We start from the raw sequence: 112,442 nt of genomic DNA on the forward strand, positions 1-112,442 counted from the left end.
ACACTCGTGCCAATTGACGCCAGGCGTCGCGGCTGCGTGGCAATTGTGAGCAGCAGTGGCGTTCTGCCAAGCAAACAGAGTGCAAACCGCTAGAACCAAGCCGGATGCGCCGTAAGCTCTGGTTCGCCTCAAAGTCATGTTGCTGGACCTCTGCTACTCGCCGACACTCAACCTTACCACATCTGCTGACACTCGAGCCACCGTGACCACCGCCGTCACAGTTAGCGATTTCTCATATTCAAGCTCTTGACCCGAACCAGTCAATGCCGCTGCACGGCGACATCGTCGCCAGAGGGTGGTGAGCGGTCGCCCGTTCTGACCAGCACGAACGAGCATCTTGCGCCAATTCCCTTCATTCGTAGCCCTCCTCCAAACCTGACGTTCGCGCTACGGCTGCCGGCGATCCTGAGCCGACTGTCGGGTATGGCCGCCCGAATCCGCCTGGTCAGAGCATACGCATGAGGTAGGGTTGTCGTGCATGCGCCTTTCCGGGAGTTGACACTCTCGACACTGCGCGAGAAAGGGGCGCATCTTCGAGGCGCCCGCGTCCGCGACTGAGGCGGGCGCTCTTCCATATTTACGTAGGAACACCCCTATGAGGATCAGAATCATCGGCGCTGGAAACATCGGCGCCACATTGGTGCGAATGCTTCGGCGCGTCCTCTCCTTAAAGTCGTCACCGGGCTTGCAATGCGGTGGCGCATTATGACATTGGCTGCATGAGCATGTCCGCACAGCCAGTGCGTCTGGTCCGCCCCGAAAAGAAGCGGCGTCGCATCCCCATCGCAGTCATCATGGCGATGAGTTTCGGCAGCCTCGTGTTCCTGTCGGTCGGCGGCGTGCTCGCATTGGCGGTCGGCGCCAACCTTCGCAACACTTTCGACCTGCTCGGCGCCCAGTCGACGCTCCTGATCGATGCGATGGAGGATTTGCTGCGCGCCGAGATGGGGCGCGCCGAGAGCGCCGTGGACGGCGTCGCGCAGCTCTACAAGCAGGGCGAGTTCCAGATCGACGACGAGGCGATGTCGGCGGCACTTGCCAGTGCGCTGGCGGCAGCGCCGGGGGTGAACGCAATGTTGATCTGCACACCCGACCTGATTTGCAGGGGGGCGGCGGTGACCGGGGACAACGACGCCAAATATCGTGCCGGAACGATCCGGAAACTCCCCGCCGAGACCGAGAAATCGCCGCAAGTGCGCGCCGTTCTTGAAGAGCGCCAGCAGGTCGACGGACGCCGGTGGGGCGCCTTCGTGGCCAACGAATATGGCTTGTTCGCCAACGTCTCGGCGCCGCTGTCACGCGATGGCACCACGAAGGCCTGGGTGATCGCCGCGGTGGAACTGCAGAACTTGTCCAAAATCACGCAGGAACTGTCGTCGCGCTTCGGCACGCATGCCTTCATTCTGGATGGCGACGGATCCATCCTGGCGGACCAGCGGCTGGCTTCCCCGGATGCGCTGAAGAACGGCATCCTGCCGCTGACGCCGCTCGCCAATTTCGGCGATCCGGTTCTCGCCGGATATGAGGCGCGCAAACCGGAAGCGGAGTTCAGCACGCAGCGTACCCGCGATATCGAGGTTGCCGAAATCCAGGTTGACGACAAGGACGGTTCGACGTCATGGGACGGAGAGAACACTTACGTCGCTATTACCCGTGAGATCACCGGCTATGGCGACCGGCCCTGGACGCTAGGCGCATATTTCAAGACCAGTCAGATCGGTGACGAAATCGAACGCGTCATGGGATCGGCCATGCTTGGACTTGGCGCGATGGCGGTGGCGGTCATCGTCGCGATTCTTCTCGGCAAGCGCCTGTCGCGCCCGATCCAGGCGATTGCCGGCCAGGCCACGCGCGTCGCCGATTTCGATCTCGACGGCGTGACCCCCCTGCCGCGCAGCAGGGTGCTGGAGTTGGACAACCAGGCTTCGGCCTTCAATGCCATGCTGATCGGTCTGCGTGCATTCTCGACCTATATTCCGCGCTCGTTGGTGGCCAAGCTGGTGCGCACCGGAGAGATCGGCATCGCCGAACCGCGCGAAGCGGTCGTCACCGTCATGTTCACCGACATCGCCGGCTTCACCACGCTATCGGAGAAGATGGACGCCGCCGCCGCGGCCAGGCTGCTGAACCACCACTTCGCGATCCTGTGCGGCGCGGTCGATGCACATGGCGGTACTGTCGACAAGTTCCTGGGCGACGGCATGCTGGCGTTCTTCGGCGCGCCGGATCGTCTGAAGGGCCATGCCGCCGCGGCCGTCCGCGCAGCCGCGGCCATCCGCGAGGAGCTGGACAAGGACAATCTGGAAGCGGCTGGCGAAGGCCGGCCTCCGCTTCATGTCCGCATCGGCATCCACACGGGCTCCGTCATCGTCGGCAATATCGGGGCATCCGACCGCGTCAACTATACGATCGTCGGCGACACCGTGAACGTCAGCCAGCGGCTGCAGGACCTCGGCAAGCAGCTCGAACCGGGCGCCACCGCCGCAATCGCCATTTCCGGCGAGACCGCGTCGCGGCTCGACGAAAGGTTCGAAAGGATCCCGGCGGGCAAGCACCGGCTGCGCGGCCGCGGCGAGGCGACGGAGGTCTTCCAGCTTGGCAAAGTCGCGACGTCAGCATCGCCCCCTATGGACGTTCACCGCGCTCAAGCGGGCTGAGTAACATGCCACATCCAGGCCGCTGATCGGCGGCTTGAAGAAAGCCGCCGGCTTTGGGAATGACTGGAGCCAGGTCACCTAGCGCCGTAGCTGATTTCAATTGGAACGGCAGGAACGGTGCAAAGTCGCTGGTTCCGGGCAACGTCCGCTTACGAGCCGCCAAATCGGCCCAGCAAGGACCGGTTTGGGTCAAGACTGGTGGTTCTGGTGAACGTCGGCTTCCGCGAAGGAAATTCGGTCCAGGAAGGGCCGCTTCGGGTCAGAACTTGCCGTAGAAGTTCTCCGAACGAAGGCAGACAAGGATTGAACTCAGTCGTTCAGAGTGATTGGATTCTGCCCTAGTCTGGAAAGAGCCGGCCGGCGTCTTCAGCCGAATGTCGCCAGAGTCTCAGTGCGAACCTCAACCCACTTGCCGTCCTAGTTGGCCTGCTAGCCGGCCTGCCTGCATCCCTCAGAGCGTCGCCAGCCGCGAATTTGTCATGGTCTTTCCATAGGCTTGACGCAGCGTCCGCTTCTCCTCCAGCGCAATGATGACGCTTGTGGCAAAATCCGTCTTGTACATGACGGCGAGCCGTGTCAGCCCGCCTGGCGTGAAGACGTTGATCTCCAGAAGTTTTTCTCCGACGATGTCGAGCCCAACCAGAAACATGCCATCATTGATCAATTTGGGGCGCACCATCTCGGCAATGCCCAACATCGTGCCCGTTACCTTGACTTTGCGGGCTGTTCCAGCGGCATGGATATTGGACCGGACGTCGCCCTTGGCTGGAACGCGGCGAAAGGCTGCGTAATTGCCATCGCGCACCAGCGGCAGACCGTTCATCAAAAAAAGACGCACGTCACCAGCCTTGGCCTCCGGAATGTAGACCTGCGCGATGAGATAGCCGTCACCGCTGGCCGCTTCGAAAATCTGGTTGAGGTTGGAATCGGTGGGCGTTGCAATATGGAAGACGTTCTTGCCACCCGATCCTTGGAGTGGCTTGACGATGCAGCCCTTCGAGTGTTTGTCGATAAATGCGCGGATCTCGGTAATGCTGCGCGATATCAGGGTAGCCGGCCTGACCGCCTCGGGAAAAGACTGAAGGTAGAGCTTGCTCTGTGCCTGTCCCAGGCCATCCGGATCGTTGACGACAATCGCGCCGCGAGCCGCCGCGATCCGCCCGAACATAACGCCTGCGTTGGCGGCCCATGGCCGATCGGTGGCGTCCAGCGACGGATCGTTGCGCAGAAACACAATGTCGATATCGCTTATCGCCAAAGTCTTTTTCTGCTTCGCTGCATCCTTCAGGGCAGCATGCAGTCTGTCGGACGTCTTGTAGGAAGCATCCGGCAGAACCGCCACGCTGACAGCCAGACCGTCATCCGGACGCAGTATGAAGTCGCCTGGTTCAACATAGACAACGGAATGACCGCGCTGGACGGCGGCCAGCGCCAACGCTGTCGTCGTGTAGGCGGGCGTCTCGCTCTCAATGGAATTGACAAAGAACGCGATGCGCATCGAGGAGACTCCGCTCAAGTTTCAACCATATCGATCGGACCGATTCCCGCCATCGCTCTCTTGAGACGCGGACGCGCCGCGTCGGAAGAGAGGAACGCGGGCTCGAGGCGCGGCGCCCGCAGCAAGCCGCGCGCGTTGAGTTCCTGGATCGCTCCGAAATCCGCGGCGGAGATCTTGCCGATCCAAAACGGCGTGAGGCTGCCGCCGTCCTTCAGATGATCGAGGATCTGCACCATGCCCCGCAGATAGATGGCGTCCTTTGCAAGGCCCCCGCCTCGATAGACACGCAGAACGACGTTGAAGGCGCCGCGATCGTCGAGACCGAAATCCCTGTGGAGGATGCGGAAGGTCTCCTCGAATGTTGCTCCGTCGAGCATCGTCTGACAGGCGATAACCCTGGCCGCGATCAGCCTCAACCGCGCTGCGGTCATGCCGCCGACCAGATATTCCGCCAGCACGGCCAGTCCCTCCTGCATGCCCTCATAGCCGGCGAGCCCGTTGCGGAAGATGGCGAGCCCCTGCGCGTCACCGTTGAAATAGGTCAGCAGATGGACACCGATCTCGTGACTGAGCAGCGCAGTCAGACGCTCCGGTGGAAGGTTGGTATCGCGTGAAACCAGCAGCCGGTTTCGAGAGACGAGGAGGCCGGCCGGCAGGTCGCCGCGGATCTCCACGGAGGCATCGAATTCGGGATAGGCTGCCCGGTAGCCGGCGATCATGTCTCGCGCGGCCGCGGCGACAGCGTCGGCGCCCAGGCCCTTCTGCCGGGTGGCCGACGCAACGCTAGGCGCCTTTTCGAGAATGGCGCGTGCTCGCGCCGCCAGGCTCGGCTCGACGCTACCATAGAGAGCTCGTCCGAGTTCGACGAAGCGGGGCGTTTCGCGCGCCGCGAGCATCGACAGCTGGAGATCGAGTTCCTGCTGCTTTTGCGAGAGCAGCGTGGTCAGCAGCGGATCTTCCAGATGATCGAGCGAGACCGAATAGAGCTTCCGTTTCTGGCCGGCGACCTCGAACTCGAGCGGCCTGTAGAGCAGCACGGGCACACGCTCGAAGGCGCCTGCCTGGAATTCCAGCCAGGCTGGTTCGGCATTGATCGGTGTGACGGCAAGCAGAAAATCGAATGTCGACGCGACGTTGTCGATCGCCCGATCAGCGCGCACCACTGCGTCGATATAGGCGCGCCGCCCCAGCGAACGATGGGTTGCCGGCTGTTCCAGCCTTGATGCCTTCAGGAAGGCGCTGACGGCCTGAAGCGCGGAATCGACCATGTTGGCGACGACAAGGTCGTGGAGTTCGGGGTAGACGCGCTTGGTGCCAGGCACCCGGTAAATCGGTGCGAAGCGTACCGTCAAGCACGCCGCATCACCGAGATCATCCAGAAGCCGTGCTTCGGCGCGTGTCGTGGGGTTGAGTTCGTCGACGCGGGGCGTGCGGTATTTTGCTTCGCGTGCGGACGCAGCGGTGGCGAAGCGCTTCAGTGCCGCCTTCTCCGCCGCCGTGTCGCCGCAGGCCAGCGCAATCTCGAAGGGCGGCAGGAACGGAACATCCTCGGTCAGGAACCGGTCTTCGGCCAACTCGCCGATGTCCAGCATGAGGAAGGCGCCGCAGTGATCGCGCAGCCTTCGCACCACCAGCCGCGCGGCCTCGCGGGCGAGGCCGATGTCGGCCGCGATCAGATAGGACGCGTTGGCGGAGACGGCATGGAATGCCGCATCCTGATGCGACCCAACATGGACACACAGAAAGGGCAGCGGCCGATCCATGTGCAAACGGTTGCCATTGCCGAAATCGCGGCGGATTGGCTTGCCGTCCCGCAAAAGCGCGTCCAGGTCCGATTCGATTTGCGCCAATGGAGGCGCGGGCTCAACGAGCTTGGGCTTCATCGCATGGCCCGCAGCGCCGACTCCAGGACGGGCACCGTAGACGCCAGCATGGCGCGCAGCCGCTCGATTGTTCCCCAGTCGGGTTCGCCACTCCATTCGTCCATGAAAATCTTCTTGAACTCGACGGCGATGGCACACCCGGTTTCCGGAAAATTGGCATGGACGAAACGGGTCTGTTCGCCCTTGCCCTGGAAGGACACATTCTCGCGCACATCGATCGGCTCGCCGTTGAGACGCTGGCCGCGAAGCGTCTCGATGAAAGCGTCGACGACCGGTGCCCAGCGCTCGCGGTCCATGGAAGAGGTACCGATGTTGATGTCGGGCGCGACGTCACGGGACGTAGGCATAGCCTCCCGTCCGTCGCGCCGGTGATTATAACTATGGACGTCGATGAGAACGAACCTGCCATGGCGCTTCTCGATACCGGCAAGGACACGGTTCAGCTCACTGTAGAAGGCGTCGTGAAAGGAGAGAGACTCCGTAACGGTGTCCTCGTCCGGCTGCTCTCGCCAGACTTTCAGGCCCCAGGACTGGTCCGGCGACCGGTAGACCGCAGCGTCTCGCGCACGGTTCAGATCCACTTGGAAGCGTGACCGATGAACGATGATCTGGGTAGGAAAATCGGCGATGAAACGCTCGGTGAACGGGTCCTCTTCTCTACGCCGGTCGGGATCGGAGAGACACATGAGCGATCGACAAGCCCTGCCAACGTCGGTGCCGCTGTGGATAGCTGTACCGACTATAGGCGACTCTCCGAGCTTGATCGTCCAGCCTGCCGGTGATCCACCCGGATCATTGCTGCCCGGATCATTGTTGGAAGTCATCGTGTTCACAGTCCATCGAATGCGTGGAGAGTGTGGACGGTTCCAATTCATCGAACAAGCGATCGTTGGCTCGCCCTGGATCAGCAGGCTGAACCGTCCAAAAACGTCAGCCGAACGACGGCTTCAGCCGAACGTCGCCAGAGGCTCAGTGCGGACCTCGACCCACTCGCAGCGCCGGCTGTCGTGATAGAATGACAGGAAGGGCGGCGGGAACGATGGGTCGGCGAAAGCCCCCACCGGAATGGCGATCAGACCGGGCTGGACATCGATCCGGTAATGGACAGTGGTGCCGCAATCCGGGCAGAAACTGTAGATGACACGGCCGCCTTCGTCGCCAACGCGCGTGAACTCCGCCGCTCGTCCCTGGATCGACACATCATTCTCCGCAAACCGCGCATTGAAGCTGAACGCGCTGCCGGTGCGCCGCTTGCAGGCCAGGCAATGGCAGACAGAGACGCGTACAGGCTCGCCCGAACAGGTGGCTGACAGCTGACCGCAGGAACATTGGGCGCGGCGCGTGACCATGGCTGGCCCCTTTCAGCGAACATCAATGGGTTTCGGCATGGGTCCTGAGCTCAGCCCTCTTCTCGTCGGAGACGACGGCAAGATCGAGCACCTTCTGCAATTCGGCCGCATGGCGGAACGACGGCTCGGCCTGGACGCGGTTTCGCACCGCATCGACGAAGCGCTGGTAGTTGGTCGCCACCGTTCCGGCATCGAGAACCTGCCATTTTGCGTTCTCGATGTCCTCGCCCATGCACGCTTTCAGCTCCGAGCCGGTCAGGTTGTGCACGACCTCGATCCCACCCTTGTCGCCATAGATGCGCAGCCGCAATTCGTTGAGGTGGCCGGTTGCCCAGCGGCTGGCATGGACGACGCCAAAAGCGCCGTTGCTGAAATCCAGCGCCATGGTGAAACTGTCATTGGCGTCAAGCTCGTACTCGCCGATCCGGTTGCCGGGCGCCTTGTCGAAGGACCTGAGGCGGCAGAACACATGGTCGATGTCGAGCGCCGCGCCATAGCTGGCGAAATCGAGTATGTGGATGCCGACATCGCCCAGCACGCCATTGGAGCCGTGGCCGCGCGACAGCCGCCACAGCCATTTCGGATCCGTGCGCCAGTCGCCCCAGAACTTGGAGACCAGCCAGCTCTGCAGATAGGATGCTTCGACATGCCTGACCTGGCCGATCTCGCCGGCAAGCACCATGGTGCGCGCCCGCTGCAGCGGGGCGACGTTGCGATAGGTCAGGTTGACCATGTTGATGATGCCGGCTTGCTCGGCGGCATCGGCCATTTCACTGGCCCGCTGGTAATTTTCGGCCAGCGGTTTCTCGCACAGCACCGGCTTGCCCGCCGCGATCAGCATCATGGTCGTCGGATGGTGGATGCGGTCTGGTGTCACGTTCGCCACCGCGTCGAACTTGTCCCATGCGAGCGCGTCTTCCAGCGACGCGAACCGGTTGGGAATTCCGTAGCTGTCCGAAAACTTGTCGACACGCGCGCGGTCCAGATCGACGGCGCCGACCAGTCCGACGCCTTCGATCTTGCTGAACTGCCTGGCATGCTCTTCCGCCATCCAGCCGGTGCCGAGTATCAAAAGACGCATGATTCTTACCCTTAGAATGAGGCCTTATCTTCTTGTTCGATGATGGATTTTTCGAACCGAATCTTCGCGATAGCGGTCTAGCGAAAACCGGCTTCGCCCGCGGCATGGAGCTTTCCGCCGCGCTCGACGATCGGCTCGAGCGCCTTTTCCACCGGCACGTTCGGCGCATCGAGGATGGCTGGATGCGCGCCCTGCGGGTTGTGCGCCCATTTCACCGCATTGCGCAGCACCTTTTGGACATTCGCGTCGTGATAAGTCGGATAGGTCTCGTGGCCGGGCCTGAAATAGAAGATGTTGCCGGCGCCACGGCGATAGGTCAGCCCCGACCGGAACACTTCGCCGCCCTGGAACCAGGAGATGAACACCGTTTCCAGCGGTTCCGGCACGGCGAACTGCTCGCCATACATCTCCTCGTTCTCAAGCTCGAAATACTCGCCGATCCCCGCAGCGATCGGGTGGTTGGGGCTCGTCACCCAGAGCCGCTCGCGCTCGCCGGCCTCGCGCCATTTCAGCGTGCATGGCGTGCCCATCAACTGCTTGAAGATCTTCGAGAAATGGCCGGAATGAAGCACGATCAGCCCCATGCCTTGCCAGACGCGGCGCGCCACGCGCTCGACGACTTCGTCGGCGACAGCGCCATGGTCCTTGTGTCCCCACCACACGAGCACATCGGTTCGCGCCAGACGGTCGGCCGGCAGGCCATGCTCCGGTTGCTCAAGCGTCGCCCACGATACGGAAATTTCCGGGTCGAGCCTCAGCGCGTCGGCGATCGTTGCATGCATGCCCTCGGGGTAGATCCCCGCCACCACCTCATTGGTCCGCTCATGGATATTCTCGCCCCAAACGACAGCGCGTATCGTCATGACATCCTCTTGATCGGTTGAAGCCGCCGCCCCGGTCAGGTCAGTCATAGTATCCTCGGCCGGGAATGAAAACGGTTTCGAGGCTGGCTGCTGACAATTGGCTGGAAGTCGGCGGGACAGCGCCCCCATCTGTCCTGCCGGACATCTCCCCCACTTGGGGGGAGATGGATGTCACGCCGGCTCGGGCTAGCCGCGCACGACGAGGCGTTTGATCTTGCCCTTCTTGAACGCGGCGAGGAAGCTGGCGTAGTCCTTGAAGACGACGCAGCCGCTCGATTCCCCGCGGCGGCCGCGCAGCAGGTAGGTGTGCGCAAGAAAGCCGTCGCGGCCATATTTGTTCTTGCCGTCGATAGGAGTGAGACGCAGCGCCTCCACCCCATGGAAACGCGATTCGCGCAGCCTCAGATCGTAGGTGTGAGGCGGTGTCGGGCCGGCATTCTTGCGATTGGCGTAGCGAGGCTGGTCGGCCATCGAGCCCAGTCCCGAATGCGCCTCGAGCCGCGAGCCGTCCGGCATATAGACGGTTTTCGCCGAGATGTCGTAGACGGCGACGCCGCTGCCGGGCTTGGTGAACAGGTTGCCGAAGACCCCGCCGCCGCCCGCCGGGCTGTCGGGTTTGGCATAGGCCAGCATGTCTGCGGCCTTCGATCGCTTGGCCGGCTTGCCCCGGCTGCCCTGCATGTCCTCTTGCATGCTTGGTTTCGCCGCCGGTGACGAACTCCTCGGGGACAAGGCTGGCGCCCGGGGCATCTCGACCTGCGGCGCGGCGGCGGTCTCCACCTTGTTGGCTTTGGATGGCTGAGACTGGGCCTTGGCGGCCCTCGATGCCTGGACCTTGGGCGCATTGGCCTTGGGTGCCCTAACCTCGGGTGCCCTAACCTCGGGTGCCCTAACCTCGGGTGCCCTAACCTCGGGTGCCCTAACCTCGGGTGCCTTGACCTCGGGCGCCTCGTCCGACTGATCGATTTCCGCCTGCGGACGCCAAGTCGGCAAGGGAACGCTGCCGGGCATTGCGTCCCGCGGCGGCAGCGACGCCATCTGCACCTCGCCCTCTTGCGTGGCAGCAGAATCGGCCGTCGTCGCCTGCGGCAGCACGTCGATCATCGCTTCCGGCAATGCATTCGCCAGCGCCAGCGCCAGCGCCAGCCGGGAGGATCGGTCGATTTCCGCAATCTCGGGCCCGAAGCGCACGGACGCGGGACCATGCTGATCGGCCAGGCGCACCGGCTCCGCAAAGCGCTGGCCCGTCGGCAGACTGACGACCGCAAACGGCGCGGCCCCGCCGGAGGCGCGGGCAAAGGCAGCAGCAATCTTTTGCGGCGATAGCGCCGCATTCGCCACCACGCTGTCGAAGCGCGATTGCGGTGAGATTTCGGCGACAAGCTGCACAGCATCCGGCCGCGCTAACGGCTTGAGACGCGCTACCTTGCCTTCATGCTCGAAGCTCGCAGCGGCCTGCGCGCAGCCGGCATTGCATCGGCCGAGCAGCGACGCCTCACGCTGCCGGCTTGCCAGTGACGGCGCCCACGAATTGGCCCGTGGATTGGCCCGTGAATTGGCAAGTGTGTGTCGGGGATCGGCGAGCGCCATGGAGCGCGGCGCGAGCAGGTTTTGCGGAAGACTGTTGGAGGCGGCGGTGAGCGAAGTTCCCACCGAATGGAGGCCGGCCACGGTCGCAGCCGACCACAGCGCGATCGCAGCGCCAACAACGGGAATCGCTACCCAGCGCAGGCCGGGCCTCATCGAGGGCAATCCACTGTCAGGATTGTCACCCCGGTTATTCGAACGCATCAACGCCATACAACCAAACCTCAATCGGCCTTGCGGCATGCGGGCTCGCAGCCGTCACAATCACAGTCGCCTGGTGCCCCCCGGCACGCTTCACGTCTGTTGCCGATTGAATCAAAAGATGGACAAACTTGGTTAACCAATCCCTCTACCGATCGCCGATTAGGCGAAGGTCTATGTCAAAAAGGCTCCCTCCAAAACTATGAAAATAGCGGAAATGCCCTCTGTATCAGGCTTTGCTGCCCGTTTTTGCCGGCCGAGTCAAGAAACCGAAAGGACTAGGCCGTGCCTGGGCGGGCCTCAGTTAAAGGCTGTTTCGAGTTCGAAAGCGTCGCATCCCCCGTGATCGTCTGCGCGCAGGCTGCGTTGCCGGCGCTGCCTTACAGGTAAATTCGTTTGTGCTAATATACCTTAGTCATGCACATTTGTGCGCGACCAACAAAAGGGAGGATGCGATGGAAACCATGAATCGCAGGTCTGCAATAGCGCTCGGCGTCACTGCCGCCGCGGTAGCGCCTCTATTCGCTTTGGCGAGATCCGCAACGGCCAAGGAGTACGGCCCGAATGAAGGCAAGGAGATTGCGCCCGGCGTCAGACTGGTGGAGGTCGGCACTGGGACCTCCGACATTCCCGCTTACAAGAGCATCTCAATTGTCGACATTGTCTTTCAGCCCGGAGCAGTGGCTCCTGAAGAGGTCATGGACAACGACATGGTCTGCACGATCGCTGCCGGCGAATTCACGATCAAGAAAGCGGACAAGGAATTCAAACTTAGAGAAGGCGACATGTACACTTGCGCCAAGGGCAAGACCGACGGTTCCACCAACACAAGTGCCGTGGTCGGCGTACATCGCATTGCGATCTTGATACCTGCCTAGAACAATTCCAGGAAAAGTGTGCAACGGTTTTCCGCCCGGAATTGCGCAAAAAACAAATAGCTAGAGCGGTTCAGCGAACCGCTCTAGCGCATGACCCGAAAATGAGGCCCGCGTCCTGCGTCGGAGGCGCGGGCCTTGTCATGCCTGCGCAGCCTATGCGGCGCGCTGCGCTTCCATCGGCCGCAAATTCTGGTTCATGCGGAACAGGTTCAGCGGATCATATCGCTGCTTGATTTCCAGCAGCCGCCGATAGTTGCCGCCATAGGCTGCTTCGACCCTGTCGACCTCGTCCCCGGGCATGAAGTTCACATAGGCCGTGCCGGCGGCATAGGGCTTGGCTGCTTCATAGAGGCCCCGCGCCCAGTCGATGCAGGCCTGGTCCATTTCCGGTTCGCGCCAGCGGGCGTGGACATTCATGACGTAGTGCGCGCTGCGTTGCGGAAACGCCGTTGCATCCGCTGTCACCCGGCCCGCGGCACCGCCGACATGGCCGATGAAAATCTCACATTCGGGGCCGGGAAGCCTGGGTATCGCCGCTGTCACGACCTCAACCGCGCTGTCGGAAAGCTCGGTGAAGTCATGGCTCTTCCAATAGTTGCGGGCGCCAGGCGTCAGCAACGGATCGAATGCCTGCTGCCAGCCGGTGAACGGGTTGGGACCGACCACGTCTGCAATCGGTGTGCCGATGGCGCGAAGCCTCTGTGTCGCCTTCTCACCCTCCTGAAGGTCGCCGCAATAGCACATGGCCAGGACCAGCACCTCCTTGCCATGCCATTCGGCCGGCAGGAACGGCAGCGGCGGCGCCTGCCGCATGACCGCCCAGCAGGTCAGCTCATTGGGCGCTGCTTCGAGCGCGGCTCGGTATTCGCGCAACACGTTTTCGGCATCGGCGAAGGGATGAACGACAAGCCCCGACAGCACCTGCGGACCGACTTGGTGGAGCTTGAACTCGAAAGCCGTGACGATGCCGAAATTGCCGCCACCACCGCGCAGCGCCCAGAACAGATCCGGATTTTCGGTCTGGCTGGCGCGCAGCAGCTTGCCGTCGGCGGTAACCACATCGGCGCAGAGAAGATTGTCGATGGTCAGGCCGAATTTCCGCGTGATCCAGCCGAAGCCGCCGCCCAGCGTCAGGCCCGAAATGCCGGTGGTCGAGTTGATGCCGGTCGGCACCGCCAGTCTGAAGGCCTGTGTCTCCGCGTCGACATCGGCGAGCGTCGCGCCAGGTTCCACCCATGCCCGCCGGGTCGCCGGATCGACCCGCACCGACTTCATCTGCGACAGATCGATCATCAGCCCGCCGTCGCAGACGGCGCTGCCGGCGATGTTGTGGCCGCCGCCGCGAACCGCGACGAGCAGCCTGTTTTCCCTGGCAAAATTGACGGCGGCGATAACGTCGGCGGCACCGGCGCAGCGCACGATCAGCCCGGGCCGCCGGTCGATCATGGCGTTCCAGATGCTGCGTGCCTCGTCATAGGCGGCGTCGCCTTCCCTCAGCACGGTGCCGCGCAATTGTGCCGAAAGCGCCTCCAGGGCCGCGGCATCGACCGTTGTCTTGCCAGGTTCACGCGTGGTGAGGCTCATGCTATCCATGGCTTTCCCTCCCGATGTTTTGAGCCGTTTTCCCTCCACCCGTTTCCAAGTCTGCCTTTATATTAGAAGTCGCGCAAGTTCATGATCGCTCTGGCCGGCATTGCGCAACCCGCATAACGGTCAGCTCTCATTGAGCTAAAAGCCGCCGGCAGGCTAAGCCGAAATGAGTGCTGGATCGCTCTAGACGATCTCGTCGGTTCGATCGGAGGAACTACGCAGCGGTCCGCGGAGTTAGGCGTACAGCAACCAGTGCAGAGGAGAACTCTGATGGCACCGCGCAGAAAACCCGACGATCCATCCGAAGGCCCAACCATCGAACAGCAGGATTGGGACGCGATCAAAGGCAGTAAAATTCTACCAGACAGCGTGCCGGGAAACGGCGACATCCGTTACGATCTCGACAAAGAGGCTGAACTGCCCGAGGAAGACGACGACAATCCGTACCAGGACAGCGACGAGGCGCTGCCGGACGACGAAGAGGAACGCGCCCTCTCGCGCAACCCCTCGAGGCAGGATATCGACGAGCCGTGAACGGCAGCAGTTCAATACCGTGGCAGCCGCACGGTTTCGGCCAAATTCCGTGAAAGTTCCTCCAGCGACAGAAAGGCCCGGCGGGGAGGAAGCGCCGGGCCTTTGTCCCAATGCCGTGCGATCGGCTGTCACAGTCGCTAGAGTAGAACGACTGCGCTTCCAACCGTTGCCGGTGGTTGTTGTTCCATTGAAACCGAAAAACATGGCGCGGTTCGCCAGCATTGCTGCTTGGATCGCCTTCGGCCCGACCTTCGATCACGATTTCTGTCTGACGGAACAACTCCAAAAAACGCTCGTTGGATAATCATCGCAACCAGCGATGCAGCTCTAATGGAGACCGACCATGATGAAAAAAATTCTTTCCGCAACCGCACTCAGCATTGCCCTTGCCACTTCGGCGATGGCGCAATCAAACGGCACTGGATCCGGCACCACCGATCCGGGAGCGGCCACCGGGACAGGCACGGGCACCATGGCTCCCGGCACCGATAATGCAACTCCTGCCGATCCAAACGTAACCGGTTCAACCACCGACGGCGGCGACGGCATGAGTGATCGGTGCAAGGACGTAGTGGAGGCCGATAAGAACACTGCCGGTGGCACTGCAACCTCGGATAGAGAGGATTGCCCCGAGTAACGGAGCCAGGGCTTCCTGAAGCCGTGGTGGCGCACCGCGCCACCAGTCAGGCAAAGCCGGGAACCGGCTTTGTCTTGCCGCTCAGTTGCGCACCAAACGTTAGCGCTTGCGGGAAATTCCGGATAATTGCCGCCATCAAGGTGGCGCTGCTTGGACTAACGGCAATCCCGGCAAGTGCGGCGGCGGCGTAGACCCGAGTTGAAAACAGCCTTTTCCAGGCCGCCTCGAAGCGTCTGCCTGCCGTCTCGCGCCCTGCACGGCTGCTCGGCGCGCATGAGAGTTCGCAGGCCAGCAGCCAGCCGGACTGAAGCGCCATCGAGATGCCCTCGGCGATGACAGGGTGAGACTCTCCGGCCGCATTGCCGACGCGAAAGATGTCGCGTTCGTAGCAGGAGCGAATTCCCGGCCGGATCGGACCTGCGGCAAGCCAAGGCCCGTCGGCGTCAGCAGACTCTAGCGCATCCCTTACTCCCCGGCATGATTCCATCAGATGACGGGAGACCGCCTCGGCCGCCGACAAATGGCTCTGGTGTCTAGGGCCAGCTTGTTTGCGCAACTGCGCGAGCATATCGCGCCGAATGCAGCACGAGATCGACAGCCGGCCATGATCCGCCGAAACCATGCCGCCATAACCGCCAGGAAATATCAGCAGGGGCATCAAATCAGGCGCCAGGGACGACCCGGTGAAATGCGCCTTGAAGCCGAACAGGTCCGAAGGGCGGTTGGTCTTTCCAAGCTGGCTGGGCAGCGGTCCTGGCTCCCAGGAGCCGTGTGCGGCGACAATCACCGGCGCGCACAACATCGTCGTTTCGTTTCCGGCTTGAATTCGCACCAATTGCGCCTCGCCATCTGGGTCGATGGCGACGGCGCGGCAAGGCTGAAAGATCTCGACGCCCGCCGATCGCGCCGCCTGCAAAAGCAGACAGTCGAGAATGTCTCGGCCAAGCGCCCGGCCGAAACCATCTTTTTTCTCGCAGGACCCATCTTTCGCGGGAGGCATTGGCGCCTCGACACTCGCATCGCCGGAAAAGAAGCCGACGCGGCGGATTTCGGGGCCGGCATTGGCACGCCAGGCATCGGCGATTTCCAGCTGATCCAGAAGCGCAAGATTGCTTGCCGATATATATTCGCCGCAGACCTTGCGGCGCGGGAACACGCTCTTTTCCACAATAGCCACGGCCCATCTGCGCCGGGCCAGCGTCAGCGCGACGGACGTGCCCGCCGGGCCGGCGCCTATGACGATCGCGTCATGGGTCGACAATCGCGTCATAGGTCATGACCGGCGCTGGCGCCGACGAAAATGTGGGAAAAGAGGCCGGCGCGCCGTTCTTCGACCGGTTTGCCGTTTGCCGCGAGCCAGAGACCGGAAAGCTCGCTGCCGCGAAAGCCGGCACGCACGCTTTGAGCCGCGTCGTTTCGTGTGACGTCATTGGCGCCGATCGCCGGGAGAAGGCGGGTCGCGGCCAATGCCAGTTTGGTCCGCAACGGCTCTGTCGCCAACAGCAACGGGGCCTTCGGCGCCATCAGCGAAAACAGACGCACGAGCCCGGCATCGTCGAAATGATGCAGAAACAGATTGACGGTGATCGCGTCGAACCGCGTGCCCGCATTCTTTCTCGCCCAGTCGAAGACATCGGCGGTGACGCCTTCGACCATCCATCCCAGCCTGTCGAAATCGCCACGCAATTGCGCGGTGATGAGGTCGACGCGGTCGAGCATTACCAGTTCGACCCCAGGCCAATGCCCGGCCATGCGCCGCGCCACCGCCAGCATGAAGGAGCCATCGCCGGCGCCGATCTCCAGAATCCGGCGCGGCGGCCCTGGCACAAATTTCTGCAGCAGCGACGCCATGATCCTGGCCTGAAACATCAGCGCGTTGATGCGGCGGAGGTCGCGGCGCGCCGCAAGCGCTCGTGGATCGTCGGCCGCAAGCCCGTCGAGGATTTCCGGCGCAAGCTGGCGGTGCTCCAGGCTGCTCATGACGCCGTTCGGAAAAGCATGGTTTCGGCCGCCAGCCCGGGTCCGAACGACATGCCGCAGCCGAGCATGCCTGGTGGCGCCTTCAACATCTCTTTCATCACGAACATGACGGTCGCCGACGACATGTTTCCATAACGGCGCAACACCTCGCGCGATGGCTTCAGCGCGGTGGGCGCGAGTTCCAGGGCCCGTTCGACGGCGTCGAGCACCGAACGTCCCCCCGGGTGCACGGCCCAGAGGTCGATCGCCTCGGTCGGCCGACCACCGAGGATGGCGTCGTGATTGCTCCGCAACGCGTTATGGATTGCTGCCGGGACCTGGCCGGAAAGAACCATTTCGAAACCGTGGTCACTAATGCTCCAGCTCATCAGATCCCGCCGCTCGTCCGCCACGATGCCGTAGAAGCTTTCGAGCTCGATGCCGTGCGGCTCGGCGGTGACGAGCGCAGCCGCACAGCCATCGCCCCAGAGGCAGAACGACAGCAGCTTTTCCAGTTCGCTGGTTTCCCGCAGATGCATCGTGCAGAGTTCGATATTGACCAGCAGGACCCTGGCCTGCGGATCGGAGCGGACGATGTGGCGGGCAAGCTTGAGGCCGTTGATCGCCGCGTAGCAGCCCATGAAACCGATCATCGTGCGTTCGACCGTGTCCGGCAGGCCACATCGCGCAACCAGCTCCAGGTCGATGCCCGGCGCTGAAAAACCGGTGCAGGTGGTGACGATGAGATGGGTGATGCGGGAAGCGCCGCCACCAAGCTCCAATCCGTCGACGGCTTTTTGCGCGAGAACAGGTGCGGCATGACAGAACATCGCCATTCTCTCGGCTGTTCCAGGAAAGGCACCCCGGATGAACCTCCCGGCCAGATCTGCTGATGGACCTTCGGGGTCGCCGGCAGGTGCAAAGCATGAATAGCGGTGCTCGATGCCGGCAACGTCAACCATGCGTTCGAAAATTCTTCGACGATCGGCCGCAAGCATGGAGGCGGCGAAACGCAGATAGAATTGATGAACCTCGTGCTCCGGCACTGCTGTCGCGATCCGGTTAATATACGCTTTGGCCGGCATATTCGGTCTCCACGGCGTCGCGCACGGTATTTTCTAAAACCACCGCCGGAGGTTGTTTGGTCATCGGCACCAGGTGTCGGGCAGCAGGCATTGAGTGTTGTTGATGAACGTTTCTGAGAACTGATTTCATCCCACCTGTGCTGTTGCCAGGCGATGCTGCGGTTCGCCGGCATGTAGGAACATAGGCTCCATCACCGAGGCGTCCACCGAAGTGCCCTCGCTTCGGGCCGCGGCGCCATTGCTTCCGGCCCTCGGTAGGCGCGGTATTTTTCTGAGCGATGGAACATTAGCGCATACTAACGATTGTAGGGTGACAGCGAATATCTCCCGGATGTTGGCTGCTGGACCGGGATCGGCGGCTTAGGCTCAGTTTGGAACGAGAACGCCGTGAGGGCGTTCGCCATAATTATCGCGAGCCGCCACAGGCTCGCGGCAAAGATAAAGGAGAGCTGTCATGAACAATATCATCTGGCTGGTCGGGGCCGTCGTTATCGTAATTGCGATACTCAGCTTCCTTGGCCTTCGTTAGGTTCGCCTTTAGCGACGCCTACGCCGAGCAAGTCGTAATTTGGGTCGTCTCTGGAAGCCTGAGGTTTGCAGGCGCAGCAGCTATTGGCGCTAGCGAAACGACCCCGCTCTTTCACCGGCGAAGTTCCTTGCCTGATCCATACTCTCCCAGACGCAGCGCTCACGGCGATGAGCGGTGGCAGCCCGCTTGGCAAGCGGCCGGCTTCAGTTGCTGCCGGACCAGATCGCGACTGGCCGGGTGCGGGCGCCGATTGACGTTGCTGTGCCTTTTCTTCATTCTCCTGTTGCTGCCTGATACGAGATTCAGCAATGAAGCGCAGTCTCGCTTTCGGTGTGATTGTGATCGCCGTCCTCGGCCTGCTGGGCGGCGCCGCACTTTTGATTGCCGGCCAGTCCAGAGTTTCGCAAGATGCGATCCAGTCGTCGGTTACCCGCACCGCTGAATTGATCGACAGCGCCTGGAAGCTGCCCGTGGCTGCCACGTTCGATGCCGACGTCACATGGCAATCAAACGGATCAAGGTGCGGCCCGGCAAGTGTCGCAAACACATTCCGCTCCATCGGCGAGGAGGAGACAACCGAAGCCGAAGTCCTCGCTGGAACCGGAAAGTGCTGGACGGGCTTCTGCATCATCGGGCTCACGCTGGACGAGCTTGCCGAGGTCGCTCGAACGAACACCAAGCGGAAGGTCTCCGTGCTTCGGGATCTGAGCGCCGATGCATTTCGCGAGCACATGAAGCGCGCCAACGATCCCGGCCGCCGTTACATCGTCAACTTTACCCGTGAGAAGATTTTCGGCGCCGGCGTTGGCCATTTCTCCCCGGTCGGAGGATATCTGGAGGCCGAGGACATGGTCTTCGTCCTCGATGTAAACGAGGATTATAAGCCTTGGCTGGTCGAGCGTGAGCGCCTGTTCTCAGCCATGGACACAATCGATAGCGATGGCGACAAAAAGCGCGGCTTGCTGCTGATCGAGTAGCGAAGTCGCAAGCTTTTCGATTGCCTTGCCTTCAATCGACCAGCACAGCGACCACTGCGGTGCAGTCGCCCGCCTTGACCAATCCAGGGAAATGGCGGGCAGCCAAAAGACCCGACATCCTTGCCCTGATCTCCTGAGGTGCGGCACCGGTGCGGCCGATGGAGTGGATGCGCGCCAGGACCTGGCCCTTCTCGACAGGCTCGCCGAGATCGATCATCGTTTCGATCATCCCGTCGTCCTCGGCGAACGAGAAACAATCGCCCGACGGCATGTCGAGCCAGCGGGTCGGCTGCGTCTCGACCGCACCGGCGACAATGCCGGCATGGCGCAGCACATTGAGCACGCCGCGACGGGCGATCCGCACCGTTTCCGCGCGGGAGGTGCCACCGCCGCCAAGCTCCGTGGTGATGAACAGCTTCCCCATCTCCTCGGCGGCAGTGTCGAACATGCCGACCGCATCGATCTCCAGCATCTTCATCGACCACGGCGCCGAGAACGCTTCGACCGCGGCGAACCCCTTCGCCTCCAACTCCTTGTCGGGCCGGATATGGGCGGCGCAGAACGGCACGAAGTCGAGCGTCTTGCCGCCGGAGTGGAAGTCGAGCGCGATGTCTGCGCGGGGAAGCAACTCACGTTGAAAATAGTCCGCGATCTTCTCGGTCACCGTCCCGTCAGGCCGGCCGGGAAAGCTGCGGTTCAAATTGCCCTTGTCGATCGGCGAGGTGCGGGTGCCGGCGCGGAACGCCGGATAGTTCATTGCCGGCACGATGATGACCGTGCCGCTGACTTGCTTGGGATCGAGCGTGCGGGCGAGATCGTAGAGCGCCAGCGGCCCCTCATACTCGTCGCCATGGTTGCCGCCGGTGAGCAATGCGCTTGGCCCGCTGCCGTTGCGGATCACGCAGATCGGGATCATCACCGATCCCCAGGCTGAGTCGTCGCGGCTGTAGGGCAGGCGCAAGAAGCCGTGCTGCACGCCGTCGCGGTCGAAGTCTACGCTCGGCGTGATTGGCGATGGGCGAAGGCTGGACATCGGGCTCAATTCTTGACCACCAGTTTGCGCGGCACATTGGCCAGGCACTCGACGCCGGTCTCGGTGATCAGGATGGATTCGGTGATCTCCAACCCCATCGTCTCCAGCCACAGGCCGGTCATGAAATGGAAGGTCATGCCGGGCTTCAGGTCAGTGCGGTCGCCGGGGCGCAGGCTCATAGTGCGCTCGCCCCAATCCGGCGGATAGGAAAGCCCGATCGGATAACCGGTGCGGTTGTCCTTGACGATGCCGTATCTCTTCAGCACCGCGAAGAAGGCGTTGGCGATGTCCTCGCATGTATTGCCGGGCTTTGCCGCGGCCAACCCCGCTTCCATTCCTTCCAGCGTCGCCTTCTCGGCATCGAGGAATTCCTGCGTCGGTCTACCGAGGAACACAGTCCGCGAAAGCGGACAATGGTAGCGGTTGTAGCAGCCGGCGATCTCGAAGAAGGTGCCCTCGCCCGACTTCATCGGCCGGTCGTCCCAGGTCAGATGCGGCGCCGACGCATCGGCGCCCGACGGCAGCAGTGGCACAATCGCCGGATAGTCGCCGCCAATTCTTCCCTCTGGCCCGTCGACGCCGCGCGTGCCGGCATCATAGATCTCGGCGACCAGGTCGCATTTGCGCATGCCGACTTCGATCTTGTCGACAATGCGCTGGTGCATCGCTTCGACGATGCGGGCGGCCTTGCGCATATAGTCGATTTCGGTCGGGCTCTTCACCGCTCGCTGCCAGTTGACGAGTGCCGTGGCGTCGACGAAGCGGGCATTGGGCAGATGTTTCTGCAGCGAAGCGAAGGCAGCGGCCGAGAACCAGTAATTGTCCATCTCGACACCGATGCTGAGCTTGCCCCAGCCACGATCGGCCAGCACCTGCGAGAGAAAATCCATCGGGTGGCGTTCGGTCGACTGCACATAATGGTCGGCATAGCCGACGATGTTGTCGTGCGCGAGATAGGCGGTGCGCTTGGCGCCGTTGGCGTCCTGGCCGCGCCCGTACCACACCGGTTCGCCCGACGGCGGCACGATGACGGCCTGGTGCACGTAGAACGACCAGCCGTCATAGCCGGTCAGCCAGGCCATGTTGGACGGATCGCTGACAACAAGCAGATCGACGCGCTCGGCTTCCATGGCCTTCCGGGTCTTGGCGAGGCGATCCGCATATTCGCCGCGCGAGAATTTTAGATTGGGCTGCATTGTTCTTGGTCCTCGTTTGTTGGGCCTTGCGGCCGGCATCAGCTTTCGAAAATCGTACCCGTCTTGGCCGCCCGGGCACGGTCGCGGGCGAGCGTGGCGATCGCCGTGTCCTGCACGCCGGTGCCGGTGAGGTCGGCGATGGTGATGTCGCTGGCCGAACGGCGGCCATGTCTATCGCCGGCGATGATCTGGCCGAGCTCTGTGATCTCGGCATCGGCTGCCATCACCCCCGTCGCGATGGCATGATGCAATTCGCCCAGCAGCCGCGTCTGCTTCGCGCTGTCGGCGACGTAGAGATCGGCCATGCGCAGGATCGCCGGCGCGATCTCGTTCTTGTGCTCGGCGTCCGAGCCCATAGCGGTGATGTGCTGGCCGGCCGAGACGAAGCCGGCCTTGATCAGCGGTTCGGTCGACGGCGTCGTGGTGACGATGATGTCGGCGCCGGCCGCCGCCTTTGCCGCGTCGGGCTCAGCATGCACGACGATGCCCAGTTTTTCGCGCAATGCATCCGCCGCGGCTTCGGCCTTCGCGGCATCCCTCGCCCAGATCCGCGCCTCGGCGATCGGCCGCACCAGCATAAGCGCCTCGAGCTGCAGTCCAGCCTGGACGCCGGCGCCGAAGATCGCGGCGACAGAGGAGTCGGTTCGCGAAAGATGTTTCGCCGCGACCGCTCCGGCCGCGGCCGTGCGGATGTCGGTCAAATAGCCATTGTCGAGCAGCAGCGCCTCGACCAGCCCGGTTTTTGACGACAGCAGCACCATCATGCCGTTGACGCTGGGCAGGCCGAGCTTCGGATTGTCGAAGAAGCCGGGACTGATCTTGACGGCAAAACCGTCGATGCCAGGCACATAGGCGGTCTTGACGTCGACCTCGCCGCGATGCTCGGTAATGTCGAGCCGCAGGATCGGCGGCATCGCCACCGGCAAGGTGGCAAGCGCGCGGAACGCATTTTCGACGCAGGCGACGGCATCGAGATCGAGCTTCACGATCGCGCGCAATTCGGCTTCGGTCAGTATCGTCATCCGGCTCATGCGGCGCTCTCCTCAATTGCTTCGCCACAAACGACTTTCCTGTGCAGCGTCATGTCGATATTGCGGCCCGACAGAATGAGCACAGTGGGGCCGCTCGCCCCGACCTTGCCGGCATGCACGGCGGCGATGCAAACCGCGCCGGCGCCTTCGACGATCTCGCGCTCCTGATCATAGGCATGGCGGATGCCGGCGGCGATCTCGTCCTCGCTGAGCAGGATAACATCGTCGAGCAGGTCGCGGCACATCGAGAAGGTCAGCCGGTTGTCGAGGCCGACGCCGCCGCCGAGCGAGTCCGCCAGCGTCGGGAGTTCCTCGACCAAAACCGGATGTCCGGCATCGAGGCTTGCCTTCATCGCCGCACCCCGCGCCATCGAAACGCCGATGACCTTCGTGCCGGGGCTGACGCCCTTCACGGCAGCGGCGACACCCGCCGCCAGCCCGCCGCCGGAAAGCGGCACCAGCACCAGGGCGGCGTCCGCAACCTGCTCGATGATTTCCAGCCCGAGCGTGCCTTGCCCGGCGATGATATCGGGATGGTCGAAGGGCGGCAGCATGATCAGGCCGTCTTCCGCGACCAGCCGGTCGACCTCTTGCTGCGCATCGTCCTGGCTGTTGCCGACGACGCGGATCTCGGCGCCGAGCCGGCGGATTTCGTCGAGCTTGTTCTGCGGCACCAGTCGTGACATGCAGATCGTCGCACGCATGCCTTCGAGCTTTGCCGCATGAGCCAGCGCCCGGCCGTGATTGCCGGTCGAGGCGGCGACCACGCCGCGCGCCTTCTCCTCGGCGTTCAGCGAAGCGATGGCGTTCGAGGCGCCACGCAGCTTGAAGCTGCCGGTGGTCTGCCGATGTTCGAGCTTGAGATAAACCGGCGCGCCCAAGTGCCCGGAAAGACTCGGGGAAAGCACGGTCGGCGTGCGCTCAACCTTGCCTGCGACGCGCTCGCGGGCTGCGCGGATATCCTGAAGGGTTACAGACATGCCTGTTGCCAGAGGGGGGTGCTCGCTCATGCCGGACATCGCCTCATTGTCTCAACAGGGTCATCAGACGGCCGAATTCGGCGCGCGGCTCGTCGTCGCCGCAAAGCCGCAGGCAGTTCCAGGCCGTTGCCTGATTGCTGGTGACGACCGGGCGGCCGATCGCCTCTTCCATGCCGACGACGGCAAGTGCTGCCCGCAACGCCGTGCAGGAGACGAACAGTGCGTCCGCTTGCGCGTCGGTCGTCTTGGCTGCCAGATCGACCAGCGTGGCCGGTGCAATCCGCGCCATCTCGCGGTCGTCCTCGAAGCCGAGACAGGTGAAGCTGGCGATCTCGAACCCGTGCGCCGCGAAATAGGCGGCCATCGGCCGGCTGGTCTCGACGGTATAAGGAGTGAGAATACTGATCGTCCTGGCGCCCAGCGCTTTCAAGCCGCGCACCCCTGCCATCGGCGGCGTAACCACGGGTACGCCCGGCTTGGCCGCCTGCACCGCCGCCTCGATCTCGGCATCGCCGATGACGACTGAGGCCGAGGTGCAGGAATAGCAGACCGCGTCGAGCGGCTCATCAGGCAGGATGAGCGCGGCGCCCGCCGTCAGCGACGGCCGCATCTTGCGCAAATTGTCCGGCGTCGTCGGATTGGCGTAGGGAATGCGCGCGACATAGACGCCGATCCGGTCGCTTGCCACCATGCGACGAAAATCCGGTTCGGTCGTATGGTCGGTGGCAAGGATGATCAGGCCGACGCGCTTTTCCAGCGGACGCGCGTCGAGCGCCGGCCGTGTCGAGTGCAAGCGGATGTCGACTGGAGCGGTCACCATGCGCTGCTTGCCAACGGTTTGGTCGAAGGAACTGTCATTTTTCAATGCGCCCGTAGCGGCGTTCCAGCCAGCGCAGCAGCACGACCGAGAACAGGCTGATGACGAGGAAGAAGGCGCCGACCAAGGTCATCGGCTCGACATAGCGGTAATAGGTGTTGGCGACGCTCTTGGCCTGGTTCATCAGTTCCAGCACGGTGATCGCCGAAAGCAGCGGCGTCTCCTTGAACATGGCGATAAAATAGTTGGCAAGCGCCGGGATCATCGGCGGGATAGCCTGCGGCATGATGATGTGGGTCCAGGTCTGCCTGGCATTGAGATTGCAGGCCTTGGCGGCTTCCCACTGGCCGCGCGGCACATTGTCGATGCCGGCGCGATAGACCTCGGCCGTGTAGGTGCCGTAATGCAGCCCGAGGCCGATGACGCCCGCCACCAGCGGCGGCAGCAGGATACCGATGTCCGGCAGCACGTAGAAGATGAAATAGAGCTGCACCAAGAGCGGCGTGCCGCGGATGAACTCGGCAAGGAAGCCGACGCTGCGCGACAAGCCCTTGTTCGGCGAGCGCCGCGCCAGCGCGATAGCCAAGCCGACCATCGCTGCCAGAACCGAGCCGAGCAGCGTCGCCAGGATGGTGATCTTCACGCCCTCGATCAGGGTCGGCATGATCTCCCAGACGAAATTCCAATCCCATTCCATTACGAGGCCCGATCCATCAGACGCGCACCCCGTCGAGGCCGCGCGCCATGCGGCGTTCCAGCGAACGCACCCCCCACGAAATGATCAGCGCAAGGCCGAAATAGATGACGAGAATGGTGGTGAACGGCACCAGCGTGTTGCCGGTCTGCGAGCGCACGACCTGGGCCTGGAAGGTCAGGTCGGTGAGCGAGATCAGCGAAACCACGGCGGTGGCCTTGAGCAATTCGATGGCGTTGTTGCCGAAGGTTGGCAGCATCACCAGCAGCGCCTGCGGCAGGATGACATGGCGCATGGCTTGCCAGCGGCCGAGATTGACCGCGGTGCAGGCCTCGTACTGTTCGCGGCCGATCGACTGGATGGCGCCGCGCACCACCTCCGCGCCGTAGGCGCCGACATTGAGGCCAAGCGCCAGCACGCCGGCCTGCAGCGGCGTCAGCGAAATGCCGATGAACGGCAGCACGAAATAGGCCCAGAACAGCTGCACGAAGATCGAGGTGCCGCGGAAGAATTCGATATAGGCGGTGGCCAGCGCCCGAATTGCGAAAAAACGCGACAGCCGCCCCAGCCCGGCGAGAAAGGCCATGATCAGGGCAAGCACCGACCCCATCAGCGTCAGCTCGATGGTAACAAGCGCTCCCTGCAATATCAGGCCGAAATAGCCGGACCATTGGGTCATGAACTAAGCATTTCTCCGCTTGGCGATTATTACAGAAGGTCGGCGCTGCCCCTCATCCGCCTGCCGGCACCTTCTCCCCGTATAGGGACGGGGAGAAGGGTGAAGCTCCAACGTTGGCGCCCCTCTCCCCGTTCTTCACAGGGGAGGGTAAGGGTGAGGGGCAACTTTTTACTTCGCCGAGCAGAGCTTGTCGCGGCTCGTCGACATCGCCGCCGCGGCCGAAAAACCGTAGGGCTCGATGATCTTGGCGAATTCGCCGGACTCCTTCAGCTTGGCCAATTCCACGTCATAGGCGTCGCGCAGCGCCTCATCGCCCTTCTTGAACGCCGCGCCGTCGCAATAGACCGGCGCGCCGACCACCGGGGCGACGACTTCGAGATTCGGATCGTTGGCCTTCTTGACCAGATCGTTGATCGACAGCACCGGCAGCGAATAGGCGTCGATGCGGCCGTCCTGCACCATCTTCAGGCCGCTCTGGCCATCCGGCACGACGATGACGCGGTCACGCGGCACGCCGGCAGTGAGCGCCAGCTTCTCCTCGGTGCCGCCGCCCGGCGCCCCGATCGTTGCGGTGGCATCCTTGGCGACATCCTCATAGCTCTTGAAGCCCTTCGGGTTGCCCTTCTTGACCAGCATTGCCTCGGCGTCGCACAGCACCGGTTCCGAATAAGCGACCGCCGCGCAGCGCTCCGGTTTCATGAACAGGCCGGCGGTGACGACGTCGAAACGGCCGGCCTGCAGGCCAGGGATCATCGCGCCATATTCCGAAATCGAGGCGACGATGTCGTTGACACCAAGACGCTTGAAGATTTCACGGGCCACATCGGGCGCCGCACCCGAGACCTTGCCGTCGGCAGCAACCGCCGTATAGGGCGGCTCGTTGGCGATGGCGACACGGGCGAAGCCCTGTGCCTTGAGCTCTTCGAGCTTGCTGTCGTCGGCCGATCCCGCGGTCGAAGCGGCCAGAATTGCGGTCAGCGCAACACCGGCGACGCCGGCCAGAATGCCAAGTTTCTTCATTGTTCCCAACTCCTTGTTTCTCTTTTGGTTTGGTCGTTCCACGGGACGGCTTCGCCGCCCTGGGAGGACGGCGTTGCCGCCTGGGGCATGGCAGTCAGACGCGATGTCCGGCCGCGATGATCTTCTTCAGGAAAGCTTGCGTACGCTCCTGCTTGGGGTTGCGGAAAATCTCGTCCGGCTTGCCTTCCTCGACGATCTTGCCGCGGTCGAAGAACAGAACCCGGTCGGCGAAATCATGGGCAAAACCCATTTCGTGGGTGACCAGCAGCATGGTCATGTCGGTCTCCGAGCAGAGCCGCCACAAGACGTTCAGCACCTCCTCGACCAGTTCCGGATCGAGCGCCGATGTCACCTCGTCGAACAGCATGATCCTGGGCTGCAGCGCCAAGGCGCGAGCGATGGCAACGCGCTGCTTCTGGCCGCCGGAAAGCTGCGCCGGCATCGCTTTCGCCTTGTCGGCCATGCCGACCATGTGGAGCAGTTCCATCGCCCGTTTTTCGGCGGCGGCGCGCGCCATGCCCTTGGTCAGGATCGGCGCCAGCGTGACGTTGTCGATGACGCTCTTGTGCGGAAACAGGTTGAACAGCTGGAAGACCATGCCGATCTTCTGGCGCATTCTTGCCAGATGCCGTTCGTCGGCGGGCAGCAACTGGCCGTTGCGCTTCATGTGGTAAAGCTGCTCGCCGTCGATCTGGATGTGGCCGCTGTCGATCCTCTCCAGCGTCATCAGGATGCGCAGGATCGTCGTCTTGCCGGAGCCGGATGGGCCGATCAGCGCCAGCTTCTCGCGCGGCATGACCTGCATCGACAGTCCGTCCAGCACCTTGAAGGTGCCGAAGCTTTTCGAAATGGCGTTGATCTTGATGATGGGCGCGGACAAAGAATTTCCCCGTGCTGGAGAAGCTGTGCCTTAACGATGCGGAACGCGCCAAATCATGTCAATCAGGAAAATAAACTCATGACAATGTTTCTGACTCCGCAGAATTTCGCGGCAATGCTTGCCTAGATCGCCAGCAGCAGATGCTCCGGGTCGCCGAGCAGAAGTTTAGTGACAACACTGAGGCCGGCGCGCAGTTCCCCCTCGGTGGTCGAGCCCAGCGAGATGCGCACTGCCGGCTGCCAGGGCGCCGCCGAAATGCGAAACGATGTGCCTGGTGCGATCGCCACGCCCTGCAGGCGGGCCTGTGAGACGAAGCCCTCCTCGGCGCGGTCGCCGGGCAGTTCCAGCCACAGATGCAGCCCGTCACGATGGACGCGGTAGTCGACCCCGGCAAGCACCTGGGCGGCAATCTCCTGCCGCCGCCGCAGCGCCGACCGTTGCCAGCGGACGAGTTCCATCGCCGTGCCGTCGGTCACCCATTTTGTCGCGATCTCCGCCACCATCGGCGTCGCCATCCAGTTGGAGACGAGATGCCGGTTGGCGACGGCAGCGACATAGCGGTCGGGCGCCGCGAGATAACCGATGCGCAGGCCTGGCAGCACGATCTTGGTGAAGGAGGTGACGTAGAGCGTGCGCTCGGGCGCGAAGGCGGCGACCGGCGGCGGACGGCCCTCGACGAGCGGCCCGAGCACGTCGTTCTCGATGATGGCGATGTCGTGCCTGCGCGCCACCGCAGCGATCTGCTCGCGCCGCGCGGCATTCATCAATGTTGCAGTCGGATTGATCACCGAGGGCTGCACGAACACGGCGCGGATGTCGGAAAGCCGGCACGCCTCGTCGAGCGCCTCCGGGATCAGGCCGTTGTCGTCGATCGGCAGGCCCTCGAGGTTGAAGCCGAGATAGCGCGCCAGCGGGATCAGCGTGTGATGGCCGATCGCCTCGGTGGCGACGGTCGAACCCGGCGGCGCCACGCTCATCAGCGCCACCGTCATGCCGGCCGTGGCGCCGTTGGTCAGGCTGACATTCTGCGCCGACACGTCGAGACCGCACAGCCGCAGCCATTCGACCGCCACTGCACGGTGGCGCGGAAACACCATGTTCGGCCGGAACGACAGCGCCGAGGTCGACGGCAGGTTCTCGGCGAGCCAGCCCAGCGCCTGCTTCAGCCTCTCCAGATGCATCGGCTCGCAGACCGGCTTCAGGATCGACAGGTCGATGACCTCGCCAAGGCGCTCCGGCAGATAGGGCGGCTCCGGTTCGCGGCGCTGCGTCTGCACGAAGCTGCCGCGGCCGATCTCGCCGGAGACCAGGCCCCGGCGGATCAGTTCCTCATAGGCGCGGCTGACTGTCTGCACCGAAAGCTTCAAATCGTCGGCCAGCCGGCGATGCGTCGGCAGCCGCGCGCCGTTGGCCAGCCGTCCGTCATGAATGGCGCGCGCGAACTGGTCGGCGAGCGATTGATAGGCCGGCCGCCGGATAAGCGCTGGATCTGGACGCCACAATGTCATGACATATTAGAGATCGAAATCAGTGCAATTGACAATCGAAATAATGCGCCGTCATGGTGTCGCGGAAAAAAGTGGACGCTCATGGCCGCATTGAAACTGGATCAGATCGACCTAAAAATCCTCGACGCGGTTCAGCGCGACGGGCGCATCACCAAGCTGGCGCTCGCCGACAAGGTCGGCCTGTCGCCGACGCCGTGCTGGATGCGGTTGCGCAAGCTGGAAAAGGCCGGCATCGTCTCCGGCTATCACGCCAAGGTTGCAATGCGCGCCGTCGCGCCGGTCGCCACCGTCCTGATGGAGGTGACGCTGGCCAGCCACCGCCAAGCCGATTTCGACCGTTTCGAGCGCGTCATCCGCGACGTCCCCGAAATCGTCGCCTGCTGGTCGGTAGGCGGCGGCGTCGACTATCTGCTGAAAGTGATGGCGCGCGACATCGACGCCTATCAGCGGCTGGTCGACGCCCTGCTCGAACGCGAGATCGGCATCGACCGTTATTTCACCTACATCGTCACCAAGACGGTGAAGGAGGAGGTCGCCTTGCCGGTGGCCGATCTGTTGCCGACGCCGTCGTGAGGTCTAGGGAAACTGACATCAGGTCGCCGCGACGATGCGGAATTCTGCTCCGCTGCATTCCTCGGCGAAGGTCACGGAATGGATCCCAGGGTCTTCGCGACGGAGCTTCGCTCCTGCTTCGCCCGGGGATGACGAAGTTGGAGGAGGTTCAGCCAATCTCGACTGTTTGCTACAGCCTCGGAGAGACTGTCCTGTGTTTCGGTCCAATAGAGACAATCTCTCTACGCGCAAGCACTCAAACAGCCTCTCTGTCTGCACCGCGCGCATAGTCTCTCCGCATCGCCTCGACATCGGGAGACCTCGAACATGTCCGCGCATTTTGCCCGCCCACAACGCCACGAAGCGCTTGACCGGCTCGCCGACCGCCGGCTGCTGCGCCAACTCGCCTATGTCGACGGCCACTGGTCGGCGAGTGAAGCCGCCGAGAGTTTTGGGGTGGCCGACCCTGCTACAGGCGCCACCGTTGCCTGGGTTGCCGCGCTCGATGCCAGGCAGACGAGCAAGGCGATCGACGCGGCGTCGCGCGCCTTTCCCGCCTGGCGCGCGGCTCTCCCACAGGAACGCGCAAGAATCCTGCGAAAATGGTTCGATCTGATCATCGCCGCCAAGGACGATCTGGCGCTGTTGATGACGCTCGAACAGGGCAAGCCTCTCAAGGAATCGCTTGGCGAGATCGACTACGCCGCCTCCTTCGTCGAATGGTACGCCGAGGAGGCAAAGCGCCTCAACGCCGAAAGCGTCACCAGCCATTTGCCAAACGCCGAGATGATGGTGCGGCGCGAACCGCTCGGCGTCGTCGGCGTCGTCACGCCGTGGAATTTTCCGGCGGCCATGCTGACCCGCAAGGCTGCGGCCGCGCTTGCCGCCGGCTGCACCATCGTCGCGCATCCTTCGTCGGAAACGCCGCTGTCGGCACTGGCGCTGGCCGAACTCGGCGAACGCGCCGGCCTGCCGGCTGGCGTCTTCAACGTGCTCACCGGCAAGGCCTCGACCATCGTTGGGCGGATGTGCGAAGATCCGCGCGTCCGCGCCATGAGCTTCACCGGCTCGACCGAGATCGGCAGGCTGATCGCCGCGCAAAGCGCGCCGACGATGAAGCGGCTGGTCATGGAGCTTGGCGGCCATGCGCCGCTGATCGTCTTTGCCGACGCCGATCTCGACAAGGCGGTGACCATCGCCGTCGACGCCAAATTCGCCACTTCCGGCCAGGATTGCCTCGCCGCCAACCGCATTTATGTCCAGCGTCCGATCTACGATCGTTTCTGCGCCGCTTTCGCCAGGCGCATCGAGGCGCTGCGGATCGGCAATGGCCTGGCCGAAGACACCGACATCGGGCCATTGATGCATGAGCGCGGTGTCAAGAAGGTCGAGGAGCAGGTTGCCGATGCGCTCGCCCATGGCGCGCGCTGCCTCACTGGCGGCGGCAGACATCCGGCCGGGCCGCTGTTCTACCGGCCGACCCTGCTCGCCGATGTCACCGACGATGCGCTGATCATGCGCGAGGAAACTTTTGGTCCGGTCGCCGCGGTGACGCCCTTCGACAGCGAGGACGAGGTCATCGCCCGCGCCAACGCCACCGAATACGGGCTCGTCGCCTATGTCGTCACCGAGAATGGCGGCCGCCAATTGCGCATGGGCCGTGCACTCGACTACGGTATGGTCGCCATCAACCGCGTCAAGATCACCGGCGCGCCGATCCCGTTCGGCGGCGTCAAACAGTCCGGCATCGGTCGCGAGGGCTCGCGCCACGGGCTCGAAGCCTTTACCGATCTCAGATATCTCTGCCTGGACGTAGCGTAAGCCGCGCCGGAGACATTTCCTTAGGAGTAAAAAAATGCTCGACCAGTCCAACGAACTCGCCGCCTGGGACCGCGACCACTTCTTCCATCCCTCGACCCACATGGGCACGCATGCGCGGGGTGAATCGCCGACCCGCATCATCGCCGGCGGCGAAGGCGTCACCATCTGGGACAATAACGGCCGCAAGAGCATCGATGCCTTCGCCGGGCTCTATTGCGTCAATGTCGGCTATGGCCGCCAGAAGATATCAGACGCCATCGCCGCCCAGGCCAGGAACCTTGCCTATTACCACGCCTATGTCGGCCACGGCACCGAGGCGTCGATCACCCTTTCCAAGATGATCATCGACCGCGCCCCGCAAGGCATGTCGAGGGTCTATTTCGGCCTCTCCGGTTCCGACGCCAACGAAACCAACATCAAGCTGATCTGGTACTGCAACAACGTGCTCGGTCGTCCCGAGAAGAAGAAGATCATCTCACGCTGGCGCGGCTATCACGGCTCCGGTGTCATGACCGGATCGCTGACCGGGCTCGACCTGTTCCACAACGCCTTCGACCTGCCGCGTGCGCCGATCCTGCACACCGAGGCGCCCTACTATTTCCGCCGCGCCGACCGCTCGATGAGCGAGGAACAGTTTTCCCAACACTGTGCCGACAAGCTCGAAGAGATGATCCTGGCCGAGGGCCCGGACACGGTCGCCGCCTTCATCGGCGAGCCGATCCTCGGCACCGGCGGCATCGTGCCGCCGCCCGCTCTGTACTGGGAAAAGATCCAGGCGGTTCTGAACAAATACGACGTGCTGCTGGTCGCCGACGAAGTGGTCACCGGCTTCGGCCGGCTGGGCACCATGTTCGGCTCCGACCATTACGGCATCAAGCCCGACCTGATCACCATCGCCAAGGGCCTGACCTCGGCCTATGCGCCGCTGTCGGGCGTCATCGTCTCGGACAAGGTCTGGCAGGTGCTGGTCCAAGGTTCCGACAAACTCGGCAGCATAGGCCATGGCTGGACCTATTCGGCGCATCCGATCTGCGTCGCCGCCGGTGTCGCCAACCTGGAACTGATCGACGAGATGGACCTGGTGACCAACGCCGGCGAGACCGGCGCCTACTTCCGCGCCGAACTGGCGAAAGCCGTCGGCGGCCACAAGAATGTCGGCGAGGTGCGCGGCGACGGCATGCTGGCGGCAATCGAATTCGTCGCCGACCGGGATGACCGCGTGTTCTTCGATGCCGCGCAAAAAATCGGGCCGCAGGTCGCGACCGCGCTTGCCGAGCGTGGCGTCATCGGCCGCGCCATGCCGCAAGGCGACATTCTCGGCTTCGCGCCGCCGCTGTGCCTCACCCGCGAAGAGGCGGACATCGTCGTCTCCAAGACAGCGGATGCGGTGAAGGGCGTGTTTGCCAGCATCTAATTATCGACCTTGGTGCCGCCCCTCATCCGCCTGCCGGCACCTTCTCACCGTGAACGACGAGGAGAAGGGACAAGCTCCAGCGCTGGCGACCCCCTCTCCCCGTTGTTCACGGGGAGAGGGTAAGGGTGAGGGGCAGCGCGAACCTGGAATATCTGGAAGCAACATCAATGACCTCCAAAGCCCTCCCCGCCACCATGGCCGCCGTGCAGCTGACCGGCCACGGCGGACCGGAAAAGCTCGTCTACCGCACCGACGTGAAAGTGCCCTGGCCCGCCCCAAGTGAAGTGCTGGTCAAGGTCACCGCTTGCGGCATGAACAACACCGATGTCTGGGTGCGCCAGGGCGCCTACGGCACGGAGGAAGATGCTGCCGCCGTGTCGACCTGGCGGCGTCAGGGCAATACACTGGCCTTCCCGCGTATCCAGGGCACCGACACGGTCGGCAACATCGTTGCCGTCGGCGAGGGTGTTTCTTCGGCCCGCATCGGTGAGCGGGTGATGGTCGATTTCTCGATCTACAACCGCGACGATGATTCACTCGCCGACATCGACTATATGGGCCACGGCCGAGACGGCGGCTATGCCGAGTACCAGACCGTGCCGGCCGAGAATGCCCATGTCGTCGCCACCGACCTGACCGACGTCGAGCTCGCCACCTTCTGCTGCGCTTACCTTACTGGCGAACAGATGCTCGAACGCGCCGCATTGAGGGGCGGCGAGCGCGTGCTGATCACCGGCGCGTCGGGCGGCGTCGGCTCCGGTATCGTGCAGTTGGCGCGGGCGCGCGGCGCCAGCCCCTATGCCGTCGTCGGCAAAGGCAAGGAACAGGCGGTGCTCGCCATCGGCGCCGAGGCGGTGATCACCCGTGGCGTCGCCGATCTGCCCGCCGCCGTCAACGACGCAACCGGCGGCCAGCCGATCGACGTGGTTGCCGACCTCGTCGGCGGTGCGATCTTCAACGACCTGTTGCGCATCCTTCGGCCCGAGGGTCGCTACACCACCGCCGGCGCGATTGCCGGCCCGGTCGTGCGGCTCGATCTGCGCACCATGTACCTCAAGCAATTGCAGCTGCACGGCTCCAGCCAGGGTACGCGACACGATTTCCTTCGTATCGTCCGCTACATCGAGGAGAAGAAGATCCGGCCGCTGGTCGGCGGTGTCTACAAGCTGTCCGATTTCCACCGCGCCCAGGCGGATTTCATTGCCAAGGATTTTGTCGGCAAACTGGTGGTCGTTCCGGATGCCGTTGCGGATTGCCGATAAGATGAAGCACGTAGTCTCTGCATAGAGAATTTGGTTCTTTGACTGAGCCTGAAAAGGCCGGTGGGTGGCCGCTGCCCGACCAGACTGCAGCCGATCTCCAACGCTGGCGATTGGCATAAGCCACCACGACTTCGTCATCCCAGCTAATTTCCGTCCATAATGCTGCGGCTCAGAATAAAAGCGCTCTGTAGCGATCCTTCGCGCCCCCTCTGTCCTGCCCTCTTTGCCAAAATTTGGCATCTCCCCCACTTGGGGGGAGATTGGTAGCTTCGCGGACAGCGTCCTTTTTGCAAGGTTTGTGATTGGCGAAATCAGTGATGAAGGCCAATCTCCCTCCTTGTGGGGGAGATGTCCGGCAGGACAGAGGGGGGCGCTGTCCCTCCGCGATCAAAGCGTTCTGCACCGCAGCAGCGCTCCGGGGTAACGGAATGGGTCCCAGGGTCTGCGCGCAAAACCATTCTGATTTGGCCGCACGACGGCAACAAGGATTCCTGAACCTCTCCTGCGGCGTTATAAGTTTTTCGCAATTTTCTTATAACGCCGCTTGCGGACGACCGTCTTCATGTCAGGCGGCTCCAGTTATAAGAAAAATGCGGTTCTCTTATAACGGCATGATCTCGAGCGACGGGCGCCACTACAGGACCTGCTTGGCCGCGGCTTCAAGCGATCTTTCAAACGCGTCGATCACCTGATCGACCTGGGGCTCGGTGATAATCAGCGGCGGGCAGAAGGCCAGTGCATCGCCCATGTTGCGCGAGATGACGCCGTTCTGCTGCATGAAACCGTTGACGAGCCCGCCCAGCGCGCCGGCCGTCTCCCACGGCGTCTTGTTCGCCTTGTCGCCGACCAGTTCGACCGCCGCGATCAGGCCGACGCCGCGCACCTCGCCGACAAGCGGGTGCGAAGCGAGCTTGCGCAGCCGCTTCTGCATATGCGCGCCGACCGTGCGCGCATTGCCGACGAGATCGCGTTCCTCGATCAGCTTCAGGTTCTCCAGCGCGACCGCCGCCGCAACGGGATGGCCGCCGCCGGTGAAGCCGTGGCCAAAGGTGCCGATGCGATTGCTTTCGTCGGCAATCGGCTCGAAAACCTTCTCGTTGATCAGCAAGGCCGAGATCGGCAGGTAGGACGAAGAGATCTGCTTCGACAGCACCATGATGTCGGGCCTGATGCCGAAGGTCTGCGAGCCGAACATTTCGCCGGTTCGGCCAAAGCCGCAGATCACCTCGTCGGCGACGAGCAGGATGTTGTATTTCGACAGCACCGCCTGGATCTTCTCCCAGTAGCCTGCCGGCGGCACGATGACGCCGCCGGCGCCCATGATCGGCTCGCCGAAGAAGGCAGCGACGGTTTCCGGTCCTTCGGCCAGGATCAGCTTTTCCAGATCGTCAGCAAGCCGGCTCGAAAACTCTCCTTCGCTCTCATTCGGCAGCGCCTCGCGCCAGTGGTGCGGCGTCGAGGTGTGCAGCACATTGGCGATCGGCAGGTCGAAGGAATTGTGGTTGTTGGGCAGCCCGGTCAGGCTCGCCGAAGCAATGGTGACGCCGTGATAGCCGCGAATGCGGCTGATGATCTTCTTGCGCGCCGGCTGGCCGAGCGCATTCGACCGGTACCAGATCATCTTCATGGCCGTATCGTTGGCCTCGGAGCCGGAATTGGTGAAATACGCCTTGCTCATCGGCACCGGCGCCATCTGCACCAGCTTCTCGGCGAGATCGATCAGCGGCGAATGCGATTTGGAACCGAAGTCGTGATAGTAAGGCAACTTGGACATCTGGCGCACCGCAGCGTCGACCAGCCGCTTCTCGGAGAAGCCGACCGCGACGCTCCAAAGCCCGGCCATCGCCTCGATATAGCGGTTGCCGGCGAGATCCTCGACATAGATGCCGTCGCCCTTCTCGATGACCAGTGGCCCTGCTTCCTCGTGCTTGCGGGCATTGGTGTAGCCGTGCATGTGGTAGCTGATGTCGCGGGCTTCGGGAGAATTCGGTCGAGCGTCCATGATGGCTCCTGTCCTGCATGCCGGGACGTGCGTCCTGCCGCCGTTCGGCGTGCGCATCGGCCTCTGGATTAATGCTGTTTGCTGCATCCGTTTCTTGTAAGGGTGTCAAGACCTTTCGGAAGGGCCGGCGGATGGACGAAAGACATGCAGAATTTCAGCTTCGGGGCTGCTGAACGCCAGAACCTGCGCCAAGGCGGCTGTGCGCATGGCCAAGACCTGATTCCCGAACGGCTCACCAGCAGGCACAACAACAAGGCTGAGGTGGCCTGATCGTGGACCATGTCGACTGCATCGTTGCCGGCGCCGGCGTCATTGGCCTCGCGATCGCGCGAGAGATGGCGCGGCGTGGCATGGACACCCTGATCCTCGAGGCCGAGAACGCCATCGGCACCGGGACCAGTTCGCGCAATTCCGAGGTCATCCATGCCGGCATCTACTATCCGGCCGGATCGCTGAAGGCCCGGCTCTGCGTGGCAGGCCGCGAAAGGCTCTACCGTTATTGCCAGGAGCGGGCGGTGCCGCATGCGCGCTGCGGCAAGCTCATCGTCGCCACGGATGCCGAACAGGAGCCGATGCTCGCTTCGATCCTGGCCAATGCCGCTGCTTGCGGCGCGGGCGATTTGACGCCCTTGACCGCAGCAGAGGCGCGCAGGCTGGAGCCCAAGCTGCGCGGCACGGCCGCGCTTTTGTCTCCCGCCACCGGCATCATCGACAGCCACGCGCTGATGCTTGCGCTGCTGGGCGACGCCGAGGAGCACGGGGCGGCGCTCAGCCTCAACACCCGCATCGCCTCGGGCGCCATTGAAGGTGGGCGCATCGTGCTCGACACGATCGACAGCACCAGCGGCGAGCGCTTTAAAATCGCCACCGCGCGCTTCGTCAACGCCGCCGGGCTCGGCGCCACGGCACTTGCCGGCTCGCTTGACGGGCTCGACCGGCAATTCGTGCCAGAACTTCGCTACGCCAAGGGCAATTACTTTTCGGTCGCCGGCCGGGCGCCGTTCTCGCGGCTGGTCTATCCCGTGCCCGAACCCGGCGGGCTCGGCGTCCATCTGACGCTCGACCTCGACGGCGTCGCCCGCTTCGGGCCTGACGTCGAATGGACCGATCAACTCGACTATCGCGTCGATCCAATACGTGGCGAGCGCTTCTACGACGAGATCCGCAAATACTGGCCGGACCTGGCCGATGGCAGCCTGCGGCCGGCCTATAGCGGCATCCGGCCGAAGCTCTCCGGTCCCGGCGAAGCCAATGCCGACTTCGTCATCCAGGACGCGGCGGTGCATCGCGTGGAGGGCCTGGTCAATCTGTTCGGCATCGAGAGCCCCGGCCTGACCTCAAGCCTGGCGATCGCCGACCATGTCGCCCAGCGCCTCGCGCCGAAGGCGGCTAGCCGAGGGCGACCCGCGCGAGCGCGCCCGCTGCCAAAGGCATAATCCAAACGCCCGTAAGCCATCCATAAGCCGGGATCGCGGAACCTCGGTCCGACGATCACCGGGACCATCGATATGAAGATCCGTTTCGAAGCCATACCGAACCCAAGCTGCCGGTTCGAGATCTGGGACAATGAGACCGGCGAGCCCGTCGTCCATCACGATCGGCTGCTGACTTTCGCCTCGGCGAAGTCGGCGGCAAGGATCGCCGACTTCCTCAACGACAGCCGCAGCCACCGGCGCCGCGCCCGCACCGCCGAATGGCGCGTTGCGGATCGCGATCTCGGCTGGGGAGGATGATCGCCAGGCTGCTCCACCTTGCGATCAGCATGGCGGAGCTTGCGGCTCGTCTTCCAACGAAACTTGGCGCAGGATCGAACGCTTTGCTACCGAGCGTCGGAGGAGTTTCGCCATGACCGATGAAGCAAGCCGCGAGCCGGCGCGTGATCCCCAGGATCTGGAGCGTCTGCTGATCTCCCGGCAGTGGGTGGGAGACATCGACGGCATGGCCGCGCTTTTTGAGCCGCATGCCGTCGTCGACAGCGGTGACGGGCGACTGACGCGTGGCCGCGAAGCGATCCGGGCACTCTTCGCCGACATCACCGCAACGGGCCGAAAATATGCCGCCGGAAATCAGGCTCCGGCTGTTGTCAGCGGAGATTTGGCACTGACGTCAACCCATCTTCCCGATGGCACCGTAACCGCCGAGGTCGCCCGCCGCCAGGGCGACGGGACATGGCTGTGGGTCATCGATCGATTCTCCGTAGCGTAGCGTCGGCCCGGATGATCCCGGAAATCGATTTTCGCTGGGAATCATGCGCAAACCAAGTGCTCGCGCGTCCGGGCGTGCGGCCCTGTAGCGCAAAGGAGTGACTCCAGTACGGTTGTGGATTCGAAGTTCCTGAACGCCGATGCCGTCGATCGAGCAGGAACTTCAAATCTGTTTATGATGCATCAGTGCGCCGTCTGAGAATGGTCGCCGCCCGGCTGCGAAATGCCGCCCAGCGCTTCGCCGGCCCAGGCGGGCTCGCCGTTCGTGGCGAGGTCGCCGAGCGAGACAATGCCAACCAACCGCCGGTCGCGGCTGATCACCGGCATTCGCCGCAGTTTGAGATCGCGCATATTCTGAAGGACATCGCCGACTTCCTGGTCGTCAAAGCAGCACTGTACCTCCGCGCTCATCACATCCCTGATCTTGGTGTCGGGACCTCTGCCCTCCGCGATGCCACGGACGGCAATGTCACGGTCCGTGATCATGCCGACCAGCCGCTCATTCTCACCCACGGGGTGAACACCGGCGTCAAGATCGGCCATGGCTCGTGCGGCATCCCGCAAGGACTGGTCCGGACTGGCGACCTGAACTTTCCGTGTCATGCACTCGCTGATTCTCATGGCTTTCTCCTCGAGCTGCAGCGCCCCGCCGATCCTGTGATGAAGGTGTGATCAGGGGAGAATGAACGCCTGTCGGAATCGTTCCATCGTTCGACCGCTCGCGCCAGGATAGGCTCCACCATGGCCATATCCGTGACGGACGGGAACCATAATCCGGGACAATGGTTGTGTGGTCACCAGGTGATCCTCCTCGAGCAAAACGGAAAACGGAAGGAACGATCATGCGCATATTGACGACAATTGCCGCCCTTTCGGGATTGGCCCTGGCGCAGCCGATCCACGCGCAATCCACCGACCCGCAGCTTCCCCAAATCGCACCCCCGGCTCCGGAAGCCCTGCCCGATCCAAGCTTGCCCAACCAAACGCCTGACCAGGCCCTGCCTGACCAAGCCCTGCCGGATCAAGGTTTCACCGACCAGAATTTTACTGGCATTGCCATTGTCGCCCTCGAGGATTTGCCGCCGGAACTCAAGACGCAAGCCGAGGCCGTGATCACCCAGACCAGCGTTGAAGATCTGCTTACTCTGCAGAGCTCGATCGATGCCTCGCCACAGGCAGCATCGGTGCTGGCGGCGAACGGGCTGGATTCGTCGCAGGTTGTTGCCGCCAACATCGACGGCGACGGCATGCTGACTCTGATCATCCAGACAACCACGTGATTGGCGGGCACGTGATTGGCGGGCACGTGATTGGCGGGCACCTGATCGGTGGTCCGGGCGTGGCGGGCCGGAGCACTGGGCTTCGGCCCTGAAACCCGGTACAGCGGAGCAGCGTCATGGTCGAAGCCGCAGTTCGCAACTTCACCATCAACTTCGGACCGCAGCATCCCTCTGCTCACGGCGTGCTGCGCCTGGTGCTCGAACTGGACGGCGAGGTCGTCGATCGCGCCGATCCCCATATCGGCCTGCTCCACCGCGGCACCGAAAAACTGATCGAGTACAAGAACTATCTGCAGGCTCTGCCCTATTTCGACCGGCTCGACTATGTCGCGCCGATGAACCAGGAGCATGCGTTCTGCCTCGCCGCCGAGAAGTTGTTGGAAATCTCGGTCCCGAAGCGAGGACAGCTCATCCGTGTTCTGTTTTGCGAAATCGGCCGGCTCTTGTCGCATCTCCTCAACGTCACGACACAGGCCATGGATATCGGCGCGCTGACGCCCCCGCTCTGGGGTTTTGCCGAGCGCGAGAAGCTGATGGTGTTTTACGAGCGCGCCTCCGGCGCCCGCATGCATGCGAATTATTTCAGGGTCGGTGGCGTGCACCAGGACCTGCCTCCGAAGCTCCTGGACGACATCTGGGCTTTCTGCGATCCGTTCCTCAAGGTTTGCGGCAACCTCGACGAGTTGCTCACCGAAAACCGTATCTTCAAGCAGCGCAACGTCGATGTCGGCGTGATCGGCCTCGACGACGCCTGGGCCTGGGGCTTCTCCGGCCCCATGGTGCGCGGGTCGGGCGCGGCGTGGGACTTGCGCAAGGCACAGCCATATGAATGCTACCCCGAGATGGATTTCGACATTCCCATCGGCAAGAACGGCGACTGTTACGACCGCTATCTCGTCCGCATGGAGGAAATGGGCCAGTCGGTGCGGATCATGAGGCAATGCCTGGAGAAATTGCGATCGCCCGAAGGCCAAGGGCCGGTGGCAATTCCGAACCAAAAGATCACGCCGCCGCCGCGGGCGACGATGAAACGCTCGATGGAAGCGACCATCCACCATTTCAAACTCTACACGGAGGGTATTCGCGTGCCCGCCGGAGAAGTCTACGCCGCGGTGGAGGCGCCGAAGGGCGAGTTCGGCGTCTATCTGGTTTCGAACGGCGGCAATACTCCCTATCGGTGCAAGATCCGCGCGCCGTCCTTTGCCCATCTGCAGGCGATGGATTTTCTGTCGCGCGGGCACATGCTCGCCGATGTCGCCGCGATCATCGGCTCGCTCGATATCGTGTTCGGCGAGATCGATCGCTGACGAGGCGCGGGGTGTTTCAGATTTCGAGCAGGGCGTAGGGACGGCCGGTCGGCTTCGCCACGTGCATGGCGACGTTGTAGACCGGGGCACCGCCGGGCGTGCGACCTTCATAGATGCCGCGATGCGCGTGGCCATGCACCACGGCGCTGACCTTGAACCGATCGATCGTCTCCGCCAGCCGCGACGAGCCCAGGAACGGAAAAATCTCCAATGGCTCGCCAGCGACCGTCTCGACCACCGGAGCGTAGTGCAGGACGACAAGCGTACGATTGGTGCGAACCTGCCGCATTGCGTTTTCGAGCCGCATCGATTCGCTGACGCTTTCGGCGACCATCGCCTTGATCGCCGGCTCGCCGAAGGAGCCGAGCATGCGTGATCCAAAACCGCCAATGAACCCCTTCACGCCGACAAAGCCGACGTCCTTGATTTCCGTGGTCTGGCCGTCAAGAAGATGGACGCCCGCCTGCCGAAGGATGTGGGCGACGTCCTCGACCGCGCCGGATTCATAGTCATGGTTGCCGAGCACGGCGACGACCGGGATTGCGCAGGCGCGCAAATCCTCCGCAAGGATTTCGGCCTCACGCGGCTTGCCGAGATTGGTGAGGTCGCCAGTGAGCACGAGGACGTCCGCTTCGCGCGAAACTTCGCCGAAGAGATCACGGCAGGAGGCCTGGGCGTCTTCCCGCACATGCAGGTCGCCGATAGCCGCAATCCTCACGGTGCCGCCGTTCCCAACCCTTGCCGTAGCAGCCTCGTTCCTCTCAGCCATCACGAAATTCTCCTGTTCCGCCGACGCCGGCAAAACCCCACTCCTTGACGTCGATCTCGTAGTCGGTCGGCGAAAGCAGGCGCCCGCGGCAGATTTTCATTCGGGGCGTAGGCAACTCCCGCTGCTTGGCGAGCCGGTCAAGCAATTCGTCGAGCAGCCAGGCGGGAACGTGATCGCGCTCGCTCGGATAGATCCAGCGGAAATTGAGAAGCTGCATCAGCAGCACCTCCCAGTGGACTTCGAGGTAGGAAAGCAGCCGGCGCCAATCGATCTGATCCTGCGCCTTGAGGATGGTATGAGCGATGTCGGCGCCGTCGTGGCGGCTTCTGTCCTGGATGAAGCATTTGGACCAGATAAGCTCGGTCGGACCGACGATCCGCACCTGACTGCCCAGCAGCTCGATTTGCCGCGCATGCTCCAGCCACTGATCGCCGACCGGCATGGTGCCGTTCGCCGATGCGAATATGACGTCAAAAAAATGCGTGCTCTTGAAGACCTTTCCAAGCCACCGGTCGTCCACGATCTCGACCGCATAGCCGGCTTGCTTGAAATGCGCCAGGATGCGCGCGTAGTCGCCGGCCTTGCAGAAAATGTCGAGGTCTTTGGTCTGGCGCGTGACGCCCGTATAGGCGCTCACCGCGTAGGTGCCGGCGACAAGAAAGGGGATGTCCGTTGCGGCGAGTTCGCGGATCGCCTCTGTATAAAAGACCTCGGCCTCGGCGTGTTGAAGCGTCGGCGCCGCTTTCGGATCGATCGTCGGAACGGATGCCGGGATGGCGCCTCCCGTTGGAGAATCGTTGGTCATGAAATCGTGGCTCCGAGGCCCAGCAACCTGCAGCTGTCCGTCTTTTAAACAAAGCCGCCGCCGCATGGTTCCGTTGCCGTCATAAAGCGTAAAATGTGATGGCGGAGCCTTTCTCGCCGCTGGTGAGTTGAAGGTGTGAACAAACCAACTGCACGGAGGCGACCATGGAGGACGGGCGCAAGGCGGTACGCGTCAGACTGAGGGGAAGGGTGCAAGGCGTCTCGTTTCGCGTGTGGACACGGACCGAGGCCGAGAGGCTCGGTCTGTCCGGGTGGGTTCGCAATGAGGAGGATGGATCCGTAACGGCACTGATCGTCGGAGCCGAAGGCGCGGTTTCGACCATGTTGGACCGGTTGTGGAAAGGGCCGACCGGAGCGTCGGTCTCCAGCGTGACATCCCAGGACGTCGATGCCGGCCAGGAGCCGAACGGATTCAGGATCATCGGCTAGGAGTGTGTACCGGCTTGAAGGCCAAGCCTCCGCGACGTTGCCTTGCGCGGGAGCAATCGACAGCCAGCGGTTCCGCAACAGGTCAAGGAAAAGGCGCTTGCGGAGGCAGCGGCTGTCATCGAGGATGACGATAGCTCGATCCTCATGGAAAGCCGCGCCGCCATTGCGGAAGCAGTCCATCGTCGCTACACGGCGCCCGCCGACTGAAATCCGCGCATCCCTGTGGTATCGAGCCTATGGTTCGAGCTTCGCCGATGGCGGATGGCCGTCGAAACGGCCTATCCGCTCATCAACGACCGCTGATGCGAGGCGTGGAAATCACTTCGCCGCCCCATCACCCGAACATGCCGGCCCCCAACATAAATGCCGGCAGCGTCAATGCCGTAGCGTCAGTGCCCGAAGCGTCAGTGCATGAATATTCCTCGCAGCCAGGCGAAGAAACCAAACCTTTCGGACATTGCCGAACGGACGCGAGAGGCAGCCCATCGCGCTCGTATCGAGGCGCCGACATGGCAATGGCAGACGATTTCGTGCAGCTGCCAGTCGGTCAGCTCGAAGAAGCGCTTGGCTTCACCGTAGGTGTCATCTCTCAAGCCTTGCGCGCGAAAGATCGGGTCCTCGAAGGCAACCGTGAGAGGCGAGTCGTTGTAACGCATTTTCTCGCGTATCTCAGGGGACTTGTATTCGGTGCCGGTCAACGCTTCGAGACGTCGATCGGGATTTTTCTCCAGCAGTTTCGCCCAACGTTCGAGACGCTGGCTTCGAGTCGCTACGAGGTCTGTTGCTTCAGCGTGAACGTCGGCAACGGTATGCAGTTGGTCAAGTGTTTGGTGCTTCACGGCCGCCTCCTATTCAGCAGGTGAGTTCGTCCCACCCTGAAATGGAAATTATGGCGCTCCACGACGCCGGCAAGGCCCTCATGGGCGGACCATTCGATCACTTTTCTGACGGCCCCGTCCGGCCACGAATGCCGATGCCTGCGTGGATCATCGGAGTTCGCGTCGGAACCATAGGCATGCGTGGTCGTTCTGCGTGCGTCAGCCCGAGCGAAAACCGATCGAAACGGGTGGCTTCAAAAATCCCAGCCGACGTCGGTGACCCGCCAAGGCAGAGTGCGAGCGGAAGGAAATCACACCATGGCCATTCTTCCCACTCCCGAACCAACGCCCACTCCCGCGCCCACACCGCCGCCGTTTCCTGAACCGAAGCCGGTGCGTGAGCCGGACCCGGACAGACTTCCCGACGAAGCTCCTGTCCCCAATCCGGATGAGAATGATGCGCCGCTGAAAATCAGTCCCAAAGTTCCCGGGAGTTGACGGAGCGGAGACGCTCGTTCCAGATCGCCCAGATTCCGCATGGATCCGAGATGGCGTCGGCGCGTTGGCTCACTGAGCGGCCAGCATGCGGGCTGCGTCGCCGTCGTCTCGGTGCTGTCAGTGGTGATCAGGCGCGGAAAATGACGACGGAAATGCTCATCGTCGCGGACATAGCAGGCATCAGATCGAGCGCTGCGGCGAAGCGAACTCGGATGCCTGCCTTAGATGCTGGCGCAGCAGCGCCTCGGCCCATTCGATCTCGCCCGCCTCGACGGCATCGAGGATGGCCAGATGTTCCCGGCAGGACTGCTCGATGCGTTCCGCCGGCAGTTCCTCGAAACCCGCCGACTCCTGCAACCGGCGCAGATTGTTCTGCTGGCGCACCGCATCCGCCAGGAACCGGTTGCCGGAACAGGCCGCAAGCCCTTCGTGAAAGGATGCGTTGATCCGGAACCATTCGTCGCCGCCGATCAGCGTCTTGCCCGTCGACACGATCGCCAGGATGCGCTGGTGAGCGCGGCGGACCGGCGCCAGTTGCTGAGGATCCGCATTGAACATGGGTGACCGCAGCGCCGCGCATTCGACGGCCGTCCGGAATTCATAGCTTTCCCGGTAGGCGTCCTCGCCGACCAGTGTGTCGGCGAAACGCCAGCCATGCCCCGGCAGGCGCTGCACCAGCCCTTCGGCGGCAAAGCGGAGCAAAAGCTTGCGCACGACGCCGCGCGACACCTGATAGCGCGGCATCAGTTCCGCCTCGGACACCTCTTGCGGCAGCTGGCCGAGCGCGCGCTCACGCATCATCCTGCGGTAAAGCTCCTCGAGCGGTGAACTGGGCAGGATATCCTCAGGGTCGAGGTCGGCGACCTCGCGCGCCAATTGCAGCCCCCTCGTCTCGAACGGGCTCAAGATGCCCTGGGCGACCAGCAGCTCCAACGCCGCGCTGATCGGAGAACGCGAGACGCCGAAGGTGCGGGCAAGGTCGGGCACCGAGACGCGGGTTCCAACCGTCCAGCCCGAATCCCTGATCCGCTCCAGGATCCGCCGCGCCAGATCGATCTGCAGCGGACTGGCCGTCTCGCCGCGTGCCGGCCGGTCGATGATCGTTTCATTCATAGGCACTTCCTCAGGCGTTCGCATCTTCGCATTATAGATATGCGCCACGCAGTTCGAACTGGCAATCTATCGAATTTTCCTGCTTTTCATTCAATCAAAATGCATTAGTATCCGAACTCAACGAGTTGAGGCTTCCCTTGATGACAACAGTCGCACCTTTTCCGCTTGTCGAGATCGAAGGAGCGCCGAAAGCGCGCGGCATGGCCTATGGCGAACAGGCGCGCGGTCGCATCGGCGCTTCGGTGGCGCTCTACGCAGGGCAGCTCGACCGGTTCGGCTTCGGGCGGGACGATGTCGCGCGGTTTTCCGAAATCTTCCTGCCTCGCTTGCGGCAACGGGCGCCCGATCTCGTCGAGGAAATGGAAGGGATCGCGTCAGGCGCCAATCTCGACCTGTCCTCGATCGTCCTGGTCAACGCGCGTACCGAAATCCTGCAGCTCGCCCGGCGCGAGAAAGGCATTTCCGACGACGAGCCCGACGGCTGCACGGGCGCTGTGATCTTGCCGGAGGCGACCCGCAACGGCAGGCTCATCCATGGCCAGAACTGGGACTGGAAGGCCGAATGCGCCGAGACCTCGGTGGTGCTGCGCATCCGGCGAACGGACGGGCCGGACCTCCTCACCTTCACCGAAGCCGGCGGACTGGCGCGCAGCGGCTTCAACGCGGCCGGCATCGGCATCACCGCGAACTATCTCGAATCGGACCGCGACTATCGCGAGATCGGAATTCCGCTGCCCTTCATCCGGCGCCGGGCGCTTGAAGCGCAGCATTTCGCGGACGCCATCAAGGTGGTGGCGACGACACCGAAATCCGGCTCCAACAACATGATCCTGAGCACCGCCGAGGGCTTCGCGGTCGATTTCGAATGCGCGCCGGACGAGGCCTTCGCCATCTATCCGGACGACGACATGATCGTCCACGCCAATCACTGGCAGAGCCCGGTGGCGTTGTCGAAGCTGCGCGAGACCGGGCTTCGCGACGTGCCGGACAGTCTCTATCGCGACCAGCGCGTGCGCCGTCGCCTGTCGGCGCGGCATGGGGACGTCACGATCGACGATTTGAAGGAAGCCCTCTTCGACGATTTCGCTTCGCCGTTCAGCGTCTGTCGTCCGCGGATCAGGAAGAAAGGCGGCAATCTCTCGGCGACGGTGGCGATGATCGTCTTCGAACCAGCCGCCGGCGTCATGGAGATCGCACCGTTGCCGGCCGAGAACCGCGAATTCACCCGCTACGAACTTACCCTCGACGACGAGGTCCGCGAGCGCGCCGAGAAGGCGATGCTGGCACGGGGGCGACCTTCGATATCAGCACAGGAGAAACGATGGTCCGCTTTGTCCTGACCCGCATCGCCAGCGCCATACCGACCCTGATCCTGGTGTCGGTTGCGGTCTTCGTGATGATGCGCTTCATCCCGGGTGATCCTGCGACGCTGATGCTGGGAGACCTCGCACAGCCCGGACAGGTCGAAGCCATGCGGCATCAGATGGGGCTCGACCAGCCCGTGGTGGTGCAATATCTGATCTGGGCCGGCAACGTCCTTACAGGCGATTTCGGGCGCTCGATCGGCAGCGGGCAAGAGGTGCTGCCGCTGATCCTCGACCGTTTTGCCGTCTCCTCGATCATCGTCCTCCTGGCCGTGCTTGTCGCCTCCGTCATCGCCGTGCCGGCCGGCATGCTGGCCGCCTGGAGACAGGACAGTCTTGGCGACATCACCGTCGTCGCCACCTCGACCATCCTGCTCTCGATCCCCAGTTTCTGGCTGGGGTTGATGCTGATGCTGATCTTCGGCCTCTATCTCGGCTGGCTGCCGATCGTCGGCTACGTGCCCTTCAGCCGCGACTTCGCGCAAGCCGCTCTCTATGTGATCCTGCCCGTGGTCACCCTGGTGCTCGTCGAGTCCGGCCCGATCGCGCGCATGGCCAGGGCCAGCACGATCGAGGTGGCGCGGCTGGAATACATCACCCATGCGCGGGCAAAGGGACTTTCCGAAAGCGCTGTGATGTGGCGCCATGCTTTCAAGAACGCCTTCGCGCCCACCTTGACCCTGATCGGCCTGGTGCTCGGCAGCCTGCTTTCCAGCATCGTCGTCATCGAGACCGTCTTCACCATTCCCGGCCTCGGCCGGCTGCTGGTCGACGCCATCTATGCCCGCGACTATCCGGTGATTCAGGGAACGATGCTGTTCATCGCCTTCATCTATGTCGTGGTCAACCTTCTCGTCGACCTCGTCTATCCGCTGCTCGATCCGAGGGTCGCCGCATGATCGCCCGTGCGCTCGGCCGGCCCGGCCTGAAATTCAATGCGACCTTCGGGATTGCCGTCACCGGGGCATTGATCCTTCTGGCGGTGTTCGGTCCATGGATCGCCCCCTACGATCCGCTCAAGCTCGATCTGCCGTTGCGGCTCAGCGGGCCGTCGCCCCAGCACCTGCTCGGTGCCGACGAGTTCGGGCGCGACGTGCTCAGCCGCCTCGCCAGCGGCGCGCGGACCAGCGCCTGGATCGCTTTTGCGACAGTCGCCTTCGCCTTGATCCTCGGCATCGTGTTCGGCGTTCTCGCCGGTTTCCTGCGCGGCTGGGTCGATCGCGTCGTCATGATGGTCAACGACGCCTTCCTCGCATTCCCCGGCCTGCTTCTGGCGCTCGGTCTGATGGCGGTGATCGGCGCCAGCCGCGAGGGTATCATCGTTGCGCTCGGCCTTGCCTACATGCCGATCGTGGTGCGCGTGGTGCGGGCCTCGGTGATGTCCATTCGCGAGCGGGAATATGTCGAGGCCTCGCGGGTGATGGGCAACAGCGAGATCATCACCATGGCGCGGCACGTGCTGCCCAACTGCGTCGCCCCGATCATCGTGCTCGCCACCACAATGTTCGGCTGGATCATCCTGTCGGAGAGCGCGCTGAGCTTTCTTGGACTGGGCGTCCCACCTCCAGCGCCGAGCTGGGGCAACATGCTGTCGACGGCTCGGCCCTATATCGGCCAGGCGCCGCATCTGATCATCCTGCCGGGTCTCTGCATCTCGATCACGCTGCTCGGCATCAACATGCTGGGCGACGCGGTGCGAGACTGGCTCGACCCGAAAATGTAGGTCCTGGAAACATGCTCGTGCCGACCGCGGACAACAACATGATGCTTTCAGTGCGCAACCTGTCGATCTCGGTCGGGCCATCGGGAAAGCGGATCGTCGACGGGCTGAATTTCGACCTCGCCCCCAGTGACATGCTGGCGCTGGTCGGGGAATCCGGTTCGGGCAAGACGATGGCGGCCCGCTCGATCGTGAGCTTGCTCCCTGCCCCGCTGGTCACGACGCCGGACAGCAGCATCCACTTCGAAGGACAAGAGCTCACCGGCCTCGCTCCAAACGCGCTGCGCCGGATACGCGGTGCGCGGATCGGCATGGTTTTCCAGGAGCCGATGGTCTCGCTCAATCCCGCCGTCACCATCGGCGAGCAGATGGCGGAGGGTCTGCGCCTGCACAGCGCCATGTCGCGCGCCGAGATAAAGGACCGCTCGCTGGCAATGCTGGAGAGGATCCAGATCAAGGATCCCGGCAAATGCCTTGCGGCCTATCCGCACGAATTCTCCGGCGGCATGCGCCAACGCATCATGCTCGCATCGGTCATGCTGCTCAAGCCGCGCCTGCTGATCGCCGACGAGCCGACCACCGCGCTCGACACGCTGGTGCAGCGCGACGTGCTTGACCTGATGGTCGAGCTGACGCGGGAGAACGGAACCGCCGTCCTGCTGATCAGCCACGACCTCGGCATGGTGTCGCATTATGTGAACAACGTGACGGTGATGTGCGAAGGCAAGGCGGTCGAACAGGGAAGCAGCACCCAGGTGCTTCACGCACCGCAGCACGATTACACGAAGCGGTTGGTGGATGCGCTTCCCAAGCGCAGCGCCGGATCGAGAAAAACCGTCGACGGCCCGCCTCTGGTCGAGATCAGCAATGTCGTCATCGACTATCCGGGCCGTCCCAGGCTGTTTGGGCGCGCGCCGCCGAAGCGCGCCGTCAACGGCGTCGACCTGACCATCCGGCGCGGCGAAACCTTGGCGCTGGTCGGCGCGTCGGGCTCCGGCAAGACGACCCTCGGGCGCGCCATTGTCGGTCTCGTCAGGCCGGCCAGTGGAACGATCTCGTTTCTTGGCACCGCGATTGCAAACGATCGATCCGCTGACGCGCGTGCGCAGCGTCGTGACATGCAGATCGTCTTCCAGGACCCCTATTCGTCGCTCGACCCTCGCCAGTCGATTGCCAAGATCATCACCGAGCCGCTGAAGCTCGACACCGAATTGGACCGCAACCGGCGGACCGCGCGCATGGATGAGGTCATCGAGGAAGTGGGGCTGACGCGCGACCTTCTCGAGCGTTTCCCGCATCAGCTTTCGGGCGGCCAGCGCCAGCGCGTCGCGATCGCCCGGGCGATCGTCAGGCGACCGGCCTTCGTCGTCGCCGACGAGCCGGTCTCGGCGCTCGACATGACGGTGCAGAAACAGATCCTGCTTCTGATCCGGTCGTTGCAGGAACGCTACGGGTTCGCCTGCCTGTTCGTCTCGCATGATCTGGGTGCGGTGGAGCAGGTTGCCGATCGGGTCGCCGTCATGCAGGACGGAAGGATTGTCGAGATCGGCGACCGCGACGACGTCTTCGATCGACCGCGCCACGCCTACACACGCGCCCTTCTTGACGCCGCGATGCTGATCGATCGCCATTTTGCCGATGGCGCGGGCGCACGCAAGGCAGTGGCTCGATGAGGACGGCATGGCTCGTCGCCGCATCATGACAGCGTTTGGCCGTATCAAGGAGATCTGGCGATACCCCATCAGTTCGATGGGCGGCGAACGGCTGGACGGGACTGAGCTTGCGCAGGGCGGGATTCCGGGCGATCGGATCTGGGGCATCATCGACCGGCGCGACGGCGCTGTTGCCGCGCCGGAGAAGCGAAAACACTGGCGACCGCTGCCCAACCTTGTTGCAAGGCTGAAGGGCGACCGGCCGGAAATCGGCCTGGACGGCTCCTGGATCGATGCCGGCTCCAGCCTCGCAGGCGAGCTGGTTTCGGCCTTCCTCGATTTCCCGGCGGCGCTGCACCCACATGTCCGCTTCGGCTCGGAAGCCCGGGATCATATCGCGCCACGCTATCAGCGCGCCGACATCCACATCGTCACGTCAGCCTCGATGAACAGGCTTGCCGGCCTGCTCGAGGATCCTTCGCAAGTGGATTCCAGGCGGTTCCGGCCCAACATCGTGATCGAAACCGACGCCTCGCGGGAGGGTTTCGTCGAGCAGCAGATCATCGGGAAAGTGCTGTCGATCGGCAAGGCGCGGATCGTGATCTCGGAACCGTGCGCGCGCTGCACCTTCACGGCGCTGGCGCAAGGCGATCTCGCCTTCGAGCCGGCAGTGCTGCAAACCATAGCGCGCCATGGCGAAGGCGGCTTCGGCGCGCTCTGCCAAATCATCGAACCGGGCAAGATCAGGCTGGGCGACCAGGTCACCTTGAACGAAGCCTGACCTTTATCCAGCTTTCGACGCCGGACGGCGGCACGTCGTGACGATAGTGGTGAACATTCAACGCTTGGTGCCGGGGGCGAATACAGCTCACGACCACTTTTCTCCCCTCCGCGGGAGAGTCCGAAGGGGAAGTGGTGACCCGAAGCAGACGGTCGTGATGCCATAAAAGATGTCGGCCTCGCGCCGATCTCGGACGCTGCGATCGGTTTGGCCGCTTCCTGAAAGCCGACGTCCCAAGCGACCACAATGACAGCCGCGGTTGTGCCCAATTGTGGACCCTGGCAAAATCGCCGCCTTGAAGTTCAGCCTAACCATCATCGGAGCATTGCCATGATGAGCTCGGACCAGAGACCAGCGTCAGCCTAGCGAACTGCCCCTCCCTGCGCAATTTCGAGCGCCTTTACGCTTAGTCGGAAGCCGTCTACTATTCAGCTGAAGGCAGGGTCTTAGACATGGACCGCAAGCTTGCTGCCATTCTGGCTGCTGATGTGGTCGGCTATTCCGCTCAAATGGAGCGTGATGAAGCGGGGACTTTTGCACGGCTGAAAGCTGGTCGCGCAGAGCTTTTCGAACCAGAGATTGCGCGGCACCACGGTCGCATTTTCAAGCTCATGGGCGACGGCTTGCTGGCCGAGTTTGCCAGCGTAGTCGATGCGGTGGAATGTGCAGTCTCGCTGCAGCGTGGCCTAACCGAGCGCAATGCGTCGCTTCCCGAAGCCGAGCAGATATTGGTCAGGATCGGAATAAATCTTGGCGAGGTGATAATCGACGGTGACGACCGTTACGGCGACGGGGTCAATATTGCCGCCCGCCTCCAACAATTGGCGGAGCCCGGCGGCATCTGTGTCTCCGGTAAGGTGGCCAAGGAGGTCGAGAAGAAGCTTGCCTTCGGTTTCGAACCTTTGGGCGAGAAGAAGGTCAAGAACGTCACCGAACCCGTGCAGGTTTTCCGCATAACGCTTGAAAAACAGGGCATCCGCCATCGCTCAATACGGTCTCCTCCGCGCTGGGCGCTAGAGGGGATGGCGGTGGCCGTGGCCCTTCTGCTTGCCGCCGCAGCGGCTTGGCAATTCTGGCCGGCGGCGCCGGTGAGTGCCAGGCCATCGGTAGCGGTGCTGCCGTTTGAAAATTATGGCGGCGACGAGGCTACTGGACGGCTGGCCGACGGCCTCACAGAGGACATCATCACTGACCTTGCACGCTTCCCGGAATTGGAGGTGGTGGCTCGCAATTCGACGCAAGTCTACAAGGGCAAGCCGGTGGATGTGCGCGAAGTCGCTAAAGCGCTCCATGTCGGCTACGTGCTCGAAGGCTCGATCCAGCACCAGGGCGGCCGCGTCCGGATCACCGCGCAACTGATCGATGCCCAATCCGGCAACCATCTGTGGTCGGAGCGCTGGGACAGGCCCACCGAAGATGTGTTCGCAGTCCAGACTGAGATATCTGAGCAAGTCACCAACCGGCTAGGCGGCGGCGAGGGGCTGATCCAGAAAGCTGGCCGAGCTGCGGCCAAGCGCAAGCCGCCAGAGAACCTTAGCGCATACGAGCTTTATCTGCTTGGCACCGAGAAGCTTGCGCGGATCACCAAAGACGATATTCAGCAGGCCATCGTGCTGCTCAACCGCGCCGTCGAGCTGGATCCCGGCTTGGCCCGCGCCTGGGTCGAACTTTACCACTCTCACTCGCTATTGGCGAACTTCGGCGTCAATCCCGAGACAGAAGCAAAGGCGGCTGCCGATGCAGCCGAACGAGCCGTGCGACTTGATCCGAGCGACGCGGAAGCTCACGCCGCGCTCGGCATGAGCTTGGGCGAGCGGGGCGAGCTTTCGCGCGCGAAGGCTGAGCTGCAAATAGCCCTGAGCCTCGCGCCCGGTTCGGCTGAAATCCTGACCTTCTATGCCGGCTGGGCCGCGTCCTTCGGTGAACCAGAACGAGGTGCCGAATTGGTCGATCGGGTGATCCGGCTCGATCCTAACTACCCGATGTGGGCCACCGGCCTCTTCTCTAACGCTTACTTTATGGTGGGGCGATACGACGATGCGCTGAAAATGATGGAAGGCCTGACACCTGACAACTACAACCAGTGGAGATGGATGGTGCGCAGCGGTTCGCTCGCAGGCGCCGGCCGGATGGAAGAAGCGCAAGCCTCAGTCAAGGAGGCGCTCAAGCACTACCCGGACATGACCGTCGAAGGTATGGTCAACGCGCCGGGGATCAGCCCCACCGAGCGCGAGCGCTACTTGGAAACCTTGGTCCTGACCGGTTTCCCGCTGTGTGCATCCGACGAGCAACTGGCTAAGATGACTGTTCCAAAACGTCTTCCCGAGTGCCTGAAGTAGCCCTTCAGCGAGCTTCCCTGACGACCGAAATAGCTCGTGTCGCATTGGCGTAAATTTCAGATGTATCTGCTCAACACCGCTACCGGCCCATTGCCGTCATGTCCGAAGTGTGTCTGATTGGCCGCTTCTGGCGCTGGTTGCTCGTTCTAATTGCGAAGGTACCTTCAATCGAAAGATCGGAGAGCAACACGCCTCCGATCTTTCGGCGACAGATGAACCGCCGGCCTATTCGCTTTTCCAGACACCCCATACATGGGGGTTTGCCGCGGGCCATACCGAATAGCCCTTTACTTTCGGCGACACGGCATCGAGGGACGGCTCGTAATAGAGGCCAAGGATCGGCACATCCTTTGCCATGAGTGCATGGAGCTGCTTGAACAGTGCCTTGCGTTGCCCGGCGTCGGTCGTGGCCATCGACTTCGTGTAGAGATCGAGGGCCTCCTTGCTGTCCCACTGCGCCGTCGGGTCGGTCGCCTTGTCGCCAAGGATGACGCCATACATCAGCGACGGATCGAGACGAGCCGAATAGCCAAAGGACTGGATCTGGAATTTGCCGACAAGGTAGTTGTCGAGTTGTGCCGCCCAATCCAGCACTTCGAGCTGGGCGTTGAAGCCCGCGGCCGTCAGCATCGCCTGCAGCAGCACGGCGTTCTCGTACATGCCCTGGTAGCGGGTGTTGGTCTGGATCTTGATCGGCTCGCCCTTGTAACCGGCTTCGTCCAGCAGGGCCTTGGCCTTGGCCGGGTCGTATTCCGGCCATTTGAGGAAATCGTCGTCGAAGAAAGAGCTCGCCTGGGCGACGGCCGAGGGACCTCCCGTGGCGGCAGCGCTGGTGCTGGCGGCGGCGATCTGGTTGATGTCGGCGGCATGCGCCAGCGCTTCGCGTATTTTGACGTTCGACAGCAGCGGGTCCTTGGTCTGCAGCAAGATCACCGTCCACGACAGGCCTTGCGTCGACAGCACCGTCATGCCGCGCGACTTGGCTTCCTCGGCACGCGACGATTCAAGATCGGGCAGGACGTCGAGTTCGCCGGCAAACAGCGCGGTTTCCGCCGCCGCCGTGTCGGGGATGACCATGAAGCGCACCTCGTCGACAAAGGCCTCACGGCTGCCGGCAAAGCCGCTCGGCGCCTCCTTCACCGGCTTGTAGTCGGCAAAGCGCTCAAGCACCAAATACTGGCCCTTGACCCATTCCTTCAGCGTGAACGGGCCGCTGCCGATGGCGGAATCGGCGAGCCACTTGCCGTCGGCGCCGACATTCTTCGGGCTGGCGACCCAGCCATTGCATTGGACACTGGCGAGTTGCGCCAGAAAGAGCGCATTCGGCGCCTTGAGCGTGAAGACCACGGTGCGTGGATCAGGCGTCGCCACTTGCTCGACCTTGAGGCCCTGGCTGCCGTCGAAGAACGGAATGCAGAACCACTGATTGGCCGGGTCCATGCGGCGGTCCCAGTTCCATTTGACGTCGGATGAGGTTACGGCGTCGCCATTGTGGAAAACCGCGCCGTCGCGCAACGTGAAGGCATAGGTCTTGCCGTCGTCCGATACCGTCCAGGATTCGGCCAATGCCGGGCCCACCGTGAGATCGGCGCGATAAGCCACCAGCGTCTCAAAGATATGGTGCAGCACAGTGTCGGTGTTTGCGTCGCGATTAAGACCGTCGGTGGCGCGGATGTCTGCGTTGATGCGGACCTTGAGCGTGCCGCCGGTTTTCGGCTGCTCCTGCGCCATCGCCGGCAGTGCACAAATCATCACCGCGATTGTCGCCAGCACCTGGAACAATCGTCTTCCCATCATCAATCCTGTTCCCATTTTTTATCTCCAGTTTGACTGCAGTTTTTCAGGCGGGCGCCGCATTCAATGTCCGCGCGAAGAACTCCTTGACCTTGGCGATGAGCGCGCCGTCGTTGTGAGCGATGCCAGGCACGACATCCAGCTGCACCTCGACGCCATGCCTCTCCAGGCTGCCCTTCAACGATCTGATCCGGTCGTTGCGGGTCGCGCCGGCGAGATCGGCGCCGGGCATCCACCAGTCATCCTCCGGCTTGATGGTGATCTCCCAGGTTTGGAGATCGTCACCACCGATCACCATCTGCACGGCGACCTTGCGCATGGCGTCGAGGTCGATGGCCTTGCCGAACACTTTCCCGAAGTCGCGCACCCCGACCCAGAAATCGTGATCGAAGTCGAGCAGGGTCACGACGCCCGGCGCACCGATCGATGCCGCCAGCAGACGTTCGGGATGGAGGAACAGGAAACGATGGGTGAAATGGCCGCCGCCGGAGAAGCCGTACATCAGCACGCGGTCGCCACTGATGCGATAGCGCTCGCGCATCTCCTCGACCATGTCGAGCAGCACGGCATCGTAATGGAGGTCGCCCTGGCGCAGCATCTTGTAAGAGGAAAGATCGCCCGGAAAACAGACATTCGCCGGGAACAGCGGGGCGAGCACGATCACGCCGTTCTGTTCGGCGAAGTCGGCGAAGGCGTCCCGGTAGGCGAGCATGCCTCGCTCGGTGCCATGCACGATCACCGCCAGCGGATAGGTCTTGTCGCTGTCCTCGTCATAGTCGTCGGGGACATAGGCGCAATAGGGGAAGCGCTGGTCGAAGCGGGAGGCGTACACCGTCGTGTGCCCGAAATCGTAATAGGACAGGCGCTTGCCATGTCCGCTGACGTTGCGCATCGAATTTTCCCCGATCTCAATTTCATTGTTTCATCATTTTGTGTGACTGAAAAGCATTTGTTTATCCACATCGTCAGGAAAGTACGTATTTTACATCGCGTAACGCCTGACATCATCGGGCAAGCGTGAGCAGCTATCCGGGCCGTCGCGCGTCAAGTCCAGCCGAGCGGCACGACCAAGGACATCGTGAAGCTGTGCAGGTTGACTCGGTTGTCCGCTCGCCTAACTTCGCGGTCACATGATATTTTCCCGCATCCGCAAGCTTGTCCCTCTTGCTCTCCTGGCCGGCAGTTCGATCGTGTCCTCCTGCGTCGCCCCTGACGACACATCGAACCTCCCCAAGGAAGACGCCACAACGGCGGCAGCCCGCAAAGAGATGGTCGGTCTCAGCGAGGCGGACGTTCGAATGTGCGCCGGCTTTCCGACTGCCACCGCTGATGCGGAGAGAGGCCAAATCTGGACCTATCAGCGTACCGTTCAACGCGGCAATCTCAATGTGGTGATCCCAACCTTGGCCGTGGGCGCGATCCCGACGGTTGGAGGATCGCTCAATGTCGATCCCGGCGGCTATTGCAACACGCAAATCCGGATGGTCGACGGCCGTGTTGCCGAGGTTGCCTACGCCGGCGACAACAACACGCCGAACCACCGCGATGCGCTCTGTGTCAGCACGGTAGACGGCTGCGTGGCATATGCCCGCCAGCGCCATCAAGTCAGGACAGGTGCCATTTCCAGGTAATCGGGTTCCAGGTAATCGGGCGGGCTGGCGCAACCCAGGCCCTGCAGCATTCGTTCCTGTTTCAGGCAGACGTTCCATATCCGAACCGTCGCCAGAGACGACCGCCGGCTCCCCGCCGATCGGCCTTGCGAAAAGCCGGTCGGCCGGAACCATTCTCGGGGTCGGGAGTACAAGAGGTCGAAAGGACAGGGATGGCAGACGATGATCATCACCCGCAGGACATTCGTTAAGGCTGCCGCCGCTTCCGGCGCGGCTCTGGCGTTGCCGGCAGCCGCGCCCGGCGCGCCGCCCGCGCCGGCGATGCGCGCCGTGCCCTCCTCGGGAGAAATGCTTCCCGCTGTCGGCCTGGGCACCTGGATCACCTTCAATGTCGGCGACGATCCGGTGCTGCGCGACGAGTGCGCCGAGGTGATGGCTGCCTTCTTCGCGGCAGGCGGCCGCATGATCGATTCCTCGCCGATGTACGGCTCCTCGCAGCCGGCGATCGGCTACGGCCTCGAAAAGCTCGGCCGGCCCGAAGCGCTGTTTTCCGCCGAGAAGGTCTGGACCTCCTCCGCCGACGGACCCGCGCAGATCGAGCAGTCGCGCCGCTTCTGGGGTGTGCCGCGCTTCGACCTCGTTCAGGTCCATAACCTCGTCGCCTGGGAGACGCATCTCGAAACTCTGTTCGCCATGAAGGCGGACGGGCGGATCCGCTATGTCGGCATCACGACGTCCGAAGGACGGCGGCACGATTTGTTCGAACAGATCATGCGCGCGCATCCGCTCGACTTCGTGCAGCTCACCTATAACGTCGTCGACCGTGAAGCGGAGCAACGGCTGCTGCCGCTGGCGGCCGAGCGCGGCATGGGTGTCATCGTCAACCGGCCGTTTCGGCAAGGCGCGCTGACGCGCCACCTCCAGGGCGAGACGCTGCCGGACTGGGCGGCCGGGATCGGTGCCAAGACCTGGGCGCAGTTCATACTGAAATTCATCGTTTCGCATCCCGCCGTCACCGTCGCCATCCCCGCCACCACCCGCGTCGACCACGTGCGCGAGAACCTGTTGGCGGCGACCGGTGCCCTCCCCGACGCGGCCATGCGCGAGCGGATGGCGGCCCACGTCCGGGACCTCTAGGCAGGCATTCCTGGGCTGGCCCACGAATGCCTGCCTGGATTCTGTTGTTTGTCGCAGGTTCTTGTCGCAAAACCGTGGGACACTTTTGCGGAACGTGCTTGGATGTCGGAATGGTGGACCTACCGGCTGGAGGATTTCCTGCTCTTCTCGCCGCGCGTCTACTGGCGCATGTTCGAGTTGGCCAATGCCACGTTCTGGCCGCTGCATCTCCTGACGCTCGCCGCCGGCCTCGCCATTGTCCTGCTCGTGCTTAGGCAGCCGCGTCGCCATGGTCTGTGGATTGCGCTCATCCTCGCCGCGCTCTTTGCCTTCGTCGGCTGGTCCTTGCTGTGGAGCCGCTATGCCGTGATCAACTGGGCGATCGCCTATGTCGCGCCGGCCTTCGGCCTGCAGGCGCTGCTGCTGGCGATCGGCGGTGCCGCGCGCGGCGGCGTCGCCTTTGACCGGCGGGACATCGCAGGGCGGCTCGGGCTGCTGATCGTGGTCGCTGGCCTCGTCGTCTATCCCCTGCCGCCGCCGCTCTTCGGGCGGCCATGGGCGAGCGCCGAGGTCTTCGGCATCGCGCCGGACCCGACGGCGATCGCAGCGCTCGGCGTCCTGCTTGCCGCGAGCGGCGGGCTTGTGCCGCTGCTGTTGGCGATCCCGCTGCTGTGGCTGCTGCTCAGCGGCCTGACGCTGCATGCCATGGGCGATCCGCAAGCCTGGCTGCCGCTTCTGGCAGCGGCCACCACTGTCGCTGCCTTGACCCTGCGCCGTATCGCCCGGTGATGCCGGCACGATCGAGAAAGCCAGCCGGCTCCGGCCAGACAATACAAGTTTCAGATGTAACCGAATTTTCTCCTTCTGAAATCGTGGCGTAACTCCGCACCGCCAGATTCGCACTTCAGCAGACCGCAGCCACAGCTCGCCGAGTGGATGGTCACAAGCCAGCCGGTTGCGCCAACCGGTTGCGCCAGTCGGTTGCGCCAATCGGTTGCGCCAATCGGTTGCGGTCGTGACGTGCTCTGAAAGAGGAGGTGATCATGGCCCATCAACTTTCGCGGACAGCGCCTCCGGCCATAGATGCAACCGTCCAACCGATAGCCGCCACGCCGGAACTTCCTTCCGCCGTCCCGCTGATGGCGCTTTCGACTGGTTTCTGGGCCTTCAAGACCTTGGCTGCTGCGCATGAGTTGGACCTCTTCAGTCGCCTTGCCGGCGGCGCCGGCACCACGGTTGCGGAGCTGGCCGAAGCCCTCGGCCTGCACCAACGGCCGGCCGAGATGCTGTTGACCGGCTGCGCTGCACTCGGGCTCCTGGAGAAAACCGGCGGCCGCTATCGCAACACGCCGTTAAGCGAAACCTATCTCGTGCGCGGAAAACCGTATTACTTCGGCGGCTTTGTGCAGATGCTCGACAAGCGGCTCTACCCCGGCTGGGGCAGGCTTACCGAAGCGCTGCGCACGAACCGGCCGACCACGTGGGACCCGGCGGTGCAATCCTCGGTGTTCGACGGCGAAGATCCGATGATGCTGGCGCTGTTCTGGGAGGCGATGCATTCGGTCTCCACGATGACCGCGCGCGAGCTCGGCGAAGCCCTGGATTTCGGACATTTCCGCCGCCTCCTGGACATCGGCGGCGGATCGGGGGCGTACGACATCGAGCTTTGCAAACAGTATGGGCGCTGCGTGCGACCGTGTTCGACTTGCCGCATGTCGCCGCGATCGCCGCGGGAAAGATTGCCGAGGCCGGTTTGACCGACCGGATCGAGACCGCAGGCGGCAACTTCTTCGAGCAGCTTCCCGGGGATCACGATTTGCATCTCCTGTCGATGATCCTGCACGATTGGGACGAGGCGAAGAACCGCGCCCTGCTGCGCCGGTCGTTCGGGGCTTTGCCGAGCGGCGGCGCAGTCGTCATCAGCGAGCTTCTCGTCAATGACGAAAAGACCGGACCGGCGCCGGCGGCGCTGATGAGCCTCAACATGCTGATCGAGACGGAAGGACGAAACAACACGCAGGCCGAATATTCGGCGTGGCTCGAGGAAGCCGGATTCCGGCACATCGAGACGGTCTGGTTCGAGGCACCCGGCGCGAACGGCGCCGTGATCGGCCGCAAGCCGTAAGGCGCAGTGGAACAGGCGCCCCGCAGTTCAACCCTGCGCGACAATGATGATGGAGGCCGAAATGGCTCACACGCAAACCCGCGTCGATCGTCACCGTCTGCTTGGACTTATGCTGAAAACCACAGCAACCGCAATCGCGGCGCTCAAGACCTGGCAACAGACCGTCTCAAGACGTCGGGCAATTGCTGGTTTGACCCCCGAGCGGTTGCGGGACATCGGTCATGCCGAGGCACCCGCGCCTGCGCTTGAGGTCAAGGCAGGTCTGGTCACGAACCTGATGTCGATGAGGTAAGTGAATTCGGCCGTCATCGCAGGTACACGGCCAGCGGCCGTCATGCATTTTTGCTCCTTCTCACAAGCTCAAGCAACTGGGCGCCTTGCCAGCAGCAGCCCGCATCCAAGCATGATCATGGCACCGCCCGAGCCTTCACGAAGACGGCGAACGAGATTCCCACGCGACGCCGCGCCATCGCGAAGTCTTCCGGCTGCAAACGCCACGACAATATCGGCGAGCGTGTTGAGGGCAACCGAGATGGCGCCGAGGATCAGGAACTGCAGAACGACGTGATCCGACGATGTATCGACAAACTGGGGAATGAAGGCGAGGAAGAATGCGGCCGTCTTCGGGTTCATCACTTCGACAAGAACGCCATCCCTGAAGGCCCGCATCGTGCCGACGGGCAGCTCCGAATGACCCAGCGACTTGTAGTCGAGCCTGGCATGGCGAATGGTTCGGTATCCCATCCAGACCAGATAGAGCGCGCCGACCACCTTGAGCGCCGTGAACAATTCGGCGCTTGCCAGCACGATCGCCGAGACGCCAAGGCTGCCGGCCACGACATGAAACAGCCCGCCGAGACCATTGCCAAGGCTCGAAGCGATTCCTTCCGAGCGACCGCCGGAAAGGGTTCGGGCGGCGACATAAAAAATCCCCGGACCCGGAGTAATCGCCAGCAGGAATGCCGTGAACAGGTAGACGGTGAAGGCGTTGGATTCCAGCATGGAAATGTCCTGATTAAGACTGTCTATCGAGCTTGCATACAACCAGCGGAGAAAACCGCATCGAGATGGTCGAGAGCGGCGGCGACGCGCTGCCGTGCCTGGTCCTTCAGCGGGAGGACAGGGCGTGGCGGATCGACGTCGCACAGGTTCAGAAGCCTGGCGACGACATACATCACCCTAAAACTGCCGAATTCCTTGAACAGCGCCCAAAGCGGTCCGAATGCGGCGTCGAGTCGCTCGACGGTCGCAGCGTCCCCGGCTTGCGCCGCTCGCGTCAGGGCCAGGGCCTGTGACGGCAGAAGTCCTGCGACGACGGAATACCAGGCGTCGCTCCCGGCGAGCAGCGCAGGCGCGCCGCCCCAGTCGCCGCTGTAGCCGATCCTGAATGCCGACCCGGTCGCAGACCGGAGGGAGGCAAGTTCGGACGTGAAGTCACCACCGGACGGCAAAGGCATCTTCACGGCTTCGATGTTCGCCACCTTCGACAAGCGGGAAATGAGGTCCAGGCTGAAGGTGAACCTGGTCGTGCCGGGATTGTTGTAGATGCAAAGCGGGAGTTGCCCCGCATCGGCGACTGTGGCGAAGTGTTCGAAGACCTCGTCGTCGACGAGCGGCGTATAGGAAACCGGAGCCAGGAGCAGGCCGTCGGCGCCGACAGCCTTCGCGTCACGGGCAAGGTCCACCGCATCGCTGGTCCGGATCGCTCCGACGCCGACCATGACCGGGATTTTGCCGCCGACCGTGTCCATTGCCGTTTCGACCGCGCGTCGACGCTCTTCTCGCGTGAGGAAAGCGTAGGCGCCGGTACTGCCGAGCAGTCCGATGGAGTCCGCTCTCGCCTCCTCGATGTTCCTCAGAAGGCGCGCGAGGGCGACGGGGTCGAGCCTGCCGGAAGCGTCCGCCGGGGTGATCGGGAATGCTGAAAGGGCTTGGAAGAGTGACATGAAGGAACCTTTTCAGATGCGGGTCAGGAGAAGCTTTAGCCCGGCAAATCCGAAGAATACCGCCAGCGTGCCTTCGATCCAGCGCCGCGCCCGCCGATACAGGGCGACCATGGGAGCGGTCGAAAAGACGATCGCGTAGCCGCAGAAGATGGTCACGCTCAGCACCGCGCAGCCCGCGAGGATCACGAGAACCGTATGCGACGACGACCCGGGCCCGAGTCCCAGCGTCATCAGCGCGATCCATGCCAGGATCGATTTCGGATTGGTGAGATGCATCAGCAGTCCGCGCTTGTAGAGAGTGGCCGCCGTCGCCTTTCGTTCGTTGGTCGGGCGAAGCTGATCCTTGCCTGAAGAAAGCGCAGCCTTGCCCGCTTTGAAGGCGAGATAGAGAAGATACAGGCCTCCAACCAGCTGCAGGACCACGAGTGCCTGCGCGTATCGGCTGAGGATCGCCGAGACGCCTGTCGCCGCCATCAGGCCCCAAAAGATCGAGCCACTGACCACGCCGGACGCGATTGCCAGCGCGGCCCCGCGGCCGTCGTTCATGGCGACGGCCATGATACGCATATTGCTCGGCCCGGGACTGCCGGCAGCGATGACGTAGGCGGTAAAGACGATGATGAATTGGTCGGCCAGCATTTTACTTCCCAGGAGGTGCAATCTGGCGTCATCAATACAAGCACAACTGGCCCTGACCTAGAACCAGTTTTGAATAAAAAGCGATGGTCCAGTTGGCCTCATGCCTTTGCCTGGCTGATTTTCCCGGTAATGTCTGGATCAACGAAACGTCTTCATTTGGGTAATCGCGAATGGCCCAGTCCAGCAAGCAGAATTCGTCGTCGGGAAGTTCGTCGTCGGGATTGGGCGCGCGCGGGATCTATGAGAACCTGCGGGAACAGATCGTGGCGGAGGTCTACGGCCGCGGAGACGTGCTTCCGTCGGCTCGTGCACTGGCGGTCGAGCTTGGCGTCTCGCGAACGACTGTGACGTCCGCTTACGAACAGCTCGCCGCCGAGGGGTTCGTGGTCATTCGACATGGCGCGCGGCCACGGGTGGCCATCAAGGTCGCGCACAGCGAGCCGGGAGACCTCGTTGATACAGCCGCAGAGCCACACAGCCTCTCCGCTTTCGCAGAAAGGCTTCGATCCCGAGCCATCCCGATGCGGGTTGCGTCGGAGAAGCTCGTCGCCGACTTCCGCTACGGCGACATGTCGGCCTCTGACTTCCCGACCCTTGCCTGGCGAAAGGCCATGAACGATGCTGCGCTGGGACGGCCGCTCAAGCTGTCCTATGGCGACCCCTGTGGCTTGATCCGCCTGCGTGCCGCCCTGCAGGGCTATCTATGGCGAGCGCGCAGCATCCGGTGCGAGGTGAGCGAGATCCTCGTCGTCAACGGTTCTCAGCAGGGACTGGATCTCTGCGCCCGCCTGCTTCTCGATGAGGGCGACGGCTTCGCCATCGAAGAGCCCTGCTACCCGATGGCACGGAGCGTCTTCGAGATGACAGGAGCCATCGCCGCCCCGGTGGAGGTCGACGCCGAAGGCATCAGGGCGGACTTGCTGGCGGATGTTGACGCGCGGCTGGCTTACGTCACGCCTTCACATCAGTTTCCCCTCGGAAGCGTAATGTCGATGGGTCGACGCCAGCAACTGCTAGGATGGGCGAAAGAGAAGAGGGCCTACATCGTCGAGGACGACTACGACAGCGAATATCGTTTCGACATGAACCCGATACCGCCGCTTCGCGCGCTGGGAGGCGCGTCGAACGTCATCTATATCGGTACGGTCTCGAAGACACTGTCGCCGTTGCTGCGGATCGGCTACGTCGTCGTTCCGCGTGAGTTGCAGGAGGTTTTTGCCCATGCCAAGCGGCTGACGGACAGGCATGCCCCCAGCCTCGAACAGGAGGCGCTTGCGACCCTGATGGAATCCGGCGTCTACGAAAGCCACGTGCGCAAGGCCCGGCGTCAAAATGCCCGCCGACGTGCAGCGCTCCTGGACGCTCTGCAGGCGGAATTCCGCGATCTCGTCCGGGTCGAAGGCGCAGAGGCCGGTCTGCACGTCGTCGTCTGGTTTCACGACACGCCGCCCTCCATGGCGGCATCGTTCATCGATAAAGCCGCCGCGCTCGGAGTTGGCATCTATTCGATATCGCCGCATTACTTCGACCAGACATTGGGTCGCAGCTGCCTCGGCCTGGTGATGGGATACGCAAGTCTGACCGAGGGCCAGATCCACAGAGGACTAAAGCTCCTTCGACGTGCTTACGAGGAGGCAACAGGCTGCGGCGATGTATCGTAGGTGCTCTACGGCCTGCTGAGGGAACAGGCGCGCGCGACGCGAAGGCAGCCTCGGCACCGCGCGGGTGGTGATCTGCCGCTAGAGCGCTTTGCGTTTTGGTGGACCAAAACCGCGCTCTAACTCCTTGGTTTACGCATTTTGTTGGACGCCAGACCAAGATTTTTGGCTGCAAAATGCTCTAGAACCACCGCCGTTCAGGCTCGGAGCTCTTTGCAATCACAATTCCCAAAAGAACGCCGAGCACGCCGCCAAGCATCATCGCCGTAGAGATCGTGCCTGGGTTCTGCTGGACGGTTTCGGTCACGGTGTGTGCCTGGCTACGCAATTGCCGGGCTGCGCGCGAGGCCCGTTCGGCGGCGCTCTCGTACCAGCCCTGTGCCTCCTCGGCACGGTCGGAAAGGGTCCGATTTATTTTGGCGATTTCGCGACGAAGCTCGGCGATCTGTTTCTTCATCGCTTCCTGCGCGTCGTTTGCCGCCTTTGAGGTGCCTGCCATATTGGTGGTCTCCGCCATTGGATTTGTCCCTTTGGTAATCATCCCCCATGGTCATCAGATAGGGGAAACGGTCGCGGACGCGCAGGGTTCCTTGCCCCGAAAACGCGCCGCTGACTGCGTTATCAAGCATCCCCTCGCACCCGCGCGTGGCGGGCAATGATGCTCTCCTCGTCGGTCGCGACGACGCGTATTTCGACCTTGCTGTCAGGTCGGCTTATGATCCCGGCATGGGCGGCATTGGATGGCTCGTCGATCGCCACGCCAAGCCAATCAAGCCTTTCGCATATTGCCTTGCGGACCGGCGCCGAGCGCTCGCCGATGCCGGCGGTGAACACCAGGCATTCGAGGCCGCCCAGCGTGTTGGCGAGCGCGGCAGCTTCCCGTGCCGCCCTGAAGGCAAAAAGCTCTACAGCTTCGCGGGCGTGGGGGTCGTCGCTCGCTTCCAGCGTGCGCATGTCGCCCGAGATGCCGGATATTCCAAGCAGCCCGGATTGCTCATAGAGCATATGCTGCAGAGCCTCTCCGGCGATGCCTCGTTCCAGGACGAGGTACAAAAGCACGCCCGGATCGATGGCGCCGCAACGCGTGCCCATGACCAGCCCGTCGAGCGCGGAAAAGCCCATCGTCGTGTCGAAGCTTCTCCCGTCGCGCATGGCGCACAGGCTCGCCCCGTTGCCGAGATGGGCGACGATCGTCCGCTTCGCTGCAAGCGCCGGCGACATCGCCTTGAGCCGCCCAGCGATGTACTGGTAGGAAAGACCGTGAAACCCGTAGCGGCGGATCCCGTCCGCATCGTATTTGCGCGGCAGCGCGAAGCGGCTCACGATCGGATCGATCGTCTGATGGAAGGCGGTGTCGAAGCAGCCGACCTGCGGCAGATCCGGCCGCAGCGCGGCAAGTGTGCGGATCGGCGCGAGACTGCGGGGCTGGTGCAGCGGCGCAAGCGGCGTCAGCCTGTCCAACGCCTCGATCACAGCCGGTGTCAGGCGGACGGGTTCGACGAACTCGCGCCCGCCATGCACGATGCGGTGACCGGCGCACACCAGTTTCCTGCCACCAAGTTCGCTCTCGATCCAGCGGAGCAAATCGCCGATGCCCGTATCGCGTGCGTCTGCGGCAAGCCGCCGATCACACTGCACTGTTCCGTCGGCCGCTTTCGCGCTGAGCCTCGGCGCATCGCCCAGATCCAGCGTGCCACGCGAGACGAGTTGCAGTTCGGCGGAGGGTTCCAGATCGTATAGTCCGAACTTGATGCTGGAGGAGCCGGCGTTCAGTGCCAGAATTGCCTGTCGCATCAGTCGCCAGCCTTCGTCGCGCTGTTCTCGGGCCAGTTCCACTCCTGGATGTCGGGCATGTCTTCGCCATGCTCGCGGACGTAAACCTTGTGTTCGGCAAGCTTCCCGTGAAGTTCGGCGGCAAGGTCTTTCGCCCGTTCGGCGAGCCCAGGCACGCGTTCGACCGCCGCGAGCGCCAGGTGGTAGCGGTCGAGCTCATTGAGCACGACCATGTCGAACGGCGTCGTCGTGGTGCCTTCCTCGCGAAAGCCGTGCACGTGCATGTTGTCATGGTTGGCGCGCCGGTAGGTCAGGCGGTGGATGAGATAGGGATAGCCGTGATAGGCGAAGATGACCGGCCTGGCCTTCGTGAACAGCGCGTCGAAATCCTCGTCCGCCAGGCCATGCGGATGCTCTGAATTCGACTGCAGCGTCATCAGGTCGACCACGTTGACGACGCGTACCTTCAGGTCGGGAAGCGCCGAACGCAGAATGTCGGCGGCCGCGAGCGTCTCCAGTGTCGGCACGTCGCCGGCGCAGGCCATGACCACATCCGGATCCTCGCCCTTGGCAACCGTCCCGGCCCACTCCCAGATCCCCGCCCCCGCCCTGCAATGCACTTCCGCGGCTTCGACAGACAGAAATTGCGGCGCCGGCTGCTTGCCGGCGGTGATGACGTTGATGCGGTTATAGGTTCTCAGGCAATGGTCGGTGATCCACAGCAGCGTGTTGGCATCCGGCGGGAAATAGAGCCTGACCGTGTCGGCCTTCTTGTTGGCGACGAAATCGGCAAAGCCCGGATCCTGGTGGCTGAAGCCGTTGTGATCCTGCCGCCAGACATGCGAGGTCAGCAGGTAATTGAGGGAAGCGATCGGCTCGCGCCAGGCAAGTTCGCGGGATGTCTTCAGCCATTTCGCATGCTGGTTGACCATGGAATCGACGATGTGGATGAACGCCTCGTAACAGGAGAACAGGCCATGGCGGCCGGTCAGCAGATAGCCCTCCAGCCATCCCTGGCAGAGATGCTCGCTGAGCACTTCCATGACGCGGCCGTCCCGGGAGAGTTTTACGTCATAGGGCTCTATCCGCTGCATCCAGACCCGGTCGGTAACCTCGAATACCTCGTCAAGCCGGTTGGAGGATGTCTCGTCCGGCCCCATCAGCCGGAAATTCCCGGCCTGCGCATTCAGGCTCATGACGTCGCGAAGATAGCCCCCGAGAACCCGCGTCGCCTCGGCCTTGGCGCCACCCGGACGCGGCACATCGAGCGCCAGGTTTTTCCAATCGGGAAGCACGAGGTCGCGCTTCAGCAGTCCGCCGTTGGCATAGGGGGTTGCGCCCATGCGCTTGGATCCGGTTGGCGCAAGCGCCGCCAGCTCTGGAAGAAGATGCCCGCTGTCGTCGAACAGCTTTTCCGGTTCGTAGCTCCGCATCCAGTCTTCGAGGATCTTGCGGTGTCCCGCATTGCTGCGGGCGTTCGACACCGGCACTTGATGCGAGCGCCAGAAATCCTCGACCTTCTTGCCATCGACCTCCTTCGGGCCGGTCCACCCCTTCGGGCTGCGCAGCACGATCATCGGCCACAGCGGACGCTCTCCTTGCCAGAACGGCGTACGCGCGCGCTCCTGGATCGAGCGGATTCTGTCGAGCACGGTGTCCAGCTTGGTGGCCATCAACCGATGCATGGGAACCGGCTCGTGACCTTCGACGAAAAAAGGTTCGTAGCCATAGCCGGCGAACAGGGCGCGCAATTCCACGTCATCCATGCGGGCAAGGATCGTCGGGTTGGCGATCTTGTAGCCGTTGAGATGCAGGATCGGCAGGACAGCGCCGTCGGATGCCGGGTTGAGGAACTTGTTGGAGTGCCATGCCGCCGCGAGCGGACCGGTTTCCGCTTCGCCGTCGCCGACGACGCAGGCGACCACCAGATCGGGATTGTCGAAGGCCGCGCCGAAAGCATGGACCAGCGCATATCCCAGTTCTCCGCCTTCATGGATCGAGCCGGGCGTTTCCGGAGCAGCGTGGCTCGGCACTCCTCCGGGGAAGGAGAATTGCCGAAAAAGTTTCCTCAGGCCATCTTCGCCCTGGCCGATTTCGGGATAGATTTCGCTGTAGCTGCCCTCGAGCCAGGTGTTCGCGACCATCGCCGGGCCGCCATGACCTGGGCCGCAGATAAACAGAACGTCGAGACCGCGTTGACGGATGACGCGGTTCAGGTGGACGTAGATGAAGTTGAGGCCAGGCGTCGTGCCCCAATGGCCAAGCAGCCGCGGCTTGACGTGTTCGGCTTTCAGCGGCTCGCGCAGCAGCGGATTGTCCATCAGATAGATCTGGCCAACCGAAATGTAGTTCGCGGCCCGCCAATAACCATCCATGAGATCGACCTGATAACGGCCGGCTGTGGTCGCAGCTTTCTGAGCCTCGTCGTTCATCGAAAATTCTCCAGAATGCGTTCGCCCGTCGATATCTGGAGTGACATCGCTCTGGAGAAAGGATTTTCACGGAAATAAGTTCGGCTGGAGCCGCCATTTGCGCCCGCCAATCGCTCTTTTGCAGGAACCTGAAAGCTCGCCAATGGTTAAGGAGACTAGCCGCCGGCCATGAGTTGCTGAGGCCGAGCGCATACCCGATGAGCCGTCGGGCACGATTAGGGGACAATCGGGGGCTGTCTGCTCGCAAGAGGAGCAAAAAGATGCTCGATCTTTCCCACGCACGCAACCGAATGGTCGAAGTCCATCTCAGCCGCCGTGGCATCCATGACCGCGAAGTGCTGGAAGTGATGCGCGAGGTTCCGCGCGAGGCTTTCGTCGCTCCCGGCTTTGAAGAATTCGCCTACGAGGACGGGCCGTTGCCGATCGCCGAGGGTCAGACGATATCGCAGCCCTACATCGTCGCCTTGATGATCGAGATGGCGGAAATCGGAACGGGCGACCATGTCCTCGAGGTTGGCACCGGTTCGGGCTACGCGGCTGCCGTGATGAGCCGGATCGTCGAACGCGTCTACACGATCGAGCGCCACGCCGGGTTGGCCGAAACGGCGAGACAGCGGTTCCAAGAGCTTGGCTACGACAATATCGAAGTCCGCACCGGCGATGGCACCAAAGGCTGGCCCGACGCAGCGCCCTTCGACGCCATTCTGGTCGCCGCCGGCGGACCCGGTGCGCCGCTCGCGCTTCAGGAACAGCTCGACGTCGGTGGCAGGCTCGTCATCCCGGTCGGCGACGATCCGCATGATCAGCGCCTTCTCAAGGTCACCCGAACCGGCGCTGCGACTTACAGCGAGGAGGATTTCGGCGGCGTGCGGTTTGTCCCGCTCATTGGCGAGCAGGGCTGGCCCGAGAACGGCAACCGTATCGCGAATGATCGCCCGTCCGGACGCGCACGCACGCGCAGCCTGCCGGAGATGATCGCGGCGGCGGCCGAACCGCTGCCGGATTTCGACGATCCGGCGTTCGGCGAATTGTTCGATCGGTTTGGCGACCGGCGCGTCGTCCTGCTCGGTGAAGCGAGCCACGGCACGTCGGAGTTCTACCGGGCCCGCGCCGCGATCACCCGCAGGCTCATCGAGAAGCACGGCTTCACCATTGTCGCTGTCGAGGCCGACTGGCCTGATGCAGCGGCGATCGACCGCTACGTCCGCCATCGGCCGCCACGCGCCAACGCCGATCCGCCGTTCCAGCGGTTTCCCACCTGGATGTGGCGCAACACCGACGTTGCGGCGTTCGTCGACTGGATGCGACATCACAACGAGCGCATCAGGCTATCGTCCCGGCTCGCCGGGTTCTATGGCCTCGACATCTACAATATGAGCGGATCGATCGCCGCGGTTCTACAATATCTCGATCGGGTCGATCCGCAGGCAGCAAAGATCGCGCGTGAACGCTATGGCTGCCTGACGCCTTGGCAGCATGAACCATCCACCTACGGCCGTGTCGCGCTCACCTCCGGCTACGAGAAATGCGAGCAGGCCGTGCTCGAACAATGCCGCGAACTGCTTGCCAGGCAACTCGACTATGCCCAGCAGGACGGCGCCGATTTCATGGATGCCACCCAGAATGCCCGGCTGATCGCTTCCGCGGAACGCTACTACCGGATCATGTACTATGGCGGCGCGCAGTCCTGGAATTTACGCGATACCCATATGTTCGAGACGCTCGAGCATCTGCTGGAAGCTCGCGGCCCCAACGCCAAGGCAGTCGTGTGGGCGCATAATTCCCATATCGGCGATGCCCGCTACACCGAAATGGGGATTGTCAGGGACGAAGTGAACATCGGCCAGTTCTGCCGCCAGCGCTTCGGCGACGAGGCAGCCTTGATCGGGCTCAGCACGCATTCCGGGACAGTCGCCGCGGCCTCCGACTGGGACAGCGAGATGGAGATCAAGCGGGTGCGGCCTTCCCATAGCGATAGCTACGAGCGGCTTTGCCATGATAGCGGCGTCTCGCGTTTCCTGCTCGACATCAAGCGCGACGATACGTTGCGCGAGCGGCTTCTGGAGCGTCGGCTGGAGCGCTTCATCGGCGTGATCTATCGGCCGGAAACCGAACTGCGCAGCCATTACGCGAATGCCTCTCTTGCCCAGCAGTTTGACGCGTTCGTCTGGTTTGACGAAACCGTCGCGGTGACGCCGCTTGGGCCGGAGCATGTCGGAACCGGCGTTCCCGACACCTATCCGTTCGGGGTTTAGCCGCCTCTCTGACAAGGCCGCGTCAAGGTGAGTTTCGGGCGGAACATTCATCGCGCCGTGCTGTTTCTAGGACAGGACCCTTTTTCTAGAACAGGACCCTTTTCGAAGGAGCTGTGCCATGAGCGGAACCAAACATCCAAAGTGGAAAAAGCCGAGCGATGCCGATCTGAGGAACAATCCCGGCATCGGCAGCTCCAAGGGCACGATCAAGGAAGGCGACGAACTCTTGCTCGAAGGCGAAAACACCATTGAAGGCGACGTCGAGAACGACACGAACGCCCTTGGCGGGATCAATCCAAGGCAAAAGATGCGGACGAACAAGTAGCGTCGCTGCGCATCCCACGTGCTATTCACTCCCAGCATAAAATGTCGCGGCGACAGCAATCGAGATCAGGCTCAGCATCGCCAGGCCTGCCCTGGCGACGTGCGAGGCTTCCCAAACATCGCGCAAGTCTTTCCAGTCGCCGCTTTGCTTCCGGCGGAGCATTGAAAAAAACGTCGCGGCTGGTTTCGACACTGCGACGTCCTGCACCCAGAAATTGTTGACGGGATGTGTTACCAGCCAATAGGTCGCATGTTCCGCCACCAGGAAGACAAGGGCCGCCAAAGTCCACCAGAATCGACCGCCTGGATAGGGCGTGAGGTAAAGCAGGATGGCGAGTGCAATGATGCCGCCGATCTCGGCAAACCCGCCGATCGTGAAGCCGGGATAGTAGATCTCCTGCACAGATTTGTAGGTGGCCTCCTTGAGGCGCAACTTGCCGGGCAACTCCAACGCGTGTGCGAGCGACAGCGCCATTGCGATTGCGACCAGAAGAAGGGTGACAATCATGAACGCGCGCATGCTGTTCCTCCCTGAACCGTCTTGGCAATACGCGGCGTACATAGCGTGCTCGCCGGTGGAGCCGCCGCTCCATTATTCAACGCCGCCGGCATTGAGCCCCACCGCCAAGCCATGGAACCATCGTTCGGCGCGATGGTTGTCACCCTGGATGATCCTCCTCCGAGGAAACGGAAGGAGAATGCCGCTGTGAACGACCCACGTCTAGGCCGGGGTCGACAGCGAGAACGAGCCATTCATTGGCGCCGGAGCTGTTGAGTGGAAACACATTGGCGCCGAGGAGATGTGAAGCAAGCTTCGGGGAGTCTCCGATGACCGATCCTGATCCAGACCCGAACAATCCCGTGCCGATACCGGATAATCCCAATCCTGAGCCGGCCCGGCCGCCTGCTCCGCCGGAGACTCCGCCTGGTGAGCCTCCGGGCGTTCCTCCGCCTTCGCCTGATCCCGTTCCCAGCCCCGAAAGGCAGCCCGTCGAAATTCCTCCCGATATACCACCGGAGATCCCCACGGAACCGACCTTCCCGGGTCCGACGGCCAGGGCATTGGACCCGGAGCATTGGACCCAGGAGTAAAAACCCGGCGGTAGAACGACGCCGTCGCCGGCCATTCCCGGTTTTGGTCATTCCCCGATTTGGCTGGTCGAACGTTCGTTGAGCGTCGCGCCGGTTTGCGCATCGATCGCCGCCAGGCTGACCTCATAGCCCCACAGGGTCCGGATATGGCGCAGCGTCGCGTCGCGACCGGCCTCCTCCAGCATGATGCCGTTCTTCACCTTGTGCTCCAGTCGCAACTGCCGGTCGCCGAGCAGATCGACATCCACAACCTGGATATCCGGCCGGCTCGCGCCGATGTCGTAGCTCTGGGCGAGCCCGGCGCGTATCTTTTCGTAGCCACGCTCATTGTGTATCGACGCGACTTCGTAATGCGGCTCGCTGGCGGCGTCGGCGAGGACAAAGAACCGCCATTTCCGCATCAGGGCGGGGCTCAGATACTGGCGGATGAAAGATTCGTCGCGATGGTTCGCCCACGCGTCGAGCAGGGTTTCGCGCCAATTGCCGTTGCCGGCGATATCGGGGAACCAGTCACGATCCTCGGCGGTCGGCTCGGTCGCTATGCGCTGGATGTCCTGCATCATGTCGAGGCCCAACGCATAAGGATTGATACCGGAAAACCGCGGGTCGTCGAAGCCTGGCTGAAAGATCACGTTCGAATGGTTGCGCAGGATTTCCAGCATCGCGCCTTCGCTGATCAGGCCACGATCGAACAGCATGTTCATCAGCGTGTAGTGCACGAAGGTGGCGCAGCCTTCGTTCATCACCTGTGTTTGCCGCTGCGGATAAAAGTATTGCGCGACGACGCGGACGATCCTGACGATTTCACGCTGCCAGGGCTCCAGGACCAAGCTGTTTTTTTCCAGGAAGTAAAGCAGGTTCTCCTCGGGCAGCTTGAGCGTTTTCTTTCGCTCCGCGATGTTGGAATCCTTTGCCCCAACATTGTCTCCGCCCTTCGAAGGCGGCAGCGTGCGCCACAGATCGTTGTAAGAACGCTCTTCGTACTCCAGGCGCTCACGAACGCCTACACGCTGCCGCTCCGACGACAGCTTCGGCGGCCGGCGATATCTGAAGACCCCCTGTTCCATCAGCGCGTGGGCCGCATCGAGGATCGCCTCCACCGCGGCAACGCCGTGCCGCTCCTCGCAACGGGCAATGTAACCCTTGGCAAAGTCCAGATAGCTCAGGATCGCGCTGGCGTCCGTCCATTGCCGGAACAGATGATTGTTCTTGAAAAAATGATTATGGCCAAGCGCTGCATGAGCTGTCACCAGGGCCTGCAGGGCCATTGTGTTTTCCTCCATCAGGTAGACGATGCAAGGATTGGAATTGATCACCAGCTCATAGGCGAGCCCCCGCCCGCCTTTGCGATAGAGCAATTCCTGGTAGAGGAAATGCTTGCCGAAGGACCAGTGGCGATACATCAGCGGCATGCCGACCGAGGAATAGGCGTCGAGCATCTGCTGGGACGAGATGATCTCCATCTGCACCGGATAGATGTCGAGGTGAAGCTCTTCGATCGCGATCGCCTCGATCGCGTCGTAGGCGCGCGACAGTGTCTTGAAATCCCAGTCGGACCCCGAAAAGAGCAAACCTGATCTGCTGGTTTGGCCTGGTTTGCTGGTTGGGCCTGATTTGCTGGTTTGGCCCGACTTGCTGGTCTGGCCCGACGTGCTGGTCTGGTTCGCCATCGGCTCCCCTCAAGCGCTTTTCTGCAGGACCGGCTGCCTGGCAAAGAGCTGGCGAAAGACCGGATAGATGTCGGCTGCGTTGGCGATACGGCTCATCTGGAAATTCGGCCATCGCTGGTTGACAACGCTGTAGGCGCGCCAGAGCGAGGTCCCATTGTCGGTGGTGCCGAAAATATGGCTCTCACGTTCGTCGATGATCTCGACATAGGCGAAATACTGGCACAGGCGCATGACCTGGCCGTCCATCAAGCCGATGCAGCGCTCGGAATCGGTGACGAAATTGTCGCCGTCCGACGCTTGGGCGGCATAGATGTTCCACTCGTTGCTGGGATAGCGTTGCGCGATGATGCGGTGCATTTCCTCGAGTGCCGTGGAAACAACCGTGCCGCCGCTTTGCGTATTGTAGAAGAAGGTTTCCTCGTCCACCTCCTGCGCCTCGTGCGTATGGCGGATGAAGACGATTTCGGTGCGGTCGTAGCGCCGTTTCAGGAACAGGTGCAGCAGCACGAAGAAGCGCTTGGCCAGATCCTTCTCGCGTTCGCCCATCGAGCCGGATACGTCCATGAGACAGAACATGACCGCATTGGCATTCGGCACGGGCTGGGCGTCGAAACGGTTGAAGCGGATGTCGACGGGATCGACATAGGCGATCCGCTTGCGGCGGCGCTCAAGTCGCTCAAGCTCCTCCCGCAACGCTGCAATGCGCTGGCGTGCCGGCGCCGCGCTCTGCGGCTCGGCCTCCAGGATTGCGAGTTGCTCCGCAATCGCATCGAGTTCCTCCTGCTTGGGGCGCCTTAGCGCAATCCGGCGACCATGGCTGTTTCGCATCGTGCGCCCGACATTGATGTTGGTCGGCGAACCGGTCGCAGCGAACCCGGCGCGGCGCGGTTTGAAGGATAGTATCTCCTTGAGGTTGAGCTTGACCATGTCGGGAAGTTCGAGATCCTCGAAAAAGAGGTCGAGCACCTCCTCGCGCGAGAGCACGAAACGAAAATCGTCCTCCGAGACCGTTTTGCCGGGAGACGAGCCGCCGCCGCCCTGGCCGGGCTTGGGAACCCGGTCGCCAGGGGCGAAATGCTTGTTGCCCGGCAGGATGTGCTGTCGCCGGCCGCTGTCCTTGGCATCGCTGAAGCTCGGCTCTGCTGTGCCCCTCGCCGGCATCGAGACGGTGTGCTCGCTGTCGACATCGGCGATCTTGCCGGTACGGATCCGATCCCGGATGCTTCGCTTCAGCTCTTCGCGCGCACGCTTCAGGAAGCGCTGGCGGTTGCCGAGGCTCTTGTCCTTTGGGTTCAGTCGGCGATCGACAAAGATCGGCATGGAACCATCCCGGCCGGACTCAGCCCGCCTTGTTCACCCGCATGTACCAGTCCACCAGCCGGCGGACCTGGCGTTCGGTGTAACCGCGTCCGACCATCCGATGCACGAACTCGGTATGCCGCTTCTCCGTTACGCTGTCCTGCTTGGAGCCGAAGCTGATCACCGGGAGCAGATCCTCGACCTGGCCGAACATCCGCTTCTCGATGACTTCGCGCAGCTTTTCATAGCTCGTCCACGACGGGTTGCGGCCATGGTTCCTCGCCCTTGCGCGCAACGTGAACTTCACGACCTCGTTGCGGAAGTCCTTGGGGTTGGCAATGCCGGCCGGCTTTTCGACTTGCGACAGTTCGTTGTCCAGCACCTCGCGATTGAGGATCTGGCCGGTATCGGGGTCTTTGTAGTCCTGGTCCTCGATCCAGGCATCGGCATAGGCGATGTAGCGGTCGAACAGGTTTTGGCCGTATTCGCTGTAGGACTCCAGATAGGCCTTCTGAATTTCATGGCCGATGAACTCGGCATAGCGCGTGGCCAGTTCCGACTTTATGAAGTCGAGATAGGCGGCTTCCGTTTCCTTGGGGAACTGCTCGCGCTTGATCGCCTCCTCCAGAATGTACATCAGGTGCACGGGATCGGCGGCCACTTCCTTGGTGTCGTAGTTGAAGGTCTGCGACAGGATCTTGAAGGCAAAGCGCGTGCTGACGCCGGTCATGCCTTCATCGACCCCGGCGGCATCGCGGTATTCCTGAACCGACTTCGCCTTGGGATCTATGTCCTTGAGGTTCTCGCCGTCATACACGCGCATCTTGGTGTAGAGCGGCGAATTGTCATGCTCGGCCAGACGGGTCGAGACGGTGAACCGGCTGAGAATGTCGAGAACCTCCGGTGCACAGGAACTGGAGGCCAATTCGCTTTCGCGCAGCAGCTTTTCGTAGATCTGCCTTTCTTCGGTGACCCGCAGGCAATACGGCACCTTGACCACCAGGATACGGTCGAGGAATGCCTCGTTGTTCTTGTTGTTCTTGAACTGCAGCCATTCCGATTCGTTGGAGTGGGCTACGACGATGCCCTGATACGGGAAAGATCCGAAGTTTTCCGTACCGTTGTAGCTGCCTTCCTGGGTAGCGGTCAGCAACGGATGCAGGACCTTGATCGGCGCTTTGAACATCTCGACGAACTCGAGCAGCCCCTGCGTGGTCCGGTTCAGGCCGCCGCTGTAGGAATAGGCGTCCGGATCGGATTGGCTGAAATGCTCGAGCTGTCTTATGTCGACCTTGCCGACCAGGGCCGAAACGTCCTGGTTGTTCTCATCGCCTGGCTCGGTCTTGGAGATGCCGATCTGGCGTAGCCGCGAAGGCATCAGCTTGACGACGCTGAACTTGGAGATGTCGCCGGACAGTTCGTCGAGGCGCTTGGCCGCCCATGGCGAAATAAGACCGTTCAGCCGGCGCCGCGCGATGCCGTATTTGTCCTCCAAAAGGTCGCCCATGCGGTCAGGATTGAAAAGCCCGAGCGGCGATTCGAAAACCGGACTGATCTGGCCGCCGACCTTCAGCGTATAGATCGGACGCTCCTCCATCAGCTTCTTCAGCCGTTCGGCGAGCGAGGACTTGCCGCCGCCGACAGGGCCAAGCAGATAGAGAATCTGCTTGCGCTCCTCGAGCCCCTGAGAGGCATAGCGGAAATAGCCGGCTATGCGCTCGATCGTGTCCTCCATGCCATAGAACTCGGCGAAGGTGGGATAGACCTTGATTGTCCTGTTCGAGAAAATGCGGCCGAGCCGCTCATCCATGCTGGTGTCGATCAGGGTGGGCTCGCCGATCGCCTCGACCATCCGCTCGGGCGCCGAAGCATACATCGATTTATCCTCGCGGCAGGCAAGGAGATATTGCTGGATGCTTATCTCCTCCTGCGCCGCATTGGTGTAAATCTCCGAAAACAGATCGAAGACGTCGGAGTGGTTCTCGCGCATGGTATTCCTCGCCCCGGCCGGTCTGGTTGCTGTCGCCTCTTCACTCAACTGTCGGAAAGCCTTTGTGGTTCCCTATTACACGTAGTGCGTCCGCGACCGGATGTTAGGGGTCCAGACAGATATCGTGAACGCCTGGAATTCAGCCAGCGAATGGCTCGCACAATGGAACGTTTCCGAGGGAAGTCCATTCTTCCACCAGCGCTTGCCGAGCGCAACAGCCCGCTGGGTACAAGTTGCTTTTCTGAGGGAATAAACCGCCCGCGTTCAGCAGTTGCCCGCGTTCAGCAGTTGCCCGCGTTCAGCAGTTGAATGGCGAATCACTGGCCATTCGGCGAAGAGAGTTGCACTGCGGTGTCCAACCCTGCACCGGGAGCAACGGTTTCGCTCCTGCTCGGTAACGAAACGAGGGAAAGGAGATGTTCCATGTTCGAGAACAGCATGTGGTTGATCGTCGTTGCTGGCGGCCCGCTACTGCTGGCAATCGTGCTCGCCTACGCACTCCTTACGTGGCGACGCCGTGGGCCTGCAGAGCGCAGAGAAAGCGATCGGGCCACCGAGCGACTGTATCGCGAGGAAAACGATCGCCCGGGCGGAGGCAGTTGAGAACCGCATCGGCAGGCCCGACTTTGGTCTTGCTGCTAGACTCCAACACTTTCGGGCCAAAGCGCCCGGATCTGCTTCGGCAACGCGTCCCGCACCTTGGCCGACTGGCCGAGGTCGACATGCCTGGCGAGTACCTTGAACACGGATCTCGTCGCATCCTCGGGATTCACCGGTCGAGTGGATTTCATCTCCTCGGCCACCCGCTGCAAAAAATCCTCCAACGAACGGCTGCTCGTCGGCAGATCACGCGGCCGATACCGATCATAGTAGGCTCCGCGCACAAGAAGCGGCAGTTCAGCCCCCAAATTGGCAGCCAGTTCGATCTGCAGCCAATCCCGCAAGGTGCGTAGAACGGCTCCCAGCATATGCCAGGCCACGCGCCTGTCGGGCCCGTGATCGGCCATGATCTCGTCCAGCCAGATGTTTGTCGTCTGCAGGGTTTTGTCAAAAACTTCCAAGCCGGTTGCGCTCATCGTCGCCTCCTCTGGGCAGTCCAACACCCGCCCAAATCACCCGCCCAAAATACCCGCCCAAAATACCCGCCATGACGCGCAAACGGCGATCGAGCGCAATTGTTTCGTCACTCGTTGAAAATTGTCCAAGAGCTCTTTACGCGTACAGTTACGAACGGGCACCCCAAGGAGGCGGCCATGAAGAGCGATACCGAATATCTACGTCTCGCCGTGGAGATCGCCACCGAGAGCCGGGCGAGTGGCAATCATCCTTTTGGGGCGCTCCTGGTCGGGCCGGAAGGCGACGTGCTGCTTTCGTCGGGCAACACCTACGCCCGGGATCGCGGCGTTGGCCACGCAGAGGCAAACGTGGCCCGCGCGGCCGCGCAGCAATACGACCCGACCTTTCTCGAGCGATGCACTCTGGTGACCTCGGTCGAGCCGTGCTGCATGTGCGCCGGGGCCTGTTACTGGGCTGGCATCGGCACCGTGGTCTACGGACTCAGCGAAAGGCGGCTGGCCGAGCTGACCGGAGACAATTCGGAGAATCTGACCCTCGATCTGAGTTGTCACCAAGTGTTCGCCGCCGGACGGCGCCATGTAGCAATCCGTGGCCCATTCCCTGAACTCGAAGAAGAGATCGTAACCGACCACAAGGATTTCTGGTGACCGAACCAAAAAGGACTGCTGTGAAGAATCCGTAGCCTCTGCGGCGCCACGAGCTCCGGCCACTTCCGGCCCAAAGGTTTGACACGCGAGGCCCGCGTCTTGTTGCAGAAAGCCATCGACGCGTTCATCGCAAATCCCGGTGCGCATCTCAAGACTCGCGCGCAAAACCGCCGACACGCAAAACCGCCGACTGGAACCTACATTCGGACTCGACCGACACGTTCATTCCACCAGTTGGAAAGCTCAGTTGCCCGGAACCTTCCTCCCCTCTCGCCGGTTTACCGCGGAGGGGTTGCAAATGGGTCGATATTTCAGCCTGTCAGCTGCGTCATTGTTGCTCGCGAGCGGCTCTGCCGGCGCCCAGTCGAGCACTCAGTCGGCACTTGAGCCCGCGGGAGCGGAAGCGCAGCAGATAGAAATGCTGTTTTGGGTCATGCTAAGCGGCGGCGCGGTCATCTGGCTGGGCGTGGTCGGCCTGCTTATTCATGCAGCCCTGGTCAATCGCCGCAGGCTGGCCGAAAAATCTGCCAGCAGCATCATCCTTTGGGGCGGCGTAGTCTTCCCCTCGGTCACGCTTTGTGCGCTGCTCGCCTATGGGCTGTGGCTGATGCCTGGCCTTCGGCCCTTCGCCCAGGCGAGCCCCGCCGCCCTGCGGATCGAAGTCACCGGCAGGCAGTTCTGGTGGGAAGTTGTCTATCACCCTCCTCAGGGACCGCCGGTCACTTCCGCCAACGAGATCAGGCTGCCGGTCGGCGAGCGGGTCGAATTGACCGTGAAAAGCGCCGATGTGATCCATTCCTTCTGGATCCCACCGCTCGGCGGCAAGATGGACATGATCCCCGGCCGCACCAACAGGCTTTCGATCATGGCCACCAAAGCTGGTATATTCCGCGGCCCGTGCGCGGAATATTGCGGCACGTCTCACGCGCTGATGGCGCTCTCGGCCGTCGCCATGGCGCCCGAAGCCTTCCGGTCCTGGCTTGCCGCCCAGGCAATTCCCGCGGAAGGGGCCGGCGCAAGCGGCGGCGCGCTGTTCCTGCGCCATGGCTGCGGGTCCTGCCATTTCGTCGCGGGCACCGATGCGCGCGGCCTGATCGGCCCGGACCTTTCGCATATCGGTTCTCGCGCCACCGTCGCAGCCGGAATCCTGCCCAACACCGAAGACGCCGTCACCCGCTTCATCGCCCGGCCCGACCTGATCAAGCCTGGTTCCGGGATGCCGGCCTTCGACATGTTGCCGCCGGGCGACATTCGCGCCATAGCCGCCTGGCTGAGGGGCCTGCGATGAGCGCTGCTGTCAAGGAGCGTTCGCCGGAAGAATACAAGGCGCAGGAACAGCGGCTGCGCGCCGTCTGGGCCAATCCAACCGGCTGGCGCTACTGGACCTCGGTGAACAATTACCAGATCGGCCTCTGGTACGGCTCGGCGGCCTTCGCCTTCATGCTGTTTGCCGGCGTGCTCGCGCTCCTGGTGCGGCTGCAGCTCGCCGTGCCCGACAACGACCTCCTCTCGGCCGACTTATTCAACCAGGCTTTCACCCTGCACGGCACGGTGATGATGTTCCTGTTCGCGGTGCCGATCTTCGAGGCGGTCGCGATCTTCCTGCTGCCGCCGATGCTGGGCGCCCGCGAAATGCCGTTTCCGCGCCTCGGAGCCTTCAGTTTTTGGAGCTTTTTGCTCGGCGGTATCTTCGTCTGCGGCTCGATCTTCTTCAATGCGGCGCCGTCGGCAGGCTGGTTCATGTATCCGCCGCTCGCCACCGACAAGGAGTTCTCCGGCATTGGCGCCGACATCTGGCTGCTCGGCCTTTCCTTCATCGAAGTCGCCTCGATCGCGGCCGCCGTCGAGCTCATCGTCGGCATCATGAAATGCCGCGCGCCGGGCATGCGCATCAACCTGATGCCGCTCTTCGCTTGGTACCTGCTGATCGTTGCCGGAATGATCCTGTTCGCCTTCCCCCCGCTGATCGCCGGCGACCTCCTGTTCGAGATGGAACGGATGTTCGATTGGCCGTTCTTCGACGCAGCGCGCGGCGGCGACCCGCTGCTGTGGCAGCATCTGTTCTGGATATTCGGCCATCCGGAAGTCTACATCATCTTCCTGCCGGCGATCGCGCTGATGGCCATGATCGTGCCGACTTTTTCCCAGCGTCCGATCGTCGGTTACTCCTGGATCGTGCTCGCGGCAGTGGGGACAGGGTTCCTTTCCTTCGGCCTGTGGGTGCACCATATGTTTGCCACAGGCCTGCCGCAGATCTCGCTGGCCTTCTTCTCGGCGGCCTCCGAGGCGGTGGCGATCCCGACGGGCGTGCAGATCTTCGTCTTCATCGCCACCATGCTGGCCGGCCGGGTGATCTTCTCGACCCCGATGCTGTTCGGCACCGGAGGGCTGGCCATCTTCGTCATTGGTGGCCTGACGGGCGTCATGGTGGCGCTCGCACCCTTCGACTGGCAGGCCCACGACACGTATTTTGTCGTTGCGCATCTCCATTATGTGCTGATCGGCGGCATGCTTTTCCCGGTCGTGGCCGGGCTCTATTACTATTACCCGCTGATCGACGCGAAGAAGCTCTCAGACCGGTTGGGGCGGCTCGCCTTCTGGCTGATGTTCTGCGGCTTCAACATCGCCTTTTTCCCCATGCATCTGAGCGGCTTGCGCGGCATGCCCCGCCGCGTCTTCACCTATCCGGCCGAAATCGGCTGGAACTGGCTGAACCTGATCTCGACGGCCGGAGCCTTCATTTTCGCCGCGGGCGTGCTGGTGGTCGTCTTCGACGTGCTCAGGCCAAAGCACCGGCAGCCGCGCGGCGAATTCAACCCGTGGAATGCCGGCACGCTGGAATGGATTTCCGAGCCGGAGGAGAACTGGGGCGTCCGCTCGATACCCATCGTGCGCAGCCGCTACCCCTTGTGGGACCAGAAGGACCTTGCCCGCAAAGTCAATGAAGGCCGCTATTATCTGCCCGACGCGGAAGAGGGATGGCGCGAGGGACTGGTCACCACCGTGCTCGACGCCGAACCCGTCCAGGTGCTGCGCGTCGGCGGCACCTCCCATGTCACCATCGTCTCGGCTCTTTCGCTCGGAGGCGCCTTCATCGCGCTTACCTTCCACTGGTGGATCGCGACGGCTCTGGCCGCATTCATCTGCTTTTGCGCCATCATCTACTGGCTCTGGACGGGCACTGGCGAAATCCCCGAGAAGCCGGAAAAGGATGTCGGCCTGGGCCTCAGCCTGCCGCTTTATGCCTCCGGCTCCGATTCGGTCGGCTGGTGGGCGATGTTCATCACCATGGTGGGCGATGGCACCGCGTTCGCCAGCCTCGTCTTCGGCTATTTCTTCTACTGGACGATCCATTCCGACTTCACCGCGGGGATTGCCGGGCCCGATGCGGTCTGGTCGCTGGTGGCTGCCAGCCTGTTCGCTGCGGCGTGGGGCCTGATGGTGGCGGCACGCACGGTCAACAGGCGCGGCGCTACGGCCACTATGCGCGGCTTGCTGGTGCTGTCCCTGCTAACGACCGTTGCCGCGTCCGCCACAGGCCTGGCCGCGCCATTGTCTCCAGGCATGGACCCGACGCGCCACGTCTATCCCGCAATCGTCTGGATCCTGGTGATCTGGGTGCTCGCCCATGCAGCGCTCGGCACAGTCATGCAGGCCTATTGCCTGGCCCGCTCGCTGGCCGGCCGACTGACGCCGAAGCATGACCTGGATCTAGGCAATGTGGTGCTCTACTGGCATTTCCTGCTGATTGCCGCCGTCACCACCTTCGCCATCATCGGCCTCTTTCCGGCTGCGATGTGAGGCGCCGATGTGGCTTGTCCCAAAACAGATCGAGACACTGTGGACGCTGTTCACTGCGCCGGTGGTGTGGGCTGCGCATTTCCTTGTTTGCTACATCGGCGCGGCGATCTATTGCGCCAAGCCCGAGCTTGTCGGGCTGAGTTTCAGCGCTGTGCGCGCCGGCATCGCCGCCGCCACCGTGATCGCCCTCTCGCTGATCGCGCTGTCAGCATGGCTCGCCTGGCGGCAATGGGGGTTCGGCACAGACGATCCGCCGCACGACGATCCGACGAGACGCGACCGGACCCTGTTCCAGGGCTTTGCGACGCTGCTGCTCTCGGGTCTCAGCTTCATCGCCGTGATCTTCACCGCGATGCCTGCATTGTTCCTGACGGAGTGTATCCGGTGAGACGCGCCTGCCTCATCCTCGGCATCCTCGTCCTTGCCCTGGTCTGGCTCGGGCCGCTGCTCGATGGCTTGCGGGATTCGTTTTCGGCGCACATGCTGGCGCATATGGGAGTGGTGGCGATCGCCGCGCCGCTGATGGCGATTGGGGTCCCGCTCGGCCCGACACCAGGTGCGAGCCGGGCGTTCACCCTCGCCCTCCCCGCCTCCCTCGTCGAACTCATCGTCGTCTGGTCCTGGCACGCACCGGCCTTGCGGGCTCTGGCGCAAAGCTCGCTGTTTGTCACCGCTGTCGAGCAGGTCACGTTCCTTGCCGCCGGGCTGTTCCTGTGGCTGGCCTGCCTGCCGCGCCGCGGCTCGGACACCACAGGCTATGCCGCCGGCGCCTTCGCCCTGCTTCTGACGTCCATCCACATGACCTTGCTCGGCGCGCTGCTGGCGCTGACCCCGCGGCCGCTTTATGGGACCGGCGAGACAAGCTGCTTCGGCATCGCGCTTTCCGCCCAGCAGGATCAGGAACTTGGCGGCGTCATCATGCTTCTGGTCGGCGCCGCGGTCTACCTGGCCGGCGGCGTGACGCTTTTCGCGCGCATCCTCGCCACACCACCGCGGAAGACGGTCTGATGCATATCAGCTGGAAGAAGCTCGCCATAGCGCTTGCCATTCTGCCCTTCGTCGTGGTGCTGGCGGCCTGGATCGGCTTTTTCAATGTCGGTGCCTCGAGCGGCCACTGGAAGATCACGGAATGGTTCCTCCATTTCGCCATGCGATCGGCTGTGCGCACCTATGCCCTGGCGGTCGACGTTCCAGAGGCTCTGCCGCGCCATGCGATTCAGCCGGCCGCCGGGCATTTCGCACGCGGCTGCGCCATCTGTCACGGCGCGCCGGGCGAGCCGCGATCTCCTGTCGTCATGAGAATGCTGCCGCAGCCGCCTGACCTTGCCGGGGCCGTCGGCGAATGGTCGGACGCGGAGCTTTTTCGTATCGTCAAGCACGGCGTGCGTTTCACCGGCATGCCGGCCTGGCCGACGCAGGAACGCGACGACGAGGTCTGGGCGATGGTCGCCTTGCTGCGCGAACTGCCGTCGATGGACGAAGCCAGCTATCGTGATCTCGCCTATGGCGAAAGGCCTGCGCCTCCTGCAGACGCTGCCGGAACCCTGCCGCAAGCGTTGGCGGATTGCGCCCGCTGCCACGGCGAGGACGGTTTTGGACGCGGTCCTGCGATACCCGTTCTGGCCGGGCAGAGCGAGGCGTATCTGCTTGAAAGCCTGCGTGCCTATGCCGAGGAAGGCCGGGCAAGCGGGTTGATGAGCCTGCCCGCCATTGCGGCAGGGCCTCAACTCTGGCCGGACCTGGCCAAGCATTTCGCTGCCCTGCCGGCGATGCACCCCGGCGGCGGCGGCGATCCAGCACTTGTCCGGCGCGGCAAGGAAATTGCCGAGAGCGGCGTCAGGCAGGCCAATGTGCCCGCCTGTCTCGGCTGTCACGGCAGACAGGACCGCAGCCCGCTCTATCCCTCGATCGCCGGCCAGCCGGCGCCCTACATCGAGACGCAGCTTGGGTTGTTCAGGGCGGGAAAGCGTGGCGGAACGCGCTTCGGCCATCTCATGGCAAATGCCGCGAAGGGTCTGACGGACGACGACGTCCGCGCGCTTGCGGCCTACTTCTCCCGATCGGCCGCTGCGTCGGCAACCGCAACGCGATAAGCGCGTTTGCGTCCTTTCGACGTTTTTCGAGGTTCTGGTGAAAAACTTGGCTACCGCCCTTCTCATGCTGATCATTGTTCTCGTAATCGCCGCAGGAGCGATCTTCTTCCTGTCGCGCGAACAGGCGACCGTTCCGATCGCGGAGACCTATGGCCCCAACCCGACCCTGCCGGAGCCCAATCCGACCTGGCTGCCGACCGTCCATGTCGCCAAGGCCATGCCATGGCCGCAGGGCACCAAGCCGACAGCGGCCCAGGGATTTGCAGTCAACGAATATGCCCGCGGGCTCGACCATCCGCGCTGGCTGTATGTGTTGCCAAACGGCGACGTGCTGGTGGCCGAGAGCAATGCGCCGCCCAGGCCGGAGGAGGGCTTCAGCATACGGCGCTTCTTCGTCAATTTCTTCCAGAGCCAGGCCGGCGCGGGGACGCATAGCGCCAATCGCATCACGCTGCTGCGCGATCAGGACGGCGACGGGGTGGCAGAAACCAGAACCGCCTTTCTCACCGGGCTGTTCTCGCCATTCGGCATGACCCTGCTCAACGGCAAGCTCTACGTCGCCAACGCCAATGCAATTGTGGCCTTTCCCTACCAGGAGGGTGCGACCGAGATCACCGCACCAGCGGAGAAGATCGTCGATCTGCCCGCGGGGAGGAACCACCACTGGACCAAGGACGTGACCGCCTCGCAGGACGGGACGAAGCTCTATGCGACGGTCGGATCCAATTCCAATGTCGGCGAGAACGGCCTGGAGGAAGAAGAGAACCGAGCCGCCGTGCTGGAGATCGATCTCACCTCGAGACAGACGCGTCTCTTCGCCTCCGGCCTGCGCAATCCGAACGGCCTGTCGTGGAACCCGGAAAGCGGTGAGCTCTGGGTCGTCGTCAACGAGCGCGACGAGATCGGCAGCGATCTGGTGCCGGACTACATGACTTCGGTGAAGGATGGCGGCTTCTATGGCTGGCCTTACAGCTATTTTGGCCAGCACGTCGATAATCGCGTCAAGCCGCAGCGGCCCGACCTCGTCGCCCAGGCGATCAAGCCGGACTATGCGCTCGGGGCGCACACGGCTTCATTGGGACTGACCTTCAACACAGGCGACCTGTTCGGTCCTCAATACAGGAATGGCGCTTTCGTCGGGCAGCATGGCTCGTGGAACCGCAGGCCGCACAGCGGCTACAAGGTGATTTTCGTGCCGTTTTCAGGCGGCAGGCCCTCCGGCCCGCCCCAGGACATCCTCACCGGCTTCCTGAGCGAGGACGACAAGGCTTTTGGCCGTCCCGTGGGCGTGGCGATAGACCGGCGCGGCGCCCTGCTGGTGGCGGATGATGTCGGCAACAAGATCTGGCGGGTCGTTCCAGCTCAGACGCAATCGGCACTTTGAGCAGTTCGTGCTGCCGGCGGCCCGGAAGCGATATGGCACCGCTTGCCATTGCCGGTCGGACAGGGCGTTCCGGCGCCGATCAAAGCCGAAAATCAAGCTGTCGTTGCCAATCCGCGCCCCCGTGCGTGCCGGACCCTTTGACGCATACGATCGGCAAGGGAAGCGAGCGAGCCTTGCGCCGTGCGCGTCCCAAGGACGGATTGCAGGACAACGCCCTGCGTTGCGAATTTATGCTTGAACGCCTCTGCACCGCACAGGAAATCGACCGTGCTCAAGCCGTGATCGAACGACCACTGTATGTAGTCCATCATCAGGATCATGCCCGGCGACGCCCGGCTGAAATCCGGATCGAAAGTGGTCACGAACGCCATCATGGTGTGGTGCTGGACGAAGTTGATGGAAATCGCGACCATTGCGCCATCGCATTCAAGTACGAAAATGTGCAGCACGCCGGCACGCGCCAGCGCGTCAACGAGTGCGGCCAGTACCGGCGCTCCCTCTTCGAAAAGTTGCGATTCACGCTTGCGCTCGACCAGCCATCTGCGCTTCAGGGCAGAGAGCCGGTCGAGTACCGGCTGCAGTGGCTCGTCTGGTGCAAGCAGGCGAAATTTCATTTCGCCGGCTTCTTCCAACGTCTTGACGCCGCGCCGATAATTCTGCCGTGTTTTTTTCGACTGCTCCGCGAACCACGCTCCTCCGCTCGCCCACTGTCCGGCGACGCGATAACTGACTTCCTCCCTGTGATTGGGGCGAAGCCTAATCCCGCTGGAGGTGTCCGGAGTGTGCATTTTGCGGACCGCCGCACCCGGCAAGAGACGATTGAGAAAGGCAATGTCGAAGCCACCGGCATCACAGATCCGGGCCCATACGTCCTGCAGGGCCGATAACGAGCATTCCGGAGCAACAAGAATATCGCCGTAATCGGTATAACTGTTGGCCGCCCATTCGAGAAACCGCAGGCCTTTGCGCTTGCCGATCGCCATGGGAAGGACAGCAACGAGCTTGTCACCATTCCAGACCAGGCCGATCCGCAGCGCGCGCTGGTCACGGTCAGCTACGGTATTCCACCAGGCCGAAATCCAGGCATGACTCTGAAAGACCAGCCCATCGGTGCGATGCCAGAGATTCATCCAATCGGCTTCGATCGCAGCCAGGCGATCCGCCGAACGGACAACTTCCAGGCGCTCTGCGCTCGAGGCGTCAATCGAAACAATGGTGTTCATGAAGGGGAACGATCCTGTGCGATGGCATCGGGACGCCTCAGGAACAGTCTGCGAAGATGCCCTCCCATCTTCCTGAGCGGCAGGACGTAAAGCCCAAAGAGCGATTGATAGTCGCGCACATCGCGATCTATCAGGCCAAATTTGAGGTCTTCATCCGGATCCGGGACAAACTGCGTCCCGAAGAGGCGATCCCAGAACGAAAACAGCAGGCCAAAATTCTTGTCGTAGTGGCGAGGGTCGATGCTGTGGTGCACCTGGTGCCAGTGCGGACACAAGATGACGTTGTTCAACGGGCCGAAGGAAATCTTGAAATGGGTATGACGAACAAAGTCCATCATCAGGATGTTGCGGATGACATAGACGTTGGTGCCGAAGATGGCGATCTCTACCGGATCGAGCGCGATCAGGCTCCAGATGCCGAAGCAGATCCCCGGGATGACGCCATCCCAGATACGGTTCATCAGGTCGTCCAGCGGATGAACCCGATCCTTGGTGATTCCCACCATCACCTCGGCCGAATGATGCACTTTGTGCAATTCCCACAGGAACGGGAAGTGGTGCTGGGCGACATGGTAGAGATAGTACGAAATGTCGTAGGCGATCAGCATGGTTGCGGTGAAGATGACGATCGTCACCGGTCCGGCCGGGCCGTTGATGAGCGGCGCCTCGATATCAAGCAGCCAGCCGATTGCGTGGTGCGTCCCATAGCCGACGGCGGCAACGAAGGTGGCGCCGGCAGGGATGAGCAGGAATGGCATTATCGCCCGTTTGGTGACCCAAAATAGGACATCCGCTCGCGCCGACGGGTGCAGGATGACTTCCGCCGGGAAAGCGAAATCGAAGAAGTCCCTGAGGGATTTATGCTCGACAGTCCGCCAGTAAGCGACCACCGCGCTCCCCAGTGCCGTGAAAAGCAGGAGGCCGAGCGTCACCAGATCGACGTTCGAAAGCTTTTCCACAATCAATCCGGCGAATTCAGAAAACATCGGTGCGGTGGCTCCTGGGCCGTAAAATGGCCGTCCGGCGAATTGCGAAGCAACAAACTTGCCAAACCCACTGCATGTGCCGGCAACCAAATGGCTATTGCGGCTGCAACAAGCAAAAGCATGCCGGATTTGCGCCAGACTAGCAGTTCAACCGTAACAAAACGCTAAAAGTTCGAAAGCAATTAATCTCGAACATGGCCGAAACACCGGAGAGGCCGCTCTGCTGCAGCGCCGGTCGCTATCATAGCGGCCGGCGGATTGCCGCGAGGTGTATCTCAATTCCGTCTTCGCCCACTTCGCCACGCCAGGCGACGCGTTCGGCCGGCTGCCTGACGCCAAAACGCGGTGAAACCCAGCCGCCCTGCCCCGGTGCGTCGCCGCCGGCACGGATGTCGACCGCAGCGTCCGGAAAGCGCATGGCTATCAGCGGCTCATCGCCGCGCTGCACCGTGACCGTATTTTCGTCCCGGTCAGTGCCGAGGCCGGCTGCGAGTTGAAAGACGATCTCGGCCACACGCCTGCCGCCGAGCAGTTGGTCGCTCACGACGATGCCGTCGGCCCGGTGCGTCACGGTGCGCTGATGCACGACGCCGAAGCGGCTTTTATACCCGTCATGGCGGGCGCGCAGCTTCCAGTGCGTTCCCGGCTCGCTCTCCACCAACTCCGCAATCGCCTTGTGCGACCAGTTGAACATCCCGGCGATGATGCTTTGGCTTTTGCCCTCGATATTCAGCGTGTTATGCGCCGGTGTCGAGCGAAACCAGTTGCGCCAGACGCCTCCCGAACCGTAGAGCCAGGTGCCGGGATCGACCAGCACCGGCTCGCCATCGATGCACAAGGTGAGCGACAGCGCGTCGGCATGGCCGTGAGCCGCTATCGAGAGATAGCCGAGCGGGCCGTGGTCGAATGTCAGATCGATGCTGCGGCCGTTCATCTCGCCGCGCCAGACCGAGAGCCCGCCCTGCGTGAACGTTTGCAGCCCACGCGACACCGGTGCCGGCTCCAACGGCGTGCCAAAGACAAGCGCCCGAAAATCGTCGGGTCCCGCTGCCTTGCCCGGCATCTGTAGAAAGCCATGGATGGCGGCGGCGACGGATCGGAGATAGTCCGGCTCGTCCCCGAGCGTCAGCACGCGACCTTCGTCATTGTCGCCAAAGCCGGCGGCTGGTGGCAGCCAGGCGACGAAATTGGCAAAAGCGGCCAGGCGCGCTTCGACGGGCGAGGCAAACGGCGTTCCGGCCTGGCGTGCCGCAGCGGCGCACAGCAAGATGAGTTCGGCGGTGAAGGCCGCGTATGTCGGGGTCTGCTCGGCACCGGCGCCATCGGCGAGAATCTGCTTGCCCGCCTCAGCCTGGAGGGCGCCGCGTGCAGCGTCGGCTGCAGCCCCCAACGCCAGGCCGATCAGATACTCGCCAGCCAGTTCTGCGACGAGATGATTGTTGGCGGAGGAAAACCGGGAGGGGAACCGCGGCAGCCAATAGGCGCTTGCCGCCAGTATTTCGCCCACTTGCTGCCGTGTCGCCGCGCCCAGTCGGTCGCCGACGAGGTCCATGGTGACAATCAGGCTGATGGCCCGCAGCGCGACTTCGATGCCGGAGGCCCAGCCAACCCCCCGAAACGGCGGGTTGGCTGAATGCCAGCTGTCGATCGCCGCCTGTATGGCCCTCCGGGACTGGTCGTCGCCGGCGAGAAGCAGGTGGGCGGCCAGTGGCGGCAACCGCTGCAGCCGGTTGATCTCCCACACGTATTTTACATCGCCGCGGCCGCCGCCATGGCGAAAATCGATATCGAAAGTATGGGCCTCGGCACCCGGCCAAAGCCTGCCGGTCACCGGATCAAGGCGCCAAAGCTCGGGAGGAAACAGCCGATAGGGATCGCGCCGCGGCCATGTCCGCCCAAGTGCGGAAAACTCGCCGCCAAGCGTGTTTTGCGCCGCCGCCGCTATGGCTTGCCGTTGTGCCGGTGTCGCAGCCAGCACAGCATCGCGCAATCCACGCAGCACCGGATGCAACCGGGGCGAAGCATAACGCTGCCAGCCGCCGTCGCGGCGGCGCGAAGCGATCCTTCGACGCTGCTCGCCCAGCCGGTGCAACACCTCAGCCGGCTCCATGCTGCGCAACCGGTTGATGTACCAGCCGATTCTCATACCGCCCCGCCAGGGTTTCGATTCTTGTATACCATGCTGTCGAAAAGCCGAGCGACCGCAATCCTCTTTTCCGATCCTGCGGTTAATATCTCCAACCATGAAACGGAAGAGTGGCGATGAGAAGGACGGCGTTTGTTGCAGCGTGGATGCTCGGCATGGCGATAGCCGCCAGCGCTGCGCCGATCCCGCTGCAGCGCGGCGTTGGCGTGCATGAATGGCTCAACTGGTCGCCGGTGGAGGAGGATGGATCCTACCGTTGGCCGCCCTATCGCAGCGAGCAGGAGTGGCGCGCTGGACATAGGCCGCTCACCGATTGGCCCGGCGACGCGTTTACGCACATTCGGTCGATGGGCTTCGACTTCGTCCGGCTGAGTGTCGACCCCGGCCCTCTGCTTGCCAGCCGGGGCGCCAAGCGCCAGCAGGCGCTCGACATACTTGCCGCCGCGGTCGAGCGGGTCACGTCGGCCGGCCTCAAGGTGGTTTTCGACCTGCACGGCGTCACCCAGGTTCCGGCCTACAGCATGGAGATGATCTATGACGGCGCCGACAGCGAAGGCGTTGCCAGCTATCGCGAAATGGTTGTGGCGGTCGCCGCCATGCTGACCAGGGTTGGCACCGACAAGGTAGCCCTCGAGCCTTACAACGAGCCGGCATACTACCCCTGTGATTCGAGCGGCAGCGATGACTGGCAGCGGATCATGGCAGACACGGTCCGCGCTATTCGCGCAGTCAGCAGTGAACTCACCATCGTCGCAACAGGCGCCTGTGGCGGCAGCATTGCCGGACTGGTCAATCTCGCCCCCGGCTTTGACGATCCGAACCTCTACTACAGCTTCCATATGTACGAGCCGCACAGTTTCACCCACCAGCGGTCTGACGGGACAGGCGCTTTCGCCTCGGGGCTGCCCTGGCCGGCCGACAGCAGCACGCCCGAAAAGGTGACCGAAACCCTTAAGGCCCGGATGGACGCCGCCGGCTTGAGCCCGGTCGAGCAGGTGATGAACATGGTCGCGGGGCGTGAAGCAATCGCCCGGTATTTCGAGCAGAATTGGGGGCCGAGCCAACTCGAGGCGAGCTTCCGTCAAGCGGTCGACTGGGCCGAGGCGCATGGCATTCCAGGCCGGCGGCTGTTCATGGGCGAATTCGGCGTCATCCTCATGTCTGCGGACGGCCGCATGGGCGCGTTCGACGCTGACCGTCTGCGCTATCTCGAGGCGGTGCGCCAGCAGGCGGAACGCTTCGCGATACCTTGGTCTGTCTGGGAATTCGCCAATCCGCATGGGATGTCGCTGATCCTCCCCGACGGACCGCCCGTAGCCGATGCCGGACTGGTGCGAGCGCTGGGTCTTGCGTCTCAGTAACGCGACATGTCGAGCTGCTGGTTGATGAGCGCCCGCTTGCCGCCCCGCCCGGCGGCAATGCGGTCCACCGCTTTCAGGCAAAACCGGATACGACCGTTTGTGCGGTTGACCAACGTCTCGACGAGTCGCGCGGCGCAGGCAGGTGCCGCCCCGGCGGTCGGGATATAGCGAATCAATGCCTCGCCGGGCTGGTCCTGGTAGAATTGCAGCTCCTCTATGCCGTCGAAGAATCCGGGACCGTCGGGCACCAGGTGCGTCGTCACCACCCGGCCGCCGTCGGCGGTCACCAGATAGTCGACGTTTCGGCGCGGCATGACAGCCTCGACTCTAAGCCGCTGGCCGTTTGCCTCATTCGGCAATTCCACCAACCGGGCAGAGTCGCCAGTATCGTAGCGGATGAAAGGCATGCCGGTCGACAGGAAGCCAGTGCCGACGAGCCTTCCCTCCTTGCCTGTCTCCGTTACCGGCTCGCCCGCCGCATCGACCAATTCGGCGAGGCCGTAGAGAGGATTGAACGCGTAGCTGCCGGGGGCTCCGGGCGTTTCTTCGGCGAACAGCACCTTTTCGCTGAGTCCATAGAAGCAGGACAGCGGTACGCTGCCAAGAACGCTTCGGATGATCTCCCGTTGATGGGGATGGACTGTCTCCGAGATCATCATCATGCCCTTGACGGGCCGTTTTGGTACTCGGTCAAGCACGCGCATATGCCGGCAAAACAGCTCTATGGCCGAGGGATAGCCATAAAAATACGTGATGCCCCGTGCGTCGATCAGGTCGAGATAGGCATCGGCGTCGTCGACCGTCATTGGAAAGACAGAGAGCCTTAGCTCGCTAAGTGCCGGGTCCCATTCATGCAGTCGCTTGCCGGTGGCATCGAGGCTGAACCCGCGGAAGCAGACGCGCGCCGTGTCTTCATCATAACCGATCCGCGACCAGACGTGGTAGACGAACGCCATCTCGCGGGCGCTCCGATCCTTGTCGAGATAGAAGCGAAATGGCTTGTCGGTGCTGGAGCCGTTGCCGGCGGCCTCATCCAGTTGGGCAATCGGCACCGCCAACGCTGCAGTTCCAGCCGTCCGCAGGATGTCCTTGGACAGGACCGGGAGGCGGCGCAGGTCGGCAAGTCCCAGCCTCGACAGATCGAAGCCAGGACCGAGGGCCTGGTCGATCGACTCGCGATAGAACGGACTGCCGGCATGGGCTTTCTGCAACAGCGCGCGCAGCGCGGCCAGATGAAATTGCCCGGCATAGACAGGATCCTCGGCGGCCATGGCGATCCGGCTCCGCCATGACCGATAGGTCGCACCAAATTTCACCCGCGTTGGCGCCAGCGCCAGCATGGGCGCCAGCAGCCGCCTGACCGCTGGCGGGCTTCGCACATAGGCACCGCGCGCTACGTCAAGAAAATTCATGATTTTGCTCCGGCCTGCCGTTTGCCGCCTCATGCCACACACGGCATATCGATGCCGCAAACGATGAAAGCTCAAGCCGTTCCCGGTGCACCGCCATGGCAGCCGAGCCAAGACGGGCGCGCAACGCCGTGTCGTCAACCAGTTCTGTCAGTGCCTCGGTCAGCGCCGCCACATCGCCGGGCGGCACCAGCAACCCGGTTTTCTTGTGCACGATGATGTCCTCTACCGCGCCGACAGGCGTGGTGACCACCGCGAGGCCGGAGGCCATTCCCTCGATGACCGAGACCGGGAGGTTTTCGGCGAATGAGGGGAGCGCCAGAATGTCGGCCGAAGCGATCAGTGATGCAACCTCGTTCGGACCCACCCAGCCTGGAAAGGCAATACATCCGGCAAGCCCCAGTCCGGCCGATCTTGCCCGTACGGCCTCGACGTCACCATCGCCGGCGATTGTGGCGCGCCACTGCTTGACAGGCTTCATGCGATGCAGTGCGTCCAACAATTGCGGCACGCCCTTGCGGTCGCCGATACGGCCCAGGAATAGGATGTGAACGCTATCTCCACCACCGACATGGGCCAGGGACGGCACTTCGGTAGCATTGGGCACAATCACTATGTTCGCGGCCGCGCCTGGCGCCCGTGCAGTGACGAAGTCGCGCCAGATACGGCCCAGAACCACGATCCGATCGGCATGCTCGAACATATGCCGGATGCGGCGGCTCATGAAGCTGCGCTTTTCCTTCCAGAACGTCTGGTATTGAGCTCCATGCAAATGCAACACATAGGGGATGCCGAGCAATCGCGCGCACCTCGCGATGACCATCTTGCGGTAGGTACTGCCAAAGCTCGATACGTTGATGTGAACGACGTCGGCACGGCCGGCAATACGCGCGACCAACATCCGAAGGCAAAAGCCAATCATGTAGAAGACCGACAGCGCGACCGAGCCTGAACCGCGACTGGGAAGGAAGCGCGCCTCGATCTTTCCGTCTCCCTGCCGTTGGAGTTCGCGGTCGAGCGCCGCCATGATGCGGTCGATGCCCCCCTGCCCCGACACACCCGACGGGGTCGCGACCAGGACATGTATTTTTCGATCGAGTAAGAGACTCTGCAGCATGGTATTCTCGATAGCACGGACCGCGTAACCACAAAGCAAACGTTCCCGGTAAGTTTACGGCAAATCTTTTAGTTCAAACTGAATCTGTTCACCCTTCGCCGCTGTCGCGCTGGATTTTCCGCCGGTCGACGGTTAGTCGAGGCGGAATTTTCCGGGGACAACCCTTTGCTGCTGCGCTCCACGCTCATCTATGCCCCGGCGATCCTGCTGACGCGGATTTCCGCGCTGCTCCTGCTGGTCATCGTGACGCGATTGATCGACCAGACCGAGTATGGGCTGCTGACCCTGGTGGTGACCGTCGGCGAAATGACCGACATTGCGGTCACCAACTGGCTGCGCATCGCTTTGCTCAGGCTTGGCGGAAAAGGCGACGTCAGCCGCGGCAGCCTGATGCTGGCCGGGCGGGTGTTGCTTGCCAGCACGGCGCTGGCGCTGATCATATCCGTGATCGCCTCTGCGGTGATCGTGCCGGAGCGCTGGGTCGAGTTCGCGATCGCCGTCTGCAGCTACCTGATCGCCGGTTCCATCGGCCGCTACGCGTTGACGGTGCTGCAGATGCAGCAGCGTCATTCGGTCTATTCGATGCTCGAGTTCCTGCGCGCCGTGCTGCAGCTCGCGCTGCCGATCGGCGCCATCGTCATGTTTCAAGATTCCTTTCTGACGGTATCGCTCGGCTCGAGCCTTGGTGTTTTGGTCGCCGGCATCGTGGCGGGCATCATGGCATCCCGACGCGTCGTTGCCGGTCCGCCACGCTTCACCCAAAAGGAGTTCTTCGTCCTCGGCGTGCCCCTGGTCATCATGGCGCTGGTGGGCTTCGGCCTGCACAGCGCCGAGCGTGTGTTCCTCAAGATCTATTACGATGCCGGCGCAGTGGCGATCTTCGCTGCAGCCTATGCACTGGCCCGCCAGCCGATCGATATGGTCGCCAATTCCATCAACATGGGCGCCTTTCCCGAGGTGGTCAGTCGGTTCGACGACGACGGGCCTGCGGCATCGGGCCGGCTGCTGTCGCAATTGATGGCCTTGATGATGCGCCTTTGCCTGCCGGTTGCAGCGATGCTGGTCGCACTCAGCAGCGATATCACGCAGCTCCTGCTGCCCGCCGAGTATCACGGCCGTTTCGGCCTGCTCTTTCCGATCATCGCCTTCAGTGTGCTGTGTGCCAATCTCGCCAGCTTCGTCTATGGCACCGTGGTGCACGCGCACAAGCGGCCATGGCTGCTGATCATCGCCAATTCCTTCGGCTCGGTGGCGACAATCGCATTGTCCGTGCTGTTGATCCCGCCGATGGCGGAGGTCGGCGCTGCTTTGGCGCTGGCGGGCGGATCGCTGGCAGGCCTTTTAGCCTGCATCATCATCAGCGAACGGCTGACGCCGGTGCCGGTGCCATGGCGCGACATCGGCATGTCGGTCGTCATCTCGCTCAGCACCGGGCTGGCCGCCAGCCTTGCCAGCGCTCTGCTCGGCAATATGCCGGCCATCTTCTCGCTCGTTGCCGGCGGTGCCGCTGGCGCAGTGGTTTTCTTCGGGCTGACCTGGCTGTTTTATCCCGCCGCCGCGATGCAATTCGTAGCCAAGCTGAGGGCGCGGCTGCGGCTCGCATAGGCCGCAACGGCATTTGCCGAATTGTCGTTCCATAGTCCAGGAAAAAGCGGCTCCGACTTCGGACTGATGCAGCAGCCCAGGGTCGGCGCCCTGGTAAAGCTATTTATGGATCGACCTTCCGGCGTCCCCGACGGCCCCATAACTCCCCGCACAGCAGTGCCGCGTAGGCGGTGTTGGTGTCATAGTAGCGGCGCCACAAGCGTCGCGGCTCCTGTGCCACGCGAAACAACCACTCCAGACCGGCCGCTTGAACCAGTTTTGGCGCCCGCGCAACCTTGCCGCCATAGACATCGAAACTGCCGCCCACGCCCATGACGAAACTCGGGGTGAGTTCGTCACGATAGCGCTTGATAAAGCGCTCCTTGCGCGGCGTCGGCATCGCCACCAACAGGCAGTTGGCCCCCGAGGCGTTGATCGCCTCGACGATGCCGGCCTCGTCTTCCGGCTTGAAATAGCCATTGCGCATGCCGGCGACGACGAGACCCGGATGATCCTTGGCAAGTCGCATTCCAAGGGCATCGAGAACGGATTGTTCGGCGCCCAGGAGGAAGGGCCTGAAGCCACGCTTCGCGCAGAGGCTCAGCAGATTGATCATGATGTCGACGCCGGCCACCCGCTCCGGCAGCGCGACGCCGCAAAGACGCGCCCCCCAAAGCACGCCGATGCCGTCGACGTTGATCACATCCGCCGTCGCGACATCCTCCCGCAGCTCGCTATTGTTGCGCATGTTCACAAGCTTGGCGACATTCACCACCACATGATGCAGCGGCCGCCGCAGGGTCATCGCCTCATCGGCGATGGCCAGTGTCTCGGCCATGGTCAGCGCATGGATCGGCGCGCCGAGGAATTCCCGGCGCCGCGGTGCCAACAGGCGATGCTGCGCCCAGGCTGGGTCGTGCGCGTTCATGCGGCCTCCTCTGCACTTGCAGCAAGCGCCTCGAGCGCTGATTTCTTGCCTTCGATGCGGGCGTCGGGCTTGCGTGCCTTGCGCCAGGTCCACAAACCCCTGGTGTCGATGAGCTTCTTGTCCTTGAGCGCTTCGGGATCAACCAGATTGAACTGCCGATGGTCGACCAGCAGGACGACGATATCGCACTGGTCGATGGCGGAAAGCGCATCGGTGAAGACGATGCCCTTGCCCTCGAGCTCATGCGGCAGCCTGCGTGCGTTGGGTTCAGCCGCAATGATCTTCAGGTTGGGGATATCCGACAAAAGCTTCACCACCTCGACAGCCGGGCTCTCGCGCATATCGTCGATATTGGGTTTGAAGCTGAGGCCAAGGCAAGCGATCGTCTGCTTGCGGGATGGGTCGAGCAAGGCTTGTATATCCCTGACCACCGACAACGGACGCTCGGAATTGATCCGGCGTGCCGAAGCCATCAGCCGCGTGCTGTTGGGCGCGGCATCGATGATAAAATACGGATCGACGGCAATGCAGTGGCCGCCGACGCCCGGGCTCGGCTGCAGGATGTTCACGCGGGGGTGCCGGTTGGCGAGATCGATCACCTCCCAGACGTTGAGCGACAGATCCTGGCACACCGCCGCAAGCTCGTTGGCAAAAGCGATGTTGACGTCGCGGAACGCGTTTTCGGTCAGCTTCACCAGTTCCGCGCTTTCGGCCTGGGTCGTGAACAGGTCGCCGGCAACAAAGGTTGAATAGAGTGCCGCGGTGCGTTCCGACGACTTGCGCGACAGTCCGCCGATCGAGCGATCGTTGTTGATCAGCTCGGTTAGGACCTTTCCCGGCAACACCCGCTCGGGCGAGTAGGCGACCAGGACATCGGCCTGTTCGCCATGCGCGAGAGGAAATTTGAGATCGGGCCGCAACTCGGCAAGCAGTCCGGTCATGATGCGCGTCGTGCCGACCGGCGATGTCGATTCCAGCACCACAAGGTCTCCCCGCTTCAGCACCGAGGCGATGCTTCGTGCCGCCGCGAGCACATAGCTCACGTCAGGCTTGTGGTCCTCGGTCATCGGGGTCGGCACGGCGATGACAAAGGCGTCCGCCGGCTGCGGCGTGCTGAAAGCCCTGAGCTTGCCGTTGGCTACAACCTTCTGGATCAGACCGTCGAGGTCCGGCTCGACGATGTGGATCTCGCCGCGATTGACCTTCTCGACCACCGCTTCGTTGACGTCGACGCCGATGACGTCGAGCCCGCGACTGGCGAAGATGGCACAGGTCGGCAGGCCGATATAGCCCATGCCGATAACGGAAACGGTCTTGATCTCAGCCATGATGCAGCAGTTCCTCAACGATCCGGTTACTGGCCCGGCCATCGCCATAGGGGTTGTGTCGTTCCGCCATGCCGCGATAGGCCGCCTGGTCGTCGAGCAGGCTGTTGGCATTCAACAGGATCTTTTGGATATCGGTGCCGACGAGACGGGCGGTGCCCGCCGCGATCCCCTCGGGCCGCTCGGTATTCTCACGCATCACCAGCACCGGCTTGCCGAGCGAAGGCGCTTCTTCCTGCACGCCGCCGCTATCGGTCAGCACCAGATAGCTCTGCTTTTGGAGGAACAGGAACGGCAGATAGTCCTGCGGGTCGACCAGGTGGATGTTCGGCACGCCGCCCAGTTCTGCGTTCACCACCGAGCGCACATTGGGGTTGGGATGGACCGGATAGACGATCTGCACGTCCTCGCGCATTGCCAGCCCCTTCAGCGCCGTGCAGATACGATGGATGCCGCCGTCGAAATTCTCACGACGATGACCGGTGACGAGCACCATTTTCTTGGCCGGATCGAGGAACGGGAAACCGGCGGCGAGTTTTGCGCTCATCAGACTGTCGGCGTCGATCGCGCCGGAAAAATGCAACAGCGTGTCTATCACCGTGTTGCCGGTCACGAAGATGGTGCTCGCAGCCTTTCCTTCGGCGATGAGATTGTCGCGCGCCTGGATGGTCGGCGCGAAATGCCAGGTCGCGATATCGCCGGCAATCTTGCGGTTCAGTTCCTCTGGAAACGGAGAGTTGATATTGTGGCTGCGCAATCCGGCCTCGATATGGGCGACCGGGATGCGCTTGTAGAAGGCAGCCAAAGCCGCAGTCATCGCCGTGGTCGTGTCGCCTTGCACGAGGACGATATCAGGCTTCGCCTGCTCCAGCACTTCGGCCATGCCCAGCAGCACGCGCGAGGTCACGTCGAACAATGTCTGGCCGGGCTGCATGATGTTGAGATCATGATGCACCGGTAGGCCGGTCAGTTCGATGACCTGGTCGACCATCTCGCGATGCTGGCCGGTGATGCATGTCTCGGTGATGAAACCTGGATGGGCAAGCGCGGCACGCACCACCGGAAAGCATTTGAGCGCCTCAGGCCTGGTGCCGAACACGATCAGCAGTTTTTGCCTGGACGGCAGTTTTGGAGGTGAAAGGATGTTCATTGCTGATCCTGGTCGCCAGAAGGCGTCGCGACCTGCCGATTATTCGCCACGAGCTATAATAGCGGCAGAAGCCGCCTCCGTGACCTTAAATCTTAATATATGATTAACAGCCAAGCCCACGTTCGCCCCGGTAACTCTTATGAAAGCCTGAACCGATAGGTATCCTGGCAGAGTAGTCTTGAAAAAGAATATATTCGATTGACTAATATTTTAATTATCGGCCACACGGTCGGATCTCGGCGCTGGGAAAATGCGCTTCTGGTGCGGTTGAGCGCAGGCGGTCACGTGGTTTCGAGCGGCCGCGCGCCGACGCCTGCGCCGATCGCACGCGGCCTGGATAATGTGCTGGCGATCGAGAGCCGGCGCTTCGGTCCCTCATTGGCAAGCCGCTCCGAGCCGTTGCCGTCTGGCGGTTCTGGTCCGGCCGAACTCGTGGTCGATCTTACCGGCACTTTCGCACGGCGAGGCACGCCGGTTCTGACGCTCGAATTTTGCGGGCGCAGCAGCTTCCCTGCCGGTGTGGCCGAGACGCTGGCGAGCGGGCGATTGCCCGAACTTGCCGTGCGCCTCGACGGCGTCACAGTCGCCCGGGGCCGACCGATGCTCGGCGACCGGCTCTGGCTGTCTCGCAGCTGCAACGACCTGCTCGCTGGGGCCATCTCGCTGGTTGCGCAAAGCGTCGCCCGTTTTGCCGCGGGCGAACTTGCGCCAATTGCCGATAGTCCGGCGCCGATGCTGAGGAACGCCGGTTTTGTCCGGCACTATCTGCCCTTTTTCTGCCGCGGGTTGCTCGATCGCGTCGTGCAAAAACTCAGGCTTGGACGGCGTCCCTTCTATTGGCAGGTTGCCTATCGGCTGATCGACGGGCCAGGTGTCGCCGAAACCGGGCAGCTCGACGGTAAGCCGTTCACCGTCCTGCCGGACGATGGCCAGCGATTCTATGCCGATCCGTTCGTCCTCGAGCGGGATGGCCGCCACTATCTGTTTGTCGAGGAATTTCCCTACGCTACGGGTCGCGGCGTGATTTCTGTCGCCGAACTGGGTGACGACGGCAGCTTCGGCGTGCCGAGAGTGGTGCTGGAGGAAAAGCACCACCTGTCGTATCCGCAGGTGTTCGCACAGGCCGGCGAGATTTTCATGATTCCTGAAAGTGCGGCGGCGCGCGAGCTTGTGCTCTACCGCGCCGCGCAGTTTCCAGATCGCTGGGTACGCGACACCGTGCTGTTGACGGACAAGGATTTCAATGACGCCACGCTGCTCGAATCGGACGGCCGCTTCTGGCTGTTGGGGACGGAGCGGTTCGGTTATGGCAGCGCGTCGGACACGATGGCGGTCTATTCCGCGCCCTCGCTGCGCGGGCCGTGGGTTGCGCACGCGTTCAATCCCATCGCCGTCGATCACTCGGCCGCTCGGCCCGGCGGCGCCTTTATCCGCCACGGTGACGCCCTGGTGCTGCCGGTGCAAAACGGCTCGAGAGCCTATGGCGGCGGTCTCGGGTTGATGCGGCTGGACCGGCTTGACGAACTAGATGTCCGTTTTGCGCCGCCCCGGCCGATCGGTCCGGGGCCGGCATGGGCCCGCGCGGGCATTCACACGCTCAACCGCGCGGGCAATCTCGAGGTTGTGGATAGCGCCGGCTGACGCGTCTGCAGTCTGCGCTATCCAGGCCGATCCAGTGTCGGCTCGGATGCCGCCGCGGCCGACAGTATGCTCCCCTGCCGGTTTCGAAACGGATCGTTTCTATAGGCAAGCAGCAACACCACGATAATGGTGATCTCCGGCGATTTTGACGAGAGCGCGTTGTTCGACAGCGCAGCAAGTAGGAACGTCATGGTGCCGATCCATGCCGGCAGCGGCGCCCCGCGCAACAACCGGAAAATGAACCAGAACACCAGCCCGATGAAGAGCACGGCTATCGGCAAGCCGAACAGCATGATGATGACCACCGGCGCGCTCTCGATATAGGGTAGATGCAACTTCTCGTTGACGATTGCCAAGAGGTCGTCGACGTTCATGCCGAACAGGATGTCTTTCCAGCTGACCAGTCCGAACACCTGGTAGATCGTCACCCGCGCCATGAAGTTTTCGTCAAAGATCGTGTTGCCGAATCGGTTCAGCAGCCCGCCCGAAAACAGTATGGCCACCAGCACTGCGCCGCCCGCCACGGCGAACAGCAGCACGACAGACTTGGCCTGCCGCTGATGCTTGAGCGACAGGCGCGGCCAGGGCACGAACATCAGCAGGATGAGGGTTTCTGCGGCAGCGAGCAACAGGGCGGCGCGGGCGCCTGATGCAGCACAGCCGACGAGCAATACGAAGATCGCCAGCACCCGCACCCATATGCGCCAGTTCGTCAGCGGTACGAACCCGATGACTGTGGCGCAGAGCGCGCCCAGGGCCAGCGGGTGCGCCGATAGGCCGATCGGCCTGAATTGCAGTTCGTTGAGACCGTAGGGCAGAAATCGATGTTGAGTCACCGCTTCGATCGTGCCCATCACAGCGCTGAGGACCACCATCCCAAGCACGAGGTCGCCCAAGGCACGCCGCACTTGCGCGTTCAGGGCCAGCATCAACAGGCCTGCGGCGCCCGCCACCAGATAGGTATCGATGATAAACCCGGAGGAGCCGGCACGGCCGGTGATGAACAGATACGGCACCAGCGCGAAAATCACCGCAGAATATAGCAGCAGAGCCTTGAATATTCCAATTTCGTCGCCCTGCAGCAGAAATGGTCGGCTGAAAAGGACGATAGGAAGCAGCAGGAAGATAGCATAGGTGCCGACATGCAGTTTCTCGTAGAACGAACCGCCGTCGGCGGTATAGTCGACGACCATGTTCATGATCTGCGGTGAGACCGTGAAGCGGAGCAGGAACGCCAACGCAGCGCACAGGAAAAACAGAAGCGACAGCGCGTTCTGACGGCGCGCCTGGCTGGATCGTTCCGATACGGCAGCTGGATAGCTCATGGCCGATCCAAGTGAAAGTATTCAAACGGCATTCTGGCCAACGAGATCCATTCAACGGACCGCTGAACGGGCGCGGTGCGTGACTCGGCAAAATATGCCAACTTGAAAAATGACATGTTAACGATCTTTCTGTAGTGCTGGTCCGCGTAGCGAATAACCAGAGTTAGCACCATGTCCGCCGCTTCCGGCACAACCCCTCCCTCTGCAGCGGGTTCCGACGTCAGCGCGTTCGAGCGGATCGCCAATGCGCGGCGGGCCAGCAGGGCAAGGCTGCAACAGGATGCTCCGGTCATGGCACGGCCCTCCGCCCCTGTCACTCCGCCCACGCCCGAGCCTGTCCCGACGGTGACGCTCGACAAGATCGGCGATTTCCTCGAGCTCGATTTTCGACGCCTTTTTGTCTGGCTGCGTGCCGGGCTCGTCCTGGCATTGATGCTGGCGGTGGCCGGCGGCGTCATCGGCGCCGCCTACGGATTGCTGAGCAAACAGCGTTATACCGTCACGACGGAAATCCTCATCAATCCTGCCAATTTGCAGGTTGTGGAAAACGATGTCTACTCGCAACCGGGCCAGGTCGACAGCCAAATACTGAACGCGCGCAGCAAGCAGCGCATCTTGACCTCCGGCAACGTGCTTGCACGTGTGGTGGACGAACTCGGTCTCGCCAACGATCCGGAGTTTTTCGATCCGGACCAGACCGCTTCCACCTCTGGTGCCGCAGCGAGTGGCGGCAAGTCCGATCCGAAGCTTGTCGCCCAGAAAAGCCTGGCGCAGCGGGTCAGCGTCGCTGCAGATGAAACCTCGTTCGTCACAACCCTTGCGGTATCGGCAGAAACCACCGGAAAGGCGATCCTGATCTCGCAAGCCGTCGTGAAGGCTTTCCAGGAGGAACTGGCCAAGGCCGAAGCTGCTGGCGCCGGCCGTGCCGCAGCTGCTCTTGAGGGCCGGCTCGGCCAACTCAAGCGCGACGTGCAGGCAGCCGAAGAGAAGGTCGAGAGCTACAGGCGCAGCCACAATTTGTCGGCCAGCAATGGCCAGCTGGTCAGTTCGCAGACGATGACGCAGCTCAATAGCGAAATTGGCGAGGCGCAATCGCGCGTCATCGCGGCGCAGGCAAGTTACGACGCCTTGGTTGCTTCCGGTGTCAATGGGGCCAATCCTGACCCCGCGGTTTCGGCAGCACTCTCAGTGCTGCGCGACAAGGCGAATGGCTTGCGGCAGCAGATCGATTCTCAGTCCATGACCTTTGGTCCGCGCCACCCGACGATCGTCCGGCTCAGGACAGAATTCGAAACCGTCAGTTCTCAACTCAGGGCGGAGTTCTCCCGCACGGTCGGCACGGCAAAAGCCAACCTGGACAAGGCCAACGCCTCGTTGGCTTCTCTCACCGCCAGGATGAACGCTCTGAAGAACAACGTTTTCACCGACAGCGAGTCCCAGGTCGCCCTGCGTGAGCTTGAACGCGACGCCGCCTCGAGAAGGGCGGTCTATGAAAGCTTCCTGTCTCGCGCGCGCCAAATCACCGAGCGCGAGCAGATCGACACCACCAATGTGCAGGTGATTTCCACCGCCGTGCCGCCACCGGGTCGCTCGTGGCCGCCCCGCACCCCTGTGACGGCAGGCCTGGGAGCTTTCGCCGGCTTTGCTCTGGGCATGCTGCTGGCCATTGCCATGGGTATCGTTCGCGACATGCGCCAGCCGCCGAACCGATCAGGCATCGGCGTCAGCCGAGCCTGAATCCAGGCATGGCGAAGCGCATTGTCTTTCACATCGCCAGTCTCAGGGGCGGCGGCGCCGAGCGTGTCTTCGTCCTCATGGCAAATGAATTGGCATCGCGTGGGCACGATGTCACCCTTTTTACCTGGAACGCGCAAGGACCCAACGCCGCGCTGCGCTCCCCCGCCGTGCATCTGGTCGATTTCGACCTTCCCATCCAGGGCGAAGGTTACGGCAAGTGGGAGACGCTGAAAGCCATCGTGCGAAGCGCAGGTTTGTTCAGCCGCCTTGGTCCGCATGCGGTCTACAGCGCCCCGGAATTTGCCAATCTGGTCGTGGCGCTGGCGCTTCTCCTGGCGCGAAGCCGGGCGCGGTTCTTTCCGAGCTTCCACGCAGCCGCCTCACTGCCTTCCAGCAGCCTCGGCGCGAGAATAGCGGTCTGGCTTTCCGCGCTGGTTGCAGCGCGCGCAACCAAAGCCATCGCCGTCTCAGCGGGTGTCGGCCGCGACCTTGCGGCCCGCGGCTTTCCTAAATCCAAAATTGTCGTCATCAACAATCCGCTGCCGCCGGTTGCGGCGCTCGAACGAGATTCCCAAGCATGGCAGGCACAGCTGGCGACGATGGGCGATGGCCCGGTCATCGCCACCGCCGGGCGCCTGGTGCCAGTCAAGGACCATCGGACCTTGCTGCGGGCTTTCGCCATCCTGCGCGCCGGCCGCCGCGCTCGGCTTGTCATCTTCGGCGAAGGTCCGCTGGCTGTCGAATTGCGCGCCTATGCCGAGGAAACCGGTATCGGCGCGGACGTGCTCTTTGCTGGCTACGTCAACGACCCAGCCGCCTGTTATGCCGCAGCCGATCTGTTCGTCCTTTCCTCGACGAGCGAAGGCTTTGGCAATGTGCTGGTCGAGGCCATGGCTGCGGGCGTCCCGGTAGTCTCCACAGATGCGCCACATGGTCCGCGCGAGATTCTCGGTGACGGTCGTTTCGGCGTCCTGGTGCCGGTCGGCGATGCCGCGGCTATGGCAAAGGCGATGGCTGACATGCTGGACCACCCCACTTCTGCCGCCATCCTGAAAAGCAGGGCGGCGGATTTCGAAGTTGAAAAGATCGGCGATCTGTACGAAGCGCTGCTCTAATGCATGTCGCCCAAAAGTGCGCAGCGGTTTTGGGTCAACGACATGCACAAAAACAAAGACTTAAAGCGCGTCGCAGACGCGACGCGCTTTAGCCAAGGAATTTCGCGCTGGCGCTGATTGACGCCAGCCGCTATCGCCATTCGCGCCGACACCGGAATCTGATAGCAGCGGATGAAGAAAAGCAGCAGGTCGGTCACCGCGGCAGGAGCGCGGGCGGGCCGCACGGCGATTCTTTTTAACGGAGTGTTCGAATGAGACATGTGTGGCGTTGGTTCGGCCCGGTCGACAAGGTGACGATTGCGGACGCGCGTCAAGCCGGGGCGCAAGGCATCGTCACGGCCCTTCACCACGTTCCTCACGGCGCCGTCTGGCTGCCCGCCGAAATCGAAAGGCGTCAGCGCGAAGTCGCATCCTTGCCGGATGGAAGCGCAAGCGAACTGACCTGGGAGATTGTCGAAAGCCTGCCGGTTTCCGAATCGATCAAGACGCAGGTCGGCGAATGGCGCAGCCATCTTGCCAACTACAGGACATCGCTGGAAAACCTGGCGCGAGCCGGCATTTCGGTCATCTGCTACAATTTTATGCCCGTGCTCGATTGGACCCGCACCGATCTTGCCTGGCGCCTGCCGCATGGCGGCACCACCATGCGCTTCGATCTGATCGACTTCGCCGCATTCGACATCCATATTCTGAAACGCCAGGCGGCGCCCGGCGACTACACACCGGAGATCGCCGCTGAGGCGGCGCGCCGATATGCGCAAATGGATGACCATGCGCGCAAGATTCTGGCAAGAAGCGTCAATTCCGGCCTGCCGGGCTCGACCGAAGCCACGTCTCTCGACGGCCTCGCGGCTCAACTGTCAAACTATGACCGTATCGACGCAACAACCCTGCGCCGGCATTTCGTCGATTTCCTGGCGGAGGTCGTGCCCACGGCCGAACGCCTCGGCCTGCGACTCTGCTGCCACCCCGATGATCCGCCGTTTCCGCTGCTCGGCCTGCCGCGCATCATGTCGACCGAGGCCGACTACAGCTACGTTCTGGACGCAGTCGACAGCCCGGCCAACGGCGCGACGCTGTGCACCGGATCGCTCGGCGCAAGACCCGATAATGATCTGCCCGGCATGATCGAGCGGATGGGGCCAAAAATCCATTTCGCCCATCTGCGCAATGTGCGCAAGGAAGCGGCCGGCACCCCCTGCTCGTTCCACGAGGACGAGCACCTTGCCGGCGACACCGACATGGTGGCGGTGGTGGCGGCGCTGCTTCACGAGGAAGCGCGGCGCAAAGTGGAGGGCCGCCCGGACGCCATCATCCCGATGCGCCCCGACCATGGCCAGGATATCCTCGATGACCTGACGCGCGGGGCGCAGCCCGGCTATCCGGCCATCGGCCGGCTCAAGGGATTGGCCGAGCTTCGCGGCGTCGAACATGCCATTCGCAGGTCGACATCAGGAGAGCCGATCTCCACTTACACCGCATAATCCAGAGGGAAATGCCACAGGCCGGTTCCGCGACCTGTGCTCGTTAAACATGCCATCTTCGACCGCTGGGCGTCCGGCAGTCCGCCTCCGGCCTGACGGCACCTTTTCACCCATTTGCGCGGACTTGTGTATAATAGCAGCATGCGGCTTGAGTCCGATTGCAAGCCGCTAGGTTACGCTAGTTATTGGTCCACCCGCAGCCGGTGTTGAGAAGAACTCCAGGAGGCGGTTGGGAATTCATATCCTGGGAGGAAGTTGAGATGAGAAGATTCGCCGCCGCTCTGGCCGCCGCCGCCGTCACGCTGTATTCGTTCGCCGCGGGCGCGCAAACCTATCCCGAACGCACCATCACCGTGGTGGTGCCGTTTTCGGCCGGCGGCCCGACCGACACGGTCACGCGCCTCGTCGCGGAAGCCATGTCGAAGGATCTCGGCCAGCAGATCATCGTCGAGAATGTCGGCGGCGCCGGCGGCACGCTGGGCGCCGGTCGCGTCGCGAGCGCCGAGCCCGACGGCTATACGCTTCTCCTCCATCATATCGGCATGGCGACAAGCGCCACGCTGTACAGAAAGCTCGCATACGACACGCTGAACAGCTTCGAATATGTCGGCCTCGTCACCGAGGTGCCGATGACCGTCGTCGGCCGCAAGGACCTCGAGCCGACCGACCTGAAGGGGCTGGTCGACTACGCCAAGGCCAACAAGGATACCGTCACCGTCGCCAATGCCGGCATAGGCGCGGCCTCGCATCTGTGCGGCATGCTGTTCATGAGCGCGATCGGCACGCCGCTGGTCACCGTGCCCTACAAAGGCACCGGACCGGCCATGACCGACCTTCTCGGCGGCCAGGTCGACATCATGTGCGATCAGTCGACCAACACCACCAAGCAGATCCAGGGCGGCACGATCAAGGTCTACGCCGTCACCTCGGCTGAACGCCTCGATGTTCTGCCGGACGTCCCGACGACGACGGAAGCCGGTCTCCCGGAGGTGCAGGTCGGCATCTGGCACGGCCTCTACGCGCCCAAGGGCACGCCGGCCGAGGTCACCGAACGCCTGTCGAAGTCGCTTCAGGTCGCGCTGAAGGACCCGAATGTCGTCGCCCGCTTCGCCGAACTCGGCACCAAGCCATCGCCTGAAGCTGATGCGACTCCGGCCGCGCTGAAGGCCAAGCTGGAGGGCGAGATCGCGCGCTGGAAGCCGATCATCGAAGCCGCCGGCCAGTACGCCGACTGAGATTTTGAACGGGGCGCCCACCAGCGCCCCGTTTTTTTCACACCGGCCCCATTTTCACACCGGCATCGGCGCGCCCGCGGCGCGGGCCTGGGAGGACGTCATGAAACCCTTCACAATCGACACGACCAACGGCATATGCGCCGCGCTGTTCATCTTTCTCGGCGGATTTTTCGCGCTGCAGTCGCTCGACCTCGAAATCGGCACCGCCTTCCGCATGGGACCGGGCTATTTCCCGCTGGTCCTGGCAATCGTTTTGATCCTGCTTGGCGCCGTCATCCTCGTCGAAGCGGTGCGCTTCGAGAGCGAGCCGATCGGCCATGTAGCCTGGCGCGGCATGCTGTTCATCCTGCCTGCCCCGATCTTCTTCGGCCTGACCGTGCGCGGCCTCGGCTTCCTCCCCTCGATCTTCCTGACGGCGCTGATCGCATCCTTTGCCAGCGGTCGCATGAGGCCGCTGACCGCGCTCGTGCTCTCCGCCGGCCTGACGCTGTTTGCGTTCCTCGTCTTCAGCTATGCGCTCGGCCTGCCGTTCCGGCGCTTCGGCCCGTGGCTGCAGTTTTGAGGGGATGAACATGGAACTCCTCGACAACCTCGCGCTTGGTTTTTCGACGGCCTCGTCGCTGGCAAATCTCGGTTTCTGCCTGATCGGCGTCCTTCTCGGCACGCTGATCGGCGTTTTGCCCGGTATCGGCGCCACCGCCACCATCGCCATGCTGTTACCGATCACCTTCCAGATCGGCGACCCGGTTTCCTCCCTTATCATGCTCGCCGGCATCTATTACGGCGCGCAATATGGCGGCTCGACCACCGCCATCCTCATCAACATGCCTGGCGAATCCTCGTCGGCCGTCACCGCCATCGACGGCTACCAGATGGCCAAGAACGGCCGCGCCGGGGCGGCACTCGCCATCGCGGCGATAGGCTCGTTCTTCGCTGGCACGGTGTCGACCTTCCTCGTCGCCGTCTTTGCCCCGCCGCTGACGGCGATCGCGCTGGAATTCGGCGCGGCCGAGTATTTTTCGCTGATGATCGTCGGCCTCGTCTCGTCCGTCGCGCTCGCCCACGGCTCGATCGTCAAGGCGCTGGCGATGGTCGTGCTTGGCCTGCTGCTCGGCATCGTCGGCACCGACATCTACACCGGCACGCCGCGCTTCACGCTCGGCATCCGCGAATATGCCGACGGGCTGAATTTCGTCGCGGTGGCGGTCGGCGTCTTCGGCGTCGCCGAGATCCTGCGCAACCTCGAAAACGAGCACGAGCGCTCGGTAATGATCCGAAGCGTCTCCGGCCTGATGCCGACCCGCGACGACTTTCGCCGCATGGCGGCGCCGATCGTGCGCGGAACCATCATCGGTTCGGCGCTAGGCATCCTGCCGGGAGGCGGCGCGATCCTTGCAGCCTTTGCCTCCTACACGGTCGAAAAACGCATCTCGAAAAACCCCGGGGAATTCGGCAAGGGCGCCGTCGAAGGCGTCGCCGGACCGGAATCGGCCAACAATGCCGGTGCGCAGACCTCGTTCATCCCGATGCTGACGCTCGGCATTCCGGCCAACCCGGTCATGGCGCTGATGATCGGCGCGATGATCATCCAGGGCATCGTGCCCGGCCCCAATGTCGCGATCGAACAGCCGGCGCTGTTCTGGGGCATCATCGCCTCGATGTGGATCGGCAATCTGATGCTGATCATCTTGAACCTTCCGCTGATCGGGCTTTGGGTGAAACTCCTGACGATCCCCTACTACGTGCTCTTCCCGATCATCATGGCGTTCTGCTCGATCGGCGTTTACAGCGTCAACACCAACATCTACGACCTCTACGCCGTCGCCTTCTTCGGCTTGCTCGGCTATCTCCTGACAAAGCTGCGCTGCGAACCGGCGCCGCTGCTGCTCGGCTTCGTGCTCGGCCCGCTGCTCGAGGAAAACCTGCGCCGCGCCATGATTCTCGCGCGCGGCGATCCGACCACCTTCGTGACGAGGCCGATCAGCGCCGGCCTGCTCTTCATCGCCTTCGCCGTCCTCGTCGTCGTCTTCCTGCCGGCGGTCAAGAAGAAGCGGGAAGAGGTGTTCGTGGAGGAGAATTAATATATGTCGCGCAAAAGCATGCCCTTGGGCCTGACCCGAGGGTGCGCAGCGGTTTTGCGATAACGACATCCATAAAAACAAGAACTTAAGTCACGCGGCCGCCTGTCTGCCGGCGCGGCCGCCGATGCGGGCTCCGGTTTCCGCATCGAACAGAAAGACGGCGGTATCCTGGAAGGTGATGCCGATCGGCTCATCCATGTCGTAGTGCGCCGATTTGTCGGCCTTGACGGTTACTGTGGCCCCACCGAACTGGCAGGTGATCAAGGTATGATCACCGATCAGTTCCACGGCATAGACTCGCGCCGCAATCTTGCCCTCCGATGGCGCCGTGACCCGGCAATCCTCGGGCCGGAGGCCGGCAGTGACCTTCTTACGGCTTTCGGCAACGCTGGTCGCAAATCGCCCTTCCGCCCAGGCGAAGCTACCCTCGACCAGCTCGCCCCTAAGAAAATTCATCGGCGGCGAGCCGATGAATTCGGCGACGAACAGGTTCGCCGGATCGTCGTAGATCTGACGGGGCGTCGCGATCTGCTGCACGACGCCGCGGTTCATGATGGCAACACGGTGCGCCAGGGTCATGGCCTCGATCTGATCGTGGGTGACGTAGATCGTCGTCACGCCTAGATCGGCCTGCAGGCGCTTCAGTTCCGAGCGCATGTGGCCGCGCAGCTTGGCGTCGAGGTTGGAGAGCGGCTCGTCCATCAGGAAGACGCTCGGCCGCCGCACCATGGCGCGGGCGAGCGCGATGCGTTGCCGCTGACCGCCGGAAAGCTGCCGTGGATAGCGGTCGAGCAACTCCTCGAGATGCACCTTGACGGCGGCACTGCGCACGGCGGCGTCGCGCTCAGTGCGCGGCATGCCACGCAGCTTCAGCGGATATGCGATGTTCTCCGCAACCGTCATGTGCGGATAGAGCGCGTAGGACTGGAACACCATCGCCACGTCGCGATATTTGGGCAGCACGTGGGTGACGTCGCGGTCGCCGATGAGGACGCGGCCGGAACTCACCGATTCAAGCCCGGCCACCATGCGCAGCGCTGTCGTCTTGCCGCAGCCTGAAGGGCCGAGCAGCACCAGGAACTCGCCGTCCTCGATCTCCAGGTCGAGCCCTTTGACCACCTCGACCGCGCCGAAGGACTTGTAGATATCGGACAGGGTGACCCGCATAATGACTAGCCCTTCACTGCGCCGACCAGCAGTCCGCGCGCGATATGCTTCTGCAGGATGCTGGAGATGATGATCACGGGGGCGATCATCACGGTGATCAACACCGACATGTTCCACCATTGCGGCCCGCGGGTCGTGTTCTGTGCTGATACCAGCACCGGCATGGTCTGCGCATCGGCATTGGAGAGGAAGAGGGCCAGCAGATACTCGTTCCAGGCAAGGATCAGCACCAGCAGGAAGGTCGCGACCAGGCCGGACCGCACCAGCGGCAGCGCGATGGTGAAGAAAACGCGGAACTTGGAGGCCCCGTCTATTTGTGCGCTCTCCTCGAGGTCGAGCGGGATGCCGGCGAAGAAATCGCGCGTCAGCCATACGACGATCGGCAGGTTGATAGCGGTGTAGGTGGCGATCAGCGCCACCTGCGTGTCAAGCAGGCGCATCTGCTGGAACATCACGTAGATCGGCAACACGGCGACGATCGGCGGCATGATACGGTTCGAGATGATCCAGAACTCAATGTCGCTGTTGCCGACCGCAAGCTTCGTGCGTCCAACGAGCGTGAACAGCGCAATGACGAAGAGAGCTGCCGCCACGACAATGGCGATCTCCCACCGCACGCCGAAAGTGGCCACCGCCACGATGATTGCGGTGAGCAGGATCAAGAAGATTGCAACAGCGGCGAGCTTCACCTGGAAGCGGATACGCACGAGCGCGTAGGCCGCCAGCGAGCCGATCAGGACTGCGAGCAGTGTGCTGGCGACCGCGACAACGACCGAATTCATGTAAGGGCGCAGCGTGTAATTCTGCACCAGCATGAAGTCCCATGCCTGAAGCGAAGGGGCAAAGTCGACGAACGGGAGATAGAACGGCCCGTTGTCGACCTCCCCAGGCCCCTTGAAGGACGTGATGAACACCCAGTAGAGTGGAATCACCACAACCAGCGTCCACAGGGACAACAGCAAATAGGTCAGCACCCTGGCGACCGGCGCCTGGCTGTCGATCGAGGCCGGCTCGAACAGCCGGCGCGCCAGCGAGCGCGGCTCGGTGCTCATGCTTCGAACCGGCGCGCCGGCCGGACCACGAAGTTGAAGAACCAGACGCATACGATGGTCGAGATGAAGAGCAGCATGTAGCCGATAGCGGCCGAGCCGCCGAGATCCTGGGTGCGCCAGGAAATGAAGGAATGGAGCGTCATCGATTCCGTCGCCAGGCCGGGACCGCCGCCGGTGAGCACGTTCGGCAGGTCGATGATCTTGAAAGCCTCGATGAGCCGGATCAGCACGACGGTAGCGGCAATCGGCGCGATCGCTGGCCAGGTAATGTCGCGAAAAATCTGGAAGCCGTTGGCTCCGTCGAGCCGCGCCGCCTCGACCTGATCGCGCGGCTGGTTCTCGATGGCCGCCAGCA

At 62.8% G+C, this 112,442-nt stretch carries 102 protein-coding genes and 1 pseudogene (1 of these 103 running past the window's edge); 49 read left to right on the forward strand and 54 right to left on the reverse strand.

All coding sequences use genetic code 11. The annotated features are described in order from the left end of the window. Positions 1-719: 719 nt before the first annotated feature. Positions 720-2,657 carry an adenylate/guanylate cyclase domain-containing protein gene (locus AC0L2C_RS04250; protein WP_287238621.1) on the forward strand — a complete coding sequence of 646 codons (1,938 nt, stop codon included), beginning with the start codon at positions 720-722 and terminating at the stop codon, positions 2,655-2,657. A gap of 451 nt (positions 2,658-3,108) precedes the next feature. Here AC0L2C_RS04250 and AC0L2C_RS04255 read toward each other — a convergent pair whose 3' ends face one another. The 7 genes from AC0L2C_RS04255 to AC0L2C_RS04285 all read right to left on the reverse strand — a co-directional run bounded on the left by AC0L2C_RS04255 (position 3,109) and on the right by AC0L2C_RS04285 (position 11,074). Further along, positions 3,109-4,155: a glutathione synthetase gene (locus tag AC0L2C_RS04255; RefSeq protein WP_287054544.1), complete on the reverse strand. Its 1,047-nt coding sequence runs from the start codon at positions 4,153-4,155 to the stop codon at positions 3,109-3,111. A 14-nt stretch (positions 4,156-4,169) separates the two neighbouring features. Then, positions 4,170-6,038, reverse strand: a complete 1,869-nt coding sequence (locus tag AC0L2C_RS04260) for a flavohemoglobin expression-modulating QEGLA motif protein (protein WP_473522803.1) — start codon at positions 6,036-6,038, stop codon at positions 4,170-4,172. Further along, complete coding sequence (locus tag AC0L2C_RS04265) at positions 6,035-6,862, reverse strand: N-formylglutamate amidohydrolase (RefSeq protein WP_128166638.1); 828 nt, start codon at positions 6,860-6,862, stop codon at positions 6,035-6,037. The genes AC0L2C_RS04260 and AC0L2C_RS04265 overlap by 4 nt, the downstream gene beginning before the upstream one ends. Before the next feature lie 123 nt (positions 6,863-6,985). Beyond that, the gene (locus AC0L2C_RS04270) at positions 6,986-7,387 is read right to left on the reverse strand and encodes a GFA family protein (RefSeq protein WP_027155694.1); all 402 of its coding nucleotides are present in this window, start codon (positions 7,385-7,387) and stop codon (positions 6,986-6,988) included. A gap of 22 nt (positions 7,388-7,409) precedes the next feature. Beyond that, positions 7,410-8,468, reverse strand: coding sequence for a Gfo/Idh/MocA family protein (locus tag AC0L2C_RS04275; protein WP_287364088.1), 1,059 nt, complete (start codon positions 8,466-8,468; stop codon positions 7,410-7,412). 77 nt (positions 8,469-8,545) lie between these two features. Continuing rightward, complete coding sequence (locus tag AC0L2C_RS04280) at positions 8,546-9,331, reverse strand: ThuA domain-containing protein (protein ID WP_287305224.1); 786 nt, start codon at positions 9,329-9,331, stop codon at positions 8,546-8,548. 186 nt (positions 9,332-9,517) lie between these two features. Next, the gene (locus AC0L2C_RS04285; protein WP_287364091.1) at positions 9,518-11,074 is read right to left on the reverse strand and encodes a tlde1 domain-containing protein; all 1,557 of its coding nucleotides are present in this window, start codon (positions 11,072-11,074) and stop codon (positions 9,518-9,520) included. A 500-nt stretch (positions 11,075-11,574) separates the two neighbouring features. Here AC0L2C_RS04285 and AC0L2C_RS04290 point away from each other — a divergent pair, with 500 nt between their 5' ends. Beyond that, entirely contained in the window at positions 11,575-11,997 is a 423-nt protein-coding gene (locus tag AC0L2C_RS04290) for a cupin domain-containing protein (protein WP_287054532.1), read from the forward strand. Positions 11,998-12,150: 153 nt separating this feature from the next. Here the strand turns inward: AC0L2C_RS04290 and AC0L2C_RS04295 are convergent, their stop codons facing one another. Beyond that, positions 12,151-13,590, reverse strand: coding sequence for an FAD-binding oxidoreductase (locus tag AC0L2C_RS04295; RefSeq protein ID WP_473522804.1), 1,440 nt, complete (start codon positions 13,588-13,590; stop codon positions 12,151-12,153). Between the two features lie 267 nt (positions 13,591-13,857). On the opposite strand from AC0L2C_RS04295, the gene AC0L2C_RS04300 reads away from it, so the two are divergent. Both AC0L2C_RS04300 and AC0L2C_RS04305 read left to right on the forward strand, forming a co-directional pair. Beyond that, positions 13,858-14,121 carry a hypothetical protein gene (locus tag AC0L2C_RS04300; RefSeq protein ID WP_023797862.1) on the forward strand — a complete coding sequence of 88 codons (264 nt, stop codon included), beginning with the start codon at positions 13,858-13,860 and terminating at the stop codon, positions 14,119-14,121. 343 nt (positions 14,122-14,464) lie between these two features. Continuing rightward, entirely contained in the window at positions 14,465-14,758 is a 294-nt protein-coding gene (locus AC0L2C_RS04305; RefSeq protein ID WP_287364096.1) for a hypothetical protein, read from the forward strand. A 46-nt stretch (positions 14,759-14,804) separates the two neighbouring features. Here the strand turns inward: AC0L2C_RS04305 and AC0L2C_RS04310 are convergent, their stop codons facing one another. From AC0L2C_RS04310 to AC0L2C_RS04320, 3 genes are read right to left on the reverse strand one after another with little or no spacing between them, the layout of a single operon-like run. Continuing rightward, positions 14,805-16,028, reverse strand: coding sequence for an NAD(P)/FAD-dependent oxidoreductase (locus tag AC0L2C_RS04310; RefSeq protein WP_473522805.1), 1,224 nt, complete (start codon positions 16,026-16,028; stop codon positions 14,805-14,807). Beyond that, positions 16,025-16,738, reverse strand: a complete 714-nt coding sequence (locus tag AC0L2C_RS04315; RefSeq protein ID WP_473522806.1) for a methyltransferase domain-containing protein — start codon at positions 16,736-16,738, stop codon at positions 16,025-16,027. The genes AC0L2C_RS04310 and AC0L2C_RS04315 overlap by 4 nt, the downstream gene beginning before the upstream one ends. Continuing rightward, positions 16,735-17,802 carry a type III polyketide synthase gene (locus AC0L2C_RS04320; protein ID WP_473522807.1) on the reverse strand — a complete coding sequence of 356 codons (1,068 nt, stop codon included), beginning with the start codon at positions 17,800-17,802 and terminating at the stop codon, positions 16,735-16,737. The genes AC0L2C_RS04315 and AC0L2C_RS04320 overlap by 4 nt, the downstream gene beginning before the upstream one ends. A gap of 837 nt (positions 17,803-18,639) precedes the next feature. On the opposite strand from AC0L2C_RS04320, the gene AC0L2C_RS04325 reads away from it, so the two are divergent. Further along, positions 18,640-19,308 (forward strand): phytochelatin synthase family protein, encoded by a 669-nt coding sequence (locus AC0L2C_RS04325; RefSeq protein WP_287342162.1) that lies wholly within the window; start codon positions 18,640-18,642, stop codon positions 19,306-19,308. 31 nt (positions 19,309-19,339) lie between these two features. Here AC0L2C_RS04325 and doeB read toward each other — a convergent pair whose 3' ends face one another. From doeB to ehuR, 10 genes are all read right to left on the reverse strand, one after another. Continuing rightward, positions 19,340-20,341, reverse strand: a complete 1,002-nt coding sequence (gene doeB, locus AC0L2C_RS04330; protein WP_473522808.1) for a N(2)-acetyl-L-2,4-diaminobutanoate deacetylase DoeB — start codon at positions 20,339-20,341, stop codon at positions 19,340-19,342. Positions 20,342-20,346: 5 nt separating this feature from the next. Further along, the gene (doeA, locus tag AC0L2C_RS04335) at positions 20,347-21,537 is read right to left on the reverse strand and encodes an ectoine hydrolase DoeA (protein ID WP_473522809.1); all 1,191 of its coding nucleotides are present in this window, start codon (positions 21,535-21,537) and stop codon (positions 20,347-20,349) included. Positions 21,538-21,575: 38 nt separating this feature from the next. After that, complete coding sequence (eutC, locus tag AC0L2C_RS04340) at positions 21,576-22,568, reverse strand: ectoine utilization protein EutC (protein ID WP_473522810.1); 993 nt, start codon at positions 22,566-22,568, stop codon at positions 21,576-21,578. Continuing rightward, a complete protein-coding gene (eutB, locus tag AC0L2C_RS04345) occupies positions 22,565-23,548 on the reverse strand; it encodes a hydroxyectoine utilization dehydratase EutB (protein ID WP_473522811.1) in 984 nt (327 codons plus the stop codon). Before eutB ends, eutC begins: the two co-directional genes overlap by 4 nt. Before the next feature lie 43 nt (positions 23,549-23,591). Beyond that, positions 23,592-24,368, reverse strand: a complete 777-nt coding sequence (eutA, locus tag AC0L2C_RS04350) for an ectoine utilization protein EutA (RefSeq protein WP_128246154.1) — start codon at positions 24,366-24,368, stop codon at positions 23,592-23,594. Between the two features lie 34 nt (positions 24,369-24,402). Then, a complete protein-coding gene (ehuD, locus tag AC0L2C_RS04355) occupies positions 24,403-25,062 on the reverse strand; it encodes an ectoine/hydroxyectoine ABC transporter permease subunit EhuD (protein WP_027155679.1) in 660 nt (219 codons plus the stop codon). A 16-nt stretch (positions 25,063-25,078) separates the two neighbouring features. Beyond that, positions 25,079-25,738, reverse strand: coding sequence for an ectoine/hydroxyectoine ABC transporter permease subunit EhuC (ehuC, locus tag AC0L2C_RS04360; protein WP_023797849.1), 660 nt, complete (start codon positions 25,736-25,738; stop codon positions 25,079-25,081). 168 nt (positions 25,739-25,906) lie between these two features. Further along, positions 25,907-26,758: an ectoine/hydroxyectoine ABC transporter substrate-binding protein EhuB gene (gene ehuB / locus AC0L2C_RS04365; RefSeq protein WP_128246156.1), complete on the reverse strand. Its 852-nt coding sequence runs from the start codon at positions 26,756-26,758 to the stop codon at positions 25,907-25,909. Between the two features lie 94 nt (positions 26,759-26,852). Continuing rightward, entirely contained in the window at positions 26,853-27,638 is a 786-nt protein-coding gene (gene ehuA / locus AC0L2C_RS04370; protein WP_473522812.1) for an ectoine/hydroxyectoine ABC transporter ATP-binding protein EhuA, read from the reverse strand. Between the two features lie 122 nt (positions 27,639-27,760). Then, a complete protein-coding gene (ehuR, locus tag AC0L2C_RS04375; RefSeq protein WP_023797845.1) occupies positions 27,761-29,146 on the reverse strand; it encodes a MocR-like ectoine utilization transcription factor EhuR in 1,386 nt (461 codons plus the stop codon). Positions 29,147-29,236: 90 nt separating this feature from the next. On the opposite strand from ehuR, the gene AC0L2C_RS04380 reads away from it, so the two are divergent. The 4 genes from AC0L2C_RS04380 to AC0L2C_RS04395 all read left to right on the forward strand — a co-directional run bounded on the left by AC0L2C_RS04380 (position 29,237) and on the right by AC0L2C_RS04395 (position 34,195). Further along, the gene (locus AC0L2C_RS04380) at positions 29,237-29,719 is read left to right on the forward strand and encodes an Lrp/AsnC family transcriptional regulator (RefSeq protein WP_287054708.1); all 483 of its coding nucleotides are present in this window, start codon (positions 29,237-29,239) and stop codon (positions 29,717-29,719) included. A 306-nt stretch (positions 29,720-30,025) separates the two neighbouring features. Then, positions 30,026-31,519 carry an NAD-dependent succinate-semialdehyde dehydrogenase gene (locus tag AC0L2C_RS04385; RefSeq protein ID WP_473522813.1) on the forward strand — a complete coding sequence of 498 codons (1,494 nt, stop codon included), beginning with the start codon at positions 30,026-30,028 and terminating at the stop codon, positions 31,517-31,519. A gap of 34 nt (positions 31,520-31,553) precedes the next feature. Beyond that, on the forward strand, positions 31,554-32,933 hold the full coding sequence (locus AC0L2C_RS04390; RefSeq protein ID WP_473522814.1) for an aminotransferase: 1,380 nt from the start codon (positions 31,554-31,556) through the stop codon (positions 32,931-32,933). A gap of 167 nt (positions 32,934-33,100) precedes the next feature. Next, positions 33,101-34,195, forward strand: coding sequence for an alcohol dehydrogenase family protein (locus tag AC0L2C_RS04395; protein WP_473522815.1), 1,095 nt, complete (start codon positions 33,101-33,103; stop codon positions 34,193-34,195). A 634-nt stretch (positions 34,196-34,829) separates the two neighbouring features. Here the strand turns inward: AC0L2C_RS04395 and AC0L2C_RS04400 are convergent. Beyond that, positions 34,830-36,197 carry an aspartate aminotransferase family protein gene (locus AC0L2C_RS04400; protein WP_128166604.1) on the reverse strand — a complete coding sequence of 456 codons (1,368 nt, stop codon included), beginning with the start codon at positions 36,195-36,197 and terminating at the stop codon, positions 34,830-34,832. A 144-nt stretch (positions 36,198-36,341) separates the two neighbouring features. On the opposite strand from AC0L2C_RS04400, the gene AC0L2C_RS04405 reads away from it, so the two are divergent. The 4 genes from AC0L2C_RS04405 to AC0L2C_RS04420 all read left to right on the forward strand — a co-directional run bounded on the left by AC0L2C_RS04405 (position 36,342) and on the right by AC0L2C_RS04420 (position 38,402). Beyond that, positions 36,342-36,467, forward strand: a complete 126-nt coding sequence (locus tag AC0L2C_RS04405) for a hypothetical protein (RefSeq protein WP_473522816.1) — start codon at positions 36,342-36,344, stop codon at positions 36,465-36,467. Positions 36,468-36,469: 2 nt separating this feature from the next. Next, a complete protein-coding gene (locus tag AC0L2C_RS04410) occupies positions 36,470-37,633 on the forward strand; it encodes an NAD(P)/FAD-dependent oxidoreductase (protein ID WP_287238657.1) in 1,164 nt (387 codons plus the stop codon). A 72-nt stretch (positions 37,634-37,705) separates the two neighbouring features. Continuing rightward, on the forward strand, positions 37,706-37,930 hold the full coding sequence (locus AC0L2C_RS04415) for a hypothetical protein (protein WP_023797836.1): 225 nt from the start codon (positions 37,706-37,708) through the stop codon (positions 37,928-37,930). Positions 37,931-38,042: 112 nt separating this feature from the next. After that, positions 38,043-38,402, forward strand: a complete 360-nt coding sequence (locus AC0L2C_RS04420) for a YybH family protein (protein WP_128173110.1) — start codon at positions 38,043-38,045, stop codon at positions 38,400-38,402. Positions 38,403-38,584: 182 nt separating this feature from the next. On the opposite strand, the gene AC0L2C_RS04425 is transcribed toward AC0L2C_RS04420, so the two are convergent. Beyond that, positions 38,585-39,022 carry a CBS domain-containing protein gene (locus AC0L2C_RS04425; protein ID WP_287238658.1) on the reverse strand — a complete coding sequence of 146 codons (438 nt, stop codon included), beginning with the start codon at positions 39,020-39,022 and terminating at the stop codon, positions 38,585-38,587. A 221-nt stretch (positions 39,023-39,243) separates the two neighbouring features. Here AC0L2C_RS04425 and AC0L2C_RS04430 point away from each other — a divergent pair, with 221 nt between their 5' ends. Further along, on the forward strand, positions 39,244-39,681 hold the full coding sequence (locus AC0L2C_RS04430) for a hypothetical protein (RefSeq protein WP_023797833.1): 438 nt from the start codon (positions 39,244-39,246) through the stop codon (positions 39,679-39,681). Positions 39,682-39,797: 116 nt separating this feature from the next. Next, the gene (locus AC0L2C_RS04435; protein WP_287238659.1) at positions 39,798-40,988 is read left to right on the forward strand and encodes an NADH-quinone oxidoreductase subunit D; all 1,191 of its coding nucleotides are present in this window, start codon (positions 39,798-39,800) and stop codon (positions 40,986-40,988) included. A gap of 16 nt (positions 40,989-41,004) precedes the next feature. Here the strand turns inward: AC0L2C_RS04435 and AC0L2C_RS04440 are convergent, their stop codons facing one another. Both AC0L2C_RS04440 and AC0L2C_RS04445 read right to left on the reverse strand, forming a co-directional pair. Further along, positions 41,005-41,757 (reverse strand): metallophosphoesterase family protein, encoded by a 753-nt coding sequence (locus AC0L2C_RS04440; RefSeq protein ID WP_023797831.1) that lies wholly within the window; start codon positions 41,755-41,757, stop codon positions 41,005-41,007. Beyond that, a complete protein-coding gene (locus tag AC0L2C_RS04445; RefSeq protein WP_023797830.1) occupies positions 41,750-42,562 on the reverse strand; it encodes a nucleotidyltransferase family protein in 813 nt (270 codons plus the stop codon). Before AC0L2C_RS04445 ends, AC0L2C_RS04440 begins: the two co-directional genes overlap by 8 nt. A gap of 164 nt (positions 42,563-42,726) precedes the next feature. Here AC0L2C_RS04445 and AC0L2C_RS04450 point away from each other — a divergent pair, with 164 nt between their 5' ends. Together AC0L2C_RS04450 and AC0L2C_RS04455 are read left to right on the forward strand one after the other, a co-directional pair. Beyond that, on the forward strand, positions 42,727-43,011 hold the full coding sequence (locus AC0L2C_RS04450) for an acylphosphatase (RefSeq protein ID WP_023797829.1): 285 nt from the start codon (positions 42,727-42,729) through the stop codon (positions 43,009-43,011). A 42-nt stretch (positions 43,012-43,053) separates the two neighbouring features. Continuing rightward, a complete protein-coding gene (locus AC0L2C_RS04455; protein WP_023797828.1) occupies positions 43,054-43,218 on the forward strand; it encodes a hypothetical protein in 165 nt (54 codons plus the stop codon). A 197-nt stretch (positions 43,219-43,415) separates the two neighbouring features. On the opposite strand, the gene AC0L2C_RS04460 is transcribed toward AC0L2C_RS04455, so the two are convergent. Further along, positions 43,416-43,850: a hypothetical protein gene (locus tag AC0L2C_RS04460; RefSeq protein ID WP_084646611.1), complete on the reverse strand. Its 435-nt coding sequence runs from the start codon at positions 43,848-43,850 to the stop codon at positions 43,416-43,418. Between the two features lie 297 nt (positions 43,851-44,147). Between AC0L2C_RS04460 and AC0L2C_RS04465 the strand changes: the two genes are divergently transcribed. Next, a complete protein-coding gene (locus AC0L2C_RS04465) occupies positions 44,148-44,327 on the forward strand; it encodes a hypothetical protein (RefSeq protein ID WP_084833640.1) in 180 nt (59 codons plus the stop codon). Between the two features lie 180 nt (positions 44,328-44,507). Here AC0L2C_RS04465 and AC0L2C_RS04470 read toward each other — a convergent pair whose 3' ends face one another. After that, entirely contained in the window at positions 44,508-45,440 is a 933-nt protein-coding gene (locus AC0L2C_RS04470; protein ID WP_023797826.1) for a GntR family transcriptional regulator, read from the reverse strand. A 140-nt stretch (positions 45,441-45,580) separates the two neighbouring features. Between AC0L2C_RS04470 and AC0L2C_RS04475 the strand changes: the two genes are divergently transcribed. From AC0L2C_RS04475 to AC0L2C_RS04500, 6 genes are all read left to right on the forward strand, one after another. Then, on the forward strand, positions 45,581-46,780 hold the full coding sequence (locus tag AC0L2C_RS04475; protein ID WP_023797825.1) for a C45 family autoproteolytic acyltransferase/hydolase: 1,200 nt from the start codon (positions 45,581-45,583) through the stop codon (positions 46,778-46,780). Continuing rightward, positions 46,762-47,703 (forward strand): ABC transporter permease, encoded by a 942-nt coding sequence (locus tag AC0L2C_RS04480; RefSeq protein ID WP_023797824.1) that lies wholly within the window; start codon positions 46,762-46,764, stop codon positions 47,701-47,703. Before AC0L2C_RS04475 ends, AC0L2C_RS04480 begins: the two co-directional genes overlap by 19 nt. After that, the gene (locus tag AC0L2C_RS04485; RefSeq protein WP_287238661.1) at positions 47,700-48,527 is read left to right on the forward strand and encodes an ABC transporter permease; all 828 of its coding nucleotides are present in this window, start codon (positions 47,700-47,702) and stop codon (positions 48,525-48,527) included. The genes AC0L2C_RS04480 and AC0L2C_RS04485 overlap by 4 nt, the downstream gene beginning before the upstream one ends. Positions 48,528-48,565: 38 nt before the next feature. After that, positions 48,566-50,197: an ABC transporter ATP-binding protein gene (locus AC0L2C_RS04490; RefSeq protein WP_473522953.1), complete on the forward strand. Its 1,632-nt coding sequence runs from the start codon at positions 48,566-48,568 to the stop codon at positions 50,195-50,197. A gap of 7 nt (positions 50,198-50,204) precedes the next feature. Next, positions 50,205-50,957, forward strand: a complete 753-nt coding sequence (locus tag AC0L2C_RS04495; protein ID WP_288142016.1) for an MOSC domain-containing protein — start codon at positions 50,205-50,207, stop codon at positions 50,955-50,957. 452 nt (positions 50,958-51,409) lie between these two features. Then, entirely contained in the window at positions 51,410-53,296 is a 1,887-nt protein-coding gene (locus AC0L2C_RS04500; protein ID WP_128246178.1) for an adenylate/guanylate cyclase domain-containing protein, read from the forward strand. A 225-nt stretch (positions 53,297-53,521) separates the two neighbouring features. Here the strand turns inward: AC0L2C_RS04500 and AC0L2C_RS04505 are convergent, their stop codons facing one another. Both AC0L2C_RS04505 and AC0L2C_RS04510 read right to left on the reverse strand, forming a co-directional pair. Further along, on the reverse strand, positions 53,522-55,108 hold the full coding sequence (locus AC0L2C_RS04505; protein ID WP_287238666.1) for an ABC transporter substrate-binding protein: 1,587 nt from the start codon (positions 55,106-55,108) through the stop codon (positions 53,522-53,524). Positions 55,109-55,136: 28 nt separating this feature from the next. Next, the gene (locus tag AC0L2C_RS04510) at positions 55,137-55,982 is read right to left on the reverse strand and encodes an alpha/beta hydrolase (RefSeq protein WP_287238668.1); all 846 of its coding nucleotides are present in this window, start codon (positions 55,980-55,982) and stop codon (positions 55,137-55,139) included. Positions 55,983-56,220: 238 nt separating this feature from the next. On the opposite strand from AC0L2C_RS04510, the gene AC0L2C_RS04515 reads away from it, so the two are divergent. The 5 genes and pseudogenes from AC0L2C_RS04515 (at position 56,221) to AC0L2C_RS04535 (ending at position 60,233) form a co-directional block, all read left to right on the forward strand. After that, positions 56,221-56,721 carry a hypothetical protein gene (locus AC0L2C_RS04515; RefSeq protein ID WP_287238669.1) on the forward strand — a complete coding sequence of 167 codons (501 nt, stop codon included), beginning with the start codon at positions 56,221-56,223 and terminating at the stop codon, positions 56,719-56,721. Between the two features lie 300 nt (positions 56,722-57,021). After that, the gene (locus tag AC0L2C_RS04520) at positions 57,022-57,837 is read left to right on the forward strand and encodes an aldo/keto reductase (protein WP_473522954.1); all 816 of its coding nucleotides are present in this window, start codon (positions 57,022-57,024) and stop codon (positions 57,835-57,837) included. Positions 57,838-57,939: 102 nt separating this feature from the next. After that, the gene (locus tag AC0L2C_RS04525) at positions 57,940-58,605 is read left to right on the forward strand and encodes a DUF6064 family protein (RefSeq protein WP_473522817.1); all 666 of its coding nucleotides are present in this window, start codon (positions 57,940-57,942) and stop codon (positions 58,603-58,605) included. 350 nt (positions 58,606-58,955) lie between these two features. Then, a pseudogene (locus AC0L2C_RS04530) lies at positions 58,956-59,941 on the forward strand (methyltransferase). Positions 59,942-60,002: 61 nt separating this feature from the next. Continuing rightward, a complete protein-coding gene (locus tag AC0L2C_RS04535) occupies positions 60,003-60,233 on the forward strand; it encodes a hypothetical protein (protein ID WP_031254423.1) in 231 nt (76 codons plus the stop codon). Between the two features lie 68 nt (positions 60,234-60,301). On the opposite strand, the gene AC0L2C_RS04540 is transcribed toward AC0L2C_RS04535, so the two are convergent. From AC0L2C_RS04540 to AC0L2C_RS04550, 3 genes are read right to left on the reverse strand one after another with little or no spacing between them, the layout of a single operon-like run. Further along, positions 60,302-60,943, reverse strand: a complete 642-nt coding sequence (locus tag AC0L2C_RS04540; protein WP_473522818.1) for a LysE family translocator — start codon at positions 60,941-60,943, stop codon at positions 60,302-60,304. 23 nt (positions 60,944-60,966) lie between these two features. Further along, on the reverse strand, positions 60,967-61,887 hold the full coding sequence (locus tag AC0L2C_RS04545) for a dihydrodipicolinate synthase family protein (RefSeq protein ID WP_473522819.1): 921 nt from the start codon (positions 61,885-61,887) through the stop codon (positions 60,967-60,969). Positions 61,888-61,899: 12 nt separating this feature from the next. Further along, a complete protein-coding gene (locus AC0L2C_RS04550) occupies positions 61,900-62,526 on the reverse strand; it encodes a LysE family translocator (RefSeq protein ID WP_023797805.1) in 627 nt (208 codons plus the stop codon). Between the two features lie 170 nt (positions 62,527-62,696). On the opposite strand from AC0L2C_RS04550, the gene pdxR reads away from it, so the two are divergent. Beyond that, positions 62,697-64,187 carry a MocR-like pyridoxine biosynthesis transcription factor PdxR gene (pdxR, locus tag AC0L2C_RS04555; protein WP_473522820.1) on the forward strand — a complete coding sequence of 497 codons (1,491 nt, stop codon included), beginning with the start codon at positions 62,697-62,699 and terminating at the stop codon, positions 64,185-64,187. 178 nt (positions 64,188-64,365) lie between these two features. On the opposite strand, the gene AC0L2C_RS04560 is transcribed toward pdxR, so the two are convergent. The 3 genes from AC0L2C_RS04560 to AC0L2C_RS04570 form a co-directional block, all read right to left on the reverse strand. Continuing rightward, positions 64,366-64,683, reverse strand: coding sequence for a hypothetical protein (locus AC0L2C_RS04560; protein WP_091596860.1), 318 nt, complete (start codon positions 64,681-64,683; stop codon positions 64,366-64,368). Positions 64,684-64,805: 122 nt separating this feature from the next. Further along, a complete protein-coding gene (locus tag AC0L2C_RS04565; RefSeq protein WP_473522821.1) occupies positions 64,806-65,978 on the reverse strand; it encodes an acetate/propionate family kinase in 1,173 nt (390 codons plus the stop codon). Then, positions 65,978-68,389 (reverse strand): phosphoketolase family protein, encoded by a 2,412-nt coding sequence (locus AC0L2C_RS04570; protein ID WP_473522822.1) that lies wholly within the window; start codon positions 68,387-68,389, stop codon positions 65,978-65,980. The genes AC0L2C_RS04565 and AC0L2C_RS04570 overlap by 1 nt, the downstream gene beginning before the upstream one ends. Positions 68,390-68,649: 260 nt before the next feature. Here AC0L2C_RS04570 and AC0L2C_RS04575 point away from each other — a divergent pair, with 260 nt between their 5' ends. Together AC0L2C_RS04575 and AC0L2C_RS04580 are read left to right on the forward strand one after the other, a co-directional pair. Further along, a complete protein-coding gene (locus AC0L2C_RS04575; protein ID WP_473522823.1) occupies positions 68,650-70,644 on the forward strand; it encodes a protein-L-isoaspartate(D-aspartate) O-methyltransferase in 1,995 nt (664 codons plus the stop codon). 118 nt (positions 70,645-70,762) lie between these two features. Then, positions 70,763-70,969, forward strand: a complete 207-nt coding sequence (locus AC0L2C_RS04580; protein ID WP_023797798.1) for a hypothetical protein — start codon at positions 70,763-70,765, stop codon at positions 70,967-70,969. Positions 70,970-70,990: 21 nt separating this feature from the next. Here the strand turns inward: AC0L2C_RS04580 and AC0L2C_RS04585 are convergent, their stop codons facing one another. From AC0L2C_RS04585 to AC0L2C_RS04600, 4 genes are all read right to left on the reverse strand, one after another. Next, complete coding sequence (locus AC0L2C_RS04585) at positions 70,991-71,443, reverse strand: DUF1772 domain-containing protein (RefSeq protein WP_473522824.1); 453 nt, start codon at positions 71,441-71,443, stop codon at positions 70,991-70,993. A 664-nt stretch (positions 71,444-72,107) separates the two neighbouring features. Then, positions 72,108-73,730: a SpoVR family protein gene (locus AC0L2C_RS04590; RefSeq protein ID WP_128166565.1), complete on the reverse strand. Its 1,623-nt coding sequence runs from the start codon at positions 73,728-73,730 to the stop codon at positions 72,108-72,110. A gap of 9 nt (positions 73,731-73,739) precedes the next feature. Continuing rightward, positions 73,740-75,050, reverse strand: coding sequence for a YeaH/YhbH family protein (locus AC0L2C_RS04595; RefSeq protein ID WP_023797795.1), 1,311 nt, complete (start codon positions 75,048-75,050; stop codon positions 73,740-73,742). Positions 75,051-75,069: 19 nt separating this feature from the next. Further along, on the reverse strand, positions 75,070-77,019 hold the full coding sequence (locus AC0L2C_RS04600; protein WP_023797794.1) for a PrkA family serine protein kinase: 1,950 nt from the start codon (positions 77,017-77,019) through the stop codon (positions 75,070-75,072). Positions 77,020-77,442: 423 nt separating this feature from the next. Between AC0L2C_RS04600 and AC0L2C_RS04605 the strand changes: the two genes are divergently transcribed. Then, positions 77,443-77,622 (forward strand): hypothetical protein, encoded by a 180-nt coding sequence (locus AC0L2C_RS04605; protein WP_023797793.1) that lies wholly within the window; start codon positions 77,443-77,445, stop codon positions 77,620-77,622. Positions 77,623-77,657: 35 nt separating this feature from the next. Here the strand turns inward: AC0L2C_RS04605 and AC0L2C_RS04610 are convergent, their stop codons facing one another. Next, on the reverse strand, positions 77,658-78,095 hold the full coding sequence (locus tag AC0L2C_RS04610) for a DUF2267 domain-containing protein (protein ID WP_091596603.1): 438 nt from the start codon (positions 78,093-78,095) through the stop codon (positions 77,658-77,660). Positions 78,096-78,272: 177 nt separating this feature from the next. Between AC0L2C_RS04610 and AC0L2C_RS04615 the strand changes: the two genes are divergently transcribed. The 7 genes from AC0L2C_RS04615 to AC0L2C_RS04645 all read left to right on the forward strand — a co-directional run bounded on the left by AC0L2C_RS04615 (position 78,273) and on the right by AC0L2C_RS04645 (position 86,021). Beyond that, a complete protein-coding gene (locus tag AC0L2C_RS04615) occupies positions 78,273-78,743 on the forward strand; it encodes a nucleoside deaminase (RefSeq protein ID WP_023797791.1) in 471 nt (156 codons plus the stop codon). A 298-nt stretch (positions 78,744-79,041) separates the two neighbouring features. Further along, on the forward strand, positions 79,042-80,031 hold the full coding sequence (coxB, locus tag AC0L2C_RS04620) for a cytochrome c oxidase subunit II (RefSeq protein WP_473522825.1): 990 nt from the start codon (positions 79,042-79,044) through the stop codon (positions 80,029-80,031). Then, positions 80,028-82,544 (forward strand): cytochrome c oxidase subunit I, encoded by a 2,517-nt coding sequence (gene ctaD / locus AC0L2C_RS04625; protein ID WP_287395718.1) that lies wholly within the window; start codon positions 80,028-80,030, stop codon positions 82,542-82,544. The genes coxB and ctaD overlap by 4 nt, the downstream gene beginning before the upstream one ends. A gap of 7 nt (positions 82,545-82,551) precedes the next feature. Beyond that, entirely contained in the window at positions 82,552-82,932 is a 381-nt protein-coding gene (locus AC0L2C_RS04630; protein WP_128166553.1) for a hypothetical protein, read from the forward strand. Continuing rightward, positions 82,929-83,552: a cytochrome c oxidase assembly protein gene (locus AC0L2C_RS04635; protein WP_023797787.1), complete on the forward strand. Its 624-nt coding sequence runs from the start codon at positions 82,929-82,931 to the stop codon at positions 83,550-83,552. Before AC0L2C_RS04630 ends, AC0L2C_RS04635 begins: the two co-directional genes overlap by 4 nt. Continuing rightward, the gene (locus AC0L2C_RS04640; RefSeq protein WP_287171166.1) at positions 83,552-84,637 is read left to right on the forward strand and encodes a c-type cytochrome; all 1,086 of its coding nucleotides are present in this window, start codon (positions 83,552-83,554) and stop codon (positions 84,635-84,637) included. Before AC0L2C_RS04635 ends, AC0L2C_RS04640 begins: the two co-directional genes overlap by 1 nt. Positions 84,638-84,701: 64 nt before the next feature. Further along, on the forward strand, positions 84,702-86,021 hold the full coding sequence (locus AC0L2C_RS04645; RefSeq protein ID WP_287171337.1) for a PQQ-dependent sugar dehydrogenase: 1,320 nt from the start codon (positions 84,702-84,704) through the stop codon (positions 86,019-86,021). A 92-nt stretch (positions 86,022-86,113) separates the two neighbouring features. On the opposite strand, the gene AC0L2C_RS04650 is transcribed toward AC0L2C_RS04645, so the two are convergent. The 3 genes from AC0L2C_RS04650 to AC0L2C_RS04660 all read right to left on the reverse strand — a co-directional run bounded on the left by AC0L2C_RS04650 (position 86,114) and on the right by AC0L2C_RS04660 (position 90,376). Next, the gene (locus tag AC0L2C_RS04650; RefSeq protein ID WP_473522826.1) at positions 86,114-87,244 is read right to left on the reverse strand and encodes a GNAT family N-acetyltransferase; all 1,131 of its coding nucleotides are present in this window, start codon (positions 87,242-87,244) and stop codon (positions 86,114-86,116) included. Continuing rightward, entirely contained in the window at positions 87,241-88,230 is a 990-nt protein-coding gene (locus AC0L2C_RS04655; RefSeq protein WP_287342133.1) for a sterol desaturase family protein, read from the reverse strand. Before AC0L2C_RS04655 ends, AC0L2C_RS04650 begins: the two co-directional genes overlap by 4 nt. Positions 88,231-88,471: 241 nt before the next feature. Further along, positions 88,472-90,376, reverse strand: coding sequence for a heparinase II/III family protein (locus AC0L2C_RS04660; RefSeq protein WP_473522827.1), 1,905 nt, complete (start codon positions 90,374-90,376; stop codon positions 88,472-88,474). Positions 90,377-90,492: 116 nt separating this feature from the next. Between AC0L2C_RS04660 and AC0L2C_RS04665 the strand changes: the two genes are divergently transcribed. Next, positions 90,493-91,737 (forward strand): glycoside hydrolase family 5 protein, encoded by a 1,245-nt coding sequence (locus AC0L2C_RS04665; protein ID WP_031254412.1) that lies wholly within the window; start codon positions 90,493-90,495, stop codon positions 91,735-91,737. On the opposite strand, the gene AC0L2C_RS04670 is transcribed toward AC0L2C_RS04665, so the two are convergent. Further along, entirely contained in the window at positions 91,731-93,149 is a 1,419-nt protein-coding gene (locus AC0L2C_RS04670; RefSeq protein ID WP_473522828.1) for a phenylacetate--CoA ligase family protein, read from the reverse strand. The genes AC0L2C_RS04665 and AC0L2C_RS04670 overlap by 7 nt on opposite strands. After that, positions 93,136-94,263, reverse strand: a complete 1,128-nt coding sequence (locus tag AC0L2C_RS04675) for a glycosyltransferase family 4 protein (protein WP_473522829.1) — start codon at positions 94,261-94,263, stop codon at positions 93,136-93,138. Before AC0L2C_RS04675 ends, AC0L2C_RS04670 begins: the two co-directional genes overlap by 14 nt. Positions 94,264-94,428: 165 nt before the next feature. Between AC0L2C_RS04675 and AC0L2C_RS04680 the strand changes: the two genes are divergently transcribed. Then, positions 94,429-95,868, forward strand: coding sequence for a lipopolysaccharide biosynthesis protein (locus AC0L2C_RS04680; protein ID WP_023797777.1), 1,440 nt, complete (start codon positions 94,429-94,431; stop codon positions 95,866-95,868). Positions 95,869-95,971: 103 nt separating this feature from the next. On the opposite strand, the gene AC0L2C_RS04685 is transcribed toward AC0L2C_RS04680, so the two are convergent. The 3 genes from AC0L2C_RS04685 to wecB are packed head-to-tail and all read right to left on the reverse strand — an operon-like array spanning position 95,972 to position 99,250. After that, positions 95,972-96,775: a WecB/TagA/CpsF family glycosyltransferase gene (locus tag AC0L2C_RS04685; protein WP_473522830.1), complete on the reverse strand. Its 804-nt coding sequence runs from the start codon at positions 96,773-96,775 to the stop codon at positions 95,972-95,974. Beyond that, on the reverse strand, positions 96,772-98,103 hold the full coding sequence (gene wecC / locus AC0L2C_RS04690; RefSeq protein WP_128173288.1) for a UDP-N-acetyl-D-mannosamine dehydrogenase: 1,332 nt from the start codon (positions 98,101-98,103) through the stop codon (positions 96,772-96,774). Before wecC ends, AC0L2C_RS04685 begins: the two co-directional genes overlap by 4 nt. Beyond that, on the reverse strand, positions 98,096-99,250 hold the full coding sequence (wecB, locus tag AC0L2C_RS04695) for a non-hydrolyzing UDP-N-acetylglucosamine 2-epimerase (RefSeq protein WP_473522831.1): 1,155 nt from the start codon (positions 99,248-99,250) through the stop codon (positions 98,096-98,098). The genes wecC and wecB overlap by 8 nt, the downstream gene beginning before the upstream one ends. A gap of 198 nt (positions 99,251-99,448) precedes the next feature. Between wecB and AC0L2C_RS04700 the strand changes: the two genes are divergently transcribed. Next, positions 99,449-100,891 (forward strand): glucosamine inositolphosphorylceramide transferase family protein, encoded by a 1,443-nt coding sequence (locus AC0L2C_RS04700; protein ID WP_473522832.1) that lies wholly within the window; start codon positions 99,449-99,451, stop codon positions 100,889-100,891. 17 nt (positions 100,892-100,908) lie between these two features. Here the strand turns inward: AC0L2C_RS04700 and AC0L2C_RS04705 are convergent, their stop codons facing one another. Together AC0L2C_RS04705 and AC0L2C_RS04710 are read right to left on the reverse strand one after the other, a co-directional pair. After that, positions 100,909-102,216 (reverse strand): VpsF family polysaccharide biosynthesis protein, encoded by a 1,308-nt coding sequence (locus AC0L2C_RS04705; RefSeq protein WP_473522833.1) that lies wholly within the window; start codon positions 102,214-102,216, stop codon positions 100,909-100,911. Beyond that, positions 102,213-102,509, reverse strand: coding sequence for a hypothetical protein (locus AC0L2C_RS04710; RefSeq protein WP_473522834.1), 297 nt, complete (start codon positions 102,507-102,509; stop codon positions 102,213-102,215). Before AC0L2C_RS04710 ends, AC0L2C_RS04705 begins: the two co-directional genes overlap by 4 nt. On the opposite strand from AC0L2C_RS04710, the gene AC0L2C_RS04715 reads away from it, so the two are divergent. Further along, positions 102,508-103,953, forward strand: a complete 1,446-nt coding sequence (locus AC0L2C_RS04715; RefSeq protein WP_473522835.1) for a GumC family protein — start codon at positions 102,508-102,510, stop codon at positions 103,951-103,953. The two genes, AC0L2C_RS04710 and AC0L2C_RS04715, sit on opposite strands and share 2 nt — an antisense overlap. A gap of 8 nt (positions 103,954-103,961) precedes the next feature. Then, entirely contained in the window at positions 103,962-105,068 is a 1,107-nt protein-coding gene (locus tag AC0L2C_RS04720; RefSeq protein WP_287062147.1) for a glycosyltransferase, read from the forward strand. Here the strand turns inward: AC0L2C_RS04720 and AC0L2C_RS04725 are convergent. Then, positions 105,065-105,328: a hypothetical protein gene (locus tag AC0L2C_RS04725; RefSeq protein WP_473522836.1), complete on the reverse strand. Its 264-nt coding sequence runs from the start codon at positions 105,326-105,328 to the stop codon at positions 105,065-105,067. The two genes, AC0L2C_RS04720 and AC0L2C_RS04725, sit on opposite strands and share 4 nt — an antisense overlap. Here AC0L2C_RS04725 and uxuA point away from each other — a divergent pair. The 4 genes from uxuA to AC0L2C_RS04745 all read left to right on the forward strand — a co-directional run bounded on the left by uxuA (position 105,320) and on the right by AC0L2C_RS04745 (position 109,868). Then, positions 105,320-106,552, forward strand: coding sequence for a mannonate dehydratase (gene uxuA, locus AC0L2C_RS04730; protein WP_473522837.1), 1,233 nt, complete (start codon positions 105,320-105,322; stop codon positions 106,550-106,552). The genes AC0L2C_RS04725 and uxuA overlap by 9 nt on opposite strands. A gap of 260 nt (positions 106,553-106,812) precedes the next feature. Further along, on the forward strand, positions 106,813-107,787 hold the full coding sequence (locus tag AC0L2C_RS04735; protein ID WP_128246209.1) for a tripartite tricarboxylate transporter substrate-binding protein: 975 nt from the start codon (positions 106,813-106,815) through the stop codon (positions 107,785-107,787). Between the two features lie 100 nt (positions 107,788-107,887). Beyond that, positions 107,888-108,349, forward strand: a complete 462-nt coding sequence (locus tag AC0L2C_RS04740; RefSeq protein WP_023797766.1) for a tripartite tricarboxylate transporter TctB family protein — start codon at positions 107,888-107,890, stop codon at positions 108,347-108,349. Positions 108,350-108,359: 10 nt separating this feature from the next. Next, on the forward strand, positions 108,360-109,868 hold the full coding sequence (locus tag AC0L2C_RS04745; RefSeq protein ID WP_236390992.1) for a tripartite tricarboxylate transporter permease: 1,509 nt from the start codon (positions 108,360-108,362) through the stop codon (positions 109,866-109,868). A gap of 90 nt (positions 109,869-109,958) precedes the next feature. Here the strand turns inward: AC0L2C_RS04745 and AC0L2C_RS04750 are convergent, their stop codons facing one another. The 3 genes in view from AC0L2C_RS04750 to AC0L2C_RS04760 are tightly spaced (at most 5 nt apart) and all read right to left on the reverse strand, a layout consistent with a single transcriptional unit that may run on beyond the window. Then, positions 109,959-111,035, reverse strand: coding sequence for an ABC transporter ATP-binding protein (locus AC0L2C_RS04750; protein WP_473522838.1), 1,077 nt, complete (start codon positions 111,033-111,035; stop codon positions 109,959-109,961). A 5-nt stretch (positions 111,036-111,040) separates the two neighbouring features. After that, the gene (locus tag AC0L2C_RS04755) at positions 111,041-112,087 is read right to left on the reverse strand and encodes a carbohydrate ABC transporter permease (protein ID WP_473522839.1); all 1,047 of its coding nucleotides are present in this window, start codon (positions 112,085-112,087) and stop codon (positions 111,041-111,043) included. Then, on the reverse strand, positions 112,084-112,442 hold the 3' end of the coding sequence (locus AC0L2C_RS04760) for a carbohydrate ABC transporter permease (RefSeq protein WP_473522840.1). The gene runs 778 nt beyond the window's last position; only the last 359 of its 1,137 coding nucleotides appear in the window; its start codon lies beyond the right edge, outside the window — the gene reads right to left on this strand; it ends in the stop codon at positions 112,084-112,086. The genes AC0L2C_RS04755 and AC0L2C_RS04760 overlap by 4 nt, the downstream gene beginning before the upstream one ends.

The organism is Mesorhizobium sp. WSM4845 (assembly GCF_055811455.1).

Coding starts and splice junctions, on each gene's coding strand:
- AC0L2C_RS04250 (WP_287238621.1), top strand. CDS start 720: ATGAGCATGTCCGCACAGCCAGTGCGTCTGGTCCGCCCCGAAAAGAAG.
- AC0L2C_RS04255 (WP_287054544.1), bottom strand. CDS start 4,155: ATGCGCATCGCGTTCTTTGTCAATTCCATTGAGAGCGAGACGCCCGCC.
- AC0L2C_RS04260 (WP_473522803.1), bottom strand. CDS start 6,038: ATGAAGCCCAAGCTCGTTGAGCCCGCGCCTCCATTGGCGCAAATCGAA.
- AC0L2C_RS04265 (WP_128166638.1), bottom strand. CDS start 6,862: ATGACTTCCAACAATGATCCGGGCAGCAATGATCCGGGTGGATCACCG.
- AC0L2C_RS04270 (WP_027155694.1), bottom strand. CDS start 7,387: ATGGTCACGCGCCGCGCCCAATGTTCCTGCGGTCAGCTGTCAGCCACC.
- AC0L2C_RS04275 (WP_287364088.1), bottom strand. CDS start 8,468: ATGCGTCTTTTGATACTCGGCACCGGCTGGATGGCGGAAGAGCATGCC.
- AC0L2C_RS04280 (WP_287305224.1), bottom strand. CDS start 9,331: ATGACGATACGCGCTGTCGTTTGGGGCGAGAATATCCATGAGCGGACC.
- AC0L2C_RS04285 (WP_287364091.1), bottom strand. CDS start 11,074: ATGAGGCCCGGCCTGCGCTGGGTAGCGATTCCCGTTGTTGGCGCTGCG.
- AC0L2C_RS04290 (WP_287054532.1), top strand. CDS start 11,575: ATGGAAACCATGAATCGCAGGTCTGCAATAGCGCTCGGCGTCACTGCC.
- AC0L2C_RS04295 (WP_473522804.1), bottom strand. CDS start 13,590: ATGGATAGCATGAGCCTCACCACGCGTGAACCTGGCAAGACAACGGTC.
- AC0L2C_RS04300 (WP_023797862.1), top strand. CDS start 13,858: ATGGCACCGCGCAGAAAACCCGACGATCCATCCGAAGGCCCAACCATC.
- AC0L2C_RS04305 (WP_287364096.1), top strand. CDS start 14,465: ATGATGAAAAAAATTCTTTCCGCAACCGCACTCAGCATTGCCCTTGCC.
- AC0L2C_RS04310 (WP_473522805.1), bottom strand. CDS start 16,028: ATGACGCGATTGTCGACCCATGACGCGATCGTCATAGGCGCCGGCCCG.
- AC0L2C_RS04315 (WP_473522806.1), bottom strand. CDS start 16,738: ATGAGCAGCCTGGAGCACCGCCAGCTTGCGCCGGAAATCCTCGACGGG.
- AC0L2C_RS04320 (WP_473522807.1), bottom strand. CDS start 17,802: ATGCCGGCCAAAGCGTATATTAACCGGATCGCGACAGCAGTGCCGGAG.
- AC0L2C_RS04325 (WP_287342162.1), top strand. CDS start 18,640: ATGAAGCGCAGTCTCGCTTTCGGTGTGATTGTGATCGCCGTCCTCGGC.
- doeB (WP_473522808.1), bottom strand. CDS start 20,341: ATGTCCAGCCTTCGCCCATCGCCAATCACGCCGAGCGTAGACTTCGAC.
- doeA (WP_473522809.1), bottom strand. CDS start 21,537: ATGCAGCCCAATCTAAAATTCTCGCGCGGCGAATATGCGGATCGCCTC.
- eutC (WP_473522810.1), bottom strand. CDS start 22,568: ATGAGCCGGATGACGATACTGACCGAAGCCGAATTGCGCGCGATCGTG.
- eutB (WP_473522811.1), bottom strand. CDS start 23,548: ATGTCTGTAACCCTTCAGGATATCCGCGCAGCCCGCGAGCGCGTCGCA.
- eutA (WP_128246154.1), bottom strand. CDS start 24,368: ATGGTGACCGCTCCAGTCGACATCCGCTTGCACTCGACACGGCCGGCG.
- ehuD (WP_027155679.1), bottom strand. CDS start 25,062: ATGGAATGGGATTGGAATTTCGTCTGGGAGATCATGCCGACCCTGATC.
- ehuC (WP_023797849.1), bottom strand. CDS start 25,738: ATGACCCAATGGTCCGGCTATTTCGGCCTGATATTGCAGGGAGCGCTT.
- ehuB (WP_128246156.1), bottom strand. CDS start 26,758: ATGAAGAAACTTGGCATTCTGGCCGGCGTCGCCGGTGTTGCGCTGACC.
- ehuR (WP_023797845.1), bottom strand. CDS start 29,146: ATGACATTGTGGCGTCCAGATCCAGCGCTTATCCGGCGGCCGGCCTAT.
- AC0L2C_RS04385 (WP_473522813.1), top strand. CDS start 30,026: ATGTCCGCGCATTTTGCCCGCCCACAACGCCACGAAGCGCTTGACCGG.
- AC0L2C_RS04390 (WP_473522814.1), top strand. CDS start 31,554: ATGCTCGACCAGTCCAACGAACTCGCCGCCTGGGACCGCGACCACTTC.
- AC0L2C_RS04395 (WP_473522815.1), top strand. CDS start 33,101: ATGACCTCCAAAGCCCTCCCCGCCACCATGGCCGCCGTGCAGCTGACC.
- AC0L2C_RS04400 (WP_128166604.1), bottom strand. CDS start 36,197: ATGGACGCTCGACCGAATTCTCCCGAAGCCCGCGACATCAGCTACCAC.
- AC0L2C_RS04405 (WP_473522816.1), top strand. CDS start 36,342: ATGCAGAATTTCAGCTTCGGGGCTGCTGAACGCCAGAACCTGCGCCAA.
- AC0L2C_RS04415 (WP_023797836.1), top strand. CDS start 37,706: ATGAAGATCCGTTTCGAAGCCATACCGAACCCAAGCTGCCGGTTCGAG.
- AC0L2C_RS04420 (WP_128173110.1), top strand. CDS start 38,043: ATGACCGATGAAGCAAGCCGCGAGCCGGCGCGTGATCCCCAGGATCTG.
- AC0L2C_RS04425 (WP_287238658.1), bottom strand. CDS start 39,022: ATGAGAATCAGCGAGTGCATGACACGGAAAGTTCAGGTCGCCAGTCCG.
- AC0L2C_RS04430 (WP_023797833.1), top strand. CDS start 39,244: ATGCGCATATTGACGACAATTGCCGCCCTTTCGGGATTGGCCCTGGCG.
- AC0L2C_RS04435 (WP_287238659.1), top strand. CDS start 39,798: ATGGTCGAAGCCGCAGTTCGCAACTTCACCATCAACTTCGGACCGCAG.
- AC0L2C_RS04440 (WP_023797831.1), bottom strand. CDS start 41,757: ATGGCTGAGAGGAACGAGGCTGCTACGGCAAGGGTTGGGAACGGCGGC.
- AC0L2C_RS04445 (WP_023797830.1), bottom strand. CDS start 42,562: ATGACCAACGATTCTCCAACGGGAGGCGCCATCCCGGCATCCGTTCCG.
- AC0L2C_RS04450 (WP_023797829.1), top strand. CDS start 42,727: ATGGAGGACGGGCGCAAGGCGGTACGCGTCAGACTGAGGGGAAGGGTG.
- AC0L2C_RS04465 (WP_084833640.1), top strand. CDS start 44,148: ATGGCCATTCTTCCCACTCCCGAACCAACGCCCACTCCCGCGCCCACA.
- AC0L2C_RS04470 (WP_023797826.1), bottom strand. CDS start 45,440: ATGAATGAAACGATCATCGACCGGCCGGCACGCGGCGAGACGGCCAGT.
- AC0L2C_RS04475 (WP_023797825.1), top strand. CDS start 45,581: ATGACAACAGTCGCACCTTTTCCGCTTGTCGAGATCGAAGGAGCGCCG.
- AC0L2C_RS04480 (WP_023797824.1), top strand. CDS start 46,762: ATGGTCCGCTTTGTCCTGACCCGCATCGCCAGCGCCATACCGACCCTG.
- AC0L2C_RS04485 (WP_287238661.1), top strand. CDS start 47,700: ATGATCGCCCGTGCGCTCGGCCGGCCCGGCCTGAAATTCAATGCGACC.
- AC0L2C_RS04490 (WP_473522953.1), top strand. CDS start 48,566: ATGATGCTTTCAGTGCGCAACCTGTCGATCTCGGTCGGGCCATCGGGA.
- AC0L2C_RS04495 (WP_288142016.1), top strand. CDS start 50,205: ATGGCTCGTCGCCGCATCATGACAGCGTTTGGCCGTATCAAGGAGATC.
- AC0L2C_RS04500 (WP_128246178.1), top strand. CDS start 51,410: ATGGACCGCAAGCTTGCTGCCATTCTGGCTGCTGATGTGGTCGGCTAT.
- AC0L2C_RS04505 (WP_287238666.1), bottom strand. CDS start 55,108: ATGGGAACAGGATTGATGATGGGAAGACGATTGTTCCAGGTGCTGGCG.
- AC0L2C_RS04510 (WP_287238668.1), bottom strand. CDS start 55,982: ATGCGCAACGTCAGCGGACATGGCAAGCGCCTGTCCTATTACGATTTC.
- AC0L2C_RS04515 (WP_287238669.1), top strand. CDS start 56,221: ATGATATTTTCCCGCATCCGCAAGCTTGTCCCTCTTGCTCTCCTGGCC.
- AC0L2C_RS04520 (WP_473522954.1), top strand. CDS start 57,022: ATGCGCGCCGTGCCCTCCTCGGGAGAAATGCTTCCCGCTGTCGGCCTG.
- AC0L2C_RS04525 (WP_473522817.1), top strand. CDS start 57,940: ATGTCGGAATGGTGGACCTACCGGCTGGAGGATTTCCTGCTCTTCTCG.
- AC0L2C_RS04535 (WP_031254423.1), top strand. CDS start 60,003: ATGGCTCACACGCAAACCCGCGTCGATCGTCACCGTCTGCTTGGACTT.
- AC0L2C_RS04540 (WP_473522818.1), bottom strand. CDS start 60,943: ATGCTGGAATCCAACGCCTTCACCGTCTACCTGTTCACGGCATTCCTG.
- AC0L2C_RS04545 (WP_473522819.1), bottom strand. CDS start 61,887: ATGTCACTCTTCCAAGCCCTTTCAGCATTCCCGATCACCCCGGCGGAC.
- AC0L2C_RS04550 (WP_023797805.1), bottom strand. CDS start 62,526: ATGCTGGCCGACCAATTCATCATCGTCTTTACCGCCTACGTCATCGCT.
- pdxR (WP_473522820.1), top strand. CDS start 62,697: ATGGCCCAGTCCAGCAAGCAGAATTCGTCGTCGGGAAGTTCGTCGTCG.
- AC0L2C_RS04560 (WP_091596860.1), bottom strand. CDS start 64,683: ATGGCAGGCACCTCAAAGGCGGCAAACGACGCGCAGGAAGCGATGAAG.
- AC0L2C_RS04565 (WP_473522821.1), bottom strand. CDS start 65,978: ATGCGACAGGCAATTCTGGCACTGAACGCCGGCTCCTCCAGCATCAAG.
- AC0L2C_RS04570 (WP_473522822.1), bottom strand. CDS start 68,389: ATGAACGACGAGGCTCAGAAAGCTGCGACCACAGCCGGCCGTTATCAG.
- AC0L2C_RS04575 (WP_473522823.1), top strand. CDS start 68,650: ATGCTCGATCTTTCCCACGCACGCAACCGAATGGTCGAAGTCCATCTC.
- AC0L2C_RS04580 (WP_023797798.1), top strand. CDS start 70,763: ATGAGCGGAACCAAACATCCAAAGTGGAAAAAGCCGAGCGATGCCGAT.
- AC0L2C_RS04585 (WP_473522824.1), bottom strand. CDS start 71,443: ATGGCGCTGTCGCTCGCACACGCGTTGGAGTTGCCCGGCAAGTTGCGC.
- AC0L2C_RS04590 (WP_128166565.1), bottom strand. CDS start 73,730: ATGGCGAACCAGACCAGCACGTCGGGCCAGACCAGCAAGTCGGGCCAA.
- AC0L2C_RS04595 (WP_023797795.1), bottom strand. CDS start 75,050: ATGCCGATCTTTGTCGATCGCCGACTGAACCCAAAGGACAAGAGCCTC.
- AC0L2C_RS04600 (WP_023797794.1), bottom strand. CDS start 77,019: ATGCGCGAGAACCACTCCGACGTCTTCGATCTGTTTTCGGAGATTTAC.
- AC0L2C_RS04605 (WP_023797793.1), top strand. CDS start 77,443: ATGTTCGAGAACAGCATGTGGTTGATCGTCGTTGCTGGCGGCCCGCTA.
- AC0L2C_RS04610 (WP_091596603.1), bottom strand. CDS start 78,095: ATGAGCGCAACCGGCTTGGAAGTTTTTGACAAAACCCTGCAGACGACA.
- AC0L2C_RS04615 (WP_023797791.1), top strand. CDS start 78,273: ATGAAGAGCGATACCGAATATCTACGTCTCGCCGTGGAGATCGCCACC.
- coxB (WP_473522825.1), top strand. CDS start 79,042: ATGGGTCGATATTTCAGCCTGTCAGCTGCGTCATTGTTGCTCGCGAGC.
- ctaD (WP_287395718.1), top strand. CDS start 80,028: ATGAGCGCTGCTGTCAAGGAGCGTTCGCCGGAAGAATACAAGGCGCAG.
- AC0L2C_RS04630 (WP_128166553.1), top strand. CDS start 82,552: ATGTGGCTTGTCCCAAAACAGATCGAGACACTGTGGACGCTGTTCACT.
- AC0L2C_RS04640 (WP_287171166.1), top strand. CDS start 83,552: ATGCATATCAGCTGGAAGAAGCTCGCCATAGCGCTTGCCATTCTGCCC.
- AC0L2C_RS04645 (WP_287171337.1), top strand. CDS start 84,702: ATGCTGATCATTGTTCTCGTAATCGCCGCAGGAGCGATCTTCTTCCTG.
- AC0L2C_RS04650 (WP_473522826.1), bottom strand. CDS start 87,244: ATGAACACCATTGTTTCGATTGACGCCTCGAGCGCAGAGCGCCTGGAA.
- AC0L2C_RS04655 (WP_287342133.1), bottom strand. CDS start 88,230: ATGTTTTCTGAATTCGCCGGATTGATTGTGGAAAAGCTTTCGAACGTC.
- AC0L2C_RS04660 (WP_473522827.1), bottom strand. CDS start 90,376: ATGAGAATCGGCTGGTACATCAACCGGTTGCGCAGCATGGAGCCGGCT.
- AC0L2C_RS04665 (WP_031254412.1), top strand. CDS start 90,493: ATGAGAAGGACGGCGTTTGTTGCAGCGTGGATGCTCGGCATGGCGATA.
- AC0L2C_RS04670 (WP_473522828.1), bottom strand. CDS start 93,149: ATGAATTTTCTTGACGTAGCGCGCGGTGCCTATGTGCGAAGCCCGCCA.
- AC0L2C_RS04675 (WP_473522829.1), bottom strand. CDS start 94,263: ATGCTGCAGAGTCTCTTACTCGATCGAAAAATACATGTCCTGGTCGCG.
- AC0L2C_RS04685 (WP_473522830.1), bottom strand. CDS start 96,775: ATGAACGCGCACGACCCAGCCTGGGCGCAGCATCGCCTGTTGGCACCG.
- wecC (WP_128173288.1), bottom strand. CDS start 98,103: ATGGCTGAGATCAAGACCGTTTCCGTTATCGGCATGGGCTATATCGGC.
- wecB (WP_473522831.1), bottom strand. CDS start 99,250: ATGAACATCCTTTCACCTCCAAAACTGCCGTCCAGGCAAAAACTGCTG.
- AC0L2C_RS04705 (WP_473522833.1), bottom strand. CDS start 102,216: ATGAGCTATCCAGCTGCCGTATCGGAACGATCCAGCCAGGCGCGCCGT.
- AC0L2C_RS04715 (WP_473522835.1), top strand. CDS start 102,508: ATGGCACGGCCCTCCGCCCCTGTCACTCCGCCCACGCCCGAGCCTGTC.
- AC0L2C_RS04710 (WP_473522834.1), bottom strand. CDS start 102,509: ATGACCGGAGCATCCTGTTGCAGCCTTGCCCTGCTGGCCCGCCGCGCA.
- AC0L2C_RS04720 (WP_287062147.1), top strand. CDS start 103,962: ATGGCGAAGCGCATTGTCTTTCACATCGCCAGTCTCAGGGGCGGCGGC.
- uxuA (WP_473522837.1), top strand. CDS start 105,320: ATGAGACATGTGTGGCGTTGGTTCGGCCCGGTCGACAAGGTGACGATT.
- AC0L2C_RS04725 (WP_473522836.1), bottom strand. CDS start 105,328: ATGTCTCATTCGAACACTCCGTTAAAAAGAATCGCCGTGCGGCCCGCC.
- AC0L2C_RS04735 (WP_128246209.1), top strand. CDS start 106,813: ATGAGAAGATTCGCCGCCGCTCTGGCCGCCGCCGCCGTCACGCTGTAT.
- AC0L2C_RS04740 (WP_023797766.1), top strand. CDS start 107,888: ATGAAACCCTTCACAATCGACACGACCAACGGCATATGCGCCGCGCTG.
- AC0L2C_RS04745 (WP_236390992.1), top strand. CDS start 108,360: ATGGAACTCCTCGACAACCTCGCGCTTGGTTTTTCGACGGCCTCGTCG.
- AC0L2C_RS04750 (WP_473522838.1), bottom strand. CDS start 111,035: ATGCGGGTCACCCTGTCCGATATCTACAAGTCCTTCGGCGCGGTCGAG.
- AC0L2C_RS04755 (WP_473522839.1), bottom strand. CDS start 112,087: ATGAGCACCGAGCCGCGCTCGCTGGCGCGCCGGCTGTTCGAGCCGGCC.